The sequence below is a fragment of the Ruegeria hyattellae genome, from assembly GCF_041537925.1.
GTDB lineage: Bacteria > Pseudomonadota > Alphaproteobacteria > Rhodobacterales > Rhodobacteraceae > Ruegeria_C.
Genome location: NZ_JBGOSH010000002.1, coordinates 283,104 through 398,446, shown reverse-complemented (window position 1 = coordinate 398,446; position 115,343 = coordinate 283,104). Strand labels below are relative to the sequence as shown.

99 protein-coding genes, 1 tRNA gene and 3 pseudogenes (2 of these 103 cut by a window edge) are annotated in these 115,343 nt (G+C 61.0%); 57 read left to right on the top strand and 46 right to left on the bottom strand.

Features of this window, described 5'->3' with window-relative positions; translation table 11 throughout:
* Positions 1-299: the final stretch of an NAD-dependent succinate-semialdehyde dehydrogenase gene (locus AB1E33_RS05830; protein WP_372576315.1), read on the top strand. Its footprint begins 1,177 nt before the window's first position; only the last 299 of its 1,476 coding nucleotides appear in the window; its start codon lies off the left edge, out of view; the stop codon is at positions 297-299.
* On the opposite strand, the gene AB1E33_RS05825 is transcribed toward AB1E33_RS05830, so the two are convergent.
* Positions 296-928, bottom strand: coding sequence for a 2-hydroxychromene-2-carboxylate isomerase (locus AB1E33_RS05825; RefSeq protein WP_372576314.1), 633 nt, complete (start codon positions 926-928; stop codon positions 296-298). The two genes, AB1E33_RS05830 and AB1E33_RS05825, sit on opposite strands and share 4 nt — an antisense overlap.
* A 143-nt stretch (positions 929-1,071) precedes the next feature.
* Between AB1E33_RS05825 and AB1E33_RS05820 the strand changes: the two genes are divergently transcribed.
* Positions 1,072-1,359: a hypothetical protein gene (locus AB1E33_RS05820; protein ID WP_372576313.1), complete on the top strand. Its 288-nt coding sequence runs from the start codon at positions 1,072-1,074 to the stop codon at positions 1,357-1,359.
* Positions 1,360-1,705: 346 nt separating this feature from the next.
* Positions 1,706-1,858, top strand: a complete 153-nt coding sequence (locus AB1E33_RS05815; RefSeq protein WP_372576312.1) for a hypothetical protein — start codon at positions 1,706-1,708, stop codon at positions 1,856-1,858.
* 441 nt (positions 1,859-2,299) lie between these two features.
* Here the strand turns inward: AB1E33_RS05815 and AB1E33_RS05810 are convergent, their stop codons facing one another.
* From AB1E33_RS05810 to AB1E33_RS05795, 4 genes are all read right to left on the bottom strand, one after another.
* Positions 2,300-3,088, bottom strand: a complete 789-nt coding sequence (locus AB1E33_RS05810; RefSeq protein ID WP_372576311.1) for an FAD binding domain-containing protein — start codon at positions 3,086-3,088, stop codon at positions 2,300-2,302.
* A 97-nt stretch (positions 3,089-3,185) separates the two neighbouring features.
* On the bottom strand, positions 3,186-5,555 hold the full coding sequence (locus tag AB1E33_RS05805; protein ID WP_372576310.1) for a xanthine dehydrogenase family protein molybdopterin-binding subunit: 2,370 nt from the start codon (positions 5,553-5,555) through the stop codon (positions 3,186-3,188).
* A gap of 24 nt (positions 5,556-5,579) precedes the next feature.
* Positions 5,580-6,065, bottom strand: coding sequence for a (2Fe-2S)-binding protein (locus AB1E33_RS05800; protein WP_372576309.1), 486 nt, complete (start codon positions 6,063-6,065; stop codon positions 5,580-5,582).
* Positions 6,066-6,080: 15 nt separating this feature from the next.
* Entirely contained in the window at positions 6,081-6,632 is a 552-nt protein-coding gene (locus AB1E33_RS05795; RefSeq protein ID WP_372576308.1) for an SRPBCC family protein, read from the bottom strand.
* A gap of 218 nt (positions 6,633-6,850) precedes the next feature.
* On the opposite strand from AB1E33_RS05795, the gene AB1E33_RS05790 reads away from it, so the two are divergent.
* The 4 genes from AB1E33_RS05790 to AB1E33_RS05775 all read left to right on the top strand — a co-directional run bounded on the left by AB1E33_RS05790 (position 6,851) and on the right by AB1E33_RS05775 (position 9,621).
* Entirely contained in the window at positions 6,851-7,534 is a 684-nt protein-coding gene (locus AB1E33_RS05790) for a response regulator (protein WP_372576307.1), read from the top strand.
* Positions 7,535-7,643: 109 nt separating this feature from the next.
* Complete coding sequence (locus AB1E33_RS05785; RefSeq protein ID WP_372576306.1) at positions 7,644-7,784, top strand: hypothetical protein; 141 nt, start codon at positions 7,644-7,646, stop codon at positions 7,782-7,784.
* A gap of 37 nt (positions 7,785-7,821) precedes the next feature.
* Complete coding sequence (locus AB1E33_RS05780) at positions 7,822-8,733, top strand: nucleoside hydrolase (protein WP_372576305.1); 912 nt, start codon at positions 7,822-7,824, stop codon at positions 8,731-8,733.
* A 9-nt stretch (positions 8,734-8,742) separates the two neighbouring features.
* Positions 8,743-9,621 carry a ribokinase gene (locus tag AB1E33_RS05775; protein WP_372576304.1) on the top strand — a complete coding sequence of 293 codons (879 nt, stop codon included), beginning with the start codon at positions 8,743-8,745 and terminating at the stop codon, positions 9,619-9,621.
* 931 nt (positions 9,622-10,552) lie between these two features.
* On the opposite strand, the gene AB1E33_RS05770 is transcribed toward AB1E33_RS05775, so the two are convergent.
* From AB1E33_RS05770 to AB1E33_RS05735, 8 genes are all read right to left on the bottom strand, one after another.
* Positions 10,553-10,628 (bottom strand) — tRNA-Thr (locus AB1E33_RS05770).
* A 283-nt stretch (positions 10,629-10,911) separates the two neighbouring features.
* On the bottom strand, positions 10,912-12,132 hold the full coding sequence (gene nqrF, locus AB1E33_RS05765; RefSeq protein ID WP_372576303.1) for an NADH:ubiquinone reductase (Na(+)-transporting) subunit F: 1,221 nt from the start codon (positions 12,130-12,132) through the stop codon (positions 10,912-10,914).
* Between the two features lie 11 nt (positions 12,133-12,143).
* On the bottom strand, positions 12,144-12,752 hold the full coding sequence (nqrE, locus tag AB1E33_RS05760; protein ID WP_249707107.1) for an NADH:ubiquinone reductase (Na(+)-transporting) subunit E: 609 nt from the start codon (positions 12,750-12,752) through the stop codon (positions 12,144-12,146).
* Entirely contained in the window at positions 12,752-13,405 is a 654-nt protein-coding gene (locus tag AB1E33_RS05755) for an NADH:ubiquinone reductase (Na(+)-transporting) subunit D (RefSeq protein WP_372576302.1), read from the bottom strand. The genes nqrE and AB1E33_RS05755 overlap by 1 nt, the downstream gene beginning before the upstream one ends.
* Complete coding sequence (locus tag AB1E33_RS05750; protein WP_372576301.1) at positions 13,405-14,217, bottom strand: Na(+)-translocating NADH-quinone reductase subunit C; 813 nt, start codon at positions 14,215-14,217, stop codon at positions 13,405-13,407. Before AB1E33_RS05750 ends, AB1E33_RS05755 begins: the two co-directional genes overlap by 1 nt.
* Positions 14,210-15,418: an NADH:ubiquinone reductase (Na(+)-transporting) subunit B gene (locus AB1E33_RS05745; protein WP_372576300.1), complete on the bottom strand. Its 1,209-nt coding sequence runs from the start codon at positions 15,416-15,418 to the stop codon at positions 14,210-14,212. Before AB1E33_RS05745 ends, AB1E33_RS05750 begins: the two co-directional genes overlap by 8 nt.
* Positions 15,419-15,423: 5 nt before the next feature.
* The gene (locus AB1E33_RS05740; protein WP_372576622.1) at positions 15,424-16,767 is read right to left on the bottom strand and encodes a Na(+)-translocating NADH-quinone reductase subunit A; all 1,344 of its coding nucleotides are present in this window, start codon (positions 16,765-16,767) and stop codon (positions 15,424-15,426) included.
* A 188-nt stretch (positions 16,768-16,955) separates the two neighbouring features.
* Positions 16,956-18,332: a hypothetical protein gene (locus AB1E33_RS05735; protein ID WP_372576299.1), complete on the bottom strand. Its 1,377-nt coding sequence runs from the start codon at positions 18,330-18,332 to the stop codon at positions 16,956-16,958.
* A gap of 244 nt (positions 18,333-18,576) precedes the next feature.
* Between AB1E33_RS05735 and AB1E33_RS05730 the strand changes: the two genes are divergently transcribed.
* Genes AB1E33_RS05730 through AB1E33_RS05720 form a run of 3 tightly spaced genes read left to right on the top strand, consistent with a single transcriptional unit; the run spans position 18,577 to position 26,827 of the window.
* Positions 18,577-20,253, top strand: a complete 1,677-nt coding sequence (locus tag AB1E33_RS05730) for a ShlB/FhaC/HecB family hemolysin secretion/activation protein (RefSeq protein WP_372576298.1) — start codon at positions 18,577-18,579, stop codon at positions 20,251-20,253.
* Positions 20,198-24,901 (top strand): two-partner secretion domain-containing protein, encoded by a 4,704-nt coding sequence (locus AB1E33_RS05725; RefSeq protein ID WP_372576297.1) that lies wholly within the window; start codon positions 20,198-20,200, stop codon positions 24,899-24,901. Before AB1E33_RS05730 ends, AB1E33_RS05725 begins: the two co-directional genes overlap by 56 nt.
* A gap of 18 nt (positions 24,902-24,919) precedes the next feature.
* Positions 24,920-26,827, top strand: coding sequence for a caspase family protein (locus AB1E33_RS05720; RefSeq protein WP_372576296.1), 1,908 nt, complete (start codon positions 24,920-24,922; stop codon positions 26,825-26,827).
* Between the two features lie 24 nt (positions 26,828-26,851).
* Here AB1E33_RS05720 and AB1E33_RS05715 read toward each other — a convergent pair whose 3' ends face one another.
* From AB1E33_RS05715 to AB1E33_RS05705, 3 genes are read right to left on the bottom strand one after another with little or no spacing between them, the layout of a single operon-like run.
* Positions 26,852-28,009: a Gfo/Idh/MocA family protein gene (locus AB1E33_RS05715; protein WP_372576295.1), complete on the bottom strand. Its 1,158-nt coding sequence runs from the start codon at positions 28,007-28,009 to the stop codon at positions 26,852-26,854.
* 11 nt (positions 28,010-28,020) lie between these two features.
* Complete coding sequence (locus tag AB1E33_RS05710) at positions 28,021-28,914, bottom strand: sugar phosphate isomerase/epimerase family protein (RefSeq protein ID WP_372576294.1); 894 nt, start codon at positions 28,912-28,914, stop codon at positions 28,021-28,023.
* A gap of 19 nt (positions 28,915-28,933) precedes the next feature.
* Complete coding sequence (locus AB1E33_RS05705) at positions 28,934-30,037, bottom strand: Gfo/Idh/MocA family protein (protein ID WP_372576293.1); 1,104 nt, start codon at positions 30,035-30,037, stop codon at positions 28,934-28,936.
* A gap of 127 nt (positions 30,038-30,164) precedes the next feature.
* Here AB1E33_RS05705 and iolD point away from each other — a divergent pair, with 127 nt between their 5' ends.
* The 9 genes from iolD (at position 30,165) to AB1E33_RS05660 (ending at position 42,386) form a co-directional block, all read left to right on the top strand.
* On the top strand, positions 30,165-32,030 hold the full coding sequence (gene iolD, locus AB1E33_RS05700) for a 3D-(3,5/4)-trihydroxycyclohexane-1,2-dione acylhydrolase (decyclizing) (protein WP_372576292.1): 1,866 nt from the start codon (positions 30,165-30,167) through the stop codon (positions 32,028-32,030).
* On the top strand, positions 32,030-33,016 hold the full coding sequence (gene iolC / locus AB1E33_RS05695) for a 5-dehydro-2-deoxygluconokinase (protein ID WP_372576621.1): 987 nt from the start codon (positions 32,030-32,032) through the stop codon (positions 33,014-33,016). The genes iolD and iolC overlap by 1 nt, the downstream gene beginning before the upstream one ends.
* Positions 33,017-33,028: 12 nt before the next feature.
* Complete coding sequence (locus AB1E33_RS05690) at positions 33,029-33,865, top strand: 5-deoxy-glucuronate isomerase (RefSeq protein ID WP_372576291.1); 837 nt, start codon at positions 33,029-33,031, stop codon at positions 33,863-33,865.
* Entirely contained in the window at positions 33,862-34,698 is an 837-nt protein-coding gene (locus tag AB1E33_RS05685) for a class II fructose-bisphosphate aldolase (RefSeq protein WP_372576290.1), read from the top strand. Before AB1E33_RS05690 ends, AB1E33_RS05685 begins: the two co-directional genes overlap by 4 nt.
* Before the next feature lie 77 nt (positions 34,699-34,775).
* Complete coding sequence (locus tag AB1E33_RS05680; protein WP_372576289.1) at positions 34,776-35,783, top strand: GSU2403 family nucleotidyltransferase fold protein; 1,008 nt, start codon at positions 34,776-34,778, stop codon at positions 35,781-35,783.
* A gap of 105 nt (positions 35,784-35,888) precedes the next feature.
* Positions 35,889-37,412, top strand: coding sequence for a type IVB secretion system protein IcmH/DotU (icmH, locus tag AB1E33_RS05675; protein WP_372576288.1), 1,524 nt, complete (start codon positions 35,889-35,891; stop codon positions 37,410-37,412).
* Positions 37,412-40,981 (top strand): type VI secretion system membrane subunit TssM, encoded by a 3,570-nt coding sequence (gene tssM / locus AB1E33_RS05670; protein WP_372576287.1) that lies wholly within the window; start codon positions 37,412-37,414, stop codon positions 40,979-40,981. The genes icmH and tssM overlap by 1 nt, the downstream gene beginning before the upstream one ends.
* Entirely contained in the window at positions 40,981-41,667 is a 687-nt protein-coding gene (tagF, locus tag AB1E33_RS05665) for a type VI secretion system-associated protein TagF (RefSeq protein ID WP_372576286.1), read from the top strand. The genes tssM and tagF overlap by 1 nt, the downstream gene beginning before the upstream one ends.
* Positions 41,664-42,386, top strand: coding sequence for a PP2C family protein-serine/threonine phosphatase (locus AB1E33_RS05660; RefSeq protein ID WP_372576285.1), 723 nt, complete (start codon positions 41,664-41,666; stop codon positions 42,384-42,386). The genes tagF and AB1E33_RS05660 overlap by 4 nt, the downstream gene beginning before the upstream one ends.
* A gap of 3 nt (positions 42,387-42,389) precedes the next feature.
* Here the strand turns inward: AB1E33_RS05660 and AB1E33_RS05655 are convergent, their stop codons facing one another.
* Entirely contained in the window at positions 42,390-42,641 is a 252-nt protein-coding gene (locus AB1E33_RS05655) for a DUF6552 family protein (protein ID WP_372576284.1), read from the bottom strand.
* A gap of 138 nt (positions 42,642-42,779) precedes the next feature.
* Here AB1E33_RS05655 and AB1E33_RS05650 point away from each other — a divergent pair, with 138 nt between their 5' ends.
* Positions 42,780-43,658, top strand: a complete 879-nt coding sequence (locus AB1E33_RS05650; protein WP_372576283.1) for a LysR substrate-binding domain-containing protein — start codon at positions 42,780-42,782, stop codon at positions 43,656-43,658.
* 32 nt (positions 43,659-43,690) lie between these two features.
* On the opposite strand, the gene AB1E33_RS05645 is transcribed toward AB1E33_RS05650, so the two are convergent.
* Positions 43,691-45,886: a serine/threonine protein kinase gene (locus AB1E33_RS05645; protein ID WP_372576282.1), complete on the bottom strand. Its 2,196-nt coding sequence runs from the start codon at positions 45,884-45,886 to the stop codon at positions 43,691-43,693.
* A gap of 38 nt (positions 45,887-45,924) precedes the next feature.
* Positions 45,925-46,500 (bottom strand): OmpA family protein, encoded by a 576-nt coding sequence (locus AB1E33_RS05640; protein WP_372576281.1) that lies wholly within the window; start codon positions 46,498-46,500, stop codon positions 45,925-45,927.
* A gap of 191 nt (positions 46,501-46,691) precedes the next feature.
* Here AB1E33_RS05640 and AB1E33_RS05635 point away from each other — a divergent pair, with 191 nt between their 5' ends.
* Genes AB1E33_RS05635 through AB1E33_RS05625 form a run of 3 tightly spaced genes read left to right on the top strand, consistent with a single transcriptional unit; the run spans position 46,692 to position 48,832 of the window.
* Positions 46,692-47,534: a M15 family metallopeptidase gene (locus AB1E33_RS05635; RefSeq protein WP_372576280.1), complete on the top strand. Its 843-nt coding sequence runs from the start codon at positions 46,692-46,694 to the stop codon at positions 47,532-47,534.
* On the top strand, positions 47,518-48,138 hold the full coding sequence (locus AB1E33_RS05630) for an SDR family oxidoreductase (protein ID WP_372576620.1): 621 nt from the start codon (positions 47,518-47,520) through the stop codon (positions 48,136-48,138). The genes AB1E33_RS05635 and AB1E33_RS05630 overlap by 17 nt, the downstream gene beginning before the upstream one ends.
* Positions 48,139-48,148: 10 nt before the next feature.
* Positions 48,149-48,832: a fumarylacetoacetate hydrolase family protein gene (locus AB1E33_RS05625; RefSeq protein WP_372576279.1), complete on the top strand. Its 684-nt coding sequence runs from the start codon at positions 48,149-48,151 to the stop codon at positions 48,830-48,832.
* On the opposite strand, the pseudogene AB1E33_RS05620 reads toward AB1E33_RS05625, so the two are convergent.
* Together AB1E33_RS05620 and AB1E33_RS05615 are read right to left on the bottom strand one after the other, a co-directional pair.
* Positions 48,787-48,951 (bottom strand): annotated as a pseudogene (locus AB1E33_RS05620) (hypothetical protein); the annotation flags it as partial. The gene AB1E33_RS05625 and the pseudogene AB1E33_RS05620 overlap by 46 nt on opposite strands.
* A gap of 27 nt (positions 48,952-48,978) precedes the next feature.
* Positions 48,979-49,134 (bottom strand): hypothetical protein, encoded by a 156-nt coding sequence (locus AB1E33_RS05615; protein ID WP_372576278.1) that lies wholly within the window; start codon positions 49,132-49,134, stop codon positions 48,979-48,981.
* Positions 49,135-49,200: 66 nt separating this feature from the next.
* Here AB1E33_RS05615 and AB1E33_RS05610 point away from each other — a divergent pair, with 66 nt between their 5' ends.
* From AB1E33_RS05610 to AB1E33_RS05600, 3 genes are all read left to right on the top strand, one after another.
* Complete coding sequence (locus AB1E33_RS05610) at positions 49,201-49,593, top strand: PLP-dependent aminotransferase family protein (RefSeq protein ID WP_372576277.1); 393 nt, start codon at positions 49,201-49,203, stop codon at positions 49,591-49,593.
* A gap of 11 nt (positions 49,594-49,604) precedes the next feature.
* A complete protein-coding gene (locus AB1E33_RS05605) occupies positions 49,605-50,339 on the top strand; it encodes an aldehyde dehydrogenase family protein (protein WP_372576276.1) in 735 nt (244 codons plus the stop codon).
* Positions 50,340-50,489: 150 nt separating this feature from the next.
* A complete protein-coding gene (locus tag AB1E33_RS05600; protein ID WP_372576275.1) occupies positions 50,490-51,569 on the top strand; it encodes a helix-turn-helix domain-containing protein in 1,080 nt (359 codons plus the stop codon).
* 52 nt (positions 51,570-51,621) lie between these two features.
* Here the strand turns inward: AB1E33_RS05600 and AB1E33_RS05595 are convergent.
* A pseudogene (locus tag AB1E33_RS05595) lies at positions 51,622-52,122 on the bottom strand (transposase).
* A 191-nt stretch (positions 52,123-52,313) separates the two neighbouring features.
* Between AB1E33_RS05595 and AB1E33_RS05590 the strand changes: the two are divergent.
* Positions 52,314-54,023, top strand: coding sequence for an adenylate/guanylate cyclase domain-containing protein (locus AB1E33_RS05590; protein WP_372576274.1), 1,710 nt, complete (start codon positions 52,314-52,316; stop codon positions 54,021-54,023).
* Positions 54,024-54,169: 146 nt separating this feature from the next.
* Here the strand turns inward: AB1E33_RS05590 and AB1E33_RS05585 are convergent.
* From AB1E33_RS05585 to AB1E33_RS05540, 10 genes and pseudogenes are all read right to left on the bottom strand, one after another.
* Positions 54,170-54,466 (bottom strand): annotated as a pseudogene (locus AB1E33_RS05585) (transposase); the annotation flags it as partial.
* Positions 54,467-54,836: 370 nt separating this feature from the next.
* Positions 54,837-55,508, bottom strand: a complete 672-nt coding sequence (locus AB1E33_RS05580; RefSeq protein WP_372576273.1) for a TetR/AcrR family transcriptional regulator — start codon at positions 55,506-55,508, stop codon at positions 54,837-54,839.
* Between the two features lie 64 nt (positions 55,509-55,572).
* Positions 55,573-56,085 (bottom strand): hypothetical protein, encoded by a 513-nt coding sequence (locus tag AB1E33_RS05575; protein ID WP_372576272.1) that lies wholly within the window; start codon positions 56,083-56,085, stop codon positions 55,573-55,575.
* 21 nt (positions 56,086-56,106) lie between these two features.
* Positions 56,107-56,286 (bottom strand): hypothetical protein, encoded by a 180-nt coding sequence (locus tag AB1E33_RS05570; RefSeq protein ID WP_372576271.1) that lies wholly within the window; start codon positions 56,284-56,286, stop codon positions 56,107-56,109.
* Positions 56,287-56,448, bottom strand: coding sequence for a hypothetical protein (locus tag AB1E33_RS05565; protein WP_372576270.1), 162 nt, complete (start codon positions 56,446-56,448; stop codon positions 56,287-56,289). It lies immediately after the preceding gene.
* A 12-nt stretch (positions 56,449-56,460) separates the two neighbouring features.
* Entirely contained in the window at positions 56,461-56,796 is a 336-nt protein-coding gene (locus AB1E33_RS05560) for an efflux RND transporter permease subunit (protein WP_372576269.1), read from the bottom strand.
* A gap of 40 nt (positions 56,797-56,836) precedes the next feature.
* Positions 56,837-57,388: a hypothetical protein gene (locus tag AB1E33_RS05555; RefSeq protein ID WP_372576268.1), complete on the bottom strand. Its 552-nt coding sequence runs from the start codon at positions 57,386-57,388 to the stop codon at positions 56,837-56,839.
* Positions 57,389-57,538: 150 nt separating this feature from the next.
* Complete coding sequence (locus AB1E33_RS05550) at positions 57,539-58,000, bottom strand: efflux RND transporter permease subunit (RefSeq protein ID WP_372576267.1); 462 nt, start codon at positions 57,998-58,000, stop codon at positions 57,539-57,541.
* Positions 58,001-58,213: 213 nt separating this feature from the next.
* On the bottom strand, positions 58,214-59,083 hold the full coding sequence (locus tag AB1E33_RS05545; protein ID WP_372576266.1) for an isocitrate lyase/PEP mutase family protein: 870 nt from the start codon (positions 59,081-59,083) through the stop codon (positions 58,214-58,216).
* A 100-nt stretch (positions 59,084-59,183) separates the two neighbouring features.
* Positions 59,184-59,852: an IclR family transcriptional regulator gene (locus AB1E33_RS05540; RefSeq protein WP_372576265.1), complete on the bottom strand. Its 669-nt coding sequence runs from the start codon at positions 59,850-59,852 to the stop codon at positions 59,184-59,186.
* Between the two features lie 91 nt (positions 59,853-59,943).
* On the opposite strand from AB1E33_RS05540, the gene acnA reads away from it, so the two are divergent.
* From acnA to AB1E33_RS05525, 3 genes are all read left to right on the top strand, one after another.
* A complete protein-coding gene (gene acnA / locus AB1E33_RS05535; protein ID WP_372576264.1) occupies positions 59,944-62,535 on the top strand; it encodes an aconitate hydratase AcnA in 2,592 nt (863 codons plus the stop codon).
* A gap of 1 nt (position 62,536) precedes the next feature.
* Positions 62,537-63,682: a 2-methylaconitate cis-trans isomerase PrpF family protein gene (locus AB1E33_RS05530; protein WP_372576263.1), complete on the top strand. Its 1,146-nt coding sequence runs from the start codon at positions 62,537-62,539 to the stop codon at positions 63,680-63,682.
* Between the two features lie 171 nt (positions 63,683-63,853).
* Positions 63,854-64,546 (top strand): phosphatase PAP2 family protein, encoded by a 693-nt coding sequence (locus tag AB1E33_RS05525; protein ID WP_372576262.1) that lies wholly within the window; start codon positions 63,854-63,856, stop codon positions 64,544-64,546.
* Positions 64,547-64,622: 76 nt separating this feature from the next.
* Here AB1E33_RS05525 and rpmB read toward each other — a convergent pair whose 3' ends face one another.
* The 3 genes from rpmB to meaB form a co-directional block, all read right to left on the bottom strand.
* Entirely contained in the window at positions 64,623-64,913 is a 291-nt protein-coding gene (gene rpmB, locus AB1E33_RS05520) for a 50S ribosomal protein L28 (RefSeq protein ID WP_372576261.1), read from the bottom strand.
* Positions 64,914-65,080: 167 nt separating this feature from the next.
* The gene (locus tag AB1E33_RS05515; protein WP_372576260.1) at positions 65,081-66,358 is read right to left on the bottom strand and encodes a Hint domain-containing protein; all 1,278 of its coding nucleotides are present in this window, start codon (positions 66,356-66,358) and stop codon (positions 65,081-65,083) included.
* A 160-nt stretch (positions 66,359-66,518) separates the two neighbouring features.
* The gene (gene meaB, locus AB1E33_RS05510; RefSeq protein WP_372576259.1) at positions 66,519-67,496 is read right to left on the bottom strand and encodes a methylmalonyl Co-A mutase-associated GTPase MeaB; all 978 of its coding nucleotides are present in this window, start codon (positions 67,494-67,496) and stop codon (positions 66,519-66,521) included.
* Positions 67,497-67,579: 83 nt separating this feature from the next.
* On the opposite strand from meaB, the gene AB1E33_RS05505 reads away from it, so the two are divergent.
* The 4 genes from AB1E33_RS05505 to AB1E33_RS05490 all read left to right on the top strand — a co-directional run bounded on the left by AB1E33_RS05505 (position 67,580) and on the right by AB1E33_RS05490 (position 72,951).
* Positions 67,580-68,281, top strand: coding sequence for a DUF3108 domain-containing protein (locus AB1E33_RS05505; protein WP_372576258.1), 702 nt, complete (start codon positions 67,580-67,582; stop codon positions 68,279-68,281).
* A gap of 33 nt (positions 68,282-68,314) precedes the next feature.
* Positions 68,315-70,771 carry an ATP-dependent helicase HrpB gene (gene hrpB, locus AB1E33_RS05500; RefSeq protein ID WP_372576257.1) on the top strand — a complete coding sequence of 819 codons (2,457 nt, stop codon included), beginning with the start codon at positions 68,315-68,317 and terminating at the stop codon, positions 70,769-70,771.
* A 208-nt stretch (positions 70,772-70,979) separates the two neighbouring features.
* Complete coding sequence (locus AB1E33_RS05495) at positions 70,980-71,402, top strand: NUDIX hydrolase (RefSeq protein WP_372576256.1); 423 nt, start codon at positions 70,980-70,982, stop codon at positions 71,400-71,402.
* Between the two features lie 82 nt (positions 71,403-71,484).
* Positions 71,485-72,951 (top strand): inorganic phosphate transporter, encoded by a 1,467-nt coding sequence (locus tag AB1E33_RS05490; RefSeq protein ID WP_372576255.1) that lies wholly within the window; start codon positions 71,485-71,487, stop codon positions 72,949-72,951.
* A gap of 10 nt (positions 72,952-72,961) precedes the next feature.
* Here AB1E33_RS05490 and AB1E33_RS05485 read toward each other — a convergent pair whose 3' ends face one another.
* The 5 genes from AB1E33_RS05485 to AB1E33_RS05465 are packed head-to-tail and all read right to left on the bottom strand — an operon-like array spanning position 72,962 to position 77,524.
* Positions 72,962-73,942 carry a 2-dehydropantoate 2-reductase gene (locus AB1E33_RS05485; RefSeq protein WP_372576254.1) on the bottom strand — a complete coding sequence of 327 codons (981 nt, stop codon included), beginning with the start codon at positions 73,940-73,942 and terminating at the stop codon, positions 72,962-72,964.
* Positions 73,942-74,811, bottom strand: a complete 870-nt coding sequence (locus tag AB1E33_RS05480) for a metal ABC transporter permease (protein ID WP_372576253.1) — start codon at positions 74,809-74,811, stop codon at positions 73,942-73,944. The genes AB1E33_RS05485 and AB1E33_RS05480 overlap by 1 nt, the downstream gene beginning before the upstream one ends.
* Positions 74,811-75,698 carry a metal ABC transporter permease gene (locus AB1E33_RS05475; RefSeq protein ID WP_372576252.1) on the bottom strand — a complete coding sequence of 296 codons (888 nt, stop codon included), beginning with the start codon at positions 75,696-75,698 and terminating at the stop codon, positions 74,811-74,813. The genes AB1E33_RS05480 and AB1E33_RS05475 overlap by 1 nt, the downstream gene beginning before the upstream one ends.
* On the bottom strand, positions 75,695-76,594 hold the full coding sequence (locus AB1E33_RS05470; protein ID WP_372576251.1) for a manganese/iron ABC transporter ATP-binding protein: 900 nt from the start codon (positions 76,592-76,594) through the stop codon (positions 75,695-75,697). Before AB1E33_RS05470 ends, AB1E33_RS05475 begins: the two co-directional genes overlap by 4 nt.
* Before the next feature lie 27 nt (positions 76,595-76,621).
* Positions 76,622-77,524: a metal ABC transporter substrate-binding protein gene (locus AB1E33_RS05465; RefSeq protein WP_372576250.1), complete on the bottom strand. Its 903-nt coding sequence runs from the start codon at positions 77,522-77,524 to the stop codon at positions 76,622-76,624.
* Positions 77,525-77,801: 277 nt separating this feature from the next.
* On the opposite strand from AB1E33_RS05465, the gene AB1E33_RS05460 reads away from it, so the two are divergent.
* The 16 genes from AB1E33_RS05460 (at position 77,802) to AB1E33_RS05385 (ending at position 97,350) form a co-directional block, all read left to right on the top strand.
* Positions 77,802-78,728, top strand: a complete 927-nt coding sequence (locus AB1E33_RS05460; RefSeq protein WP_372576249.1) for an AfsR/SARP family transcriptional regulator — start codon at positions 77,802-77,804, stop codon at positions 78,726-78,728.
* Positions 78,729-78,906: 178 nt separating this feature from the next.
* Positions 78,907-79,152 (top strand): hypothetical protein, encoded by a 246-nt coding sequence (locus tag AB1E33_RS05455; RefSeq protein ID WP_372576248.1) that lies wholly within the window; start codon positions 78,907-78,909, stop codon positions 79,150-79,152.
* Positions 79,153-79,411: 259 nt separating this feature from the next.
* Complete coding sequence (locus AB1E33_RS05450; RefSeq protein ID WP_372576247.1) at positions 79,412-79,657, top strand: hypothetical protein; 246 nt, start codon at positions 79,412-79,414, stop codon at positions 79,655-79,657.
* The gene (locus tag AB1E33_RS05445) at positions 79,654-81,714 is read left to right on the top strand and encodes a hypothetical protein (protein WP_372576246.1); all 2,061 of its coding nucleotides are present in this window, start codon (positions 79,654-79,656) and stop codon (positions 81,712-81,714) included. Before AB1E33_RS05450 ends, AB1E33_RS05445 begins: the two co-directional genes overlap by 4 nt.
* Positions 81,707-82,909, top strand: a complete 1,203-nt coding sequence (locus tag AB1E33_RS05440) for a hypothetical protein (RefSeq protein ID WP_372576245.1) — start codon at positions 81,707-81,709, stop codon at positions 82,907-82,909. Before AB1E33_RS05445 ends, AB1E33_RS05440 begins: the two co-directional genes overlap by 8 nt.
* Positions 82,906-83,190 carry a hypothetical protein gene (locus AB1E33_RS05435; protein WP_372576244.1) on the top strand — a complete coding sequence of 95 codons (285 nt, stop codon included), beginning with the start codon at positions 82,906-82,908 and terminating at the stop codon, positions 83,188-83,190. Before AB1E33_RS05440 ends, AB1E33_RS05435 begins: the two co-directional genes overlap by 4 nt.
* The gene (locus AB1E33_RS05430; RefSeq protein WP_372576243.1) at positions 83,190-84,197 is read left to right on the top strand and encodes a hypothetical protein; all 1,008 of its coding nucleotides are present in this window, start codon (positions 83,190-83,192) and stop codon (positions 84,195-84,197) included. The genes AB1E33_RS05435 and AB1E33_RS05430 overlap by 1 nt, the downstream gene beginning before the upstream one ends.
* Positions 84,194-85,558: a S8 family peptidase gene (locus AB1E33_RS05425; protein WP_372576242.1), complete on the top strand. Its 1,365-nt coding sequence runs from the start codon at positions 84,194-84,196 to the stop codon at positions 85,556-85,558. The genes AB1E33_RS05430 and AB1E33_RS05425 overlap by 4 nt, the downstream gene beginning before the upstream one ends.
* Positions 85,555-87,708, top strand: a complete 2,154-nt coding sequence (locus AB1E33_RS05420; RefSeq protein WP_372576241.1) for a hypothetical protein — start codon at positions 85,555-85,557, stop codon at positions 87,706-87,708. The genes AB1E33_RS05425 and AB1E33_RS05420 overlap by 4 nt, the downstream gene beginning before the upstream one ends.
* Positions 87,709-87,738: 30 nt before the next feature.
* The gene (locus tag AB1E33_RS05415; RefSeq protein WP_372576240.1) at positions 87,739-88,845 is read left to right on the top strand and encodes a hypothetical protein; all 1,107 of its coding nucleotides are present in this window, start codon (positions 87,739-87,741) and stop codon (positions 88,843-88,845) included.
* A 12-nt stretch (positions 88,846-88,857) separates the two neighbouring features.
* Positions 88,858-90,114, top strand: coding sequence for a hypothetical protein (locus tag AB1E33_RS05410; RefSeq protein ID WP_372576239.1), 1,257 nt, complete (start codon positions 88,858-88,860; stop codon positions 90,112-90,114).
* Positions 90,115-90,117: 3 nt separating this feature from the next.
* Entirely contained in the window at positions 90,118-91,056 is a 939-nt protein-coding gene (locus AB1E33_RS05405) for a hypothetical protein (RefSeq protein WP_372576238.1), read from the top strand.
* Positions 91,053-92,426: a hypothetical protein gene (locus AB1E33_RS05400; protein WP_372576237.1), complete on the top strand. Its 1,374-nt coding sequence runs from the start codon at positions 91,053-91,055 to the stop codon at positions 92,424-92,426. The genes AB1E33_RS05405 and AB1E33_RS05400 overlap by 4 nt, the downstream gene beginning before the upstream one ends.
* Positions 92,423-93,634: a hypothetical protein gene (locus AB1E33_RS05395; RefSeq protein ID WP_372576236.1), complete on the top strand. Its 1,212-nt coding sequence runs from the start codon at positions 92,423-92,425 to the stop codon at positions 93,632-93,634. The genes AB1E33_RS05400 and AB1E33_RS05395 overlap by 4 nt, the downstream gene beginning before the upstream one ends.
* Before the next feature lie 51 nt (positions 93,635-93,685).
* A complete protein-coding gene (locus AB1E33_RS05390; RefSeq protein WP_372576235.1) occupies positions 93,686-96,571 on the top strand; it encodes a trypsin-like serine peptidase in 2,886 nt (961 codons plus the stop codon).
* 17 nt (positions 96,572-96,588) lie between these two features.
* The gene (locus AB1E33_RS05385; RefSeq protein ID WP_372576234.1) at positions 96,589-97,350 is read left to right on the top strand and encodes a hypothetical protein; all 762 of its coding nucleotides are present in this window, start codon (positions 96,589-96,591) and stop codon (positions 97,348-97,350) included.
* 74 nt (positions 97,351-97,424) lie between these two features.
* Here the strand turns inward: AB1E33_RS05385 and AB1E33_RS05380 are convergent, their stop codons facing one another.
* Positions 97,425-98,642, bottom strand: a complete 1,218-nt coding sequence (locus tag AB1E33_RS05380) for an endonuclease/exonuclease/phosphatase family protein (RefSeq protein ID WP_372576233.1) — start codon at positions 98,640-98,642, stop codon at positions 97,425-97,427.
* Positions 98,605-99,756 (bottom strand): DUF8508 domain-containing protein, encoded by a 1,152-nt coding sequence (locus AB1E33_RS05375; RefSeq protein WP_372576232.1) that lies wholly within the window; start codon positions 99,754-99,756, stop codon positions 98,605-98,607. The genes AB1E33_RS05380 and AB1E33_RS05375 overlap by 38 nt, the downstream gene beginning before the upstream one ends.
* A 510-nt stretch (positions 99,757-100,266) precedes the next feature.
* Between AB1E33_RS05375 and AB1E33_RS05370 the strand changes: the two genes are divergently transcribed.
* The 3 genes from AB1E33_RS05370 to AB1E33_RS05360 all read left to right on the top strand — a co-directional run bounded on the left by AB1E33_RS05370 (position 100,267) and on the right by AB1E33_RS05360 (position 106,050).
* Entirely contained in the window at positions 100,267-103,965 is a 3,699-nt protein-coding gene (locus AB1E33_RS05370) for a hypothetical protein (protein WP_372576231.1), read from the top strand.
* Positions 103,966-103,986: 21 nt separating this feature from the next.
* Entirely contained in the window at positions 103,987-104,985 is a 999-nt protein-coding gene (locus tag AB1E33_RS05365) for a hypothetical protein (RefSeq protein ID WP_372576230.1), read from the top strand.
* A gap of 183 nt (positions 104,986-105,168) precedes the next feature.
* Complete coding sequence (locus tag AB1E33_RS05360) at positions 105,169-106,050, top strand: cation diffusion facilitator family transporter (RefSeq protein WP_372576229.1); 882 nt, start codon at positions 105,169-105,171, stop codon at positions 106,048-106,050.
* A gap of 6 nt (positions 106,051-106,056) precedes the next feature.
* On the opposite strand, the gene AB1E33_RS05355 is transcribed toward AB1E33_RS05360, so the two are convergent.
* The 3 genes from AB1E33_RS05355 to AB1E33_RS05345 form a co-directional block, all read right to left on the bottom strand.
* Positions 106,057-107,298, bottom strand: coding sequence for an ArsB/NhaD family transporter (locus tag AB1E33_RS05355; protein WP_372576228.1), 1,242 nt, complete (start codon positions 107,296-107,298; stop codon positions 106,057-106,059).
* A gap of 47 nt (positions 107,299-107,345) precedes the next feature.
* Positions 107,346-108,620, bottom strand: a complete 1,275-nt coding sequence (locus AB1E33_RS05350; RefSeq protein ID WP_372576227.1) for an MFS transporter — start codon at positions 108,618-108,620, stop codon at positions 107,346-107,348.
* 208 nt (positions 108,621-108,828) lie between these two features.
* Entirely contained in the window at positions 108,829-110,436 is a 1,608-nt protein-coding gene (locus AB1E33_RS05345) for a GMC family oxidoreductase (protein ID WP_372576226.1), read from the bottom strand.
* Between the two features lie 127 nt (positions 110,437-110,563).
* Here AB1E33_RS05345 and AB1E33_RS05340 point away from each other — a divergent pair, with 127 nt between their 5' ends.
* From AB1E33_RS05340 to AB1E33_RS05325, 4 genes are all read left to right on the top strand, one after another.
* Positions 110,564-111,796 (top strand): TRAP transporter substrate-binding protein, encoded by a 1,233-nt coding sequence (locus AB1E33_RS05340; RefSeq protein WP_372576225.1) that lies wholly within the window; start codon positions 110,564-110,566, stop codon positions 111,794-111,796.
* A gap of 93 nt (positions 111,797-111,889) precedes the next feature.
* A complete protein-coding gene (locus tag AB1E33_RS05335; protein ID WP_372576224.1) occupies positions 111,890-112,558 on the top strand; it encodes a TRAP transporter small permease in 669 nt (222 codons plus the stop codon).
* A 10-nt stretch (positions 112,559-112,568) separates the two neighbouring features.
* Entirely contained in the window at positions 112,569-113,930 is a 1,362-nt protein-coding gene (locus AB1E33_RS05330; protein WP_372576223.1) for a TRAP transporter large permease, read from the top strand.
* Between the two features lie 35 nt (positions 113,931-113,965).
* Positions 113,966-114,739: an IclR family transcriptional regulator gene (locus tag AB1E33_RS05325; RefSeq protein ID WP_372576222.1), complete on the top strand. Its 774-nt coding sequence runs from the start codon at positions 113,966-113,968 to the stop codon at positions 114,737-114,739.
* Between the two features lie 26 nt (positions 114,740-114,765).
* On the opposite strand, the gene AB1E33_RS05320 is transcribed toward AB1E33_RS05325, so the two are convergent.
* On the bottom strand, positions 114,766-115,343 hold the final stretch of the coding sequence (locus tag AB1E33_RS05320) for an FCSD flavin-binding domain-containing protein (RefSeq protein WP_372576221.1). 691 nt of this gene lie beyond the right edge of the window; only the last 578 of its 1,269 coding nucleotides appear in the window; the start codon falls outside the window, past its right edge — the gene reads right to left on this strand; the stop codon is at positions 114,766-114,768.

Here is a 115,343-nt window from a genome sequence, read left to right as displayed (position 1 = left end):
AGGAGGAAACCTTCGGCCCGCTCGCGCCGCTATTCAAGTTTGAGGACGAGGACGAAGTGATCGAGATGGCCAATGACACGATCTTCGGCCTTGCCTCGTATTTCTATGCCAAGGATCTGAGCCGGGTCTACAAGGTGGCCGAAGCGCTGGAATATGGCATCGTCGGCGTCAATACCGGCATCATCTCGACCGAGGTTGGCCCCTTTGGCGGCGTCAAGCAATCGGGTCTGGGCCGCGAAGGCAGCCATCACGGCATCGAGGATTACCTGGAGATGAAATACATCTGCATGTCGGTTTAGCAGGAGGGCAGGCGGCGCGCACAGGTCTTTGGGCACGCCGCCCAGCCTATAGCCTCCTCAAGCTGGTCGTCGCCCCAAAAGAGCTCTGCGTCATCGGTAATGAAGCTTGGCGCGCCGAACAGGTCCAGAGATTGCGCCGTATTGGTGGACTTGCGCAGCCCGTCCTTAACGGCAGGGTCGGTCTGCGCGCGGTGGACGATTTGTGATCCGGGCTGGCCGAGGCTTTCCAGTAGGGCGGCCAGTGTTTCAGGATCGCTGATGCACGCCCCTTTCGCGAACTGCGCGGTATAGACCGAGCGGGTGAAATCGGGGCCCCAGGCGGCCTCCGCACCGATGGTGGCGATCCGTGCGGCAAGCAGGCCATTTTGCGGAAACGGATCAGGGCGGTGGACCCCCGGCAGCCCCTGAGCGGCAGCGCGACGTTCCAGATCGCGCCACATGTAACGACCCTTGGCTTCGTAAATGTTGAAGGGCGAGGTTGTCCACCCTTGAGCGAGGAAGATCGGGCCAAGCAGGAACGGGTGCCAGATCACGTCAATCCCGACGGCAGCGCAGCGCCCCTCGATCCGCATGGCGCTGAGATAGCTATAGGTAGAGGCGAATTCGTACCAGAAATGTAGACGGGGCATGGGCCGGTTCCTGTCTGGACAAAGGTGTTCTGGCGGCAGTGTGGCCATTCCGGGCCACAATGCCAACTGAAGCTGATGCGAGACGCGGCTTGGTCTATGCGACTACACTTGCGACGCCGTTCGCATATCATTTGATTTTGTGATTGAGCGTCACATTTCGGTCTTTCACCTGTACGCTGCTGCCCTTCTTGCTGCTTCTGTTCGTGGGAACCGTCTGCGGCGCGATGATCGTGGCCTATATGGGATTCATTATCATCAACGGGCCGGGGCATGAGCCCTGGAAAATCAACATCCATGCCGGGCTGGTATCCTGCCTGACGATCCAGGTGAACCGCAATTTCGCCGGGCGGATGGATGGAGGCCCAATGCCTTTCCGCCCGAGATCGCGGCGTCGGCGTTTGTGTTTTGCCTGTCCATGGCACATTCGCTGACCTATTCAGCTCTGCCGCTCTTTTGTGTGCAGAGGTCGGTCTGCCTGGCTATGCGCCAGGGACCGGCTCCAACCTGAAGACTTTTGTCGAGGCGTTCGCAATTTTTTCGGCGCCCTATTTGATCGCGCGGTTGGGATTGCGGAGAACGCTGTTGGCAGTGACGCTGCTGGCGATCGTCACCAATCAGGTGCTGGCCTCGGTCCGGAGCCATCCGCAGAGGCTGGCCGGTGCGGCGATGGAGGGGTCTTGATATGGGCTGTATGCCAGTCTTGCGATCAGTTTTTTGCAGTCCTTTGCTCCGAACCGGCCCGCGCGGGCGACCCCGCATTGCTGCGACACGCTGATAGTGACCGGGATTCTAGCAGGACCCGCCGCAGGTCTGATTGCCCGGGCTCATGACTTCCGCACCATGATTCTGGTTGCTTCGGGCGAGGCTTGTTTGGCGGCGATCGTTCTGGTGCTGGGCAGCCTGTCTCAGAACCACCACCGGTCAGCCTAGTGATCGCGTAAGTCAGATTATCGCAAAGCCGGGTGCACAAAAGTGGAAACCGAAACGGGGACAACCCGTTTCGGCACACCACGCCTTTGGGATAGCGTCAAAATCAAACACCGCATCGCGGCCAATAATCGTATCTGTCGCGCATGTTCATCACCGGGTCACTCACTGATCGAAAATCGATCTCCGGAGGCGCGGCCTGATGGAAATACCAGACCAACGCAGAAAATTGTCTTGCGCTTCGGTTGAATAGTTTCGGTCAATTACCCCCAAACTACAGCGGCGAATATCTTACCGCATAACCTCATTGAGCCATAAATCCGTGAGCACTTCTGTAATCCAGGCCACACAAGGCGAAAAAAACTTGTGCGGAAATCACGCGCAACCGCGCCGAAGCAAAAAAAGACCCCGCATGAACGGGGTCTTTTCAGGTTTCTGTCGGGATCAACCCGCCGCGTTCACCGCGCGTCTTGTCATGACGCCGACCAGATGCGCCCGGTATTCCTGCGAGCCATGCAGGTCGCTGATCATATTCAGATGGTTGATCCGCAGATCCATTAGCGCATCAGCGCGGAATTCCTTGCTCAGCGCCTCCTCGGCCTCGGTCCAGCGGAACACACCGTTGTTGGACGCGCCTGTGACGGCCACCCGGACGCCGCCGGGGAATTTCGCCACAAATACGCCGGTCAGGGCAAAGCGCGAGGCAGGCTGCAGGAACTTCTGGTAGCTCGCCGCCTCGGGTACGGGAAAGCTGACCGAGGTGATGATTTCATCCTCGTCCAGCGCGGTTTCGAACATGCCCTGGAAATAGTCGTCGGCCGCAATATTGCGCTTGTTGGTCGAGATCGACGCGCCTGAACCCAGCGTTGCCGACGGGTAGCAAGCCGCAGGATCGTTGTTGGCCAACGACCCGCCGATGGTGCCGCGATTGCGCACCGCAGGGTCACCGATCTGGCCGGCCAACGCCGCTAGCGCCGGATAGGCCGAGGCCGCCTCCGCCGCCACCTGTGCATGGGTGGTGGCCCCACCCACGGTGACGGTGCCGCCACTTGTTGAAACGCCCACCATCCCGTCGACACCGGTCAGGCTGACCAGCGTATCCGGCGAGGCCAGCCGCTGTTTCATCGTAGGCAGCAGGGTCTGCCCGCCACCAAGCGCCTGCGCGCCTTCACCCTGCAACGCCGCCGAAGCTTCTTCGACTGTCGAGGGTTTCACAAATTCAAAGTTATACATCTTGTCTTACCTTTCCAAAAAGCGTCGATCCGCCCTTCATCTGGCTATAAATACCCCGGGAGGGGTGGGGGGCTGGCCCCCACGTCGCTCCCTCCGATCACCCATGCATCGCTTTCCAGACGCGCGCCGGAGACACAGGCATGTCGATATGTTCCACCTTGTGCCCGGCCCGGTGCAGCGCATCGATCACCGCATTCACCACCGCAGGTGGCGACCCGATAGCCCCGGCCTCGCCGCAACCTTTCACGCCCAGCGGGTTGTGTGTGCAGGGGGTCTGGCAGGAATGGTCCACATTCATCATCGGCATGTCATCGGCGCGCGGCATGGTGTAGTCCATGAATGATCCGCTCAATAGCTGGCCATCCTCGTCATAAACACAGCTTTCCATCATCGCCTGTCCGATGCCCTGCGCCAGGCCGCCATGGACCTGACCTTCGACGATCATCGGATTGATGACATTGCCGAAATCATCGGCTGCGGTGAAGTTCAGCATGTCGACTTCGCCAGTCTCCGGGTCCACCTCTACCTCGCAGATATAGGCGCCCGAGGGGTAGGTGAAGTTGGCCGGATCGTAGAAGGCGCTTTCCTCAAGCCCCGGTTCGATCTCTTCCAGTGGGTAGTTATGCGGCACATAGGCCGCCAGCGTGACATCGGCCCAAGCCACCGACTTGTCGGTGCCCGCAACGCTGAACTGGCCATCCTTCAGCTCGATATCCGCCTCAGAAGCTTCCATCAGGTGCGAGGCGATCTTCTTGGCCTTGTTGATGATCTTCTCGGTCGCGCGCACCATGGCCGAGCCACCCACCGCGATGGAGCGGGACCCGTAGGTTCCCATGCCCATCGGCACTTTGGACGTGTCACCATGCACGATATCGATCTGGCTGGCATCGACACCAATCATCTCGGACACGACCTGGGCGAATGTGGTCTCATGCCCCTGACCGTGGCTGTGCGAGCCGGTGAAGACGCTGATCGAGCCGGTGGCGTTAACCCGCACGGTCGCGGATTCGTAGAGCCCCGCACGCGCGCCCAACTGGCCTACAAGGTTCGACGGCGCAATACCGCAGGCCTCGATATAATGGGCAATGCCGATACCGCGCAGCTTGCCACGCCCTTCGCTCTCAGCGCGGCGCGCTTCGAACCCGGCATAGTCGGAAACCTCCAGCGCCTTGTCCATCGTCGCGTCGTAATTCCCGGTGTCATAGGAGACCGCCACCGGCGTGTCATAGGGGAACTGGTCGGGCTGGATGAAGTTCTTGCGCCGCAACTCGACCGGATCCAAGCCCAGCTCGCGAGCGGCCTTGTCAATGACGCGTTCCAACTGGAAGGTCGCCTCGGGTCGGCCCGCGCCGCGATAGGCGTCCACCGGCACGGTGTTTGTGAAAACCGCCTTCACGTTCACATAGATCAGTGGCGTAGTGTAGTTGCCCGCCATCAGTGTGCCGTGCAGCCAGGTCGGAACCGAAGGTGCGAAGGTCGACAGATACGCGCCCATATTGGCGTAAGTATCGGTGCGAACTGCGGTGAACTTGTGGTTCTCGTCCATCGCCAGTTCAATCTTGGTCACGTGATCACGGCCATGGGCGTCCGAGATGAACGCCTCGGACCGTGAACAGGTCCACTTGACGGGGCGGTTCAGCACCTTGGCGGCGAAGGTCACGAACGCCTCTTCGGCATAGTGATAGATCTTGGCACCAAAGCCGCCGCCCACATCGGGGGCAACCACCCGCAGCTTGTGCTCGGGGATGGACAGCACGAAGGCGCCCATCAACAAGCGGATCACATGCGGGTTCTGGCTGGTGGTGTAGAGCGTATGCTCGTCACCCGCGCGGTTGTAGTCGCCGACGGCTACGCGAGGTTCCATCGGGTTGGCGATGAGGCGGTTGTTCACCAGTTCCAGTGTTGTGACATGCGCGGCGGATTTGATCGCCTCATCCACCGCCTCACGGTTTTCTTCAACAAACCCCCAATCATAGCAAAGGTTCGAAGTCAGATCGTCATGGACCTTGGTGGCCCCTTCGGCCACGGCAGCCTTCATGTCGATGACCGCTTCCAGCTCGTCGATATCAATCTCGACGGCCTCGGCGGCGTCGCGGGCCTGTTCCGGGGTTTCGGCCACCACTACCGCAATCGGGTCGCCCACATGGCGGACCTTGCCTTCGGCGAGGATCGGGTGCTTGGGTTCCTGCATAGGATCGCCATGCCGGTCGGTTACCTGCCAGCCGCAGGGAATGCCACCCGCTTCCGCAAAATCGGCAGATGTAAACACCTTGAGCACGCCGTCCATCGCTTCGGCGGCAGAGGCGTCGATGCTGTTGATCGTTCCGTGGGCCACATCCGAGCGGATGAACCAGGCATAGGTCTGACCATTGATGTTGATGTCGTCGGTATAGTTACCGGTTCCGGTCAGAAACCGGACGTCTTCGCGCCGCTTGGTGCTGGCGCCAATGCCACTGTCTTTCGGCATGAGATATCTCCTCCCTCTCTCCGGTTATTCGGCGGCCACGGCCGGTACGTCCTGACCGCTGGCGGCCAGAATGGCGCGGACGATATTGTGGTAGCCGGTACAGCGGCAGATATTGCCCTCGAGATAGTGCCGGATTTCTGCTTCGGTGGGTTTCGGATTTTCCTTGAGCAGGGCCGCGGCGCTCATCACCATACCTGGCGTGCAGAAGCCGCATTGCAGACCGTGATAGTCCTGAAAGGCCTGCTGGATCACGTTGAGCGTGCCATCTGCGTCAGCCTGCCCTTCGATCGTGTCGACCTGCGCACCGTCTGCCTCGAGTGCGAACATGGTGCAGCTCTTGACGGCTTTGCCGTCCACATGCACCACGCAGGCGCCGCATTGGCTGGTGTCGCAGCCCACATGGGTTCCGGTCAGCCCCAGCTCATCGCGCAGGAATGACGACAGCAATGTGCGCCCCTCTGCGTTGCCAGACCTGGGTTTCCCGTTGATCGTCATGGTCACCTTGGTCATATGATCCTTTCCTCCCTAACTGTCTTTCTTGCTGCTCAGAACACGCCCGAGCCAGCCCTTTTTCTTTTCTTCTCCAACGCCATCTTGGGGTGATTCACCACATTCGGCTACAGTTTCCTCTACGGGCCCTTCGACAGATTGCTGAAACCGTTCAAAAAACTGGTCCGCCATCTTCTTGGCAAACCCGTCGATGATCCGGCTGCCCAACTGCGCCAGCTTGCCGCCGACCTTGGCTTCGACATCATATTCCAAACGTGTTGCGCCATTTTCCACGTCGCTGAGTTTCACCTTGGCGCCACCTTTGGCGAAGCCCGCAGCGCCGCCCTTGCCCTCGCCGGTCAGCGTCAGGCTTTCACCCTCCACCACATCCGAGATGGTGACCGCGCCCTTGAACGTGGCCTTCACGGGGCCGACTTTCTGCACGACGACCGCCTCGAACCCTTCATCGGCGGAACCGGTCATTTCCTGGCAACCGGGCACGCAATCTTTCAAGGTTTCGGCGGAAAGCAAATTGGCCCAAACCTCGGGGCGAGGAGCGGCGATATCGCGGCTGTCGTTCAATTGCATGCGAAATACTCCAGTTTCTGGCTCAAACCTAAGCGCAAGGATCGGACAGGCATATGCGACCAAAGGCGCGGTTGCGCTGCGTGCGTCTCGGTCCGCAATAGGGTGGCCCGGCCCGGTCTGATCGCAGGTCTGCATTGCCGCTACGACCATTCGGCAAGTAAGATGTGGTGCGCTCCCTTGTTAGCACAAGAACCCGCCCGCGCGACAGAAAGAGAACCATGAGCAGTTTGACCGATCGTCTGTATTCTGACTTCAACACCGCCCTTATCGTGGATGACCACCCGCTCTTCTGCGACGCGCTATCGATGACGCTGAAGGCGTCAATCGGGATCACGCAGGTCTGGACAGCGCCGAATCTGGACAGCGCAGTGCAAGTCGTGACCCGAAATGGCTCGCCCGATGTGATCGTGTTGGACCTGAACCTGCCGGATGTGAACGGGCTGGAGGGGTTGGTGCGACTAAAGAATCTGGTCAAGGCGCCGGTGATTGTCGTATCCTCGATGGCCAATAACCGGGTGATTAGCTCGGCCATTCATGCGGGCGCGTCGGGCTTTGTGCCCAAACACAGTCAGCGCGATGTGTTTCAGGCCGCATTCCAGGCATTGTGCGACGGGCAGCGTTTTCTACCGCCGGGCCATGTGTTGCTAGACCGCGAAGAGGCCGGGTCGGATGATGCGATCTCGCGTCTGGCATCGCTGACCAAGCAGCAGGCGCGCATCCTGCAACTGATCTGCGAGGGCAAGCTGAACAAGCAGATCGCCTATGACCTGTCGATCGCAGAAACCACGGTCAAGGCGCATGTCACCGCAATCATGCGCAAGCTGGGGGTCCAGAGCCGGACTCAGGCCGTGCTTATCGCGAAGAGCACCAGTTCCGCCAAAATCTTGCAAGACCGCGCCTAGGCCGCGTACCATCCGCCCGCAAAATGGAGACGAGACCCGACCAGCCAGGTCCTTGGTCTTGCGCGGACGCTTGCGAGCGCCTCGGAAATCGTGCACTCAGCCTTTGCAGATGCCAGTAATCCCGACGCGGTTGATCATCTTGCGCGGGATCGCGCTGCAGGACACGGATGAGCGCCTAGGTGCGATGCTGTTGTACAAGCCATTTGATCCGGGAGCGCTAAAGGCGTATCTGGCAGGTCTGCCCGGTTGAGCACCGAAGCGCTCCGGGCCAGCAAGTGGAGGCAGCGATGAAGATCATCATAGACACCGATCCGGGCGTGGATGACGCCATGGCGATCTTTTACGCCCATGGCGCCCCCGATATCGAATTGGTGGGCTTGACCTCGGTTTTTGGCAATGTCTGGGTCGAACAGGCCACCCGCAACGCCAATTATCTGGTTGAGTTTCTGGGAGCGAATTGTCCGGTGGCGCAGGGCGCTGCCGCTCCCTACGAGATCACCGGATTCAAACCGTCGGCGCATGTGCATGGGCCCGAAGGGTTCGGCGACCATATCGACATCACCACCGCGCGCGCTCCGATCGACGAAAGCGCCGCCGAATTTCTGGTGCGCATGGCGCGGGAATATCCCGGTGAACTTAACGTTTGCGCCGTGTCTCCGCTGACAAATATCGCCGATGCAATTCGGCTCGATCCCGATTTTGCCGCAAATGTCGGGCGCATTGTCATCATGGGCGGGGCGGTGGACGTGCCCGGCAATATCCGTGGCCATGCCGAGGCCAATATCTTTCACGATCCCCATGCTGCTGCCGAAGTGTTTGCGTCCGGCGCCAAAATCACGCTGGTTGGTCTGGATGTGACCATGCAAACTCTCTGCCTGCGCGAGGATTTTGTGGCGCTTGCCCAGTCCGCGCCCAAAGCCGGGGGATTCCTACTGCAGATCAGCGAATTCTACCACAATTTTTATGAAACCGTGGTGGGTGAGACCGGTTGCGCCATGCATGACGCCACGGCGGTGATCGCAGCCACACATATGGCGTTGTTCACGACCGAACGCAGCGGTCTGACTGTCGATTTGACCGAAGCGGCCCTGGGCCAGACCGTCCGTTACCCGTCAAACCCGTCGGTTGACATCTGTCTGGGCATCGATGCCGATGCGGTAAAGGCGAGGTTCTTCGATGTTGTCGCAACGCTGGAATAGGGGTGACACGTGACCATTTACAACCTCGGCTCGATCAATATCGATCACCTCTATCTGGTCGATCACTTGCCCGCCCCGGGCGAGACCCTGTCGGCGCGTGACTACATCGTGAACATGGGCGGCAAGGGGCTGAACATGACCGTCGCCGCCCTGCGCGCAGGCGGAGACATCCGACATGTCGGCGCGATCGGTCGCGGTGACGCGCAGGTACGCGCGATGCTGGATAATCTGTGTGTCAAAGGCGAATTGATTGCCGAGGTTGAGACCAGCACCGGCCATGCGATTGTCTATGTGGATGCGGCGTCCGAAAACAGCATCGTGATCCATGGTGGCGCCAATCGTAGCTTTACCGAAGACATGCTGCGCACCGCTCTGGCCGGAGCGCTACCGGGCGACTGGCTACTTTTGCAAAACGAAACCAACGCCAATGATCTGGGGCTGAAGATTGCCCGCGAAAAGGGCATGAAGGTCGCGCTTGTGGCCGCACCTTTTGACGCCGAAACCCTGCCGGACCTGATCCAACAAGTGGATCTGGTGTCGATGAACGAGACCGAAACCGCGCAGTTCGAGACTGCCATAGGCGGGTCCTACCGCGATCTGACCACGCCCGATTTCCTGATCACCTATGGCAGCAAGGGGGCAGTCCACTGGTCGCAGGGCAAAAAGGTCTCAGTCCCGGCTTTTATGGTCGATCCGGTGGACACCACCGGGGCAGGGGACACGTTTTTCGGCATGTTTCTGGCACGCTACGCCGCTGGTGAGCCGGTGGCGCAGGCCATGCGTTTTGCCAGTGCGGGTGCGGCGCTCAAAGTGCAAAAAGCCGGCGCCGCGGCGGCCATCCCTGCCCAATGTGAGGTGACGGCATTTTTGAACGCAAGGGGCGATTAGACCCGGAACCCGTTGCTTGGCTCGATGCAACGTCGTGCGCTGCGGAACGTCCGTAGGGTAATGCCTCAAAAATGTCAGGGTGTCTGAAAGTATAATCTTCTCGAGTGATTGGAGAGGATATTCTGATAAAGATATCGAAGTTCAGCGACGCGCAGATCTCGGCGTTCCAAAAGCTTGCCGAGAGCGGCATCCCGGTCGCCGACCTGTACCGCCAACACGCAATGAGCTACGCGAGCATTTGTAAGGCCTAGCAACTGTGTTTAACTGGCGGGCTTCGCGTACCAACGTTGAACAGAAGCGAGGATGGCGTTTGCGAGGGCGACGAGCTAGCTATCAATTGCTAAGATGAGAAGTTCACAAGGTTTCCCGCATGCTTTGAGGCGTTTGGCTACAGGTTCCAGAATTGGATTGTGGCAAACAGCGGCGAGCGCAGCTTGATTCAGCACATGACGTAGTGCCCGTCTGCCTCTGGCGATTGCCCGCTTCACGTTGCTCTGTTGCAGGAGATACAGGGCAAAGCCAAAAACCATTAGTTCCAAAACCACAATCTGGGAACGAACAAATGCTCCGAAAATGATTGTTCCCTGTTTTTAAGTTCAGTGCTGCTCATAACGGTTCCTCTACTAACGGAATCCGCACAGAGTTATCTTTGGCAGCGGGGAGCTAGTAAGCCGTGGTCAGACGACCGCGCTGGCCTTTAGGCAGAAGCCCTGAATATACGCCGCGCCTCCCCGACCTTAGGGTCCGAGGAGGTATCGTTGCGGACGATACCAACCGCTGACGGCGGGTTTAGTACGCCACGGGACTGGCCATTTTGACAATCCTGAGCCCAGCCCAGATGTCTGAAAATCAAGAGTGCAATCGTCACCTGGCGAATTTGCTGAAGGCGATGATTTAAGTACTATAATTCTGTTCGAGGTGTGGGAAAGACTGGTGCCGCTGAAGGGACTCGAACCCCCGACCCCATCATTACGAATGACGTGCTCTACCATCTGAGCTACAGCGGCTTCTCGGACCTTACTATGGCCCTACTAGTTCTAATCCTGTGCCTCGAACCCTTTGGTTTCGCAAGTCATTCTCGCGGGGACCCGCTAATTACGAATGACGTGCTCCACCAGCTGAGCTATGCTGGCGATTTGGTATGCAAGCTGGGTGGACCCGGATACGCTTGCTGTGGCGCTGGTTACATCTGGGATGCCGGGATTACAAGTCAAATTGAACACGGCAAGGAGACCGACGTTTTAGATTCCAGAGTGAAAAACCGGCTCGCGGCGGGGCCGGTTTCACTTACTATCCGCCGAAATCGTCCAACATGATGTCTTCGCGCTCCACACCCAGTTCCAGTAGCATGTTTATGACCGACAGGTTCATAATCGGCGGGCCGCACATGTAGAATTCGCAATCCTCGGGCGCGGGGTGGTTCTTTAGGTATTCCTCGAACAGAACGTTGTGAATGAAGCCGGTATAGCCATCCCAGTCGTCACCTGGTTGTGGGTCGCTCAGCGCCACGTGCCATTCGAAATTCGGGTTTTCGGCGGCGAGCCCGTCGAAATCCTCGACAAAGAACATCTCGCGTTTGGAGCGCGCACCGTACCAAAAGCTGATCTTGCGCTTGGAGCTGAGCCGCTTGAGCTGGTCGAAGATATGGCTGCGCATCGGGGCCATGCCCGCGCCGCCGCCGATGAAGACCATTTCCTTCTCGGTGTCACGGGCGAAGAACTCACCAAACGGTCCCGAAATGGTAACCTTGTCGCCCGGTTTGAGGTTGAAGATATAAGACGACATCTGACCAGCCGGGATACCTTCGGAGCCGGGAGGCGGTGAGGCAACACGGACATTAAGCATGATCATTCCGCGTTCTTCGGGGTAGTTGGCCATGGAATAGGCGCGCTCGATCGGTTCAGTCACAGTGGATTTGTATTGCCACAGGTTGAACTTGTCCCAATCCTCGCGATACTCCTCCTCGACGTCAAAATCGGTGTAGGCCAACTGGTGCGCGGGTGCTTCGATCTGGATATAGCCGCCCGCGCGGAAATTCACGTCCTCGCCCTCGGGCAGGTCCAGGGTCAGCGCCTTGATGAAGGTGGCCACGTTTTCGTTCGAGCGGACCGTGCATTCCCACTTCTTGACGCCAAAGACCTCTTCGGGGACTTCAATATCCATGTCCTGCTTGACCGCGACCTGACAAGACAGACGGTCGCCGCAGGAGGCTTCGCGCTTGGTGATATGGCTTTCCTCGGTCGGCAGGATAGAACCGCCACCCGAGTGGATTTTCACACGGCATTGCGCGCAGGTGCCGCCGCCACCGCAGGCCGAAGGGACGAAGAGTTTCTGTTCCGCCAGCGTCTGCAGCAATTTGCCACCGGCGGGAACGGAAATGGTCTTCTCGCCATTGATAGTGATGTTGACATTGCCGGTCGAGACCAGCCGTGAGCGCGCGACCATGATGAGCATGACCAGCGCCAGAACGATCAGGGTGAAAAGGACGATGCCAAGCGTAAAGGTTTCCATCTGCCCGCCCCTTACAGTTTCACGCCCGAGAAGGACATGAAGGCCATTGCCATCAGACCTGCGGTGATGAAGGTGATGCCAAGGCCCTGCAGCCCGTCGGGAATGTCGGAATACTTCAGCTTTTCGCGTACGCCCGCCATAGCGGTGATCGCTAGCGCCCAGCCAAAGCCCGATGACAAGCCGTAGGTCGCCGCCTCGGCAAAGTTGTAATCGCGTTCCACCATGAACAGAGACCCGCCCAGGATGGCGCAGTTCACCGTGATCAGCGGCAGGAAGATCCCAAGCGCGTTGTAAAGCGGCGGAAAATATTTATCGAGGATCATCTCGAGGATCTGCACCATCGCCGCAATCACACCGATATAGGAAATCAGTCCGAGGAAGGTCAGGTCCACATCCGGGAAGCCCGCCCAGGCCAGCGCACCGGGTTTCAGCAGATAAGTCAGCAGCAGGTTGTTGGTGGGCACCGTGATGGCCTGCACGACCATTACCGAGATACCCAACCCGATCGCGGTCGAGATCTTCTTCGACACGGCAATGAAGGTACACATGCCAAGGAAGAAGCTGAGCGCGAGATTTTCAACAAAGATGGCCTTTACGGCCAGAGAGATGAGACCTTCCATCAGTGTGCCTCTGCCTGCTGGATCTTGTACTCACGGTCTTCGACCTGGTTCGGCTTCCAAGTCCGGAACCCCCAGATGATCAACCCAATGATAAAAAATGCCGATGGTGGCAACAGCAACATGCCGTTGGGCACGTACCAGCCGCCATTGTTAACCGTCTCAAGGATGGTGACCCCAAAGAGCGATCCCGCGCCGAACAATTCGCGGATGAAACCCACCAGCATCAGGATCAGGCCATAGCCCAGACCATTGCCCGCGCCGTCGATGAAGGACGCGACCGGCGGGTTCTTCATGGCAAAGGCCTCGGCCCGGCCCATCACGATGCAGTTGGTGATGATCAGGCCGACAAAGACCGATAGTGTTTTTGAGATCTCGAAGGCGTAGGCTTTGAGGATCTGGTCGACCAGGATCACCAGCGAAGCAATGATCACCATCTGCACGATGATCCGGATCGAGCCCGGTATGTGGTTGCGCAGGCAGGAGATGAAGAAGGAAGAGAACGAGGTCACGAAGATCACCGCCAGCGCCATCACCAGCGACACCTGCAGTGATGAGGTCACCGCCAACGCTGAACAAATGCCCAGCACCTGCAAGGTGATCGGGTTGTTGTCGACCAGCGGATCGACCAGAAGTTCCTTGCGTGTCTGTGACATCAGATCTCTCCTGCTTGCAGTCGTGCCAGGAAGGGGCCGTAACCCTCTTCACCCACCCAGAAGCGCACCAGGTTGTCTACACCCACCGAAGTCAGCGTGGCACCGGCAAGGGCGTCTACATAATAGTCCGGTCCGGCCGCGGGTTGCGACTTGGCGACGGTGATCTGCACCTCGCCAGCCTCGTCACGCAGCTTTTTGCCGTTCCACAGCGCTTTCCAGCGCGGGTTGTCCACCTCGGCGCCAAGGCCGGGGGTTTCGCCATGCTGGTAGAATTGCAGACCGAAAATGTCGTTGCCGTTCTTTTCAAGTGCTATGAAACCGTAAAGCGTGGACCAGAGGCCATAGCCCTGTACCGGTAAGATCACCTTGTCGAGCGACCCGTCATCTGCTTTCAGCAGATAAATCACCCGGTATTTGGCCTTGCGGCCAATACTGGCAGGGTCATTGTCCAGCGCCACGCTCAGTTCAGGGTCCGAGGCGGCGGCAACATCGTCGAAAGTTGCCGGGTCGAACTGGTCGGTAAACTCGCCCGTGGCCAGATCCAGCACCTGAGGCTCAAAGGCTGCGAAGGCTTCGGCGACATTCATGCCGGGTTCATAGACACCGGCGACTTGCAGAACGTTCAACTGCTTGTCGCGCAGCTTGTTGGCCTCTTGCACCGGGCGCAGCGACACGGCTGCTGCCGACACGATCATCGAGGCAAAGAGGCAAAGCGTCACAGCAACGAAAATAGTCTTCGGCACCGAATCTGCTGGCATCGCCAGGAAACGGCCGATCAGGCCCTTGGATTCAGGGTTCGGTGCATCAGACATGACGACGCGCCCTCCGCTTGATGTTGGCCTGTACGACGAAATAGTCGATCAGAGGTGCGAAGACGTTGCCGAACAGGATTGCTAGCATCATGCCTTCGGGGAACGCCGGGTTGACCACACGGATCAACACCACCATCACCCCGATCAGGGCGCCGTACCAGTAGCGGCCCACATTGGTGTGGCTGGCTGAGACCGGCTCGGTCACCATAAAGGCCAGGCCAAAGGCATATCCACCCAGCACGATGTGCCAGTACCATGGCATCGCAAACATGGGGTTGGTGTCTGAGCCGATGAGGTTCAAGAGCAACGACAGGCCGATCGTGCCTGCCAGACAGCCTACGATCAGCCGCCAGTTGGCGATCTTGGTGATCAGCAGGAAGGCCAGACCGAGCATGCAGGCCAGCGTTGAGGTTTCGCCCAGCGAGCCCTGAATGAAACCCAGGAACGCATCCATCCAAGTGATGCCCTGTGCGGCGAGTTCCTTGTAGCCATCGGCGGCCGAGACAGCGAGCGCGGTCGCGCCGGAAAAGCCGTCAACCGGCGTCCATACCGCGTCACCCGACATGTTCGCGGGATAGGCGAAATACAGAAACGCGCGGCCCGTCAGAGCCGGGTTGAGGAAGTTCTTGCCGGTGCCGCCAAACACCTCTTTGCCGATGACAACACCGAAGGAAATGCCCAGAGCCACCTGCCAGAGAGGCGCGGTGGCAGGCATGATAAGCGTGTAAAGCATGGACGTGACAAGGAAACCTTCGTTCACTTCGTGACCGCGCACGGTGGCAAAGATCACTTCCCAGATACCGCCAATGACTAGGGTGGTCAGGTAGATCGGTAAGAAATAGAGGAAACCGTGCGCCATGTTGGCAAAAATGCTGCCGGGGTTCAGCGAGATGCCGAACATCTGCAGCAGCGCGATCCGCCATCCGGTCGCGGCCTCGGGACCCATTGTGGCGATGGCCTGATTGGCCTGATAGCCGTTGTTGTAGAAGGCCATCAGGATACAGGGGATCGTTGCGATCACGACATAAGTCATGATCCGTTTCATATCGACGTAAGACCGCGCATGTGGTGCGGCCTTGGTCACCGTTTTGGGGGTGTAGATAAAGCTTTCCACCATCTCGTAGACAGGGAAGAGTTTCTCGTACTTGCCGCCTTTGGTGAAATTCGGCTCGATCCGGTCAAAGAAGCTGCGCAAACCCATTCGGCTCAGCCCTCCTTTTCAATCTTGGTCAGGCAGTCCCGCAGGGCCATCCCGTATTCATATTTCGCCGGGCAGGCAAACCCCACAAGGCCGAGGTCCTCTTCGTCCAGCTCCAGCGCGCCAAGCACCTGCGCGGTGTCGGTATCCATAACCAGCATCGCCCGCAGCAGCTGCGTCGGCAGGTAATCCTGCGGCATCAGCTCTTCGAAGGTGCCGGTGGGCACCATTGCACGGCGGCCCCCGTTGAGGTTGCTGGTCAGGCCGTAGACCTTCTTGGCAAAGGCCGAACCCAACACCGGCTGCACCGCGTATTTCGACGGCATTGGGCGGATCCAGCCCATCGGGATCTGGTCGGGGTCCTCGCGGATGAGCGTGATCTGACGCGCGAACCGACCCAGATAGGCCTCTGGGCCCTCGGCCTTGCGCCCGCTCAGGATCGAGCCCGAGATCACGCGGACCGGGTCGTCGCCTTTGATTTCATCCCGTGTCAGGTCGTCGGTCGATGCGCCCATGACAGTGCGGATCAGGCGCGGGCGTGCGGCCATCGGTCCCGAGAGCGCCACGACGACGCTTGGGTCCAGATGCCCGGTCAGCACCAGCCGACCAATGGCGATCACGTCTTGATAGCCTATGGTCCAGACGGCATCCTCGGCGCGCACCGGGTTGAGGAAGTGGATATGGGTTCCGGCCAGGCCAGAGGGGTGCGGGCCGGAAAACGAGGCGGCCTCGACACCAGGCAGATCGCCGCCCGGTACTGTGTCGCCTGTTTTGTGGCACAGATAGGTGGTGCCCTCAGTCAGCAGCGCGATCGCTTTCATGCCCGCCTCGAACGCCTGCGCTGCGTCCGCGATGACCAGGGCAGCATCACCGGCCAGCGGCTCGCTGTCCATCGCGGTGACGAAAATGGCCTGTGGTACGGTGCGCGGGATGGGCAGCTTGGAATAAGGCCGGGTGCGGAACGCGGTCCACAGGCCCGCCGCGCAGAGCTTTTCGGTCAGCCCCTCGGCGCTGTCGGCATTTCCGGTCGCGCTGAAACCAATACCGGTGTCATTGGCGTCGCCAACCTCGATCACCACGCTTTGCAGCACCCGTCGCGCGCCGCGGTTGATCGCCACGACCTTGCCGGTCACCGGGGCGACCATCATCGCCTGCGCCGCGTCCTTGTGACAGAAAAGCGGGGTGCCGCGTTGCACCTCGTCACCTTCCTCCACAAGCATCTTTGGTTTCAGGCCGATCGTGTCGCAGCCCAGAACGGCAACGCTCCGGTAGTCCGGCCCGGGGTGGATGGTCTGTTCGGGCGCCCCGTCCACCGGCAGGTTCAGCCCTTTTTTCAAATCGAATGTCCGCATTGGCTCGCTACGTTGTTGCACGCTCGACTCCGCAAGTGGTGCCTCCCTAACGGATGCCCGCCACAAAGCAAATACCTTCGCGCGGCAAAGTCGCAGCGCGGGTTGGGCTGCCTCTTATTGCGCTCGCGTCGGTATGGCAATCTGGTTGGGCAATAAAGCCGTGATTTCCTCTAATTTTTACTCCCGTTTCACCTGTCATCCGCATCCAGCGCCGCCCGGGCCAGCGAGTCTGCGCGTTTCAGATCACGTTTTCGAAATGCCTCATCCAACGCGTTCAGCCCGGACTCGGCTGCTTTCTTGTCGCCGCGCTGCGCCAGTCGCGCCAGTGCCGTGCGCGCGGGACGTACCGTGTCGGCATAAAGATGCGCGGCCTGCAAGCCGGTTTGAAGTGTCTTGGCGGCCACGTCCACTTGCGCAATCGCCGCTGGAAAATCCAGGCGGCGAGTAAGGCTGTCGGCCTCGCGCAGCAATCGCGTCACGCGCTTGATCTCGGGCTGCGCACATTTGTCTTGTTGGACCTGCCGCAGCTGATCGCGCTGCCGGAAGAGCTGTTTGAACGAGCTGGCATAACGGCCATTCTCCAGCACCGTCTGCGTCAGATCGATGCAGGCGGCGCGGCACTGGTTGAGCAGATGCAGCGCTTTGTTCTCATCGGGCAGCGCCTTGCGGGCATCTTTGGTCATCTCGACGATGCGCCGCAACTCGCGCTGAATCGGACCGCCGCTCTTGAGGTTTTGGAGTGCCTTGATATGGGCCAGAATCTGCACATGCGCGCGGGTGAATTCGGTCGCTTCTTCATCCGGCCGCAGCTTGGCCATTAGGTCCAGCCCACGGGTGCCCAACTGCAATTCCGTGCGGGCCTTGCGCATGGTCAACGCGGCACCGACCCAGTTTGCGCTTTTTGCAAAGTTGTCGGCATCATTCATCATCTCGCGCACGGCGGCGATCACTGGCCGCGCATTGCCGCCACCCGGAGCATGTGATTCCAGCCGCGCGATCTCTGCCTCGATCTCGTGCCGGACCTTGTTGCAATTGGCGGCGCGTCCGGCCTCCTGCATCATCGCCGCGTGGCGGGCCTCCTGCGCTTCGCAGGCGATAATGGCCTGGTCGAAATCGCCGCGCGCCTCGGCCGTCTGACGGCGTTTGTCGTCACTTTCGAGACGTTTCAGATAGTCTTCGACCGCCGCGGCACCATGGCCGCGCGCCTGGGTTCGGGTCTCGGCTAGACGGGCTGCAAAGCCCTTGGCCTCGCGCAGGTATTCGGTGACAGCGTCGACCTCACGGTCCAGTTTGCGTCCCAGCACCGCCTGCGCCGACAGGGTTGCGACCGCGTCGTCCTGTGCGCCTTGCGCAGCGGCTTTGCGCGCCGCGCTGACGGCAGCAGCGATTGGGCCGGTCAAATCCTTCAGCAATTGCCCGGCCCGGGGTGGCAGGGCGCGTACAGTACTCAAGCGGCCCTCGGCTTCGGACAGCAGAGAGTCATAGTCAGTCGCTGAGCCCCCGGAACCGCCACGGGCAGCAATTCCGAAACGTTGAAGAAAGCTCTGTTGGGTCTGTGTCAGCATCTGGTCGGGCCTCGGGTGGTGCTCTGCCGGGCAGTCTTTGGGCCAGTGTGGCGCGCAAATTCACAACCGCCAACACTTTTGTATGCGATGCACAGAATCCTACCTTCTGCAATTGTTGTTCCCAGACCACTTGCGAAATGTTCAAGATTTGAGTTTTTTAGGTCCATATATTTTTTAAGGCAGCGCGATGGCACGTTTTTGTTCTGATATATCTCGGAAAGCTACGATCCTTCTGGCCACCTCCATGACCGCGACCATGCTGCCTGTTACCTCGGCGCTGGCGCAATCGGCGTCCAATCTCGCACCGTCCACTTTCCAGCCCGAAGCGCTGCGGCCCTCAAGCGGACCCGTGACTGTTGCGCGCGATCCTGGCGCCTCGGCGCCGCCGGGATCCGAGAACCTGTTCGTGACCGTCGGCGACGTCGATCTGCAGGGCGCCTTGCCGCAGATGGCGCAAGCCAACGCCGCGTTTCGACAGTCATTGATCGGGCAGCAGATAGCCGTTGCCCGGATTTTCAGCGCCGTGCGGCGGCTGGAAACGGAATATGCCGAGGCAGGCTATGTACTGGCACGGGTGGTACTGCCACAGCAGACGCTGCGTGACGGCGGCACGCTCCGCATCGTTGTCGTCGACGGTTTCATCGAAAGCATCGATTCCAGCCGCGTGCCGGAGCCGGTGCGCAACCGTATAACCAGCCTGACCAATCCGCTGATCGGCAAACGCGGCATCCGGCTACGCGATATCGAGCGCGCGCTGTTGCTGGCGGGCGACACCTATGGCGTAAGGTTATCTTCGGCGCTGAAAACCGGGCAAGCGGATGGCGGCACGGTTCTGGTGCTGGACGGCGAATACAAGCGTCTCACAGGATCTTACGGGTTCGACAACCTGCTTGAAGATGATCTGGGCACCGTCAACCTCAATGTCGGTTTGGAGCTGAACAGTGCCCTCGGTCTGGGTGAGACATTTTATGGCCGGATCGGCGGCGCGGTGCAGGATTATTTCTCGAGCGATCCACGTTATCGTATCCTTGCGGCGGGTGCTGTGGTGCCGATCGGAACAAACGGCATGACCTTCAACATCGAAGGCACCGCCAGCCGGGCCAATCCCGACACCGATTTCCTGCCCACCACCAGCGAGTTCGATCGCCTGTCGTTCCGGCTATATTATCCGTGGATCAGATCGCGGGAAATCAACCTGACATCGCAGCTCATTCTGGACCGCACGCGGGACAAGCAGAATCTTGTCACTAACGCCGGTGAATTGCCGATTTATGACGACGATCTGAGCGTCTTGCGCGCAACGCTGGATGGCAGTTGGGCATTCCAGAACGGCGCGGCGCTGCAGGGTGGTGCGGTATTGTCGCGCGGGCTCGATGCCTTTGGTGCGCGCTCGGACCCGGAACCCGATGACACGCCACTGTCGCGGCAGGGGGCCAGCGCCGAGTTCACGAAACTGGTGGTCAGTGCACGCTATGACATGGCATTTAACACCAACTGGATCGTCGGACTGAGCGGGCGCGTACAAACAAGTTTTGGCGACCCGCTGGTCACTTCGGAGCAGATGAGCGTCGCAGGAACCGGTGAGATGTCGACCTTTGACGCAGGCACGCTGCAAGGGGATGACGGCTATGTGGTGCGCGCCGAGATCGGCCGTCAGAACCGCACGACGGTCGGTGGATTCCCGCTTCTGGTCAAACCTTACCTGTTCGGCGCCTATAGCCAACTTGGGCTGGAAGAGCCGACCGTTTTGGAACAAAGTACGACAAAAGCATCGTCATATGGCGTGGGGGTCGAGATTTTGACGCTGGAGGACGACTCCTTCAGTTCCGGCACCCTGCGGCTTGAGTTCGGTAGGGGAGAACGCGATGACATTGGCCCGGAAGGTAACCGCTTCGGTATCGTTGCAAGCCGTAGGTTCTAAGCGGCTGGTAGTACGGCTATGGCTGAGCGTGGCTCCGGCTGCGCTGCTGATCGCAGCGGCACCGCTACCCGCGCAGGAACTGCCCACCGGCGGGACGGTTGCTGCGGGCAATGCAACGATCGCAACGCCAGCGCCCGGTCAGATGACCATTAATCAGTCCAGCAATGCGGGCATCGTCAACTGGAACACCTTCTCGGTCGGTCAAGGAGGAAGGGTCGACATCACCCAGCCTTCGGCGCAGTCGGCGACGCTCAACCGGGTGACGGGGAATGCCACCAGCGCCATTCATGGCCAGATCAATGCCAATGGCCAGGTTTTTGTCGTCAATCCCAACGGCATCTTCATCGGGCCGAGTGGCAAGATCAACACCAGCGGTTTCGTGGCGTCGACGCTCGACATTCGCGACGACGATTTCATGGCGGGGCGTTACCGGTTCGAAGGCAATGGCGCGTCGGCGGGTGTGGAAAACGCAGGCCTGATCCAATCGGTGCCGGGCGGTTATGCGGCGCTTATTGGCGGCAAGGTCAAGAACTCAGGGGTCATTCGAGTACCTCTGGGTAAGGTCGGCCTAGGCGCGGGCGAGCAGGTGACACTGGATTTCACTGGCGACGGCTTCCTGCAGGTGGCGGTGCCCTCGAACGGCGACGATACGATGGACGCGCTGGTCGAGAACTCTGGCGTGATCGTGGCCAATGGCGGTCAGGTGCAGCTGCTGGCGGCCAGCGCGCGCGACGCTGCGCGCCAGGTGGTCAACATGTCGGGCGTGATCGAGGCGCGCTCGGTCAGTGGGCGCAATGGCGCTGTAGTGCTGGGCGGCAGCGGTGGCAGCGTCCGGGTGAGCGGGCGCATCGACACGTCTGCCAAGGTGGTGCTGGTCGAAACCTCGCCCAGACCAGTGGCGCGCCCGGTGCAGGGAGGAGACATCACCATTACCGGTGAGGCTGTCACGCTTGCCGGTGCCACATTGGACGCGAGCGGCGCAGGGGCCGGCGATGGCGGCTTGATCCGTGTTGGCGGTGATTTCGAGGGAAAGGGCGACCTGCAACGTGCGCTCACCATCTTCGTGGATGCAGCGACCCGGTTCAACGCCGATGGCGGCGAGTCCGGCTCGGGTGGTCGGATCGCGGTCTGGTCGGATGTTTTCACCGACTTCAATGGCACTATCTCGGCCCGCGGCGGCGATCTGGCTGGTGACGGCGGCTTTGTCGAGGTTTCGGGCAAGGATGACATGCGTTATCGTGGCCTGACCGACACCCGCGCGCCAAATGGTGCAACGGGTATGCTGCTGCTTGATCCCGGCAATATCACGGTGGGCAGCAATCCGGGTGATACGTTCGATCCGGCGACGATCGAGGCCAATCTGGACAGCACCGGATTCACGCTGGATACATCCGTTGACGGATCGGGTGCGCCGGGCAATATCACCATCAACGAGTCGATTTCCTGGTCGTCGGGCACCCTGTTCGAGCTGATCGCGGATAACGATATCGCGCTGAACGCCGCCATCACCACCAACACCGGCACCTTGTCGCTGGATGCCGCCGGAACAATCACCACCAGCGCGGATGGTGCGATCGATGTGAACACGTTCCTTCTGGAGGCGGGTGACTGGGTGCAGAACGGCGAGACCCTACCGGGTTTCGATGTAACGGATTTCCAACTCAACCCGAGCGACGGTAGTTTCCTGCGCGTCCTAGACGGTAACGGAAGCGAAGCCGACCCCTATCTATTAACTGATGTGTTCGGCTTGCAGGGGATGGACAGCGACAGCCTGCATGCCTCGCATTTCCGGCTGGCCAACGAGATCGACGCAACAGGAACCGTCAATTGGGGGTTTGGCGAAGGCGGCTTTTCCCCGATTTTCAGCTTCGACGGCTCACTTGACGGAGCCGGGCATGGGATCGATGGCCTGATGGTCATTGACGCCTCACAAGGCGGTTTGTTCGAGAATTTGAACGAAACGGCCCGGGTCTTCGATCTCGGCGTGACCAACGCCGAGATCAGCGGCTTCGAAGGCGGCGTACTGGCGACCAACAACGACGGCTCGATCGAGAATGTGATCGTTACCGGTACGGTAGACAGCTTTGACGGTCTGGCGGGCGGCATGGTTTCCTTCAATAGCGGCACCATCACCGATAGCACAGCCGATGTCAGCGTGAGCGGAAGCGTTGGTGAGGGCAGCGAAGGAGATGGTGCCGTTGGGGGCCTTGCCGGTTTCAACAGTGGAACCATCACGCGGTCTCATGCGATAGGTGACGTGCAGGGCACCGATTTCGGCTCTGGCCTGGCTGTCAATGCTGGCGGTCTAGTCGGGGTCAATTCGGGCACGATCCAAAGCTCTTACGCGACAGGTGACGTTAGCGCCGCGCAACAATTTTCCGGCGGTGGTACCGGGAATGGAGGCGGGCTTGTTGGTCTAAATCAGTCGCTTATAGAGCACAGTTATTCCAACGGAGCCGTTTCGGTCACCGATTTTACGACAAACAATCCAGGGGGGCTGATTGGCCTGACCTCGGGGGGCACGGTTACCGCCTCTTTCTGGGACACTGATTTGTCGGGACAATCCGCGAGCGACGGGGGCAGCGGGCTGACCACCGCAGAATTCCAGGACACGCAAGGGTTCTTTGATCTGACCAACCCACAGGGTTGGGATTACGTGAATGACTGGGCGCCGGGCACTGCGGGGCAGCACCCGCTGAACCTGACCACCAGCGCGGTCGTGTTTGTGCAACCCGACAATCTGACATCGGTGCAATACGGCGAAACGGAAACCGCGAGCGCGACCGGCACAATCTCGGGCGGGGCAGAAACCTATGTTTTTGGCCCCGACGGAGATGCGCTGGACACGTCCGGACTGCTTTCGGATTTGACCTTTGAACAGGTGACCGTAGGTGACACCAACTTCGTGCCGACAGATACGAGCCTGACCAGCGATATCGGGCTGTCCTACCAAGTCATCTCGCTAGTCGGAGACGCCACGATCACGCCGGCGCCGCTGACCGTCACGGCGAACGATCGGACTCGCACCTATGGCGACGAATTCACGCTCGGCACAACGGAATTTTCGCTGACCGGCGATCTGTTCTTCGAGGATTCGCTGGATTCGGTTCTGTTGACCAGCCTTGGCGAGCCCCAATTCGCAACTGTGGCAGACAGCCCATACGCAATCGATGCAAGCGGAGCGCAGGGCACCGGGCTGACGAATTATGACATTACCTATGAAAGTGGAGCGCTGACCATTGATCCCGCCGCTCTGACGGTGACAGCCGACGATCTGTCGCGGGTCTATGGCGACGGGTTCTCCTTCTCGGGAACCGAGTTCACGGTGTCTGGGTTGGTGAACCCCGCCGACTCGGTGAACTCCGTCACCCTGACTAGTGCGGGCGCAGAGACATTTGCTGACGCATCGGACACTCCCTATGCGATCACCCCCAGCGACGCGGCGGGTACTGGTGTCAGCAATTACGACATCACATATGTGGAGGGCAATCTGGATGTGGGGCGGGCCTCGCTGCAGATTGTCCCGAACGACGCGACCCGCGTATATGGCGATGACTTTGCCTTTACCGGGACCGAGTTCACCACGATCGGAGAGGTGCGCGATGGCGACATCACCGGGGTTGATCTGTCCAGCGAAGGTGCCGAGAAATTCGCACCGGTTCTGACCCTCGGCGATGGTGAGGACGGATCGCCATTTTATCTGATCTTTGCGGACAATGCCTCGGGCGGCGGTGCGGGGAATTACGATATCAGCTACGAGATCGGTTTCTTGGATGTTGACCCAGCGCAGCTGACAGTCACCGCAACCGACCAGTTCAAGCCCGATGGCGAGAGTTTCACGTTCACCGGCACCGAGTTTTCCACCACCGGTCTGGTCAACCCTGCGGACTCCGTTGATTCAGCGGCGCTGTCCAGTGACGGCGCGGCAGCAGATGCCAGTGTCGACGGGTCACCTTATGTCATCAACATCTCTGACGTATCCGGCACCGGGCTGGGAAATTATTCGATCACGCTGGAAAGCGGTGATTTCTTTGTTGTACCGCCGGGTGGTTTGACGCCACCGCCAATCCCGACGATCGAAGTGACGCCACCGGGTCAGATCAAGTTCAGAGGAGAGAGCGGCACCGACGATGATGACGGCGGCGGCAGCAGCGGAGGTACCGCGGTGAACCCGGTGGTGATCGCCGAAGGCACGTTGGAAACGGTCGAGGCCGCCTCGACCGAGTTTGAGGCGCAGGCCTCGGGTTGTGCCAGCGAAGACGTGTCCGACTATCTGGCATGCGTGGCCGATGCGATGGACGACTATGCCCAGGATCTGGATGCTATTGCGCAGAGCCTGCCGCCGGGACTGGAAAGCATCGGCGACATCATTAATGGTGCCAGCGCGGGCGTTCGCGCCGCCGGCGAAAAGGCGCAGACACGGTTGGCGCTGGCCACGACTGAAGCCGAACGCCAGCAGATCCGCCGCGAGGCGATACAAGAAGCTCGCGTAGCGATCCGCAGCGCTCAGACCGAGATTCGCAAGGCGATCACCCTGATCCGCGCCGAAGATCCCGAGCTTGTGAGTTTGCAAAGAGAGCAAGTAGAGACGATAGTAGCCGCCGTGGGCAGTGCCGAGATCGGTCTGTCCCGCGTGTTGGAACTTTGACGACTGGAAAAATAAAGAGTGCGATTGATCCGTTTGATCATGGCTTTTGGCCTGTTTTTTATGTGCGCCACGCAGGCATTTGCGGAACAGCGCGTGGCGTTAGTCATCGGAAATTCGGACTACGAGTCTGTAGGCGGGCTGGACAACCCGGTCAACGACGCCTCGGATCTGGCGATCGCGCTCGAGGGGTTGGGCTTCCGTGTGTTTCTGGGCACCAACCTGAACCGTGACGAAATGCTATCGCTGGCCGAATCCTATGGCGTGACGGCGGCCGATTCCGACGTGTCGCTGTTCTTTTATGCCGGGCACGGGTTTCAGGTCGGCGGGCAGAACTACCTGGTTCCGGTTGACGCACACCTGACATCGGGGGCCGACATTCCGGAACAGACTGTGGCGATGGGCGATATCGTCAGCCGGATGGAGCGGTCGGACGGGCTCAAACTGATCGTTCTGGATGCCTGCCGCGACAACCCTTTCGAAGAAACCACAGGCGAGGGCGGACTAGCGCGGATTGGCAGTGCGGCAGATTTCATGTTCGCCTACGCGACCCAGCCCGACAATGTGGCCTATGACGGAACTGGGCGAAACAGTTTTTTCACCGAAGCGCTGCTCAGCCATATCTACACGCCGGGACAGGACATCTCGGACCTGCTGATCTCAGTCCGCAAGGATGTGATCGCTGCCACCGGCGGTCGGCAGGTTCCATGGGACAACTCCTCGCTCACCCGTCAGTTCCGCTTCGACACCAGCCCGGTGACCGCGTCCGAGGAAACCCTGCTGTGGCAAGTCGCCGCCAGTGCGCAGGACCCGCAGCTGATGCAGCTTTACATGGACCGCTACCCTGAGGGTTCGCATGTGAGTGACGTGGTCGCGTTCTTGGACAATTCCGAACCGCAGACCCGCAAGCTGAACATCGACGATCAGGATGCGCAGGCCGACCGGTTGTGGAAACTGGCACAGCGCAGTCGGATGCGGCCCCTGCTGGAGTTCTATCTGGAACAATACCCCGATGGCGCAAATGCCCAGCAGGCCCGGCGGTTGGTGCAATCCATCCCGCGCCGCGAGGATACGACGCCCGGCGGCATGTGCGAGCGTCTGGCCACCCATCCCCGCGACAGCACGGCCAGCCTGACCGGTGTCCCGTTTTCGCGGCTCAAAGAGAATGCTATGACGGCGATCCAGGCCTGTGGTGCGGCGGCGGCGCAATCGCCCGATTTGCCGCATTACGTGGCGCTGCTGGCGCGGGCAACCATTGCGGCAGGTGATGTGGAGCGGGCGGTGACACTGTATCAGCGGGCCGCCGAGCGGGGCGATTTGCGCGCTATGGTCAGCCTCGCCCAGCTTTACGAAAGCGGCATGGGTGTCCCGCAGGATGTGGCACGCGCCGTTTCCTTGAATGAGGCGGCCGCAGAGGGCGGATCGCTGGACGCGATGATCAATCTCGCTGTGACCCTTTTCGAAGGTCAGAGCGTGCCCAAGGATGATGTCCGTGCGATCGAGCTGTTGCAGCGCGCTGCGCGCGAAGGCTCGGCCAAGGCCACGTTCAACCTCGGCGTGCTGGCGCAGGACGGTTTGGTCGGCACGCCCGAGGATGCGTTGGGCTATTTTCAGAAAGCCGCGCAGAATGGCGAGCATCAGGGCTATCTGGCCGCGGCCATTCTGCTGGATGAGGGCAGGGGCCTACGGCGCGATCCGGCGCGCGCGGCCGAAATGCTGTTGCGCGGAGCCGCCGAAGACAATGGCGCGGCCATTGCCCAGATGACCGAAGGCGCCGCAAACTGGTCGCGCGATACCATGATGGAAGTGCAGAAACGCCTGCAACAGGCCGGGTACTACAACAGCACCATTGATGGCCTGTCCGGTCCGGGGTTCGAGAATGCGCTCGACCTCTGGCGCAATGGCGGCTTTGTCGCCGACGTGTTGTAAGGGGGCGGATCGCCCCCTTGCGTTTCAGCGATACATCGGCGGGCGCGCATCGACCCAAGCACCGTCCTTGCTGCCCGAATCCGCTACCGCAAACACTGCCGCCATCGACCGCAATCCGTCCTCCGCACGCGGATAGTGATCCGCTGCCGGATCTATGGCGCGGCCTTCTTTGCGGGCGCGGATCGCCTCAGACAGATCGCTGTAGATATTGGCGAAGGCCAGAGGCATCCCCTCGGCATGCCCGATGGTGACGCGGGTGGTGCGGTCGGCCTCTGGCGACAGGTTCGCTTCGCCGCGCTCAATCGTCTGCAAGCGCCCATTCAGCGGCATGTAAAACAGCTGGTTGGGATGTTCCTGCGACCAGCGCAACCCACCGGTTTCGCCAAAGACCTGCAGCGTCAGACCATGCTGGCGACCAATGGCCACCGAAGAGGTCCAGAGTCGCCCGACCGCGCCATCCTCCATTCGGAAATTAACCATCGCGTCATCTTCCAACTCACGCGAGGCGATGCAGGACACGGTATCAGCGGACAAGCGATGGACCTCCTGTCCCGTCACGAAACTGGCCATGTGCAGCGCGTGGATGCCGCAATCGGCAAACTGCGCTGAGACACCGGCCTGCGCCGGGTCATATCGCCAGCGCACGCGCGGATTTTCGGCATCCCCGGCATCTGCGTGGTGGCCATGGGCGAACTCGGCCTTGACCAGCCGCACCTTGCCAAGATCACCGCGCGCGATCATCGCCTTCATGTGACGCACCAGCGAATAGCCGGAATAGCCGTAATTCACCGCGCAGATCGCGCCGGTGCGCTCGGTGGTACGCACGATGTCTTCACCTTCTTCGACCGTCATGGTCATCGGCTTTTCACAAAGCACGTTGAACCCGGCCTCAAGGAATGCCTTGGTGATCTCGAAATGGGTCGAGTTGGGCGTCGCTACGGTCACCAGATCGATCCGATCCGCGCGACCCCGCTCGCCGTCCAGCATCTCGCGCCAGTCGCCATAGGCGCGGTCGGCGGAAAGGCCAAGACGCTGGCCATAGGCGCGCCCCTCATCGGGACGATGATCCAGCGCACCAGCGGCGAAGTCGAAGGCACCGTCCAGCCCCGAACCCAGGCGGTGGGCCGGTCCGATCTGGCTGCCTTCACCGCCGCCGATCATGCCCCATTGCAGCTTTGCCATCTACCTGCTCCTTACCTGAAACCGATCGATTCAAGATACTCGCGATTGGCGCGGGCATCATCCATCGGCCGCACATCCATCGTCGGGTCGCAATCCTGTTCGACCGTGCACCAGCCGTTAAACCCGTTGTCTAGCAGCACTTGCCGAACGGCTGGGAAATCAACGTCGCCCTCGCCCAGATTGCAGAAGATACCCTGACCGCAAGCATCGTAGAAACCAGTGCGTTTCTCGATCACGTCAGCTTTAACAACCGGGTCTATATCCTTGAAATGCATATAGGAAATCCGGCTGGCATAGCGGCTCATGAAGGCCACAGGGTCAAAGCCTGCATAAGAGTGGTGGCCGGTGTCGAAACAGATTTTCAGCAGCTTTTCGTCCACCTCATCCAGCAGCCTTTCGAGCTCGGGCTCGAAATCCATGAAGCCCGCCGCATGGGCATGGATGCCCACGGTCAGCCCGTATTCCTCGGTCCCGATCCGCGCGGATTCCGCGATGCGGTCTCGATAAGCTGCCCATTCGGCGGCATCCATCTGCTCGGCCTCTTGCACCCGCCCGGCGGTGGGCGCGCGGCGTTCCGAGATAGAATCGATCAGCACCAGATGCTGCGCACCATGGGCCACGAGAGCTTTGCAGGTGCGGTGGGTGCCATCTAGCACATCCTCCCATTTCGCCGGATCGTGATAGGGGCGGAAGACAACGCCGCCAATCAGCTCCAGGTCATGCTGGGCCAATGCATCGGCGACCTGTGTCGGGTCTTCCGGCATGAAGCCGACAGGCCCCAGTTCGATGCCCTTGTATCCGGCCTCGGCGCATTCCTTCAGCACCGTTTGCCAGTGGGGATTACGCGGATCATCCGCAAATTCGACGCCCCATGAACAGGGTGCATTGCCAATTCTTATGCTCATATTGGTGCCTTTCGGATGCTCAGAGCGTTGCAACATCTTGCCAAGATCGCGTCTTGGACGAGGCCCAGGTCGCTTCGATGACATGGTTCACTGCCAGACCGTCCCGAAAGGTCGGAAAGACCGGTTGACCGGTTTCGATCGCCTTCAGGAAATCATGCGCCTCGATGATGATCTGATCCTGATAGCCGGTGCCGTGACCCGGCCCCTGACAGAAGGGCAGGTAATCGGGATGCGCAGGCCCGGTCAGGATCTTGCGGAAACCGCGTTCTGCCTCGGGCCCGTCGGCGCGGTAGAGCCAGATCGCGTTCTGATCTTCCTGATCGAAGCGGATGGAGCCTTTTGTACCAAATATTTCATAGGCATAGCCCATCTTGCGCCCTGTTGCGACGCGGCTGATATAAAGGTGTCCCATCACACCATTTTCGAACCGGCACATGATCTGCGCCTGATCGTCATTGGTCACGGCGCCGCCTGGGCGTTCGGCGTGGACAGTTTCAATATCGGCCATGACCGAGCGGATCGGACCAATCAGCGCCAGAGCGGCATTCAGGATATGCGGAGCCAGATCACCCATATTGCCGTTGGCGCGGCCTTCAGCACGCCAGGTGGCGGGAGCTTGCGGATCAGCATAGAAATCCTCGGTATGTTCCGCGCGGAACCAGGTAACATCACCGATTTCACCATCGGCGATCAACTTGCGGGCAAACTGGCTGGCCGGGGTGCGGATGTAATTATAGGCAACCATATTGGCGTGCCCACTGGCCTCGGCGGCGTCCACCATCGCCTGAGCCTCAGCCACCGAGGTGCCCATGGGTTTTTCACACATCACCGGCTTGCCGAGGGCAAATGCGGCTTCTGCGATTTCGCGGTGCAGGGTCTGCGGCGTGGCGATGATGATGGCATCGACCTTTGGGTCCTCAACCAGCACGCGCCAATCATGGGTAGCCCGTGCAAAACCGAAAGCGCGACGATAGCGCTCGGCGGAGTCGGGGCTGCTGGCGCTGATCATCTCGAGCCGGGGCCGCAGACGCGTCTCAAACACTGTCCCAACGGCGGCCATGGCAACCGAATGTGCCTTGCCCATATAGCCGCCACCAACGATGCCGATACCAATTTCTGCCATGGCCGTTCCCACCTTTGCGCAAATACAGTTTGCAACCGGTTGCAAAATTAGTATCCTCGGAATCGATCCTGCGCAAGTGGCATTCGACCGACTTGCTGCGCCCGCATCGTTTTGAGGGAACCAACAGATGAGCGACGATACGATCCGCCTGACCACCGCGCAGGCCATTATCCGCTGGCTGACAAACCAGTTCATCGAAATCGACGAGCAGGAATACCGTTTATGCGGCGGCGGCTTTGGTATTTTTGGCCATGGCAACGTGACCTGTCTGGGCGAGGCGCTGCACGGTGTTCAGGATGAACTGCCGCTCTATCGTGGCCAGAATGAACAAAGCATGGGATTCGCAGCCGCAGGCTATGCCAAGCAGTGGCTGCGGCAGCGCTTCATGTTCTGCACCGCCTCTGCCGGGCCGGGCACGACCAACCTGCTGACATCTGCCGCGCTGGCTCATGCCAACCGACTGCCGATGCTGATGCTGTGCGGCGACACCTTCCTGACCCGGCTGCCCGATCCGGTGCTGCAACAGTTGGAGCATTTCGGGAACCCGGCACTGGGTGTAAATGATGCCTTCAAGGCGGTCAGCCGGTATTGGGACCGGATCACGCATCCGGCGCAGGTGATCCAGTCGCTGCCCGCGGCGATTGCCACCATGCTGGATCCCGCCGATTGCGGCCCGGCATTTCTGGGGCTGCCGCAGGACGTGCAGGGCTGGACTTATGATTACCCGCAGGTCTTCTTCGAGAAGAAGGTCCACCGCATTCGCCGTCAGGCCCCGGATGAGGCGGAACTTGCCGCCGCTGTCCAATTGCTGAAAACCGCCGAACGCCCAATGATCATCGCGGGCGGCGGGGTGCAGTATTCCAAGGCAGTGGCAGAGCTGACATCCTTTGCCCAAACCCACCAGATCCCGGTGGTCGAAACCATCGCGGGACGCGCCAACATGCTGGACACTCATCCGCTGAATATTGGCCCCATAGGTGTGACCGGATCGGACAGCGCCAATGCCGTGGCAGAAGCAGCGGATGTGATTCTGGCTGTCGGCACACGGTTGCAGGATTTCACAACAGGCTCCTGGACGGCCTTCGCCAAAGACGCGCGTTTCATCTCTCTCAATGCCGCGCGCCATGACGCTGGCAAGCATATGTCGCTGCCTGTTGTGGGTGACGCGAAGCGCTCGCTCGACGCGTTGAAAAGCGCCATGTCGGGTTACAGCGCGCCGGGCAGTTGGACCAGTTTCGCGAAAGCCGAACGCAAGAACTGGGACGACTATGTCGCCGGGAACGTGGCCCTTGGGAACCGCCCCAACTCTTATTCGCAGGCCATCGGCGTGGTGAATGCGCTGTGCGATCCGCGTGACCGCGTGGTTGCGGCGGCGGGCGGGCTGCCAGCCGAGGTGACCGCCAACTGGCGCACGCTGGATATCGGCACGGTGGATGTAGAGTTTGGCTTCTCCTGTATGGGCTACGAGATCTCGGGTGCCTGGGGCGCGCGTATCGCACAATCCGAAACCGAGCCGGATCAGGACACTATCGTCTTCATCGGCGACGGGTCCTACATGATGATGAATTCCGACATCTATTCCTCGGTCCTCAGCCGCAAGAAACTGATCATACTGGTGCTGGACAATGGCGGGTTTGCGGTCATCAACAAGCTGCAGAACAACACCGGTAACGAAAGCTTCAACAACCTGCTTGCCGATTGCCCCACAGTGCCCGAGCCCTTCGGCGTCGATTTCGAGGCACATGCGGCGGCGATGGGAGCAATCGCAGAATCCGTCGCAAACCCGACCGAGCTGGGCGAGGCGTTCAAGCGCGCCAAGGCCAGCGACAAGACCCATGTGATCTACATGAAAGTCGACGCCTATGACGGCTGGACCGCCCAAGGCCATGCCTGGTGGGAGGTCGGCACGCCCCATGTCACCGACAGCGACAAGGTGCACGCCGCCCATGCGGACTGGGAAAGCAGCCGTTCCAAACAACGGCGGGGCGTATGATGAGCAATCTGCTGGAAGGCATCAAGGGCAACCGCTTTGCCGTGTTTGGGCGTGCCGGGATGGATATGTTCGCCGATCCGATCGGCACCAAAAGCGAGCATGCGGAGAGTTTTCGCGCCGATCTAGGCGGATCCTCGGCCAACATCTGCGCCGGTCTGGTCAAGCTTGGGTCGCAAGCGGCGCTGGTCACCTCGGTCTCGGATGATGCGGTGGGCCGGTTCTGCGTGAACCGGTTGCAGCATTACGGTGTCGATACGTGCTATGTCCGGGCGGTGGGCGGCGAGGCACGCTGCTCGTTGGCGGTCTATGAAAGCTGCATCGAAGATTTTCAGAACGTCATCTATCGCAATGGCGCGGCCGATTTTCAGGTGACCGAGGCGGATATGGATGCGGTGGATTACAGCGCCTTCACCGCGCTAATCACCGCAGGCACCGTCTTTGCCGCCGAGCCGTCGCGCGGGGCCACGTTCCGTGCGTTCGAAAACGCCCGCGCCGCCGGGCTGCCGGTGATCTTCGACATCGACTACCGACCCTATAGCTGGCCCTCACCAGACGTGGCTGCCGAGGTCCTGTCGCGCGCCGGCGAGGAAAGCGACCTGATCGTCGGCAATGACGAAGAGTTCGGCTTCATGGCCGGTGGCATCGAAAAGGGCCTGGACAAAGCCCGCGAACTGGCCGCACAATCGGGCCGGATCGTCATTTACAAAATGGGTGAAGAGGGCGCTGTAACCTTCTCTGGTGGCGAAGAAATCCGCACCGGCATCTACCCGGTCACCGCCGTCAAACCCAACGGAGCGGGCGACAGTTTCATGGCGGGTCTGTTGTCGTCCATGGCGGCGGGGTATTCCCTGCGCGACGCGGTGCTGCGCGGCTCTGCCTGTGCCTCTATCGTAGTGTCGCAACCCGGCTGCGCGCCGGCCATGCCCACCACGCCCCAGCTCGAAGACTTCATCGCATCCCATCCCGGCCCGTCCGAGGCCGCATAAGAGGATCAAGACATGCATATCCCTCCTTTTGACAACCAGAACAAACCCATCGTCGACACTGATGACGGGCTCGTGCCGCTGAATTATTTTAACATCGTCAAGCTCAAGAAGGGCGAAGCCTTCGAATATCAGGTGCCGGGATACGAGACCTGCATCGCGCCCGCCACCGGCAGTGTCGATGTCGAGGTAGAGGGGGTGTCCTTCCCCGCCCTGGGCAATCGCGGCGAGGATGTCTGGGATGGTGAGCCCGAAGGCGTCTATGTGCCGTCAGGCGCCAAGGCGCGGATCGTGTGCGTTTCAGAGGAGACCGAAACCTTCATCGCAGGTGCGAAATACGACAAGGTTCTGGACCCTTTCGATGTGCGCGAGCCCGACCTAGTGCAATATGGCAGCGACGACACCAAGACCCACCGCAAGATCAAGCATATCCTCGGCCAGAAACAGGCGGACAGGGTCGGGCGGCTGCTAGTCTCGGAACTGTTCACCGTGGGGCAGGGCGGCTGGTCGGGCTTCCCAAGCCACAAGCATGACACCAACCGCCTGCCCGATGAGACGCGCCACGACGAAACCTATAATTTCCGATTCAAGCCGAATTGGGGTTCTGGCCTGCAGATGCTGCAGCGCGAGGAAGGTAAATCAGGTGATGCCTATCACATCGTCGATGGCTCGACGATTTGCATCGACAAGGGCTATCACCCTTGCTCGGTATTACCAGGGTACGAGATGTATTACTTCACCATTCTGGGCGGTCTGACCCAGCGGTCACTGGTGCAGTATTTCCAGCCCACACATGCCTACCAGATCGAGACCATTCCGGGCATCAAGGACATGGTGGCGAAGTTCAAATGACACTCGCAACACTTTCAGAGGTGCTTCAACCGGCGCTGCGGCAGGGTTACGCGGTGGGCGGGTTGGTGACGCTCGGTTGGGAAGACATGTGCGCCTATGTGGCCGCTGCCGAGGCCGAAGGCGTGCCAGTGATCCTGCAGGCCGGGCCAAGCTGCCGCGCCCATACTCCGCTGCCGATCCTGGGCAAGATGTTCCGGCATCTGGCCGAGGAAACCTCTGTGCCCGTGGTTGCCCATCTCGATCATGGCTACACGATGGAGGAATGCCGCGAAGCGCTGGAAAGCGGTTTCACCTCGCTGATGTTCGACGGCTCACGCAAGCCCCTGGCGCAGAATATCGACGAAACAGCAGCAATTGCGGAAATGGCCCATGGCGCAGGCATTTCCTGCGAGGGCGAGATTGGATTTGTGGGCTATTCCGGCGGCGAATCCTCGGCCGGCACCGATCCGAGCGAGGCCGCACAATTCGCGCGCGAGACCGGGGTGGACGCCATGGCGATCTCGGTCGGCAATGTGCATCTGCAACAGGAAAGCTCCGCCGGTCTGGATGAGGCACGCATCCGCTCGATCGAGGCGGTGACGGCTGTGCCGCTGGTCATCCATGGCGGCTCGGGCGTGCCCGAGCCGCAGCGGCGGTCGCTGGCGCAGGGCTCGAAGATCTGCAAGTTCAATATCGGCACCGAACTGCGCATGGCCTTCGGTACAGCCATGCGCGACGCCGTGAACCGTGACCCAGACCGTTTCGACCGGGTACAGATCCTGTCTGAGACCCACGACCCACTAGTCGACGCCACCCGGACCGTCCTGCGCGCGTTTGGCGGCGCACGGCAATAGGCACTTTTTCCTTTCATCAGACGGTCTGAATTGCTACCTACACAAAAATATTTACTGTGTAGGTAAGTGAGGTAGACTTGGTTGACTCGTATCCCCTAGCGATCCAGACCACCTATCGTGATCTGCTTGACCGGCATTTGCGAAGGACCCGGCCTGATGTGCCGGGCAGCATCCTGATGGTGTCGAACAAGGGCGGGGCCTATTGGGTCGCGCGGCAGCGGGTCGGGCAGGGCGTCGTCGAGCACCGCATCGGTCCGGATACTGCAGAGATACGCAATAAAGCCGAGCGGCTGAAGGCCGAGAACGACAAAGCACAGGATTGGAACCGCGATGCGGGCGCGCTGGTGGCGCAGCTACGGGCGGCGCGGTTGCCGGTGCCAACGGCAGGGACCGGCAAGCTGATCAACGCATTGGAACGGGCAAGTTTTTTTGCAGAGGGTGGTGTGCTGGCGGGCACCCACGCCTTTGGGCTTTACGCATTGGAGCTTGGCGTGCGGCTGGAGGATGCGCTGGCACTGACCGAAGATGTGGACATCGCTGCTGCAAAATCCGTACGGGTGCTGGCGGATGAAACAGCCAGCCTGACCCGGGCGCTGGACATGATCGGCCTACGCCCCATTGCCGGACCGATGGAGCCGCACCCGGTGCGCTGGGAGACCGGTGACGGCGTGGTGCTGGATATCCTGACGCCAAAGCGCCGCGGCGGCGAAGCGGTGGTGCATCACGATGGTCTGGGTGTCTGGGCGCAGGCGCTGCCTTACCTAGATTATTTGCTGGCCGATCCCATCGCTGCAGTACTGCTCTATCGCGAAGGCGTTCTGGTGCGTATTCCCGCTCCGGAGCGCTATGCGGTGCATAAGCTGATCGTCGCATCGGCGCGCACGGGCACCCATCGCGCCAAGTCCGACAAGGATCTGCATCAGGCTGCCGCGCTGATCCGGGTTCTGGCCGAGGAGCGGCCTTACGAATTAGCCGCAGCCTATGAAATGGCGATGGACAACGGGCCGAAATGGCGCACGGCAATTGCGGCCTCGTTGCGCCGCCGGACTGATATCACTGCAATTTTAAACGGGCCGCACGACTGAGTTGTGCGAAAAGGTACATCAAAAGACCCTGAAACGAATTGATACCACTGGCCCACTGCGCCACAGTGTTGGCGCAGGCCAGAGAAGAACGCAGGTAATAGCCCCATGTCTGACAAGGACCCGTTTGCTGAACCGGATGATACGGACAAGACGGTGATCCGCCCGAATCCCGGCGGGCGGCGCTCTGCGCCTCAACAGCAACCACCCGCGCCTGGCTATCCCGACCCCAACATGGCCCCGCCCCAGCAGCCCTATCCACCCCAGCAACCGGGATACGCGCCCCAGCAGCAACCGCAGCAACCGGCCTATGGTGTGCCGCCTGCGCAGCCCTATCCTCCCCAGCAGCCACCGCAACAACCGCCCGGCGCCGAGGCATATGGGGTTCCGCCCGCACCGCAGCCGCAGGCCCCGCAAAGCCAGCCCGCGCCAGAGGCCGAAGCAGTGGTAATGACTGGTATGAACCGGCTCAGCGCCTGTGCGACACCGCTCTTCTCGTTGGTCAGCCGCATCCGTAATCGCGCCCAGCATATGGACCCCGACAAGCTGCGCGACAGTGTCGTGTCTGAAATCCGCGCCTTTGAAAACGCTGCCCTGCAGGCGGGCATACCGGCACAGACCGTCAAAATCGCCCGGTATGCGCTCTGTGCCACACTGGACGATGTTGTGCTGAACACGCCCTGGGGCGAGCAATCGGTCTGGGCCACGCAATCGCTTGTCGGCACTTTTCATCGCGAAACCGTGGGCGGTGACCGGTTCTACGACTTGCTGGCAAGATTGGAAAAAGACCCGGCAAACAACATAGAGTTGCTGGAGTTCGTTTATATGTGCCTGTCTCTTGGGTTTGAGGGACGGTTGCGAGTCGAGCAAGGCGGCAGCGACAAGCATCTGCAGATCCGGCAGGGTTTGGCACGGGTCATCCGGGCGCAGCGCGGCCCGATGGAGCGCGATCTGTCCCCTCATTGGGAAGGGGTCGACAAACCCTATCGCGCGCTTAGCATGTGGCGGCCGGTCTGGATCGCCGTCGCGGTCACGGCGCTGCTGCTGATCATGGAGTTTTCGGGGCTCTCCTATGCGCTTTCCACTCGGACCGAGAACCTGATCGGCCAGCTTTCGGTGATTGATGCCGGGCCGGTGGCCGAATTGCAGCGCCGCGCGCCGCCACCGCCACCGCAGCCGGTGCAGGAACAGCCACAGGTCGAAAAGGTGGTAGAATTCCTGAAGCCCGAGATCGACGAAGGGCTGGTTGAGGTGTTCCAGAAAGGCAATACGCTGATCATCCGGATCAAAGGGTCGGGCATGTTTGGCTCGGGTTCCGACAAATTGCAGGACAAGTATGAGGACCCGGTGCGCCGCGTGGCGGTTGCGTTGAACGATGAGCCGGGCAAGGTGATCGTCGCGGGCCATTCCGATAACGTCCCGATCCGCACCTCGCGTTTTCCGTCCAATCTGGCCCTCTCGCTCGCGCGAGCGAAATCGGTGATGAACCAGATGGCGAATTCGCTCAGTGATCCCGCCCGGCTCAGCGCCGAGGGCCGGGCCGATAACGACCCGATTGCTGATAACGCGACCCGAGAAGGCCGAGCCGCCAACCGGCGCATCGAAGTCCTGCTGGTGCAGGAGGAGACCTGATGTTCATCCGCAGATACCTGTTCCCACTGTTCCGATCGATCTATTTCGTCCTGTTCTTCACCGCCGCAGTCCTGGCCGGAGCGCTGTATTATTTCGGCCCGATGATCGGCGGCGAAGAGTGGCGTCCGTTTGACTCCCTTTGGTCGCGGCTAATCTGGTGTGGCGCAATCTTCGGGTTTTTCTTCGTGATCGCGATGATCGTCTTCTTCATCCGCCGTCGTCGCGACAAGAAGATGGAAGAAGAGATTACCGAAGCCGTCGTCGAAGAGCCCGACATGCTGGGCAGCGAACTGGACGAGTTGCGCGGCAAGCTGAAGCAGGCGATGGCCGCTTTGCGCAAATCTAAGAACGGGCGCAAGCACCTCAATGAACTGCCCTGGTATGTGATGATAGGCCCGCCCGGCGCTGGCAAAACCACCGCCATTGTCAATTCCGGGCTGCAGTTCCCGCTGGCCGGAGAAATGGGCAAAACCGCCATCGGCGGCGTCGGCGGCACCCGCAATTGTGACTGGTGGTTCACTGAAAACGCGGTGCTGATCGACACGGCGGGACGCTATACCACACAGGAAAGCGACGCCGAAACCGATAATGCGGCCTGGATCGGGTTCCTGAGCCTGCTCAAGAAATACCGCAAACGCCAGCCGATCAATGGCGCGATGATCGCCATTTCGCTCTCCGACCTGTCGCTGCAGGATGAGATCACCCAGAAGGAAAACGCCAAGGCGATCCGCCGCCGTCTGGAAGAGCTACGCGAGAAGCTGGGCGTGCGGTTCCCGATCTATGTCCTCTTTACCAAAGCCGATCTGATCGCCGGATTTGCCGAGTTTCACGACAATCTGGGCAAGGAAGACCGCGAACAAGTCTGGGGTTTTACTCTGCCGCTGGACAAGACGCGTGGCGAGGCCAGCCCTGTGGCTGCCTTTGACGAAGAGTTCGCGGGCATTCTGGCAAGGCTGAACTCTCAGGCGTTGGAACGGATGCAGACCGAGACCGACCCGCAGCGCCGTGCACTGATTGCCGGGTTCCCGGTGCAAGTGGCCAGCGTGCGCAAGACCGCACGCGAGTTTCTGTCCGAAGTGTTCAACGACAACCGCTACCAACACCGCCAGATGCTGCGAGGGGTCTATTTCACCTCGGGCACGCAGGAAGGCACGCCAATCGATCGGCTGATGCTGGGCATGGCCCGCACCTTTGGCATCGGGCGGCAGGCCATCGGGTCGGGGACAGGGACCGGACGGTCCTATTTCCTGACACGGCTCTTTGATCAGGTGATCTTTCGCGAGGCCGGTCTGGTCAGCGCCGATGACAAGGTCGAACGGCGCTACAAGATCACCAAATGGGTGTCGATTGCCGCGACAATCATCGCGGCACTTGGCATTGGCGGGCTGCTGGTGCGGTCCTTTATCGGCAATTCCGACCTGATCGCCGATGCGCAGGATCACATCGGCGCCTATCAGGCCGCCGCCGCCACCTTGCCACCCAGCCCGGTGGGCGACACCGATCTGGTGCCGGTGGTCGAGGCGCTGAACAATCTGCGCGACATGCCTGCCAACCCGGTCCTGTCTGACCCCAGCCCGGACCCGAAGCTGACCTATGGCCTCTACCAAGGTGAGGTGATCGGGACCCAAGCCTCACAAACCTACCGCGCCGCGCTGAACCAGCGCTTCCTGCCGCGTTTGCTGCTGCGGCTCGAAGAGCAGATGGCCGCCAACATCAACAACCCCGATGTGCTCTATGAAGCCCTCAAAGTGTACCTGATGCTCGGCCTGCAGGGGCCGATGAACCAGGATCTGGTCAAACAGTGGATGAACCTCGATTGGTCGGTCTCGTTCCCCGATGGGGGCAGGGCAGAGTTCCGGCAGGACCTGAACGACCATCTCGACGCGCTGCTGACCCAGCCGATGCAAGAAATTGCCCTGAACGGTCCGCTGGTCGAACAGGTGCAGGGCATCCTGTCGCAAATGCCGCTGGCGCAGCGGGTCTATAACGGGATCATCGCAAGTCAGGCGGCGCAGGCCTTGCCGGAATGGCGCATCACCGATGCTGGTGGTCCTGCTGTCAGCCGGGTCCTGGTCCGCTCGTCTGGTCGACCGCTGAACGACGGGATCGAGGGCATCTTTACCTATGACGGCTTCAACAACGTTTTCCTTGGCGAGGCTCTGGGTGTTGCCCGGCGGGTGCAGGGAGAAAGCTGGGTGCTAGGCCCACGCGGTGAGGCCGAGCAGACCGAGCAGGCACTTGCCGCGCTCAGCCGCGATGTGCTGGACCTCTATTACAACGATTATATCGCCCGCTACGATCAGGTGCTGGGCGATGTCGATATCATCCCGATGGAAAGCCTAAGCCATGCGGTTGAGGTGACCAACGTGCTTTCTGGTCCGACCTCGCCCATCGTCAACATCCTGAACGCCATCTCGGACGAGACCAAGCTGGCCGAGGATCGCTCGGTGCTGGGTAATTCCGAGGTCAGCGAAGGGCTGGGCACGGTTGCAGGCATCGAATTGCAAGCCAATACATCCGTCCAAACCCGTATCCTGCTGGAAGCGCTGGCGAAATCTGCATCAGCTCAGGGCGGTCCGCCACCCGCACCACCGGGCACCTATGTGCAGGACCGGTTCGAGTGGTTGCACAATCTGACCGCACGGCCCGAAGGCCAACCCTCGCAGTTGGATCAGTTGATGGGCAGCCTGACCGAGGTCTATCAGGAGCTGAACAAGATGTCGTTCAGCGGTGTCTCGGGCGGTGAATCCGGCGTGGCTCTGCAACGGTTCCAGCAAGAGGCCGGTCGCGTCGACGGGCCAATGGAACGCTGGGCCACGCAGGTCATCACAGGATCAAGCGGCATCACCAGCGACAGCACACGCGCCTCGATCAATGCGCGCTGGCAAGCTGACGTATTGCCCTTCTGCACTCAGGTACTGGACAATCGCTATCCGTTTAGCCGCCGATCGCGCGCCGATGTGGCGATGGGCGATTTCGCAAAGCTGTTCGGTCCCAGCGGGCTGATCGACGGCTTCTTCACCCAGACACTGGCCAAGCACGTGGATATGCGCACGCGGCCCTGGTCGTGGAAAACCGGCGTGAACCAGACCGATCTGGGGATCAGCCCGGCGGTGCTGCAACAGATGCAATATGCCGCCGAGATCAAAGAGGCGTTCTTTGCCAACGGACCACAGCCGCAAATCCAGTTTCAGATCATGCCCGAGGCGCTGGACCCCAAAGCAAAAAGCGTCAAGCTTGAGATCGATGGCCAGACGCTGGACTTTCGCCATCGCGGCGGGTTGCCGACACCGATGGCGATCAACTGGCCCGGTCCAGTCGGTGTGGCGCGGGTCAGTTTTGAACCAGCCAAGCGCAATATCGAAAGCGTTCTGAGCCGCGACGGTCCCTGGGCCTGGTTCCGTCTGCTGGACGCGGCAGAGGTGCGCCGCACCAATGTGTCGGACCGCAAGAAGGTGATCTTCAACGTGGGCGGGCGTATCGCTATCTTCCAGCTGCAATCCGGCTCGGTGCTCAACCCCTTTGCGCTTCCCGCGCTAAGCAAGTTCAGCTGCCCGAAGTCGTTCTGATGGATCACCCCGGTTTTGGCGCGTTTGGCAAGATGCCATCAGTGGGCGATTTCTTTCGGCTCAATGTCTCGGCCTCGTTCGTTCAGGTCTGGGACGAGTGGATTCAGCATGGGATGCTGGACGGGCAAAGCACCTCGGGCGAGACATGGGACGGGTTGTATATGTCCGCACCGATCTGGCGGTTCTGCCTGGCACCCGGTCTGGCAGGGCCGCAAAAGATGCTGGGTGTGCTGATGCCCTCTGTAGATCGCGTCGGGCGGCGGTTTCCATTGACACTAAGCGCGCCGGCCTCGGCCGAAGGCTCGGCCATTTTGGATCATTTCCGTGAGACAGAGCTTTATGTTCAGTTGGAAGATATGGCTCTCGCCGCATTGGAAGACGACATGACCCGCGACAAGCTTTCCGCTGCGTTGGAAGAGTTGCCAGCACCCCAGCGCCGCAACGATGCGCGTGTCAGACGGGCCGGTAGCACGCTGGTTCTGACCCAGGGCGAGGGGATTGGCGACATCCTGCCCGATCTGGCCGCCGGGCTGATGGCGGGCGAATATAGCGCGCCCAGCATCTGGAGCACCGAAATCTCCGGGGTGCCGCGCCTGATGATCTGCGAAGGTTTACCGTCGGGAGCAAACATGCAAGGTTTGTTCAACCTGACCGCTGCAATCTGGACCGAGGCAAGGCCCATATGAATTCACGACCCCGGGTCCGATACAGCGCCCGCAGCCATGTTGGCCTGGTGCGAAAGGTGAACGAGGACGCCGTTCTTGCCATGCTGGACGAGGGGCTCTGGCTGGTGTCTGACGGAATGGGCGGGCACGAGGCAGGTGACTACGCAAGCCGTCTGATCGCTGACATGACAGCCTCGATCCCGCCTGGTCTGCCACCGGCAGAGCGGCTGAATACGCTGCGCGACACCCTGAGCAAGGCGCATCATGTGATCCGGGCCGAGGCCGAAAAGCGCGGCGGCAAGACCATTGGCGCGACCGTGGTCAGCCTGATGCTGGCCAACGGGCATTTCGTCGGGCTGTGGGCCGGGGACAGCCGCATCTATTTGCTGCGTGACGGCAAGATCCAGATGCTGACCAGCGATCATTCCTTCGTCGCCGAACTTGTGCGCGAGGGGCAGATGACCTGGGACGAGGCCGAGCATCACCCGCAATCCAACGCAATCACCCGCGCCGTCGGCGTCGGGGACGATCTTGAGCTTGACAAGATCCGGGGTGAATTGCAGCAAGGCGACCGGTTCCTGCTGTGCTCAGACGGGCTAACCAAATACGCGACTTTCGCCATGCTAGAAAAGGCGTTGAAAGAGCTGCCGCTTGAAACTGTGTCCGACCGCCTGGTCCAGATGGCTTTGGATGGTGGCGGGGCCGACAATATCTCGGTCATCGTGATTGAGGTCGTCTGACACCTAACTGCTGCTCATCCCGACAAGCATCGCCCCAAGCGCCACGATATGGATCAACATGATGGCCCGGTCGTTCCACAAAACGCCTACGGCGAACCAACCCAGCACGCCTACCAGAAACAGATAGAGGTTTATCGGCGTCCACCCGAAGGCGGTGGCCGTGTACCCCATGATCTGAATGATCGAAGCCAGCCATTTGACCGTGAATGCGATACGTTCCCGTTGGGACGCGCTTGGGATTATAGCGTGTGGCATCAGTCACTTTCCTATGGATGTTTTGCCTCTCGACACGACAGATCTGATCCGTCCCGCCAGAATTGGGGGCGTAACACAGGCAGAGCGACATCGCGCTTTGGAATTGATGCTTCTTGACTGTAGGAATACTATTGCCCAATGGCGCACCTCCCCCCTCTCAACGCGTTGCGGGCCTTCGATGCGGCGGGTCGACACCTGAACTTCCGCGCAGCGGCGGATGAGTTGGGCGTGACGCAAAGTGCCGTGGCCCAGCATATTCGGCAGTTGGAGGTGCAACTGGGCCAGCCGCTGTTCGAACGGCAAACCAAGGGGGTGTCGCTGAGCCCCGCCGGGCGTGGCTATCATGCGCGCATCGCGGCGGCTTTTCACGAGCTGCGCGCAGCAACGGACGCGCTGCGCCCTGCGCCGGGAAAGGTCCTGATCAGCGTGACACCGAGTTTTGCGGCCAAGTGGCTGATCCCGAATCTTCCCGATTTTGCAGCACGCCATCCTGATATAGATCTGGAGATACTGGCAACCGAAAATATCTCTCGTTTTCATGGCGATGGCATAGACTTGGCGGTTCGCCAGGGTGAACCGCCCTTTGGTGCGGCGCTGGAGGCGATACGACTTTTCCGGCAAGAAATCATCGCTGTTGCTGCTCCGCTACTGGTGGCGGATCAGCCGCTGCCGCTCGATACCGATGTTCTGGCAATACTGCCCAAGCTGCATGATACCCATGATCATTGGCCGGGATTCCTGAAGGATCTGGGCACTGAAGATCAAAGCGGGCGCGGATTGCACCTGAGCCAGACCGCCTTGTCGATCGATGCCGCGCGGGCGGGGCAGGGGGTCGCCTTGGTCAGCCGGTTTCTTGTTGTCCACGATCTTGCTGCTGGGCAACTTTTGCAGCTCAGGCCAGAGGCACTGGCCGGAAAACAGGATTTCTATCTTCTGGCCACCCGCAGCAAAAGGCGGGACTCTGCGACCCAGGCCGTGATGGACTGGTTTTCCTCAAAGGCGGATACCGGGGGCTGATCAGCCAGAGAGGCATGTGCAGTAGTCGTCGTTTATTCAGCGACGGTCGTGAGGATCTTGCTATTGAGTGAGAGGATATTGGTGTCCTGACTGCGGCTGCGATCCCGTAGCGCCTCGGCATAGCCGGTGGCGGATTCCGTGGTCGGGCGCATGTCAGCAAAAAGCGGTTTGTCGGAACGGATGGCGATGACTTTGCTTTTGCCAAGCGCGCTGTCATCCACCATGAAGGCGATACCGCCGTTTTTTTCGCTTTCCTCCAGCGAATAGGCCACGCGGACAGATTTGATGCCCCTGTCACCCTTGCGTAGGTCTGCGATATCGTTGTCGGCGCGCGAAATATTGGGCAGCAGATGGAACACGTTGCCGGAGACGTCGATCACCGAAACAGACAGATACCCGTCCTGGATGTCACGGGGCAGGATCACGTCGATGATCGGGTTCTCACCAACTACAAAAGCGCCATCGGGCCGCCGCCACTCGTCTTCGCCACCCTTTCTGAAATCAATCCCGATCGGGCCCGGTGGCGCGGCAGGCAGAAAATTCTCGATGAGACACAGCGCCGGGTTCAGCACCTCCACATCGGCCTCCACGGGGCGGTCGCCCGCCACCGCCCCCAGCCCGGACTGCAGTGCCGCCAGCGTCGCCTCGGCTGCCAAGGTGCCAGAAAACTCAATCGGCGTGTCGGGGCCATACCCAGTAGCAGGCGGCCGGATCAAATCGAGCCGCCCACAATCGGCCATGCTGTCCAGAACCGTCTGCACCGAGGCGGAGGCCAGGAAAAGCGGTTCAAGCTCGATATCGATCTCGCCGGCTAGGCCACCCGGTAACCCGTCTGCAAAGGCCTGTATGACCTTGTCGTGCACCTGCCGGTCGGTTGTACCGCCGCTGATTTCGGCGCTGTTGCCGCTGACCGATAACCGCCAAGTATCCAGATCGGCCATCGTATCGACGATCGAAGTCACGCCCTGACCCCAACCAGGGGAAATTTCGCCCGAGGCCAGCGTCAGGTCGGCGGTGCCCTGTAGCAGCGTCATTTCGTCGGTCAACTCGGTGCGGACCTCCTCGGAGGGGGCAAAGCCAGTGGCGCGGGGCGGCAAGCCTTCGCGCTTTTCGACCACCAGCGTATAGGGCTGAACAACTGGATAGTTCGGCCCCAGGAAACTGTCGAAGACGCCACCGAAATAGCCGCCCGCGCCAAGGACCACCATGGACAGGAAAACACCCCCTGCGATCAGACCGCCGCGCCCGCCCTTTTCCTGCGTGACCGCAGGCCGGGCAGGGGGTGGGCTTGAGGGCGGTATGTTGGCAGGTGGGACTGATACCTCGTCACTTTCAGTCGAAGGGCTCAGCGGCACGATGACGGTGGCGTCATCCAGCACCGGATCATCCGCGACTGGCACCGGCCCGCCATTGGATAGGGCCTGCAAAACGGCAGTTGCGCTTTGGAAACGCTCGGCGGGGTCCGGGGCGGTCATCCGGTCGATGACGGATTTCAGCGGTTCGGGAACACCGTCGGTATCAAGTAGTTTTTTCTTGTTCTCCACCACTTCCATCGGGTTGCGGCCTGCCTGCGGAGACTCGCCCCGGAAATTGGCCAGCAGCAGCGCGCCCAGCGAATAGATATCGGTGCGGCTGTCGGTCTTGCCCGAAAGCTGTTCTGGGGCTGCATAGGCGTATTTTCCGGCAAATTCATTGCCCACAATGGTTTCGGCGCCCGGATTGGTATCCTTGGCAATGCCAAAGTCGATGATCACCGCCTGCGACGGATCACCATCGCGCAGGATGATGTTGTCGGGGCTCAGATCGCGGTGGACAATATTGCGCGCATGGGCCGCCTCCAGCCCCTCGCAGACCCGCTTGCAAACTGTCAGCAGCTGCTGGGGGGGCATCGGACCCTGTCTCAGCTTCTGATCCAGACCGGGACCATCGATAAAATCCATTACCAGATAGACATGACCTTCGGGCGTGCGGTTGTTTTCGGAATAGCGCACCACCGCATCATGACGGATCTCGCGAATCTCTTCTTCACGCGTCAGCAGAACCAGAAAATCTTCGTTGCTGGAAAACTCGGCCTTGAGAACCTTGAGCGCAGCCAGCCGCCCCGATATCTCGGAGCGGGCGCGATACACATCCGAGGTGCCGCCCCGCCCCAGAATGGCCTCGATCCGGTAGGTATTGTTGACCAGGTCTCCGGGTTGGAACAGGTCACCGGCGCGGGATTCGGTCATTCAAGCCTCGGAATTTCAAGCGTTCTGCAGTGACCCTATCAGCCAAGCGCCTGGAATTCGACCCGCCGATTTTCGTCCGCGCGCGGGTTGGCTGTGTTAAAGGGCTGGCTTTCACCCGCGCCGACCGCCTCGAGCCGAAACTCGTCGATACCGCAATCGCTTACAAGGTGACGTTTGACCTCTTTTGCGCGCAGCAGTGACAGGTTCTCGTTATAGGCTGCCGAACCGGAGCTATCGGTGTGACCGATAATCTGGAAAACGTTCACATCCACATCCTTCATAGCGCTGCACAGCGCGCTCAGCTTGGGCTTTTGGTCGTTACGCAGCGCTGCGCTGTCGAAATCAAAGCTGATCTGGATGTTGACCTGCTGATCTTTCGGGACCGCCGAGTATTCGGCCGGGGCAGTCGCAACGGTGGTTGCGGCGTCTTCCGAGGCGGGTTCCTGCTGGCCCGAAGGCACGATCACCAATCCACGCGTCTTCTGCTTGTTGAAGGCATCGGTGATCTCTTCGGCCGTCAATCCAGACCCATCCTGCGCAAGCGCTGTTTGAACCGAAACCACTGCAATCAGTGCAGGGGCACATAGCCGGGTTAGTGATTTGATCGCGCTCATATTTCTGGCTCCTTCGTCGCCGGTGACCATATCTTAGCTCGTCTTTGGGTGCAAACCTACTTCATGCTGTTCGCAACAAACAATGAACAAGGTCACATAAACCGTATCATTCCCTGCGCGACCCCGTGACAACTATCAGAGCGGATTCTAGAGTGCCCGCTGGTGATACAGAAACGAGGACAACTGGCATCATGCGCATCGTACCAGCGATCATTCTGGCCGTAGCGATCATTCTGGCCCCGATTCTGTGGTATGTCTTTCCGATCCTCGTCCCGCTTGAGGAAAACTTCGAAGGACCCGCAATCGATTCTGGTGCCCGGATTGAGATCGAAATGCTAAGCCAGCAGATCGAGCACCTGAACAACAAGATCGACCGTATGGCCAACGAGTTGAGCCAGGTCCAGATCGGCGGCGTGACGCTGTTGCAAGACTACGATGACGCCGCAGATTCCTTTGGCTATGACAGCTCGACTCCAAACGAGATCATTGATGCCTATGCGCAGGTTGTCCTGATTGCCGATCGCAACAATGTCAATGATGGCCTTCAGCTCGCGCGACCCTCGTTCCTGCGTGAAACCTTCGGACTGCCCCGCGAAGACCTGAGCAACGATTGCCAGTCGATGACCAACGAACGGCTGAAATCCAAGCTGGTGTTGGAGGAGGTCGGTCCGGTTCGGGTGCGGATGCTGAAGCCCGCGGTGGAATCTCTGCGCGATGTTTTTGACAATATCCAGCGCACCGACCCCGATCTCTATGCGCGCATCAACACGGCAGGCTCGCTCTGCGTCAGGTTCATTCGCGGCTCGACCACCTCGGCCTCGGCCCATGCGTACGGTCTGGCGGTCGATCTCAACATCGACGGTGTGCTGGATACACTGGGGGATGGCAAAACCCAGCTGGGCCTGACGATTCTTGCGGATTTCTTCCGGCAGGAGGGATGGGTCTGGGGCGCCGCCTGGGGCCGCGAGGATTCGATGCATTTCGAGGTGAGCCGTAACAAGATCGAAGAATGGCTCGATCAGGGTCTGCTATAATCTGAAGGCAAATGAGATTTCGCCTGCTATTGCGTTTTCACCAAAGGCGCATGAGGTTGCGGGTGAAGTCGACATTCTGGCTAACAACGCAGGCGGCCCTCCGACCGGCGACTTTCGCAACTGGGATGAAGAGAACTGGATGAATGCCTTGCGCTCAAATATGTTGACGCAAAATTTTCTGATCGAGTTGACCATTGACGGCATGATTGAGCGCAAGTTCGGTAGGGTTCTCAACATCGCATCCGTGGCGGTCAAGGCACCTTTTCGGTCGCTTGGCCTGTCAAATGGGCCGCATACCGGCTTGATCGGGTTTGTTGTGGGCGTGGCCCGCGACGTGGCGCAATACAACGTGACCATCAGCAACATCCTGCCGGGCCCCTTCGAGACGAATCGTCTTGAGGTGACGCTGTCCGGCATGGCAAAAAAGCTGGGTATCTCGAAGGAAGAGACGCAGGCCAAGCGTCTGGCCACCAACCCGGCACGGTGTTTTGGCAGGCCTGAGGAAATTGGCGCGGCGGTGGCTTTCCTGGCCAGCAACAAAGCCGGATTCATCACCGGTCAGAGCCTGTTGCTTGACGGCGGCACCTTCCCCGAAACCATGTAAGTGTACTACGATGACGTCTCATGCGTTTCAAATCGCTGAACGCTCGACCATTCCCGTAGTAGGCTCGGATGCCGTCTTTCCGGTCAATCGCGTGCTTTGCGTCGGGCGCAACTATGCCGCCCATGCGCGCGAGATGGGCGCGGACCCGACGCGGGAGCCGCCATTCTTTTTCACCAAGCCGGCGGATGCTATCCTGACGGGGACCGATCTGCAGTTGCCGTACCCTCCCAAAACAAACGATCCGCACCATGAGGTCGAGATGGTTGTCGGTCTGAAAGCCGGTGGGCTCGACATTCCGGCCGAAGAGGCGCTCAGGCATGTTTTTGGTGCCGCGTTGGGTAAAGCCGGCAGACCCTGGGATATGGGTAAAGGCTTTGATGGGTCGGCTGTGATCTGGCCAATGACGGAGTTTGACGGCTCCACACTGCCGCAATCCGGTCCCATCCAGTTAGATGTGAACGGCTCGCCCCGTCAATCGGGCGATCTGTCCGATATGATCTGGGGTATCGCGGAAACCATTTCGGCCTTGTCCGGTTTCCTGACCTTACGTGCTGGCGACATCATTTACACCGGGACCCCCGAGGGTGTCAGCGCGTCAATGACAGCCAAGTGTTCATTCACCATTCTTCGACGCGTTCCAGGTTCTTGCCGTCCCACAGCTCCAGTATGCGGTGCAGTCGGTTCTGCTGCTTGACCGCGTTTACAAAACTGGTTGTCGGAAAATGCGGCTATCGTTTCATGAAAATTGGCATCAACTTCATAGACCCAAAGCGCATTTGAACTATTGTTTCTTTCCGCCTGAAGCAAATCCATATGCACGTCACGCTGTTACGCCAGAATTCAGAAGTCGATCTTGAATGTCGAGGCCCCAGTCGCGGCGGGTTCCACGGATGACCGGAATTCATAGCTGGCAAGCCGGGACTTGATGCTGTCCAAGGTGGGAACGAAACTCCAACCCTGTCCGGTGTTCCGGATGATCAGCCCTTCATCTGCCATCCTGTTCAGCGCACTGATCAGGACTGGTCGTTTGACGTTGAGTTTCCGCTGAACATCGTTCTGGGTGTGCAAACCCGTGAGGAATCCATTGAACGGGTCAATGGCCTGTTCAACATCACCGTCACCGCATTTGACCAGAACGGCGATGTCGATTTCAAGGCTCTTGGCGAAAACGTCGAACGTGTGCTGGGTCAGGGTCTTGGCGGGCTGCCGATGGTATCGACGCCTTATGTCTACGCCTCCTGTGCCGGAGCCATCGGAAAACCACCCCCGACGGAAAGCGAATCAACTCCGATGTGTATGTCGCGAAAAAAACCATCTGGGGATGCCAATGCGGCGGTGATCCCCGGTGTGGCCTTTTGCCGGTCGCCCTATCTGCGTATCGCCAACGCACTTGATACCGATGATCTCAAAACCGCCTTTCGCGATTTTCTCCGCGCCTGCAACGCGCTAAGCTGAAAGAGCCCAGAATGACCCATGTTTTCCAGCTGTTTATCGACGGAGGCTGGATTGATGCGGACAGGCGTGAAACGCGCCCTGTGATCAATCCGGTCGACGGTTCTTTTATCGGCAATGATCCCTGCACCACGCCCGACGACCTGGACAGTGCCGCCCTGGCGGCGGGCCGGGCTTTTCTGGATTGTATTGCGCGGCCACCGGTTGAACGTCAGGCGCTGCTGCGCCGTGCAGGCCAGATCATAGCCAAGCTTGCCGAGGATATCGCCCGCATGAAGATGCGCGATCACGGCAATCCCCTGCGCGAAGCCCGTGATGCAGTTGACGGAATAGCCGAATTATTCGAGTGGTTCGGTGAGGAAGCCCGTCGCGTCTATTGCCGGACCATTCCGCCGCAGGATCAGGTGAGCACGCAAACTGCCTTGCGGATACTGGTCGGGACGGTGGTTGTGTTTTCGCCATGGAACTTTCCGATGGCGAGATCGCGGCGCATCTGGCCCCGGCGCTGGCGGCGATTGCCCCTGCCTGATGGTTTTATGTGCAAGAACCCAGCCCGAACTTATTGTTGTGGCGACCGCTTGCAATGCAATCACCCCGACCAGATTGGCGTCGAACCAGCTTCCCCAATTGTGTCGACCAGATTCGATTTCGGTACCGACGGCGCTTTGGTCCCGCGCCCGTCTTTGACACTTTGGTCTGATGCGGCATCAGTGTCCACAGCGACACCGGAGGCGTTCATTCTTTTTTAGAAATCAAGGCGCTTTTGGAATCCTGGACCCACAGAACGCTCACGGCAGGCGGACGCTGGCCCTGCAACGCAGCCGGCAGATGTCGAATGTGCAAGCGGGTCTTCGGCAAAAGAACTGGTCGTTCCAAAGTATGATGATTATGATCGTTACATGCACCGCCGCACTGAAAATCCAGACGATGTTGAAGAGGCCACGCCGAGCTCGATCTATGATCCCGAGCCAGTCGAGGATGAGGATCTGTGGTTTCTTCCACAGCCGCCCGAGGATGTCGCCCCCGGCGAGATGCCCTGGCCCGTGGCCGCCCGCGAGGCAGGTCTGGACGGGCGCACCTGGCAGGCGACCGAGGCTGCGCAATACCCGCTGCTTGTGGCCGCGGCGCAGGCGGTGGCGCGCTATGGCGAGCGGTTGCGGCACGCCGCACCGGGGGTGAACGAGCGCTTGGCGTTAATGACGGTTTCGGCGCTGCTGCGGGCCGAAGGCATTTGGCTGGGCCCCGACCAGATCGCGCTATACCGTGCGTTCCGGCTGAGCAGCGACGACATGGCCCGCGAACTTAGCCGCGCCGATTGGGCGGTGCGGCGGCTGATGACGGGGCCGCTGCCGCAGGATGGATTGCGGGAGTTTCTGGGCCGCGTTTCGGTGAGCGAACCGCATCCCGACGAGGACCGCCCCACCGGGCCGGAACTGGATTTGGCCGGGCAGGACTGGGCCGAGGGTCTGTTCAAAACCGGCCATCTTCTGACACGGGCCGCACAAGGCTTCGCCGCCTGGCGGCAACAGGCGCTGACACCGTATGACCAGATACTGGAGCCATCGGTCGCGGCGCTGCTGCTGGGTGCGGGCGACGAGGCGCCGTTCCTGCCCATGGCCGAAGGACACCGATTCGACCGTCATCTTGCGGCGCAGGGATCGGACGCGGCGGTGGCGCGGCTGATCACCTTCCTGAATGCAATCGAGGCCGGGGCGTTGCGCGCCGCGATGGAATTGGACCGGCTCGCAGCCTGGAGAAATCGGGCGGCCAAGGCAACGGCTGGGTTGTCGGGCCGCACCCCGCCGCTGCTAATCGCGGCACTCTTGCGCTATCCTTTGCTCTCGGCGGAACTGGCGGCTGAGGCAGCGGAGTGCTCGCGCCCCTCGGCTCGACGCAACCTGACACTGTTCCGCGAGATGGGCCTGACCCGCGAGGTTACAGGGCAGGAGCGCTACCGGTTCTGGGCGGCGCTGGTGTGAGCGCGCCGTCGCGGTGCTTTTGGTGACTTAGTGTCCGGACTCGTTTTTTGTTTCATAGCCAGAACATGACGGTTGCGGCGAGAGCGATGGCAGACAAGAACTCCTTTAGACACCTGTCGTATCGAGTTGCCACACGCCGCCAGTCCTTGAGCCTTCTGAACATGATCTCGATACGATTGCGCCGTTTATACCGGTGCTTGTCATACTTCACGGGTGTCTTGCGCTGCTTTCGACCGGGGATGCAGGCGCGTATCCCCTTGTCTTTCAACGCTTCTCTGAACCACTCTGCGTCGTAACCGCAATCTCCAAGCGGCCAGACCGGTCATCATCTGCGCGAAGATACCCTTGTCGCTCCATCGCTTCCAGAGATTGTAAAGAGTCTTATGGGGGCCGTATTCCTTGGGAGCATCTCGCTAGAGCAACCCATTGCGATTGATGAGATAATCCCACTCAACACACGCCGGTCATCGACGCGAGGCTTACCGTGGGATCTCGGGAATTACGGCTCAAGCCGCGCCATCTGCGCGTCCGTCAGCCAAAAAAGACTAGACATGTCACCGCTCCGTTTTCCAGCGGTGAATCACGACGCCCAACGGAAATCAAAGGGTCCTGAGCCAAGCTGCACCACCCGCCAACCCCAAGATGCCGCGTTTGCTTCAGGGTCTGCACTAAGCCCAAAGGCGACCTTGTCGGGCTGACAGAGCTGAAGTGCCGGGCTAAACTCCTCAAAACGGGGGTACACGAATGGATAGACGGCTTACCACGGTGCTAGTGGCGGATATTGTTGGCTACTCAGCACTGATGGATCGTAACCGCGAGGGCACGATTGCTTCGCTCAGATCATTCCGTGAAGATACACTACAGACGTTGCTTGCAGACCATGGCGGCAAGTTGATCAAAAGCATGGGAGACGGCTGGATTGTCGAGTTTAAGTCCACGTCAGATGCTGCAGATTGCGCGATTGCAATACAGTCAGCGCAGAAACCAGGCGGTTTCCGACTTCGAATTGGCATCCACACTGGCGAAGTTGTCACAGATGGTGACGACATTTTTGGAGATGGAATAAACATCGCCGCCCGGCTCGAAGCATTGGCCGAGCCGGATCAGGTTCTAATTTCAGACACCTCTCACAACAGCCTCGACCGCGGCGACGCAGCTTTATTTTATGGCGGCGAACAGACGGAGCTCAAGAACATCACACGCCGCATTGGCGTTTGGTGTTGGCCTAAGGGAACTTCTGCCAATTTGCAGACTACAACGGATGTCAGGCCGGGAATTGCGGTACTTCCATTCGACAACATGTCTGGTGATCCCGAGCAGGAGTTCTTCGCCGACGGCATAACGGAAGACATCGTCACAGAGCTCTCCCGTTTTCGTTGGCTGATGGTAGTGGCTCGAAACTCGTCTTTCACCTTCAAAGGCAAAAACACGGACATACGCGAAGTCGGTCGCGCTCTTGGGGCACGCTATGTTCTGGAGGGTTCAGTCAGGCGCGCAGGGCATCGGGTTCGCATTACAGGACAGCTGATTGACGCCGAGAGTGGCAGCCATCTCTGGGCAGATCGCTTTGACGGCGTGCTTGATGATATCTTCGATCTTCAAGACAAAGTCACATTGGAAGTCGTCACGGCGATTGAGCCGTCGCTGAGACACGCCGAAACCAACCGTGCGCGGGCGAAACCTACAGACGACCTGGAAGCCTATGAATTGTACCTTCGGGCACAATCGCATTTCCATTTGCTAACGGATCAAGACAACAGAGAGGCGATACGATTGACGACACTCGCATTGGATCGTGATGCTGAATATGCAGCCGCATCCGGACTGTTGGCTTGGCTGCACATTCAACGAATGGTTCAAGGTCTAGAACCTATTGGCGAGGGGCCGAAAGAAGCCGTAAAAGCAGCCGAGCGGGTCCTGCTAAGCGATCGCGCAGACGGGATAGCAATGGCGTATGCCGCGCATTCGATCTCAATGCTCGCGCGTGACTTGCAGCGTGCGCGGGTGGCTTTCAAACAAGCGCTCGAGGAAAACCCAAACGCGGCGACAGTTCACATGTTGGCATCTATCAACCTTGTTCTAATTGATCGTCCAGAAGAAGCGCTGAAACATGCAGTTCATTCTGTCAACCTTAGCCCACACGATCCACTGCGCCACGCTGCTTACATTGCTCAAGCGAGCGCACTATTTCATCTTGGACAATACACGGAAGCGGCTAAGGCCTGTCGAGATGCCTTGGCAGTACGGTCGAGCTTCGTCATGAGCCATCTCATGCTGATAGCTTCGCTGGGACAACTTGGCGACGATGATGCAGCTCGCAAGGCGGTAATGAACCTTCAGGCTTTGCGCCCGGAACTGAGTGCTGCCTCAGCGCAAACTCAAATGCCTATCTTCACTGTTCCATCCTGTGCAAACGACTGGCGCGAAGGATGGCTGAAAGCAGGGCTGTCGTAATGAGTGACGAATAAGATTTGTAATTAGCGTTAAACGTCAAAACCTGCCGTGTGTGCGGAACTAAACGAAATTGGAGCCATGGCAATAAAATGACTGCTTTGATGCGCCTTGGAGGCGCTCGTTTAGTGGACTTCTTAGCGTTCGCAGCGAACGGCAGGTTCGACGGACCGCAGCTCTTTCACTTCGGGGCTTGTCGCCTGCCTGGCCGTGTCGCCCGCCAGCCGCTTCTTGCCAGCCTCAAGGAATTCCTTCGACCAGGAATAGTACAAACTCGTCGCGATCCCCTCGCGCCAACAAAGCGCAGCAATGCTCTCCTCGCCACGCAGGCCCTCCAGCACAATGCGGATCTTCTCTTCCGCAGAATGATGCTTGCGCGTCTTGCGGCGGATGTCTTTGACGACCCGTTCGGCCGCCGGTTTGTCGGTTCCAACTTTCAGTCTCATCTTCACTCCTTGACGGTTCAGATGAGCCAGAAACCTTCCGTTATGCAAATACTCTAATCAGGCCCAAAGGTGCTGATCACGGACACTCAAGTTAGACACATTGCGCCGGTTTCCAGGTTGCAAAGAGGCTCACTGGCGTTCCGTTTGACGTAGACTTGAAGCGCTTGAACCATCGAAACATTAGTAAGCGCAAGAATCTTAAGGTGTTGAATTCAATGGGAAGCGAGTCTCAATAACTTGGTCCCATTAATTACGTACTCCGACATGGGGGAGGCTCAACAGAGCGAAGCATTATAATAATGATTATGGTAATTGGGATTGTTCTGTGTATTAACCGTGAGATGTATTGAGCGTCGTTTGACCCGGTTTATCAAGCGGTGGTGAGGTCGGATCGGGCTGCCACCAGCGGGTGTATGCCGACGTTCCATGAAGCGCGTAGCATTCTGGTTGCAATCTCGATGGTGCGTTGCCCTTCGGTATCTTCGAGATCGACAGCCTGGTTCACAGCCGCATTGGCGAAGCCAAAGAGCACGGTCAGCGTTTTCCTGAACTCCGCCAGTTTGTCATCGAGCACGAAGTGCCGCGCTGCTGCGTGGACCGTTTCGACATTTTCCAGCGTGTCATCGAATTCTGCGGACAGGACCGACTTGTCAATGGACGCACCGGACCAGATTTTCTTTAGAACCCGGTCGCCACGCAAGGTCTGATAGTAGCTCTGCATCAGGGTTTCCATCCTGTCTATGACCTCGTCCAGCGATCCCGGCGGCGTTCGGAATGCTTCTTTGAGGTTGCTACGTTGCTGGCTCAGATATTCCTCGCAGATCGCAGAGATCACTGCCCCGTTGTTGGGGAAATATTGGTACATTGAACTGATCGTGATACCGGCCTCTGCGGCTACATCGGTCATCTTCAGGTCGGTATATCCCTTGCGTGCGACAACGGTTTTCGCGGCCCGAAGGATTTGTTCGACACGCTTCTGAGCCCGCGCTTGGCGTGGGATTCTGACGGGTTCTTGGCGTTGTTTGGGCTTGGCGGTTCGCATGGCACACCTGACACAACTGAATTATTTCAGAAATAGGAGAGTAGTCTCATTTTGACAATAGGCGTCACAGATACGTGCCGCAGCAGCATTTATCTGGCAAGGAAAATCTCTTCGAGATCGGAGCGCTGGCTGTCGGGCCGCAGCCCGTCGGAATAGGCCTTTTGAAACCGCCCGGCACGACCAGGCCAAGCAGGCGCAGATCGTCACGTTCGCCCAAGGCGGCGATTGCGGCGATGTCACTCAGCCACTGCGACCGGATAAACGTGTCCAGCGTCCGGTCCACCATCTTGGAAAGGCGCAAATCCTGTTCCTGATAGCGCGGTTCCAGCCGCTTGCTGTGGATCAGCCAGATCGTGTTGGTCTTGTTCGCATATCCAAGATCGCGAAAGGTCTGTTTCACGGACAGGTCGGGCGGGTGGGCAAATATCTGTTGCGTCAGCGCGCTGTGCACATGCATCTCCCGCCGTACCTCGTGGCCACTGCTGACGAGGATCGGCACCGGGTCAAAAACCAGCGGTAACGAGGCCGAGGCGAGGATGACCGGGCGGACCAACTGATGCGCCTCGGATGTGCCCACGGATGCGATGGCACCGACATCTCAAAGAACCGGGTGTTCGGCGTCTATATTCGTGGTGCCGACAAACAAACGGCGGTCGCGCGCATTTTCCTGTGCGATATCGCTGATAAACTGATCGGTCAACTCGCGGTCGATTTTCTTTTTTAGCGGCGCGACACTGGCGATGGTCCGGCCCGAGATCAGCGCGTCCAGAATGCGCAACTATGCCACATCAGAAGTGTTGGTCTCGGTATAGAACTCGCGCAACGGCGGATCGTAGCCCGAGCCCAGAAAGGCCAAGGGCGCGATGATCGCATCGGTCGAGATGCCGGTGACCACATCGAATTCAGGCCGCTGGCCGCTGCGGGACCAGCCGTTCAGCACCCCTGCCCCACATCACGCCGGTTCCTGCACAGCTTCTACACGCTTGGCGTCGCGCGAAAAGACCACATAGTAAGAGATCGGTGCCGCGACCAGCGTCAGGATCGAGGCAAAGGCAAGGCCACCCATGATGGTCACGGCCATCGACTGGAGAAACTGCTCGGTCAGCAGCGGCAGCATGCCCAGAATGGTCGTCGTCGCCGCCAAGATCACCGGCCGCATCCGCGAGATCGAGGCCTCGATGATCGCTCTTGCAGCGGTTTTCCGGATTTGCGGACGAGATTGATCTCTTCCGCCCGGACGATGCCGTAACTGATCAGCATCCCCGGCAGGCTGAGCGGGCCCAGCCATGCGAGGAATCTGAATAGGAGATCGGTCAGCAGGAATCCGATCAGCACGCCATTGATCGGCATCGGCACCAGCAGCCAGTTGATAAGCGGATGGCGCAAAGCATTAACAGGAAGACCGAGATTAAAACCATCACCTGCAGCGACAAAAGCAACGGAACAATATGGTTTGTCTGGGTCTTGGTGGGATCCTCGAATTCACCACCCCATTCTATCGGGTAGCTCAGCGGCAACGGGATTGCCTCGACCGCTCCGCGGGTCGTCCTGTGCACCAACGCGGCAGTTGGGCCGACGGCGACATCACTGGACACAGTGATGGTCGACACCCGGTTGCGGCGGTGGACCAGAGTGTCCTGCATTTCGAAATCAAATCCGTGCGACAGCAGTGCCAGCGGCACGAACTGGTCGGCGGTGTCGGAGTAGATTAGCTGATCCAGCAGAACCGACGGATCATCGGAGTCAACCCGGAAGTAGATCAGCAGCAGCCGGTCACCGTCGCGCAAAACGCCGCTTGGGATACAATCCGTCGCAAGCGGAATCACTTCGGCCATATCGTTGCGGGTGATGTCTGCGGTGCGAGCGCGATACTCGGACAACAGCGGAACGATCGCCGACTCGCGCTCGCGCCAGTCGGTTTGTAGTCACGTCAGCTGATCCGAGCCCTGTGTCATCACGACCTTCGCCTCCTGGCTCAGGAGGCGCAGCTCATCGCGGTCGGGACCTGAGATGCGCAACTGGATCGGGTTTCAGTCGCCGGGACAAAAAAGCAGGCGCTTGGTCCTGAACTCACCCTCGGGCGGGCTTTCGCGGGCAAATTCCAGGGCGCGGGCGCTGAACGGGGCGAACTTCTCCGTCTCGTCCACGCGAACGATGATCTGGCCGTGGCTGATTTTGAGGTCCTCTGTGGGATAGGTCTGCATGAACCGGCTGGCACTTTCGCCCACAAAAGTGGTCATGGCCGCGACCTCGTCCTGTTCGGCCAGCCATGCCTCAATCAGCTTCATGTTTTCCGAGGTTTCTTGGATCTTGGTACCCTCCGCCAGATTATAGTGGATGAAGAAGAGCGGCGCGTTGGAGTTCAGAAAGAACTGCTGCTTGGGGCTGCCGAATGCCGCGAAGCAGACGACGGTAAGCGCCACGAGCGAGATGATCACCAGCCAGCGAAGCCGGATGGCAACCCTCAGAACCGATGCGAACATGTGGCACATGAGCCCGTCATAGGCATCGCTTTACCCCCCGGGCCGACCTTGAAGAAATAATGCCCCAACAGCGGCGTGACAGTCATCGCCAGAATTCAGGACAGCATCAGGGACAACCCCATCACCGCAAAGAGCGAGAACAGAAACTTACCGGTGTCGCACCTTGTTCACGGCACGGTTAGGCCTCTTCCACACGGCAAGAAACGGCGACGGCGTCACCTGTCAGGAATATTTCCGCTCCAACCCGTCATAGTGATCCTTGCGGACCACGTCCTGCCGCATCTGAAATCCAGCAAGAGGTCCGTCCTCAGTCATGATCCCGTCGGATTTCAACTGCGAGAGCGCGTTGACCATGCCATAAAGCGCACCTTGGAGTGCGACATTTGCATAAAGCACCAGCCCATAGCCCATCCGGTCAAGCGCGTCGAAATCAAGGATCGGGGTCTTCCCGCCGACAACCAGATTGACCAGTTGCGGCGTGCTCTGCAATCGGCGTGGGATCTCCCGGATTTCCTCCTCTGAGACCGGCGCTTCGACAAAGGTGATGTCCGCGCCATCCTCGATAAAGGCGGCGGCACGGTCCAGCGCTTCGTTCAACGACGCGGTCGCGCGGGCGTCGGTGCGGGCGACGATCAGCAGGTTCAGATCCTGACGCGCATCGACGGCGGATTTGATCCGGCGCCGCGCCTCCTCCAGCGGGACCACATCCTTGCCTGCGAAATGCCCGCAGCGCTTGGGGTTCACCTGATCTTCCAGCTGGATTGCGCTGGCCCCCGCTCGCTCCAGCATCCGCACTGTGTGATGTACGTTCAGCGCGTTGCCGAAACCGGTATCGGCATCCACTACGATGGGCAGATCGCTGGTATTTCGGATCGCCGCACAGTGCTGCGCGATGTCAGTGAGAGTTATGAAGCCCAGATCGGGCATGCCGTAGAACGTGTTGGTCACGCCCGCGCCCGAGATATAGATCGCTTCGAATCCCAGATCTTCGATCACCCGCGCCGCCAACGCATTTGCTGCGCCGGGCATGAGCACGGCCCTGCCGGTGTTCAGGCGTTCGCGAAAGGCCTTGTTGATCTCAAGTGTCAGCATCTTCCGTGTCCTTCGGCGCTTGGTTGAGGTTTCGCGTATCTAGCGGTTAGGCGTAGTGGGCATCAAGGCGGGTAGAAATCTGTTTCATCCGATAGAACGCTCAACCCGCCAGGGATTTGGCAAGACTTTCCAGCAGTGGCATCACGGCTTTGCGAGCGTCTTCGCCAAACCGGCTGGCCAGGCCTGAGACTGTCAGTGCCCCTTGCAACGCTCCGCAGCGGGAAAAAACCGGGGTAGAAACGGATGAGATATTGGGATTGGTCTCTCCGACCGACATTGCGGTTCCGGCAGAGTTGAAGGTGCTTGTATCGCCGACATCCTCGCCACTGAAATGGCGCAACACCATGCCTGAGGCCCCGGTAGAGAGCCGCAGACGCATTCCCTCTTCCACATGAAACCGTAGCAGGTTGGGCGAGTTTTCCCTGTAAAGACAGACCCGTTCATTGCCCGACCGCACGTAGAAAGACGCCGTCTCGCCGGTGGCATCGGCCAGCATCCGCAACGCGGGGGCCACATGTTCGCGCCTTGTGAAATCACGACGAAAGATCAGGCCCAGCCGCCAGACACTGGGTCCGACACTGAATACCCCATCACTGTCGCGCTGGATGAAGCCATATATTGCCATCGAATTTGTCAGTCGCAAGATTGTGCTTTTGTGCAGCCCGGTTTCCCCGGCCAGCTGCGTCAGCGTCATTTCGGGACATTGGGCCGAAAACGCACTCAGGATAGACATGGCCCGCTCGACGGATTCCGTTCTGGTGGCGCACATGAGTTCTCTCTGGTGAAACGCTGTGTGTCCGAACTTGCGGTACTGGCGCCGGATTGTCTAGCTCTGGCGCAGAACGACCGGAGGGTGAGACGTGCGATACTTTGATGTGCCAGGCACAGAATTTCAGGCGATCGACTATGTGCAGAGGTTGGGCCAGCGGCTGACCACCCTGCCCTATGCGCTGCGGGTTTTGTCGGAAAACGCTGCGCGCCATTCCGAGGGTGGCGCAGACGCAGGGCTAGTTGCCGAGCGCTCGGGTGATGCGGTGCCGTTCCGTCCGGCGCGTCTGCTGTTGCATGACATGCTGGGTATTCCGGCGCTGGTCGACATCATGGCGATGCGTGACAGGCTTGAGGCGCAAGGCAGTAACCCGGCAGAGGTCGACATGAGCTTGCCGGTCGATTTGGTGATCGACCATGCGATGACGATCAATCACTGGGCCGAGCGATTTGCGTTGGAAAAGAACATGGCGCGCGAGTTCGAGGTGAACCGCGAACGCTTCGCCTTTCTCAAGGCCTGTGAGGCACGGTTTCCTCGTTTGCGGGTAATCCCGCCCGGAGGCGGCATTTGCCACCAGGTCAATCTGGAGTTCCTGGGCCAGACAGTGCTGCCCTCGAACGAGAATGCGCGGGTGCTGATCCCGGATAGCTGCCTTGGCACCGACAGCCACACCACGATGATCAACGCGCTTGGTATCACCGGCTGGGGCATCGGCGGGTTGGAGGCTGAAGGGCTTCTCTTTGGCGAGACCACTGCCATGAACGTGCCCAAGGTTGTTGGACTAGAAGTGATTGGCGAACCCTCGCACGACATCACCGCAACGGATGTGGCGCTGGTCGTGGCCGAAAAACTGCGTACTTTGGGTGTGGTGGACACCTTTGTCGAAATGTTCGGACCCAGCTATGGGAGGCTGAGTGTCGCCGACCGCGCCACCATCGCCAATATGTCGCCGGAATATGGCTCGACCCAAGTGTTCTGCCCGGTCGACGCCAACACGATCCGCTATCAGCGAGAAACGGGGCGCAGCGCTGAAACCATCCGCAACACCGAATGCTATTGCAAGGCGCAGCAGATGTGGTCCGAGGGCACCGATGCCCGGATCGAATACGATCAGGTGGTGACGCTGGACCTGAGCGCCATTGGCCGGTCGGTCTCGGGTCCCTCCCGGCCGGAACAGCGGATCGATCTGGACAAGGCGACCAGAACACTTGCGCTGAAGAATGAGGTGGAAGAGGCCCGCCGGGTGGCGGTCAAAGGCACGGATCACGATATCGGCGATGGCGATGTGATCATCGCTGCCGTTACCAGCTGCACCAACACCGCCAACCCGCGCAACATGATCCTGGCCGGTCTTATCGCCCGCAATGCCGTAGCACGCGGCTTGAGCGTGAAACCGCACGTCAAAACGTCGCTCGCGCCCGGTTCGCGCGTTGTGGCGCAATATCTCAAGAATAGCGGGCTGCAGGAGGATCTCGACAAGCTGGGGTTCGAGGTCGCGGCCTTCTCTTGCTCGACCTGCAACGGCATGTCCGGCCCGCTGCGCCCCGAACATGAGGCGGCGATCCGGGATCACGATATAAATGGGGTCGCGGTGCTATCGGGTAATCGCAATTTCGCGGGCCGCATCCATCCGCTGGCCTCGCGCAACATGATCGCCTCGCCACCGCTGGTGGTGGCCTATGCGCTGATGGGCACGATCCTGCGGGATGTCTCGCAAGATGCGTTGGGTGTCGATCATAACGGCTCTCCCGTGACGCTGAGTGATCTTTGGCCCGCTGCCGAGGAAGTCGACGCGATTATCGGCACCTATGTGACGGCGGATGATTTCATCCACAATTTCAAGGCAATCGGGGATGTAAATGAACAATGGACCGCATTGCAAACGGGCACCGGCCGCTATGGCTGGGGCCCCAGCACCTATGTTAGTTTTCCGCCTTTCGTGAAGACCATTCAACCCGATCCCGGCGGTGTCACACTGCTGACTGGACTGCGCCCTCTGGTTATTTTGGGCGACTCGGTGACCACCGATCATATCTCGCCATCGGGCACGATCACGCCTGACTCCGAGGCGGGTCAATTCCTGATCGGCAAAGGCGTCGAACCGCGTGATTTCAACTCTTTTGGCACGCGTCGGGGCTGTTCGGATGTTATCATCCGATCAACCTTCGCCAATTACCGCCTGCGCAACGAAATGGTGCCGAGCAAGGAAGGGTCCTGGACCCGGATAGAACCCGAAGGTGAGGTCGCCACGGTGTTCGGCGCAATCCGGACCTATCTGGAACGCGGCCAACCCCTGCTGGTGATCGGCGGCAAGGACTATGGCTGCGGCTCGTCGCGCGACACGGCGGCCAAGGCTCCCTGGCTGGCCGGTATCCGCGCCGTGATTGCCGAAAGCTTCGAGCGTATCCACCGCTCGAACCTTGTGAACATGGGCATCGCGCCGCTTTGTTTCCCCGAGGGTGTAACGCGCGAGACGCTGCGCCTTGATGGGTCCGAGGTCTATGACATCACCCTCTCGGACGATCTGACCGGGGCCAGCCTGACCATCCACCGCAGGGATGGCAGCAGTGACACGACACCGCTCGACCTGCGGCTGTACAATGATCGCGAGCGCGAGATCTTTGCACATGGCGGCCTGCTGCCGATGGCGTTCCGTGCGTTTCTTGGCAAAAAGGCGGCGTGAGATGCGAAATCGGATCAGGGCTGCGTTCTATCGCGGTGGCACGTCGAAGGCAGTGGTGTTCAACGGCACCGATCTGCCTGCGGAGCGCGCTGTGCGCGACCGCATCTTTCTGCAGGTTCTGGGCAGCCCCGATCCCTATGGCAGGCAACTTGACGGCATGGGCGGCGGCATTTCTTCGCTGTCCAAGGTGGTGATTGTAGAGCGCTCGTCGCGTAAGGACGCGGATGTGGACTACACTTTCGTGCAGATTGCGGTGGATCAGCCGGTGGCCGATTATGGTTCGGCCTGCGGAAATATGACTTCCTGCGTGGGCCCCTTCGCGGTCGAGGAAGGGATGGTGCAGGCAGATGAGGATGGCGATGCTCTGGTGCGGATTTTCAACACCAATACCGGTCAGATCTATCACGTGCGGTTCCCGGTTCAGGGCGGTATGCCGGTCGAGCAAGGAGATTTCACGATTCCCGGTGTTTCAGGGTCCGGCGCGCGCGTAACGCTCGAATTTCTGCGCCCCGGCGGGGCGGCAACCGGCAGGCTGCTGCCGACGGGCAAGCCTTTGAATATCTTGCAGGTCGCCGGGCTGGGCGCGGTAGAGGCATCGCTGGTGGACGCGGCCAACCCGGTGGTTTTTGTGCGGGCCGCAGCGCTAGGTAAAACGGCTACCGAACTGCCACAAGCGCTTGATGCGGATGCCGATTACATGGCGCGGATGGAAGCCATCCGTCGCGAAGCTGCAGTGGCAATGGGCATGGCCGAAACCGTCACAGAGGCTTCGCTGTCCAATCCCAAGGTCGCCATCATCGGCGACCCACAGGCCTTTACAGCGCTGGATGGCTGCACCCATGGCGCAGACAGTCACGATCTTGGCGTGCGGTTGATCTCGATGGGCAATTCCCATCGCGCGATTACGCTCACCGGGGGCATGTGCACCGGTGTGGCTGCGCATATTCCCGGCACATTGGTCAATCGGATCGCCGGCACGTCACGGCCGTTGCGCATCGGCAACCCCTCCGGTGTTCTGCCAGTGATGGCGAAGGTCACGCAAGGCTCTGACGGCCCAGAAGCCATATCGGCCAGCACCTTCCGCACCCAACGTCGCATCATGGACGGTACAGTGTTTTTCAGCGCCGGGATCGACGCGGACGCCTGACACAGACAAGACCGCTTGAACACCCGATCTCGCAGGCATTAAGCCCATATGATGATTTGCTCATCTGCCGCCAATCTCCCCGCCTGCGCTTGGGTTCGGCTGGTCACCTTCCCATCTTCTTGTGATCACACAACAGAAGGTTGTCGCGCGACCGGGAAAGGAGATTCCGATATGAGACCGACCAGAAATTATCTGATAGCCCCGGCATTTGCGGTGGGGCTCGCCTTGCTGATGATTGGCGTGGCGCAACCGAGCTATGCAGCGACCGAAAGGTACCTGCCCGAAGGCAGCGTAACCGCGACGGAACTGATCCCGCCGCCGCCCGAGATGGACAGCGCAGCGTTTGACACCCGGATGGCAATTGTCGAATGGGAGCAGGTGACGCGCACGCCGGAGCAAGTCGAATTCGTGGAAACACCGCTCACCGTCGAGAGGTTCTGGCCCGTTCTCGTCTCGGACGTATTCACCGTCGATGCGGCGAGACTCAAGATCGTGATCGATCAGTCGATCGACGAGGTGCGCTCTGACTATGATGCGCTCAAATCGGTTTATAGCCTCCCCCGACCCTTCGTGGTGAACGATGCTGTGGAACCGATCGGTGACGTGCGCCCCGTCGCCTCCTACCCCAGCGGCCACTCTATCCGCGCGGTGATCTATGCCCGGCTCCTGTCCGAGGCTTTCCCCGAGCATGAGACTACCCTGATCGATCTGGCCGAACAGGTTGGCTATGGCCGTGTGAACGGAGGCCTGCACTACCCGATGGATGTCATCACCGGTCAGACCTTGGGCCATGCCAATGCGGATGTGATCATCGCCAACCCGGTGTTTCAGAAAGCGATTGCTCAGGTCCGTATCTCGTCCTGATCCGCACAAGATATCCAAACAAGAAAACCCCGCACCGGTTCCGGTGCGGGGTTTATATTGTCCATCCGATCAGTGATCAGGCGGTAGCGGTTTGTGCCTTCGCGATCTCTTTCTTGACCTTCAGCGCGTTGGCCGACAGTTCGTCGTCCTTTGCCTTGGCCAGGAACGCGTCCAGACCACCGCGGTGATCGACCGAGCGCAGGGCCGCAGCCGAGATCCGCAGCTTGACGCCACGGCCCAGAGTTTCCGACTGCAGGGTCACATCATTCAGGTTGGGCAGGAACCGGCGACGGGTTCTGTTTTTGGCGTGGCTGACATTGTTGCCAGTCATCGGGCCTTTTCCGGTCAGTTCGCAACGGCGCGACATGGGTTTCATCCTTCGTATCTGGCGGCAGTGGTTCCAACCCTGTGTCAGGCCCCTGCCAAATCATGAAGGGCGCGGCCCGAAGGCGCGCCCGAAAACTGGTTGGATGCGTGTAAGAGGAATCGCGGGAAGGGTCAAGACGGGTGGGCCGAAATCTTTGCCTCGATTTGTCATCCCAACACGGGCAAGGTCGGACATACGGACTGCAACATCGGTTTGTTGTTTTTCAGATGCCGCTCAACCAGTTGCCCTTGGGGTCGCCCGTGCGGGATGTACCGGGCCAGATCCGCGATATGGCTGATATCTGCCAGTTCCGGGAAAATGCCGAGGATCTCTTCGCGCACAGCACTGCCGAGTGATTTAAGCGCTTCGGGGCCAGTGAAAAGGCTCTCTGTGGGGGTGTTTTCGGCGTAGATTATCTGGTGCGCGTCGAAGAGCAGGTGAAAATACTCGACTGATTCTGCCGATGCATCCACGAAGACCCCCGGAAGGGCCGTCAGCTTGATCGCCGGAATCAGCACCTCGGATTCCCCGAACATGCGCTGAGCGATCCTGGAGCGAACCAGCATGCGATGTTGCCGGGACACCAGCAGATCACGGCGCGGCAATGCGCTGCCCATCGCGCCTGCCAGAATGCGGACAGGGCGCAAGTTGGGGCTCTCTGTCAGCGCCTTTGCGTCAAACCGACGGCGACCGATCCAGCGGATGGGTTGCAAGCCATTTCCAAGCGTCGATATCAGATCACCGACTCTGAGGTCTTGGATTTCAACCATTCCGTCTTGGGCCAGAATACGGGTGGATCGCGTCAGACATGGAACTGCCGACAGGTTTTCGAAAGTCGAATAGCGAACACTCTGCCCGGTCGGAAGCAGGAATGTCTCGGCGGGCACGGAATAGCTGCCTCCGACCAACACCGTGAAAGTCCCGAATGTGCTATCGGTGACCACTGTGCCAATAGGCAGCCCCAACGTGTCGATGCCTGCCCCGCCATTCAGGATGCCCGTGGCATCGGAATTCACAAATGTAAGCGAATCGTCCCCGGAACTGAGCTGAAGGTTCCCAACGCGCGCTTCCTGAACGCTGACGCTATCATTGTCCCCGCCAGCAAAGACTTGCTGGACATCCGAGCCGCCCGAAATCGTGATGGTATCCTCGCCGGTATTGCCGCTCACGCGCGCGACGACCGACCCGTCGATATCGAGCGTGTCTGAATCGGCACCGCCGACAATCCGTCCGGCAACAGTGCTGTCCGTAACCGAGATGGTGTCATCGCCGCTATTGCCGACAATATCGCCGGAAATGTTGCTGTCAGTGACAGTTACGGTGTCGTCACCGCCGCGCGCCCAGATGTTGTCGATCGATATCCCTTGCGGCGTTCCGTTCAGGGTCCCGTTATCATTGGTGACATCTACGAAGTCGGCGTTGCTTGTCCCGGTGATATTGGGCATGGTCATCCGTTCCCGCAAATCCGGTCTACACTGTGCCCCTACCGGATTTTCGACCTGGTTCAGCGCCGTGACAAAACGCAAACTTTAATTGCATTTGCCGTTACTATACAGAATCGAAGGCGCATTCTCTACCTGCGACGAATCCCGAGTGCAAAAGCAGTCAGGCTTGCGCGAGTTTTGTCAGCATCTGCTTTGCGGCGGTAGTGGGGCTGAGCGCGCCGCTGGCCACGCCGGAGCCCAGGCGTTCCAATTCGGCCTGTGCCTGCGATGTCTCCAGACGGGACAGCAGCGCGTGGCGGACCTCCTGCTCGAACCAGTAGCGCGCCTGATCGGCGCGGCGGCGGTCCCAGAACCCGTTTTCACGACGCCAGGTCACCAGAGATGTCATGTCTTCCCAGGCTTTGGTCAGTCCGGCCTCTTCCAATGCCGAAACCATCAGCGCTTTGGGATAGCCGTCAGGGTCCTGCGGGCGTTTGCGTAGCAGGCGCAGCGCGCCGGAGTAATCGGCGCAGGTGCGGGTGGCGGCCGGGCGCAGATCACCATCGGCCTTGTTGACGAGAATCAGGTCGGCCATCTCCATGATGCCGCGCTTGACACCTTGAAGTTCATCCCCGCCCGCAGGCGCGAGAAGCAACAGGAACAGGTCAGAGATCTCGGCCACGACAGTTTCCGACTGACCTACACCCACGGTTTCGATCAGCACCACGTCGAACCCTGCCGCCTCGCACAGGCTCACTGCCTCGCGAGTGCGGCGCGCCACGCCGCCCAGATGCGCTTGGCTGGGCGAGGGGCGGATAAAGGCGTTGGGGTCGCGCGACAGGCGGTCCATCCGGGTCTTGTCGCCCAGAATCGAGCCACCTGAGCGGGCCGAGCTGGGATCGACAGCCAGCACCGCCACCCGCAGCCCCTGTCCGGTCAGAAACATGCCGAAGCTTTCGATAAAGGTCGACTTGCCGACGCCCGGTGTGCCGGATAAGCCAATGCGGACCGCCTGACGGCCCGATTTGCGCAGCTGGTCCAGTAGCGAAGCGGCCTCGGCCCGGTGATCGGCGCGCTGGCTTTCGACCAGAGTGATGGCACGGGCCAGTGCCCGGCGCTCGCCCTTCAAGATCCTGTCTGACAAAGTATCGGTCGTCATGGCCCCGCCAATGCTGTTGTGGTGCCTTCATGCCGTGGGTATATCGCCTTTGTCCAGTACCGAACCGACAGGGATCAAAAGCGATGCGAATGATAGGGGTCGTCCTGCTTCTGTGCCTGCCGAGCCTTGCCTGTGCTCAGCAGACCGAAGGGCAATATGACGTGCGCGCGCTTGGCGCAAAGGTCGGTGATCTGGCACTGTCCGGCGTGGTCAAAGGCTCGCGCTATTCTGTCGCCTCGCGATTCGAGACGACCGGGCTGGTCAATGCGCTATCCGGCGTTTGGTTTCAGCTAAAATCCAACGGCCGCGTGCAGGGTGACACCTTCCAGCCGCGCAACTATATCGAAGAGATGGACACCGGCCGCCGCCAGTCAAAGGAACGGCTGACCTATTCCGGGGGCATTGCCCGCCGTGACGGTCCTGGCTCAGGGCGCAATTCCAAACACGCCGTTACAGATGCCGAACAAAAAGGCGCACTTGATCCGCTTTCGGCGCTTTTTGTGGTGATGCGCGATCAGCCGGCGCAGGGGCTGTGTAACCTGACGCAGCGCATCTTCGATGGCAAGCGCCTGACCGAACTGGCAATGACTCGCCGCACTGAGGCAGGGCCGCTGATCACCTGCCACGGCATCTTTCGCCGCGTTGGCGGCTATTCGCCCGAGGACCTGAAGCGAAAGCGCAATTTCGAATTCACCGTTACCTACGCCCCCGCAGGCGAGTTGATGCGGCTGGTTGAGGTCCGGTCAGATACCCTCTTCGGTCCCGCCACGATCATACGGCGCTAGACGCAGGCGCGGGGTTGGACGATAAGGCCCGGCATGACGAGACTGCCCATCGACGATGCCCTGCCCGATCTGCTGGATGCGCTGCGCCGGTCACGTCGGGCCGTGCTGCAAGCCCCGCCGGGCGCGGGCAAGACCACGCGGGTGCCCCTAGCCATGCTAGAGGATGGGCTGACCGAAGGGCGGATCATCATGCTCGAGCCGCGCCGTCTGGCCACCCGCGCCGCTGCCGAGCGGATGGCCGAGACCCTGGGCGAGCGGGTCGGCGAAACGGTAGGCTATCGCATCCGGGGCGAGGCGAAAACCGGCCCGCAAACCCGCATCGAAGTGGTGACCGAGGGCATCCTGACCCGGATGCTGCAATCCGACCCTGACCTGCCCGGTGTGGGTGCGGTGATCTTTGACGAATTCCACGAACGCTCGCTCAACGCCGATCTGGGCTTGGCGTTGTGCCTGGAGGTGACGGGTGCGCTGCGCGACGATCTGATCCTGCTGGCCATGTCCGCAACGCTGGATGCGGGGCCGGTGGCAGAGCTGATGCAGGCGCCGTTGGTCAGCTCTGAAGGGCGCAGCTATCCGGTCGATCTGCGCTGGCTGGACCGTCCGATTGGGAAAGACGCTGATCCACTGACGGCATTGACCGATCTTGTGTTCACAGCCGAGAAGGAAACCCGCAGCAGAGGCGGCAGTGTACTGGTCTTTCTGCCGGGTGAGGGCGAGATCCGGCGGCTGCAGTCCCGTCTGACCGACCGCCTGCCCAACGACTGCGCGGTGCATCCCCTGTTTGGTGCCCTGCCCTTTGCCGAGCAGCGCAAGGCTATCGCCACTGCAAACTCGGGGCGCAAGCTGGTTCTGGCCACATCCATAGCCGAAACCTCGCTGACCCTGCCGGATGTGCGCGCGGTAGTCGATATGGGTCGGGCGCGGCGGGCGCGGTTCGATCCGGGCTCGGGCATGTCGCGGTTGGTGACCGAACGGGTCACCCGCGCCGAAGCTACCCAGCGCGCAGGCCGTGCAGGGCGCGTGGCCGAGGGCGCGTGTTTCCGGATGTGGTCCAAAGGCGAAGAGGGCGCGCTGATGGCCTACCCTCCCGCCGAGATCGAAGCAACCGACCTGACCGGGCTGGCGCTGGAACTGGCGCTTTGGGGGGCAGCAGCGCAGGATTTGCCGTTTCTGACCGCCCCGCCCGAGCGCGCAATGCAGGAGGCGCGCGCGCTGCTAACGCTGTTGGGCGCGCTGGATGCGCACGGGCGGATCACTGAACACGGGCGGGCCCTGGCGCGGCTGCCGCTGCATCCGCGTCTTGGGCATATGTTACTCCGCGCCGGGCGCGATGCCGCGCCGCTGGCCGCCCTGATGGCGGATCGCGACATTCTGCGCGGCGCGCCGGTGGATCTGAGCCTACGGCTGGCAGCGCTGCGCGATCTACGGCGCTTCCGCCATGAGCGGCCCTATCAGGTAAATCCCAGCGCCGTGAGCCGGGTCAAGGAAGAAGCCCGGCGGTTGGTACGGCAGGCCCCGAAGGGGACCGAGGCTGTCAGCCCGGCAGTGATGGCTGCGCTGGCCTATCCCGACCGCATCGGGCAGCGCCGCCCGGGCGACGCGGCGCGCTTTGTTCTGAGCGGGGGCAAGGGCGCGGTACTGGATGCGGGTGATCCGCTGGTGCGCGCGCCTTACCTGATCGCCACCGACACCGACGGCAACCCGCGCGAAGCGCGCATCCGTCAGGCGATCCAAATCACCGAGCACGAGTTGCATGAGACCTTCGGTGCACAGATCGAATGGGTCGACAGCTGCTCCTGGTCCCGGCGTGAACGCCGCGTGATCGCGCGCAGGCAGGAACGGCTGGGCGCCATCACGCTGGAGGATCGTATTTGGAAAGAGGTCCCGCCCGATCTTGTGGCACAGGCGATGCTGGATGGCGTGCGCGATCTGGGCATGCGGCTGGAGGGTTCCGCAGCAAGGTTGGCCACCCGCGTGGAACTGGCCCGCACCGAAGGCGGTGATTTCCCCGATTTCTCGCTTTCGGGCCTGACCGATACCCTCGAAGACTGGTTGCTGCCGATGCTGGACGGCGTGCGCAACGCGCAGGACTGGCGAAGGTTCGACCTCTACCCTGCTCTGCAGGCCGTGCTCAGCTGGTCCCAGATGCAGGAATTGGACCGCCGCGTTCCGGGTCAGTTCTCCACCCCGCTGGGGCGCAAAGTGGCGATTGATTATGGGCCGGACGGCCCCGAGATCTCGGTCCGTCTGCAAGAGATGTTCGGCGTGACCCGCCATCCTGAAAGCGGCGGTGTGCCGCTGAAGGTCACGCTGCTGTCACCCGCACGGCGCCCGATCCAGATCACCCGTGATCTGCCGGGGTTCTGGGCGGGTTCTTATGCGGATGTACGTAAGGATATGCGTGCGCAATATCCCAAACATCCCTGGCCCGAGGACCCGACGCTGGCCGATCCTACCCTGCGCGCCAAACGCCGTCCATCGGGGCGCTAAGCGCAAATTAGGGCGGAAAATCGCCGCTTTTGGCACTATTTTTGTGATCATAATGCAAATTTTTAGGTTTATGGGGTCCGAATGCCCCCGGTTTTGTTGAAAAATCGCGCAAAATGGCCAAGTATCAGGGCTATAGCCGCGTGCATAAGCGGCACTGAAAGGTTCGGCAGGAATGTTTTTGGCGTTAAAGAGTACCTGGGAAGAGGTCGTGCGTCCCCTTCTCCTGCGACCGGAGGCGGTGCAGGTCGCTGCTCTTTGTGTGCGCGGTCGTGAGAAAAAACAGGAAGTTCTGATGATCACCAGCCGGGGGTCCGGCCGCTGGGTGGTGCCCAAGGGCTGGCCCATCGACGGCAAGACCGGCGCGGAAGCCGCAGTTCAGGAAGCCTGGGAAGAGGCGGGCGTTCTGGCCGAACAGGTGGATGAGGATCCGGTCGGCAGCTTTGACTACGGTAAGGGCCTGAAAGACGGCACAACGCAGCCGGTACGGGTGAGCGTCTATCGGGTCAGGGTCGACACCCTTGTCGATGAATTCCCCGAGGCGGGTCAGCGCGAACGGCGCTGGATGCCCCCCGGAGAGGCCGCAAATCTGGTGGCCGAGCCGAAACTGCAAGACCTGCTGCGCGCGCTCTGATCTTACCGATTGCCACATGTGATCTCCCTGAACCACAAGTCGTTCGGTCTTAGCCCGAGGGATGCGCTATACAGGTGGCATCATGAGTGACCACCCGGACGAAATCCGCTGGACCAAGCTGGATCGTGACCTGAGCCGCATCTCGCGCGCCGAGTTGGCCGCCTCGTACGCAGCGCGCCCACTGGTCGCGCTGGGCCTTTCGCTTGTCTTCATCGTGCTTGCCGGTCTCGCGGCGGCGCTGTTTTTTGGGCAGACTACCGGCGGGCTGGTGGTGATCGCGGCTGCGATCTTCGGCGCATATATGGCGATGAATATCGGCGCCAATGACGTGGCCAACAACATGGGCCCCGCGGTGGGCGCAAACGCGCTGAGTATGGGGACCGCGATCTGCATCGCTGCCCTGGCCGAAAGCGCCGGTGCGCTGCTGGCGGGAGGCGACGTGGTCGAAACCATCGCCAAGGATATCGTCGACCCCACCGCGATGCAGGACGCGCAGGTCTTTATCTGGGCGATGCTGGCGGCGCTGATCTCGTCGGCGCTGTGGGTTAATTTCGCCACGCTCATCCGGGCCCCTGTCTCGACCACTCATTCGGTAGTTGGCGGGGTCATGGGAGCAGGTGTCTCGGCTGCCGGGCTGACGGCGGTCAACTGGCCCATGATGGGCGCAATCGCGGCAAGCTGGGTCATTGCACCCTTGTTGGGCGGTTTCATCGCCGCCGCAATTCTGGCGCTGATCAAGGCCCGCATTCAGGATCAAGACGACAAGATAGCAGCCGCCCGGTTCTGGGTGCCCATTCTGGTTGCGGTAATGGCGGGGGCCTTTGTGGCTTATCTGGCGATAAAAGGCCTGCAGCGGGTCGTCAGGATCGAGCTGGTCACGGCACTGTTGGTTGGTCTGCTCGCCGGCGCGCTCACATGGTGGCTGACCGTGCCATGGGTCCGGCGCAGATCCGAGGGGATGGAGAACCGGGCCCGTTCACTCAAAAGCCTGTTTGGCCTGCCGCTGGTTGTCGCGGCCACGCTGTTGAGTTTCGCCCATGGCGCCAATGATGTTGCCAATGCGGTGGGGCCGGTGGCGGCCATTGTTCATAGCAGTCAGTTTGGTGCCTTTGCGGCACAGGTCCCGGTGCCCGGCTGGGTGATGGCGATCGGGGCCTTCGGGATCTCGTTCGGCCTGTTCCTGTTCGGGCCGCGACTTATTCGCATGGTGGGCACGCAGATTACCAAGCTGAACCCGATGCGGGCCTTCTGCGTCGCCTTGTCGACCGCCATCACCGTGCTGCTGGCCAGTTGGCAGGGCCTGCCGGTCAGTTCCACCCATATCGCGGTTGGCAGCGTGTTCGGTGTGGGGTTTTATCGCGAATGGCACAATCAATATCGTCAGCGCCGGACACCGAGCTTGCAGCGGATCGCTACAGAAGAACGTCGCCACCGCAAACTGGTGCGCCGGTCGCATTTCATGACCATCATCGCCGCCTGGGTGGTGACTGTGCCTGCCACAGCGCTGCTGTCGGCGGCTCTGTTCACTGGGCTTAGGGCGTTCATGTAGGTATGCAGGCTCAGGCGGCGCGAATGTCAACCGGCGTCAACGCCTGATCGGGCGCGCTGCGGATCAGCGCGGCCACAACGCCGCAAAGTGGAGTGGGTCGGCCATATCGCTGCCCCAGCGCGATGATCTCGCCTTGCAAAGTGTCGATCTCGGTCGCGCGGCCTGCCATCAGGTCATAAGCCATCGAAGTGCGCGCATGCGGGTCGATGGTCAGCATGCGTGCCGCGACCCGCGAAAACAGTGGGGTCGGCAGACGCAGCACATGTGGCAGCATCCAGGTGGCTAGCGGGGTAGTAGATTGCGTGGCGATACCGGCGGCTTTGAACACCGCCAGCGCCTCCTGCATTTGATCAGCCATCAGGCGGCGCCAGCTCCGGTCCAGCAACTGCTCCTGCAACGTCAGTCCCGACAAAGCGTTGAGCGCATTGTTGAGGTTGATCAGCAGTTTGCCCCATTGCACCGCCTCGATCCGGTCGCTTTCAGAGACTGCCAGATCCGGCACGTTCAGTATCTTACCCAGAGCGCCCTGTCCCGCTTCGATTACGATATCGCCCGACGTGGCTCGGTGATAGCTGCCCGCTTCTTTCGGCACGACGTTGAAGGGCACCATCCCGGCGCGGATATCGCGGTCTGGCAAGGCCGTGCGCAGGGTGTCGGCATTGGTGATCCCGTTCTGCCAGGACAGAACCGGCGCATCGGTTGGCGCATATGAGGCGATCTGCTGCGCGATCTCTGCAGTTGCAGTTGTCTTGACCGTCACGATCACCAGTTCGGCCTCGGCGAGACAGCCCGGGTCCTCGGAAATGGTAAGATCAGCGGCAGGAATATGAGCGGAAAGCCCCGAGAAATCGCTGATGGTTAGCCCGTTTTCCCGTACCGCATCCAGGATACGCGCCCGCCCCAGCAGCGTGACCTGATGTCCGCCGTGCGCAAGTAACCCGCCGGTGAAGCAGCCGATGGCACCTGCGCCCGCGATCACGATGCGCACCATCAGGAGGTCGGGCTTTCAAGTGAGGCGGCTTCGACCCGACGCATCGACATGCGGCGCGTTATGATCTGCCGTCGCACAAAGGCGATGAGGAACATAGCGGTCAGGATCAGCACGATGGTCGGCGCGGGCGCACTGTCGAGGAAGAAGCTGGCATAAGTGCCCATCAGCATCGCAGCCATACAGGCCAGAACCGAGACCCAGAGCATGGTCGAAAACTTGCGCACGATCAGAAAGGCAATTGCCCCCGGAGCGATCAACAGCCCGATGGCCAAGATCAGCCCCGCTGCTGACAGTGTCGCAACTATGGTCAGTGACAGCGCGCCCAGCAAGCCATAGTGCAACCAGTTCACCCAAAGCCCCGAGGCGCGCGCTTGTGCCGGATCGAAACTGTGCAGCAGCAGGTCCTTCCATTTCAGAACCAGCATCAGCGCCACGCCACCCGAGATAATCGCGGCTTGCCACAGTTCATGCGGCTCGACCCCCAGCATGTTGCCAAACAGGATATGATCGAGATGCGCATTGGTCGGAACGGAGACATACAGCACGATGCCCAGCCCGAACATACCGGAGAACACCACGCCCATCACCGTGTCCTGCTTCACCCGGCTGTTGCTGGAAAGATACCCGGTGGCCATGGCGCAGGTCATGCCCGCCGCAAAGGCCCCGACGATCAGAGGCAAGCCCAAGATGTAGGCCAGCACGATCCCCGGCAATACTGCATGGCTGACCGCATCGCCCATCAACGCCCAGCCCTTCATTACCAGGAAACACGACAGCAGCGCCGTGGGCACCGACACGATCATCGAGATCAGGAAAGCGTTCTGCATAAAGGCGAATTGGAAGGGTAGCAGCAGGGTGTCGAGATCCATCAGGCCACCGTCCGTTCCGGTTTGGGCGGCCGCCCCCGCCTTAGCGCTGCATTAGCCTTGCGCCGGGCTGCCAGAAGCCCGTGTTTGGGGGCAAAGACAAAGGCGGCGAGGAAGAGCAGGGTCTGCAGGCAAACGATGATGCCGCCTGTCGCACCGTCAAGGAAATAGCTGATATAGGCGCCGAGAAAGCTGGTTACCGACCCGATCAGGACCGAGGTCAGGATCAGTCGGGGAAACCGGTCGCAGAGTAGATAAGCCGTCGCTCCCGGTGTCACTACCATTGCAATCACAAGAAATGCGCCGACCGTTTGCATTGCGGCGACCACCGAGGCCGAGAGCAGCACAAAGAACACCGCTTTCAGAAGGCCGGGTCGCAGCCCGATGGCGCGGGCGTGGTTCTCGTCAAAGAAGGTGACCATCAGGTCTTTCCACTTCGCCAGCAGCACCGTCAGCGAGACAAAGCCGATGACCGCCAGTTGCAACGTGTCCTCGGGCGTGATGGCCAGAATATTGCCCATGGTAATGGTCTGGATCGAAATCGATATCGGGTTGATCGACACGATGAACAGGCCCAGCCCGAAGAACGACGTGAAGATCAACCCGATGATCACGTCCACTTTCAACCCCGACCGTTCGGACAGGAACAGCATCGCCCCTGCTGCCAGTCCTCCGGCCAGAAAAGCCCCGAGCGAAAATGGCAGCCCTAGAATGTAGGCCCCGGCCACTCCCGGCACCACCGAATGGGACAGTGCGTCACCGATCAGCGACCAGCCCTTGAGCATGAGGTAAGCCGACAGAAAGGCGCAGACCCCGCCGACCAGCGCCGACACCCACATTGCGTTTGTCATGTAATTGTAGCTGAACGGCTCGGCCAGGTGGTCGATCATTCCGTCGGCTCCGAGCGCTGGGTCTTGTCACCATATTGCACGAAGGGACGCTCATCATCCGACAGGATCGTGACCTGACGTGCATCCTCATCGTCATGCAGCGTGTCGCCGCCCAGTGTGAAGTGACGCAGCACCCCGCCAAAGGCCTTTTCAAGGTTTTCGCGGGTAAAAGTGGTCTCTGTCGGGCCGTAGCCCAGCACAGTGCCCTTCACTAGCACGGTTCGGTCGCAGAATTCGGGCACCGAGCCCAGGTTGTGGGTCGAGACCAGCATCACCCGGCCCTCATCCCGCAGCTCGCGCAGCAGCGCCACGATCTGATCCTCGGTTTTAACATCCACGCCGGTAAAGGGTTCGTCCAGCAGGATCACCTGCCCGTCCTGCGCCAAGGCGCGGGCCAGAAAGACCCGCTTGCGCTGGCCACCCGACAGCTCTCCGATCTGACGATGGCGGAACTCCTGCATGTTGACCCGGCGCAGGGCTTGGTCGACCGCAACGTTGTCGGCCTGTTTGGGCCGCCGCAGGAACCCCATATGGCCATACCGGCCCATCATGACCACGTCTTCGACCAGCACCGGAAAGGCCCAGTCCACCTCCTCCGATTGTGGAACATAAGCGACGAGGTTTTGGCCAAGCGCCTGTTTTACACCCATCCCGAGGATGCTGATCGCGCCCTGTGCCGCGGGTACAAACCCCATGATCGCCTTGAAAAGCGTCGACTTGCCCGCGCCGTTGACACCCACAAGCGCGGTGACGGTGCCGCGCGGAATCTCGAAACTGGCGTTCCACAGGGCGGTATGGCCGTTGCGATAGGTGACCGTCACATCCTGCGCGCTGATCCCGCCGCCTGACCCGCCGGATTCTGACTCGTCCCTGGCCAGGCTATGATCATCGCGCATTTGGTCATCCTTTTTGCCCAGCGGGCGTCAGTTTGTGGCTTCAGTCAGCCCCTGTGCCACGGTGCCGGAGGTAACTTTGAGCAGGTCCAGATAGGTCGGCACCGCGCCACCCGCTTCACTCAGCGAGTCGACATAAAGCTCGCCGCCATAGGCGACGCCTGTTTCGCGCGCCACCTGTTTGGCCGGGGCGGTGTTGACAGTGCTTTCACAGAACACCACCGGAATGTCATGTTCGCGCACCCCGTCGATTACGGCGCGGACCTGTCGAGGCGTGCCGACCTGATCGGCATTCATCGGCCAGAGATAGAGTTCCTCCATGCCGAAATCGCGGGCCAGATAGCTGAAGGCGCCTTCGCAGGTGACCAGCCAGCGGCGATCATGCGGAATCTCGGCGATGGCGTCGCGCAGCGGTTCGATCGTGGCCCGCAGCGCGTCCTTATAGGCGGCGGCATTGGTCGCGTAGACCTCGGCGTTCTTCGGGTCATGCTTAGAAAAAGCCTGTTCAATATTGTCAATATAGATCAGCGCATTATCCAGCCCCATCCAGGCATGCGGGTTTGGTTTGCCCTCGTAATTCCCCGATGCGATCGGGATCGGATCGATGCCCTCGGTCAACGTCACCGACGGCACATCATCCAAATTGGACAGGAATTGTTCGAACCACAACTCAAGGTTCATGCCATTCCAAAGGATCAGATCGGCATCCGAGGCCCGCACGATATCCTGCGGCGTTGGTTCATAGCCGTGGATTTCCGCGCCGGGCTTGGTGACCGAGACCACCTCGGCCGCCTCCCCCGCCACGTTCGCGGCCATGTCGGCTAGAACGGTGAATGTGGTCACCACTTTCATTTTGTCGTCTGCCTGCGCGCCAGTGGCTAAGGCAACGGCAAGCGCGGCGGCAGAGGAGGTCTTGAACAGGGTCGTCAGCATCCGTGTCTCCTTGCAGAGCAGATAAGTCGATCTTGCGTAAATGCAAATCACTCGCAACTGTCAACCCTTTTGCGACTTATTCTCAATAAAGGCGGTTGACCGCCCCCTTACCAAAGCCACCTGCCCCATACATGGCTATTTTGTGCAGACATAAGCCATCTCTACAACAAAAGGTTGCGCGACTCGCCTGCTTCACTCAAATTGACCCCAGGTAAGCTGCTTAATGCGACCTCATCAATTCGACACGTTTTGCAATGGGCCGACATCAGGAGGTCCCATGATAAAGATATTTTTGCTTGGCCAAATTTCGGTCACGGGAAAAGGGGGGCGCAGCGCCGATCTGTACACCCGCCGGGGGACCGAATTGTTCACGTTTCTGGTTCTGGAATCGGGCCGCACCTTTCACCGGGCCCGTCTGGCCGAACAGTTCTGGGGACATTTGCCCGAGAAACGCGGGCGAAAGGCGCTAAACACCGAGCTCTGGCGCATCACCGCCGCTTTGCGCGCCATCGGCATGGACGTCGCCACGTCGCTTGTCCGAACCCAGCACGAAGTTGGATACACCCGCCAGCCTGACCATGAGGTGGATGTGGATCACCTCAACCAGGCGGCTGATATCGTGGCGGCAGAAGACCCCGAGGCGGTGTCCGCCGCTGATCTTGAACGGATCGAGCGTGCCGTTGAGGCCTATCGCGGCGACCTGCTGGAATCGGTCTATTCCGACTGGTGCCTGCTTTGGCGCGAGAGCCTGCGCGCCAATTACACTGAAGCGTTGGAGTTCCTTTTGCATGCAGCGATGGGGCGGCAGGACTGGGCTTCCGGCCTCCGCCATGGCCGCGCATTGCTGGCGCTTGATCCGCTACTGGAACATGTGCATCGGGCGCTGATGCGCTGCCATTACCATGCCGGAAACCGTCCTCTGGCGCTGCGGCAGTACGCCCATTGCGAGCAGATTCTGCGCGAAGAACTGGGCGTCGCCCCGATGGACGAGACACGGCGGATTCAAGAAACCCTGCTGGCCGTTACACCGCGCCCCAGTCGCGCCGTGGAACAACGCGTGGTCGAGGCCCCGCCGCGTCAGGACGGCACCCGCCGCAGCCCGGCGCAGAAGGTTGATCTGGCGCTTTCAAATATCAACACCGCGCGCGGCTGGCTCGAAGATGTCAGCCAGCAGCTGCGCGGTGGACCCTCAAAACCTGCCTGATAGCAGGACCTGTTGCGCCGAGACACGCGGCATGAGCAGGACGGATGCAAGGGCGGCGCGCATGCCCGGTGCTCCGTCGCATCCGGTCGCGTCCGTTCCCAGCGGGCAGGGTATTAGCGGATGAGCTGAAAACACTCTCAGGGACCTCATGGCCAATCGGCAAACGGAAGCTTGCGCCATGTACGGGGCGTTCAACCTGCAGGATGGTCACGACCTTGCCTCGTTCGAGGTGGCGTCTGACCGGTTCAGCGAGCATCTTGTTCAGCAGGGCTTCGTGCACGCGTGGCAAATCTGGTTCCGTGCCTTTCACGACGGTTATGACGCCCGGTTCCCCGAGGTGTCGGTTCTGGTAGAAATGCGGTTTTACGATCTGCGGCATCGCTGGCCTGCTGGGATTATTTCGAAGCGGCGACCGAGTCGTTGAAAAGCCTGCATATTGCGGTGCACCTGCAGGTCGCCGATCCGAACTTTGCGCTGTTTCACGCGCTTCTGTAACGCCATTTCAAACATCGCAGCGCTGTCACATCGCCGGGTGTTCCCGCCGCGGCGAGACCGTCGTTTTCCCATAACCATTTGAATCTGCCTGATTGCCCCTGTGATAGCCCTGTGATCCTCTAGTGAGGATGCGGTGTCGCACCTTGTGCAGACTGGATTGGAAACCCTGCTCTGAACCCGAGTCGCACGTGTCCCATGCCCGCCACACCCAATCACATCGATTTGTCGTGATCTACCGGAGCGAACCCCGTGAGATCGCCGGTGCTGCCGAGGTCTGGCGCGGTTGGGTCGAACGTATCCCCAATCCCCGTCAGCGCGCCGAGGCCGGTCAGACCGAAGAGCGGCTCGGCTTTCACGAGCTGCAGGAGCTACCCGCACTCATCACCCGGCTGATGGACGAGGCCACCGCCCCCGACAGGAGAACCCGCCCATGAATATCTCTTCCTCTCCGTCCCGGCCCATGCCTGTCACGCCGCAGATCAGCTCGGGCGATCCGTCGGCGGCGATGCCCGTGATTGTCTCTCCCTCGCGCCAGGAATTGCGGCGCGCCGATCCGTCGCTCTCGTTTCAGGTCAGCGCGCCGGGGATGCGGTTTTTCGACGTGATCGTCGCCACTGGCCCGGCGCTGTTTGATCCGGCCGAGGCGCATCGCCGGACGCCGAAGAATTTTCGCTCATCCCGGCAGGATTTTCAGGGCCTGCCCATTGAGATCGAGACCGGCTTCTACATGCTGCCCCGCGCCTTTATCCGCGATGTCATCAGCCAGGAGCCGCGCCCGACCCGGCTGCATTATCTGGCGGTGGGCTATGCCGACGAAACGGCCACGGACGGGATTTACTCCCTACCTCCTGATCGGTTTGCCGAGGCTCCCTTTGTCAGTCTCGCCGGGGATCTGAGCGCGGCAAGCCTGAGTCACGTTCTGGGCATGGCGGTGCATCGACTGGGTTCGGTCGGGCCGTCCGGGCGGGTCATGGCGGTCGCCCCCGCCACCACGCAAACACCGCTGCCGCGCATGATTGGCGGGTTGCCGGTGCAGGCCCCAAACGGCCAGATGCAGATGCCCGTCGCCTCACCAGAACCGGGCAACGCGCCTCCGTCGGGTGTGATCAACGGTCCAAGCCCGGTCACGCCCGGTTCTGACGGTGGTGTCAGCAGCCCGACACCCGTTGCGCCGCAACCTGCCGGCGCACCACCTGTGCAAAACGGCCTACCCACGCAAAGCGCAACCCCCGTGACCGCAGATTCGACCCCACAGAAGAATGGCGCACCCGAAATGGTGCCTCCACAGCCACAGACTGACGATTTCATCGACGATGATTATGCCTATGGCACAGGTGCTGGCACACCCGCCATGTTCCGCGACTATGACGCAAACACGCCGGAGGAGGCCCCGCTGTCTCACTATGATGACGGTCTGGGTCCGATGAATGGGGCCAGCAAAGCGCCATCTGCAAATCGGCCCGCCGCCACGCCGATTCCTCCGCTGGACGACACGCCGCCGCCTCCGGCGCCTACGGACGGACCCCAGGAACCTCCAACTCCGGTTCAACCCGCCCCAGTCCCGATGCAACCAAACCCTTCTACCCCCGCGCCTACCGCAGGCGGTGAGGGTTGGCAAGACGCGCTGGTCCAGACGGTTCTGACTGAGGGCGTTGCAGGTCGCTACGAAGCGCTCAATCTTGACGGTGCGTTCCGAGGCCGTCTCGGTCAGACCCATCCCTATTACCAGCGCGCTCATGACGGATTGTCGCTGGGGCCGCATCAGGCCGGGCAGGACAGTGGCGAACTGGGCGAGTTGCTGACGCTGATGCAGGCTGCCGACCCGGCTGAGTTCGCCGCCACCTTCGGCCCCGCCGCCGATCAATTGATCGCAGCCACCACCGCCTCCGGCCCGTTGAGCGGCGATGCTCCTGACGGGCGCGGAGCGCGGGTGCAACAGGTCGAAGGCCGCGATATTTGGGAAGACCCCTGGGTCGACCGGTTTCGCAAGGCCGCACAGCATCCGCCCTTCCAGGCAGCTATGCGCGCCCAGATCATTGCACGGCGGCTGGAACCGATGTTGCCGGTAGCAGATGCGTTGGGCATCGCGAACCGGCGCGGTCAGGCGATGCTGTTGACGCTGGCGATCCTGAGCGGTGTGCCGCAAGCAATCACCCTGAGCCGTGCGGCGATCAACCCATTCGACACGCCCGCAAAACTGGCCGCAGCGCTGCAGGCGCTGGGGCATGACAGCCTGAACGCCTTTCAGACCGCGCAAGGCCTCACGCCCACAGAAACCGTTGATGACGCCAGCCATTTCGCGTTGTTGACCGAGCTGCGTGGGCTTGGCCCAGAGGCGCCCGTGCAAATGCCCGACCCGGAATCCACCCTCGATACGCTGGTCACCTCGCTGGGGCCGGGTCCGCAGGGCGATGCGCTGCTGAAACTGCGCGTAGCGCCTGCATTCCGCGACAACGGCGCCACAGCCGAACCGGGGGCAAGTCATGTATGACCCCCACCAGCAGGCGCAGACACCGCATCTGGACCGGCCCGCGATAGACACGATGCTGGCGCAGAGCAAGGCATGGCAAAATATGTCGCCCGCCGATCGCGACGACATGGCTCAGGCGATGTCAAAGGTCTTCGGCTATCTGGGGCAAAACCCGGCCAATGCGCCAGCCCGACAGTTGGCCCCCAATTTCAACCAAATGCGCAGCGGAGGAGGTGGCGCGCAGCCCCCCGCCCAGCAACCCGCACCCGCCGCCAGCCCGCCCGCGCCCGGTGGACCCGCAGGCGCGCAAGGCGGCAGCAACATCTTTCAGGACGCAGGCGACGCCACCCAGACCATGCTTGGCGCGATAGGTTTTCCGGATTTCTGCGCCTCGCTCATCCAGGGCACGTTCCAGGCCATTGTCGACAGTTCGATCCAGCAGATGGAGGCCTATTCCAACCTGTTGGCCGAGACCGCCAAGACCGTCGATGTGTTCATGGAGGACAATATCTCGGATGATATGGCCCGGGATCACCTGACCTCGAATTACGGCGACATCTTCCAGAAGGACATCACCTCGGGCCAGCCGCAGATGACGGTGAACACCCAAGCCGTCGGTGCAGGGCAATTGCCGAGCTTCCTCAAGGATCTGGGCTTCGACAGCCCGATGGATCTGGACCAGAACGCGGTCGAGCAGGTGGTCGTGCCCCAGACCCGCAAGACCCTGGCCGAGATGCGGCATCAGTCGCTGGCCACGATGGTGATGATGGGGATCAACCGCATTGTGGTCTCGGACGGAGAGATCAATGCCAAGTTGGTCTTCCACATCGACGCCAGCCAGAGCACCTCGCTCACCTTCTCCGATTACAAGCCGACCAACTGGTCGCTGGCGGGGCAATTGGGCTCGAATCAGTTCGCGGCAAGCGGTCTGCTGGTGAACACCACCAACATCAACGCCCAGTCCGAGATCAACATGAATGCCGATCTGACCGGTGAGGTGCGGGTCCGGTTCCGCTCGGATTACTTCCCGCTCGAACGCTTCGCCGACAGCGCCGCGATCCAGCTCATCAACCAGAACGCCCATGTGGCGACCCAGCCGCAACAGACCGAAGGCGCGGCTCCCGGTCAAGGCGGCGAAACCCCGCCGCAACCGGCTGCCCCCCTGCCGCCGCCGCCGCCCCTGCCGCCGATGGACAATAACGGAGGTGGCACATGATCCGCGCAACGCTCGCCCAGACCCTGACCGCGCTGGCCGATGGTGCGACGCCTGATCATCCCGGCCTGTCCGTGACCGAAGCCGAGATCGACCTGCCGCTGCTCGTGTCGCTGGAACGCGGGGCTGACGGCCCGGTCTTTGTCGCCCATCCGCCTTGGTCGGCCTTCCGGTCGGGTTTTGAGCCGATCGCGCATCGCGCGCGCATCACAATTCACGAGGCACCGCATGAGGCGCTGCCGGATACCGCAACCCCAGCCACCGGACCAGACGAGGCGACGTGATGTCCCCCGCCGGTGGCTATCCGATTGAGGAGTTTCTCGAGGCGATCACCGCCCAGCTCGATCAGACGCAGGATGCGCTGCGGCTCAAGGCCGTCAACCGCCCCCTGACCTTCGCCCTGAAGGATTTCAACGTCGATCTCAAGGTGTTCGTCGAGATGGATCAGGCTGGGCGGGTCACTTTCCGCCCCGCCGCCCCAAACGAAGAAGGAGCCAGCACGGTGAGCATCGGTTTCACCACCATAACGCGCCCGATGATCGAGGAGAACACGATCTCGATGGAGATGGCGAATGCTCCCACGTTGGACGAGCTGGGTCTGGCCCCCGATGAGCGGCGGCAATTGGCGCGCGTCGGTGTACGCAATGCCGCCCAACTGCGCAATCTGGAGCGCAATGCGGGCGACGAAGGCCTGTCGCGTCATTCCGGCATCAATCTGGGCCGCATCCGAGGCGCGCTCAACCTGGCGCGTCCTCGGTTGAGCGATGTGGTCGATCCTGAAACCGCGACACCAGAGACACCATTACCCGACGCAGCGGCGCCGGACCTGCCACCGCAACCGGTGAGCCAGCCTGCCCCCCCAACCAACGGCGCGTCCACGCCGAAGCCGGACCCGGCACCACCGCCACAACCGGGTGGCTTCTGGCCACCACGCGGCCCGCTCTCTCCAGCCGCACCGCAGCCCGAGCCGATCATTTCCACGCAAACGCCCGAACAATCCTCACCTCCTATTTCAAACCCGATCGCGGACCGGCTGCGACAGCACCGCCGCAAACTCGCGATCAAGCCGGATGCGCGCAATATCGAACTGCGCGGCACCAACCTGACCGATGGCGGTCGACTGCCGGTGGCGCGGCTGGACGGGCAGAACCTGAACCTGCTTGCGGCCAAGCCCTCGTCTGTTTCTTTCTCCCTGCCACAGGGTTGGGCCATGGGACCCGGTCGGTTGATCGTCGAGATGCCCGATGGCGAGATGGAGGATTTCGATCTTACTGGAGGGTCAGGCGCATGAGACGCAGCGGTCACCTCCAGCTCAAGCTGCGGCAAGGGGTCGAGACCCGCGCACCGGCCCATCTGGATGTGCTAGATGGCGCGCGGCGAGCGTCAGGATCGGCGGATGGTAGCGGTGATGTGGACCGCGCGATCCTGCGCCAGACCACCGGCATGCGCGCGCGCCGGGTGTTCCATGCAGGTGCCCATGTCAACCGGATCGGCCAGCGCGACGCCGATTACAACGATCTGGAAACCGGGCTTGGCCTGTCGCGGGTCCTGTGTATCGAACTGGCGGAACCGGAGCGTGCCGCTGACGTGGTCAAAGCGCTACGCGATGCTGATGCGGTGGATTGGGTCCGCGCGGAACCGCTCTCCACCGTACCGCCAATGGTCGAAGATCGCGACTACAGCACCGCCGACCCCCGCGCACCGTTCGATCATGTCGGGGCACTGGCAGCCCTTGCCGTCGAACCGGGATCCTCCGCCATCGCCGTTGCGGTGATCGATACCGGCGTGGCGCTGGAGCATGAAGAATTCAACGGTCGCCTCGTGGCAGGATATGACACGGTCGATCTGGGTATGGGCCAGATCACCGAGGGCATCTCGCTGGTCGGTGACAGCCTTGGCCGCGATTTCTGCGCCCGCGACGAGACCGGACATGGCAGCCATGTTGCGGGCATCATCGGCGCCCGGGGGCTCTCGATGACCCATGGCGTCGGCGGGGCATGCCGTATCGTGCCGGTGCGCGCGCTGGCCGCTGCGCGGGCGGGCGAAGGACCGGTCTTTGGCGTCGGCGGCCTCTCTGATATCGACGCCGCCATCAAGGCCGCCGTTGATCTGGGTGCCAAGGTGCTGAACATGAGTTTTGGCACCGCGCGTGATGATCTCGACCCGCTGGCACCCCCGCCCCATACCGATGCCATCGCCTATGCCACCGCCCGCAATGCCATTCCGGTCGCGGCAATGGGCAATTCCGGCCTGAATGAGGACTATTTCCCCGCCGCCCTGCCGCAATGTATCGCAGTGGGTTCCATGGCGCTTGATGGCCTGGTTTCTGACTTTTCGACACGCGGCCCGCATGTGGCGCTCTGCGCGCCGGGCGAGGCGGTCCATTCCACCAAGCTGCATGGCTATGGCCGCTCGACCGGGACCAGCCACGCAGCACCTTTCGTCTCAGGCGCCGCCGCCTTGCTGGCGGCGCGGGCGCGCAGGCGCGGTCACGACCTAACCACCGAAGAGGCGCGCCAGGCGCTGTGCTATTCCGCTGAAAACCATGGCCGCCAGCCGGATGAGGATACCGGCTGGGGCATGCTGAACATTCCCGCCGCGCTGGCGCGGCTCGACACCATTATTCCGGCATATGAGGAGGTAAGCCCATGAGCTTTATCGACACCGTCGGCGAGGACGGGCTCGCCATTCTGTCCCGCTATGTGATGCAAGGCGCGGCCACCGAGGCAGAGACCAAGGCGTTGGCCGAGATCGCCGAGGCTGCGTCCGGCCAAATGGACATCGACATGCTGGAAACTGTGACACTCCAGCTTCGCACCGCCCGCGAAGACCATGGCAGCCTGCAGGCTGCCGAGGCCGCCTCAGCCCTGGTCGCGCGCGCCATCTGCATGGCCAAGCTAGCCGATCCCAATGGCGAGGTCGAAAAGGACAGCGCCAACTGGCTATCGCGCAATGTCACCGCCGCTAGCGTGCATCAGGACCGAGTGCGCGGCATCTGGCGCGCCGCCGCCGGTCTGGGCGACGACCTCGACACGCAATTCTTCGAGCATGCGCTCGAATCCGCCCGTCTGGGCAAAACCATCCAGCCTGCGCCGCGGGCAGACACCCAAACCCCCGGCGACACGGGAACGGAGGATAAAATGTTCGACCCAACACCCATTCGGGACGAGATTCTCGAAAAACTGGCGTTCAACCCCGCTGGCCTGCCGCCCAGCTTGCGCGACAGCGCCAATCAGAAGATCTATGTCGACGCAGTGGTGACCTCGGTCGCGCTGCTGGGGCATGGTCCCAATGATGGTGATGACGCTGCGGTCTGGTCCGCCGCCACCGCGGCGCTGATGCTGCTGGACGGGCATTACAACCCGCAGGATTCGCGGTTCTTCGCCCATGCGCAAAAGGCGGTGGCCGAATTGTCGGGCAGTGCTGCGGAATCCGGTACCGTCGCGATCGACAGCCACAAGAGCGGTCAGGTGGATGATGATGGTAATGACCTCTTTATCCAGATGACCGCGCCCGATCCAAAACAGACCCAGCGTATCGGGTATTTCGTTCGGGCCTGGAAGATCATCCAGCGCAAGCTGGCCAAGGGTGATAAGGCGTTCTTTCAATCGCTCGCCGTGGCCACCCGCAAAGCGGTCGATACCTACTCCGAACATCTGGGTGACCTCACGCTGCTGACCCCCACCGTCGACGCTGCCTATAACGGCGATGTCGCCTCGGGCGGCTCAGGTGGCGGCGGGGGCGTTGCCAATGTCGACCTGCCGCCGCTTAACGATCCGGCAGGCTACAATGACGAGATCGAGCGCGAGAATATCCGCGCGGTATCGACCATCTATGTGGGTTACCAGCTTGAGTTCGCCATCAAGGCATGCGCCCGGATACTGGAGCTATTTGTGGCAGGACTGCTGCCGATTCCGGCCTCGGATGGTTCGGCGCGGGTGCTGGACAACCTCTACTGGGATCAGGACGATCTGCTGGACGAAGGCGCACGGCGCTCTATTTACGCCCGCGTTCTGGGCGCGCCGGGTGGTGAACTGGCCTTCGACATCCAACCCAATACCGAGTTCAACACGCTGCTGATGCGCTCGGTCTCGGCGGTGGCCGAATATGAGCGCCAGCGCAGTCTGGTCACTCAGTTCGACAATGCCGCACGCGGGCGCCGGTTCCAGCTGACCTCGGGCGAATTCGTGCGCAAGGCGGTCCGTGACTTTGCCGCCAATGTCTCGCTCCGGGGCTGGGCGGGCACCGCCTTTACCGCCGAACGGATGGCGCGTCAGATCAAGCAGGTGATGAAAGTGCTCGGCCTGCCCGCGGTGCGCACCGCCTTTGGTGTCACCACGCCCTGGCAGGTCATCGAACGGGTCAGCCAGCGCGAGTTCGGCATCACCGTGAACACCGTGCTGCACCGCACGCTTGCGGTGGAAACCCAAAGCATCATGTCGGTGATCGCCGAAAACCACACGGTCTGGTCGCAGGGTGCGGTAACGCCGCTCTTCTCCGACACGCAGGCCAATGAGGGCGATCTGAGCTATGCCGATTCTGTGCGGTTGGTCAACGCAGCGCAGCATTTCCGTGCGGTGACCGGCATCGGCGATGGTCTGATCGACGAGTATTCCGAACCGGTCGAAACCCATGCCGCACCCAGCCTGCCCGATCTCGGCGGCATGAGCGGAATGGGAGGAATGGGAGGCGGTGCAATGCCCCCGGTCGACATGACCGGCGTCAACGCGCTGCGCGATCTGGTCAATAGCGGGCAGACGCCCAGCCCTGACCAGATCCTGTCCATGCTGCCGCGGCTTTGATCCGGAGTACCAGCCTGAAGGGAGGGTCCGATGACCTATCACACCCGTGCCGCCGATGCCGCCAAGAACGTGTTGCACACCGCCGCGCAACGCCTGATGACCGCCGATCCCACTTCGGACCGGCAGGTCGCACGCGCGCTTGACCGCTCGCTGGATTGGTCGCTGGGCGATCCGTCGCTGGGCGCGCAGGCCGCGCGCAGCTTTGAACCCAGCTTTTCCGAAACCCAGTCCCGCGCGCTGGCCTTTCAGGTCACGCCGACCGGGCGCAGCATCAGCGCCGGAGATCAGCGCGAGATGACCAACGACACCGTGCGCTCGATGATCTACAGCCATTTCGGGCATGATCCGCTTCGCTGGTATGACCAACGCTCGGAACCCGCGCGGGCGCGTTATGGCGTCTCGGCCTCGGGGGGGGCGCATTACGCGCTTGGGGTCGATGGATCGGGCCTGCGCGAGGTGCAGGCAGCGTTTGAATGGGGCCCGCAGACGCTCGAGTTGCTGCCCGCGCCGGTGATGGCGCTGGCACAAACCGCGCTGACCGCCCTGCCCGGCTTGCGCCCCTTCGCGACCGTTATTCGCACCTCGGCGATGAGTGGTGGGCAGCAGGTGTCCTTCGACATCCCGGGCGAGACCTCGCTAGAGGCGTTCAAACCGCTGATGGAGGCGCTTGGCATGGGTCTCCGCCATGGCGGCTTTCAGACCCTGCTGGCTTTTGTGCTGGGCGCGCGGTTCAGCCTGCCTGAACGTGCGGCGACGCTGACCCTGCTCAACACACCCAAAGGCCCCGAAATGCGGGTGGACGTGAATATCGACGCGCTCCCCGACACGCCCGAGCAATTGTTGCCGCTCTTGCGTCTGCCGCTTACTGAGCGTCCCCAAAACCTGTCGGCGCTCGATAGCTGGATGACCGCTATGACGCCGGATGGCTATTACGGGCCGGGCTCGGTCACCGTGCTTTCGGTGCGTGTGCGCGCCGAAATGCCCGCGCGGCTGGCGCTGTTCCTGCGACCCATCGCGATGGAGACCGCCCCGGCGACAGTTCCAGAGGCACCTTCCCCGGTTCCCGCCCCGCCGCCGCCGGGCAATGGCGCGCCGGTTGCGGCGCAAGCCGGCTGGCCGCAGCCCCGGCTCAACTGACGGAGGCCCGCCATGATGCACCCCGCCCCCAACCCTCCGCCGCAGACCCCGGCAGGTCCGATGGACGACACGCTGAACCATGTGCGCCAGAACGTGCGCAACGTGCTGACACGCTCGGCCGCCTTCCGCGCGCTGCCGCAAGAGAAACAGCGCGAGGTGGCGCGCGATACGGTCAAGGTGGCCCGCTTCATCACCGATGCGGGTGGCGAGACCGCTGGCCTGCCAATGTCGGTCTTCATCGACAACCCGGTGGGCACTGCACCTGCGCAGGCGCTCGCTGAACCGCCCCGGCCTGGTGCGCCCAACCAAGGCCAGCAACCGTTCACTGGCGCGGGTGTCGATTTCCAGAACGCAGCGACCAAGAATGCTGGAACCGATCTTGCCAGCGTCATCGATGCCGTTGATTTCCCGCAATTCTGCGCCTCGCTCATCGAGGGTGTCTTCAACGCCATCGTGCAGACCTCGATCCAGCAGATGGAGGCCTATGCCACCATGGTCGCCAATGTCTCGAAATCGGTCGACCAGTACATGCAGGACAATGTCTCGCAGGAACAGGCGATGGACCAGATGGTCTCGGGCAATTCCGACCTGTTCGAACAGGACTGGAGTGGAGACGCCCCCAGCATCGCGCCGCGCTCGGACGCCAATGAGGACCAGATGGGCGGATTTCTGCAAAGCCTCGGCCTGCCCTTCGATCTTGATCCCGGCGACGAAGAGGTAATGCAACAACAGGTTGTGCCTGCGGTGCGCAAAAATATGGCTATGGATCGGCAGAAGCTGCTGGCCACCATGGTGCTGATGGGCATCAACCGGATCGTCGTTACAGATGGCAAAATCCAGGCAAGCTGCGTGTTCTCGATCGATGCCAGGGACGTGCTGCGTCGCAATCAGGAAATCGATACAAGCTTTGAGCAGACCTACAACAAACGCCACAACAAGAAGAAGCGCGATGGCTGGTGGATCTTTGCCAAGAACCGGGAATCGGAACGCACACGGCTGAACGTCAAGACCGATATCGACACCAATCAGACTGATGAAAGCGAAAGCAAGTCAACGCTCAAGGCCAAACTGACCGGCAATGTCGATCTACGCTTCAAGTCCGATTACTTCCCGTTGGAAAACATGATGGACATGCTGGGTACCAACCAGACGGTGATCACCCAGGTCGCGCAGCAACCAACGCCGCAGCAGCAACAGCAGGTCGGTGCGGCCATTCCGCTGCCACCCGCCCCGCCGCTGCCCCCGCCACCCTCTGGCGTCGGAGGCTGAGCCATGCCCGACCCCGCCGCCACGCTCTCGCGCTCGCTGGACCATGTGGCCAGCTTGCTCCACCGTGCGCGTCCGGGGTTTCCGGCGACGGTGGCGATGGGGCTGGGCGGCGATCCGCTTTTCATTGATCTGCCTGAGTATCGCGGCGGTCTGGGTGGCCAGATCAGCGCCGAGGCGCTGCAGGTGGTGGCCGCGCTTTATTTCTCCGCCGAGATCGAAGGCACCTATTTGATGAGCGTGGCCGAGGAACTGGCCGCCAACCGCTTTACCCTGAATTTGACCGACCGCGAGGCGGCGGAGCGGCTGGAAATTCTGGCTGATGCAATGCAGCAGGGCTGGGTGGGCCGCGATCTGCGCAACCAGATCTTCGCACGGGTTTTTGGTGTGGGTTATGCCGACGCCAATCTGGGCGACACGGCGGTGAACCGCGAATTTGAGCCACAACTGGCGCGGTTCTGCATCGCACTCTTGCGTGCTGCGCAGTCGCTGGGGGGCTATAGCCCTTCGACCGGGACCGCAATGCGCGCCGGAGTGGCGGCGCAGTCGCTGCTGGGGGCGCTCAGCGGCCGGATGCAGGGCAATACGCTGATCGTGGCCGAGCGGCTGTCGCAGCAATTGCGGGTGTCGCTGGATGCGCTCAACCACCGGGGGCTGGCGACGCTGTTCCGGGGTGCGAATGCCTGGGACGTGGTGCGCAACGTGCTGGGGCAGGATACGCCCGATCTGGCCGGTCACATCAACCGCGCCCAGACCGGGCTGCGTCTGATCAGCTGGATGGCCGATTACCTGCCCGCCCTGCGCAGCGCCGATAGCCGCGCGATTGCCACCGCCATTTCCAGCGAACCGCAGGCCGCCGGTTGGGCGGAGCTCTGGCTGACCGCCGCCGGGATCGACCCGGCTCCGCAGCCGACCCACCAGAGCGCGCCGGGGTGGTTGCAATGACCCGCTTCAACAGCCTGCCCGCCCCCTATGACCGCGCGCCTTCGCCCGAGGGTATCCGACCGGGTGCCGAGACCGTGTCGCTGGTACAGACCCAGATCGACGCACTGCTGAACCGCACGCCCAGCTTTTATGCGCTCAGCGCCAAGGACCGCGACCGGATGCGTGGGCAGTTGACCAATATCAGCGCCTATACCGCCGAATTGGCGCGCGACGCGTGGGCGCAGACCCAGCGGCTGGGCCAGACTCCTCTGGTGCGGCATGAACGCACCTACCGCCCGGTACCAGAGGACCAACCCATCGCCCGCACCCAGACCGCCCGCGCCAACCTGCAGACGGCGGCCACGGGCCGCGTCGCTGACATCACCCAGTCCACCTTGCGAGCAATCGCCTTTCCGACCTTCGTGGCGGACCTGATCAACGGTACGTTTGACGCCATCATCGGAGCCACGATCAAACAGATGCAGGCCTTCATGGAACTGGTCGAGAATGTCTCGAAATCCGTGGCCGAGTTTACCCGTGAAAACATCACCGACAATCAGGCGCGGGATTTTCTGGTGCAGTCCTATCCGGACCTGATGCAGATCGACACCTCCGAGGAAACCCCCCGCGTAGGCCTGACCGAAGCAGGCGAAGAGGCCGATAGCGGCGCGCTGGAGGGGATGCAGGGTCGTCTGGGCTTGCCTGACCCGGTCGCATCGCTGGATGATGAGACGATCGAAGAACAACTGGTGCCTGCCGCAAGGCGCAGGTTAGCGGAATCACGTCTGCAAATGCTCAGTTCCATGGTGATGCTGGGCCTGCAGCGCATCGTCATCCGGCACGGCAGGCTTCGCGCCACGATGGGGTTCCATATCGACGCCAGCGACCGGGCCCATGCGGAAGAGGCGTCGAGCTTTGATTTCAGCCACCAGAACTCGGTGCAGGGCATGTTCTATGTGGCGTTTTCGGCGCGCACCTCGGTGGCCTATGTCAGCTCGCAGCAATCCGACAGCGACAGTGCTATCAATGTGCAGGCCGACCTGACCGGTGAGGTCGATCTGACATTCGAGACCGATTACCTGCCACTCAACCGGCTGGCTCGCGCGGAAAGCATCGAACGCATTCGCGGCAACACCCCCAATCCCGAGGCCAACCACCCGATAAACGCCGCCGCCGGGATGACCCAGCGCAGCGCCAGCGGACCATCGGCGTCGCAGGTCGTTGCGGACCGGATGCAAGCCCACGCCCAGGAACCCGCCCCCACCATCGCCGATGGTCTGATCGACGCCGCAGGCCAGGCCGGGCGCGCCGCAACCGGAGCGGTTGGCAGCGCCGTCGGCGGCGCGGTCGAGGGTGCAGGCGCCACCGTGACCGAGGGAGGCGGCGGATGACCGACATGACCCAGCTTCAGGACACAAACCCGCTGCCCGGCCCGTTCGGGCAGAACACCGGGCCCGAGATGACGACCTCTCCGGCGGTGCAGGCGCTGGCCGCAGGCCAGGTCAAGGCGCTGCTGGAATCCGCGCCCGCCTTTTATCAACTGCCCACGGAGGCCCGATCCAGAATGCGCGACGATCTGGAACGGATCACCGCCTATACCGCCACTCTGATCGAGGATGACTGGACCCAGTCCATGAAACTCGACCAGACCCCGGTGGTACGCGAACAGCGGGTGGTGGACGGCACCATGACTTCATCCGCCCCGGCGCGTGCGCAGGCCGAAGGGTTCCAGCCCAATCAGGAAGGCGGGTTCACCCCAGTCGCCGCCTCGAACGTGGCCCGGATCACCGAAGACACGCTGAATGCCATCGCCTTCCCCACCTTTGTCGCGGACTTGATCAAGGGAACGTTCCAGGCGATCGTGGACAGCTCGATCCAGCAGATGGAGGCTTATGCCGAACTGCTCTCGAATGTCGCCAAGACTGTGCAACAATTCGAGGCCGACAACATCACCGACAACAACGCGCGCGACTGGCTGGCCGGGGCCTATCCGCAGGTGATCCGGCTGGATACCTCGTCCGGGCAGCCCCGTCTGGTGCCGCAAGAGGGCGCGGACGACGCGGCGCAACCGAATTTCCAGGGCGACCTGAACCTCGGCGAAGAGGTCACCAGCGTCGACGAGGAAAGTATCGAGACCCTTTTGGTACCCGCCGCGCGCCGCAAGATCGCGCAATCGCGGCAGCAGACGCTGGCCACGATGGTGCTGATGGGCATGAATCGCATCGTCATCACCCGCGGCCGGATCAAGGCCGCGATGGGCTTCCGCATCGACACAACCGATACGTCGCGCGCGGAATCGGCGCAGAAATTCGACACCAAGACCGAGGCCAAAGCCAGCTATGGCTGGTTCCTCTCTCCGGTCAAAGCGTCGATGAAGACCACGGTCAGCTATGTCTCAAGCTCAAAGAAATCGTCCGAATCCGAGATCGACGTCTCGGCTGATCTGACCGGCGAAGTCGATCTGCGGTTCAAGTCTGACTACTTCCCGCTGGAACGGTTCGCCGACACCGCCGTGATTGCGCAGATCCAGCAAAACACCCCGAACCCGGGCGCAAACAAGCCCATCACCGGCGCACCCGGAGGGCAGCAACAGCAATGACCCTCTGCGCCGGACAAAACCTTCAATTCCCGATCCCAGAAAGGACATGCCATGGCCATGCCGCTTGATTACGCCCGCGCCCGCCCCTTTGCCGCCGTCGATCCGATCATCGATGCCACCAACCCGTGGGATGCGATCCGGCAGATCGCCAGCTTTGCCGTTCGCCATCAGAATTTCCGCGTCGGCGTGCAGAACACCGGCTATTTCCCGTTCTCGGCGATCTGCAAACTGGTGATGACCTACCCGTCTGGCACCTATGGCGGCACAGGGTTCTACATCGCGCCGGACCTGATCCTGACCGCTGGTCACAACCTTTATGACACCGCCCCTGGCAGCTCGACGATTGAAGAGGCAACATCGGTGTCGATCCGCCCCGGACAACAGAGCAATTCCAACATTCCGCACCGTTTCAGCGTGCAGCGGCAGGACTGGACGATCCACCCGACATGGCAGAGTTCCGGCGCGACGGATCGCAGTCATGACATGGCGGTGATCCGCGTCACCCAAGGCCCGCCCAATGGCGAGCACTTCAAGCTGATCGACCACTCGCCTGCAGGCGACGCGCCCATCGCGGTCTGCGGCTATGGCGGGCAGGATGTGGCCAGCGACCGCCAGCATCTAGATATCGACCGGGTGCGCCGCCTGAGCGCGGGTGGCGAGATCGTCGAGTACAATCTGCAGACCCGCAAGGGCAATTCCGGCTCGCCAGTCTTCGCCCATTTCAACAATGACAGCTCCGGTGGCGATCTGCCTGAGGCTATCCCAGTCATGGGTGTGCACGTGGCGCGTGGGCGCAGCGGTGACAGCCATCACAATCGCGGCGTACTGTTGACGCCGGACAAGATCGACTGGGCGCGCGGTGGCGGCATTATGTCGGTGGCGCAGAGCTTGTCACGCCCCATCGCGGTCGGAGGGCTGCCGCTAATGACGCGCTCGCGCGCCTCGGTGGGTGGCCTGCCGCTGATGCCAGCACAGCCGATGCCGGTGGCAATGCCCGCCCCGGCCCCCGCGATGCCGCAGGAACCTGCAGGCGGCGCAGGCCCAACCCGTAAGGAGGTTCCGGTCAGCGCCCAGAGCTATTATGCCAGCCCCTTCGCGCGCAGCTTCATCGTCACCAATACCAGTCGGGGCATGAGCGTCTCGCGCCGCACCTTCGGCCATGACACCCACGACATCTCGGGCACCACGGTGCTGGAGGTTTCGGTGCCGAACATGCCCGATGGCGGTTCGGTACGCTGGAACATTCCCGATGCCGATGACCGCACCCGCGTGCTGTTCGAGGCTGGATCAGGAACCGCGCAGAGCGCCGGTGGAACCCGCGTCACACTGCGCTCGCTGGCGCCCGGCGTGGCACACGTAGATTGCATGGTCAAGGATGCCTCGGGTACCACGATCGAATCCAACAAATATCTGGTCAGTTCGCCGCATTTTGTGAAGATCGTCTTTGACGCAAATGTTGACACCTTCTTTGACGGTCTCGGCTTGCGCAGCCGCCGCGCCGCACTGATTGACGAGATGCGCGAAGTGATGCAGCTGCTGTATGAAGACACAAATATCCGTGTGATCTTCCCCGGTGAAAGTCTGCCCGCGCATCTGGTGGTGGGCGCCAATGCGGGCTTCCCGGGCGGAGAGGCGGTAGCTCCCTCGGTCTCGATCGCCAATATCACGGCGCAAGTGGGTGCCAACGACCCCGAGGAATCGCACGATACCGGCACGCCGACCGCGTTCGACACCAGCACGCTGGGGCGCAACCATCAGCCCGGCGATCTGCCTGCGCCGCTGAACCTGCACAATGTGGCCTCGGTCCTGCTGGGCCATATGCGGGTGATCGACGAGGTCGAAACCGTCGAGGATACGCTCGCCGGTGGCAGCCAAAGCTCGGCCAATCTGGATCTGGCGGCACAGATGTATGGCCGGCTTCTGGGTGAGACGACCTCGCATGAGGTCGGGCATTTCCCGCATGGCAGCTTCATTGTGCATGGTGGCTCGCTGATGGAAAGCGGCAGCGACCGCAGCTTTGCCGAACGCACCGGCATGGCGCCCGGCGCAGGCGGGGCGATCCTGGCCGATAATGGCCGCAACAACATCAACCGCCTGAGTGCCGCCAATCGCCGCGCCATCGAGAATATCCTGCCGATCGATCCGCCGCTCGATATCGCCGAAGAGCGCTCGCGCGGGCGCGTCGGCAGCTTTAGCATGGGCCGTGCGTTCTCGGGCAACACCGTGCATCTGCCCGGTGCCACGGTGCTGGAGGGCTGGCAGGCCGAGGTGCTGATCTTTGCCATCGAAAACGCCATCCGCGCCACGGCGGGCGCGATCAACCCAGCCACCTACCTAGCGGCGGCCTTCGTTGATTTCGACATGATCCTGACGATCTGCGACAGGCTGGATGTCACCATCGGCTTTGGCGGTGCGGTTGGCGCCGGTCTGGGCGAAGGCGGCACTGCCGGGGCGGGCATCGTCTTTGCACCTGGCCGCCGGATCGGCTTTTACGGTGCGCTGTCCGAGGTCAGGGGCTGGGTCGCGTCGGCCGGTGTGAACGGCCAGTTCACCGTGGTCCGGGGTGGCCCGGAAAACTTCGGTGGCACCAGCTATACCTATGGAGTCACCGTCGAAACCATCGGCTGGCTTGACGACGGGCTTGTGGGCATGCCGGTTGGTGCGCATGTAATCACCAACACACAGGACCAACCCATCGGCGTGACATTCGAAATCGGTCTCAGCGCCGGGGTGCCCACACTGTCCCTGATCGAGGCCACCGCCCAGAACGTGCATACACGCACCACGATCGCCACCCAGCAGGGACTGGTCCGGCCCTATTCCATGGGGGCGCCCGATCCCAATGGCGACATGAAAGCTGCGGCCATTGCCGAAGCGATCCACAAGGGGGCAACACCAGAGGCGGCAGCGCGCTTTGTCGATCAGCTTTTTTCCTAGCGGCTTCGCCCGCGCCGGTGGCGGGTCAGGGCCGCGCCCTGACCGTCGCCGGTGATGGTGCCGAGGCCGGTCCGGGTGGAAACCTCGTGGTACTGGACGAGACCCGCAGCTTTGCCGCACCCGAAGGTCATTTTCAGATACCGCGCATTGAAAGCAGCGAAGAGGTGTTCGAGGTCGATATCCCCGAGGGGCTGCAGCTGAGCCTGATCGATCTGGCGACGCCCGAGGCCTCACTGGCTGCCGGAGCCGAACTGGAGGCGCGACCGGAGCGCGGTGCAACCGGGCGGCTGCGGCTGGTGGTGCGCTGGTCACACCCGGTGCCTGCGGGCAGTGTCCAATTCCGGCTGCGGGTTCACGCCTCACCCGATGGCACCCCGCCGCCGGTGGTCACGCCGCTGACCGAACCCGGCTCGCACAACCGGATGCGTGCCCTGATCGAACAGGACGCTCCGGTCGATCTGGCCATTGACGGTCCTGTTGCCGAAGCCTTCCGCACCCAGATCATCGAACGCGGTGGACAGTTCATCGGGGCCGAGACCCAAAGCCGTCATGCCGGTCCAGTCTCTCTTGCCTTGACTGGCGGGGAGATCGTGCTCATCGTGATCGGGGTCTTGGCCGCCATCTGTATCGTGGTCGGTTTCACCACATTCGGCGCGGTGCTGATTATCGCGATGCAGAAGGGCTACAATATCGAGAATGCGGGTTACAACGTGGCCGTCGGAGAAGGCGCCAGCCGGCAGGAGCACGAAATGGTGTTCAACATCCGAAAACCCGAGTGACAATGCTTGAGAATGCAAAATAACCGACGCATTGAATTGCGTCGGACTTATGATTAAACGATTTAGCCAGGTCTTTAGATCAACAAATCAACTTCATAGTTATACAAAAACAACAATTCCACACTTCCTTGCGCGTCACCAGCTGAGGTGAGCAATGTGCCTCTATCGGTCTCGGTGGCCACGACCTCATTTGTGCCTACGAATTCAATCTCATCCACCCCGACCTTGAAGCAAAGCAAGATGTCATCGCCGAAATCGCCCTCGAAGACAAAGCTGTTGCGACCACGCCCACCATTCAGCAGATCGTCGCCCGCGCCGCCTTCGATCACGTCGCGACCCGGCCCGGCAAAGATGAAATCGTCACCGTCGCCGCCCAGGATGGTATCCCTGCCCCGGCCACCGCTGAGCGTATCATGCCCGTCGCCGCCCTCGATCAGGTCACGCCCGCGACCGCCCGGTATCACGTCGTTGCCATCCTGGCCGAACAGCTGGTCGCGCCCGTTGAACCCGATGATCACATCACTACGCCCGGTGCCTTCGATCATATCCTTGCCTCTGCCACCCAACAGAAACTCGCCGGGATCGTTGGGGTCTTCGATCAGAAAGCTGGCCACGACCGGGTCGTGATCCGAGGCGAAATCGGTGAAGTCGGTGTTCACGTGAACCACGTCCACCTCGACCCCATCCAGCAGCCGGTCGGTGACAAAGATGTGGTCAAGTGCCTGGCTGTTACCCTGGAAGTTGAAACTATAGGCCTCATCCCCCTCAAGCTGGGTGATCAGGTTGGTCAGCACCTTTTTATCACCGACACCGGGCAGGTCCTCGGCCAGTTCGTCGGTGAACTCGAAGGTGTTGAGATCGCCCAGAACCGTCACCCGCGCATCCGGGTCAGAGGCCAGCAACCCGTCAACCACTTCGTTCAACGCCAGCGACTGTGCCGCGCGTTCGTCCTCGCCCGCCTGTACGAAGGGCTGTGGTCCGCCAAAGATCGGGGTCGAGCCGAAGCGGGACGAGAAGTGGTTGTTGATCAGCGTCACCTCCTGCCCATTGAACTCGAACACGCCCAGCAGCGGATCGCGGCTGCCCTCGAAGGCGTCCGGGTTGGTCACGCCAAGCCCGGCCAGCACATCGGATTCCAGCGTGACGAACTCTTTCGCTTCAACTCGGTCAGGATTGTAGAGGAAAGCGTTGCGGATATTGCCGCCCGGCACACCGCCATTTTCGCCATCCTCATCCACCACGGCGCTGTCAAATTCATAGCGCGGCCCCCCCCGCCGCCTCAATCGCGTCAACGATTGCCAGCAGCGTTTCCTCGGCGCTCAGCGTGCCGTCATCGGCAACGCCACTGTCATCCTGCACCTCTTGCAGCGCAAGGATGTCGGGCGCGCCCAGATTGTTCACGATTTGCTCGGCCAGTTGCACGATCTGGTCGGCATCGCCATCCGCCTCGGCAGCGGTCACGTTGACGATGTTGTAGGTGGCTACGGTCAGCCGGTCGTCACCACCTTCGATGGCGGTCACCTCGGCCGTGTTGGCGGTGAGTGTTTCGACCTCGAAAGCTTCGGTCACCTTGACCTCGAAATTGCCAAAGCCGTAATCCACAACACCGGTGATATCCGATAGGTTGTCACCCAGGTTGATGGCGGGTCTGTCACAGCCTTCGGGCAGCAGATCGCTGTCATACTGGATCTGGATGCGCTCGGGGTTCACATCGCCGGTTCCATCGGCATCGGCGTTGATGTTCAGCCCACCGCGATCGTTCAAACCGCCGCCAGGCGAAGTGACACCCGCACCGTCATCGGCGGCAACCCAGGTCTCGCTAAACCGGTTGGTGGCGGAAATGGCGGTGGGATTGTCGATGGTAACCCGCATCCCCTCAAGGCTTTCGTAGAAATCGATGCCGTCGGTCTCGGGGTTGAAGGTCCCCGGCTCCTCCTGCAGGTTCACCGGCAATTCGTTGTCCGAGATCACCACCTCGGTCGGCGGGGTCCGACCCACCGCGCCCAGAATGATTGCCGCAGGCAGGGCGTTGCCGCTGCTGGTCACCTCTATCTCTACATCGGAAAGCTGCGTGGTCGACAGGTTGCCGCTGTCGGTGCCACCCGGAGTGAACTCGCTGACCACGCCGCGCAAATCAACTGTGTCGCCGACCGATACCAGATCACTCGCACCGTTGCCGGTGAAGACAAAGATCGCGTCCGATGTCGCGTCGTCACCGTCGCCTTCGGGATCCTGCACATAGAAGCCCGAGCGATCCACCGCCGTGACAATGCCCGAGGTGCGGACCACCTGCCCTACATGTTCGGAGACATGCCCGACACCCTGAATTTCGGGAATGGTCAAATCGCTGACGTCCAGAAAGGCCAGCGACTCCGAGTTGTTTAGAATTTGCGGTGTGTTGGTCATTAGTAAGCTCCCAAAGAACTGTTGGTCAGGGTATCGAACCGGCAACGTGCGGTCAGAAACACTCCGGGCTAGAACCGGGCGCATCCAGAACGGTCGCTAATTTCGTTGCCCCGCCCTCGCTGGCCTGGCTACCCGAAAGAGGTCAAGGGGTTTGTGCTGGCACTATTACGGTTTTGTGCAACTCCGAGGGAGTTATTCGGAATGCCACTGTCCGCTTGGCGCGTATTTCAAGCGCGAAGCACCGGGGCTCCTGTCTGGCCACCGCCGCGGGCCCAAATCGGGTACGCTGGAGCGCGGTGATCTGTAAATGATTATGCGGAATCAGGCGCCTCTGGCAGCGTGTAAGCAGTGCCAAAATCCATCGGCACAGATTCGCCACTGGCCGCGCACGTAGCGCCTGAAATACGCTGATCGGGCCGAATCGTGTTATGATTGTATTCATACTGGCACCAATTTGTGTTGGCATAAATTTTTATATTTTCGTTTTTTCAATTGGTTAAGGGGTTCATTGTGGCTGATTCAGACCGACTTTCCCGTTCCATCTCCGTTTCCGTGCCGGATGCAGAACCGCAGGCAGAAGAGGCCTTGAAATTCTCGGCTTCGGGTGATGCGGTCACCGCCGTCATCTCTGACAAACGCAGCGAGCAGGACCGCTTGCGCGCGCTCAGACGTGGCGAAGGGATCGAACTTTCGCCAGATGCCGTCGCTGAACTTGTCGAGCGCCGCAGCCTTGGCATGACGGCGGTGTTCCGACAGCTTGGCACCTTCAAGAAGGACCTGGGCGAGGCCGGGTTCTTTGCCGGTTTTCCCGCCACGCTTGCGACCAAGCTGCGCGGAGAGATCCTGAACCCCGACGGCTCACCCGCCGAGCGGCTGATCATCGAGGCGCTGCGCCCAGAATTTGGCACTAACGAAGGCATGGGCAGCTTTTCGTGGCCAGTCCCCAAGACAGTGACCGACCGGCGCGGGCGGTTTTCGCTGGCCCTGCCGGGTCTGCGGGCGCCGCAGAACGGGCTGCGCCTGCGGTTGCGCGGGCAGAATGCTAGCCTGACACATGCCGTGTCGCGGGTGGATGCCATCGACGGCCAGTTGGGTCTGGTGGTGCTGGAGCGTACCCTGACCCCGTTGGCCCGCTCGGTGGTGGGGGAGCTGACGGACCTCTTCCCCGTTGATTCCGAGGATGCGGACGAGAATATCGAGGATTTCCAGTCGAACCAGCCGCCGCTGGTGCTGGGCGAGGGCGATTGCGCCTCGGAATACCGGACCGAGGGTGGCACTGTCTCGCGCCGGCGCTACTCGGTGCTCTACCGTCTGACCGATCCGCTGGTGGGGCCTGCCAACCTGACCCGCGACCGGGTGGTCGGCGGCGTCACTTTTCCCACCACGGTGCCCGGCAGCGCGTTCGTGCGGGCGGGCATCAGCGCGTCCAACGTCCTGAGCGCCTTGCAGAACGGCGGCGGCGACTGGAACTTTCGCGACCGGGTGCCGATTGAAGAGCCGATAGATGTCGAGGATTTCTTCGAGGATCTCGAGGCCCGCCCGACGAACGTGCCCAAGGCTTCCAGCCTGTCGCTGGGCTATGTCGCCAAGATGCGCTCCACGGCGGTGCATGCCGGGCTGTCGCTAGGGCGTCTGATCTATTCGCTGCCGCTTGCACCGGGCGAGGAGCAGCGCATCGTGGTCTCCGAACAGCGCGAGACGCTCAGCGTGCGCGAACGCGAAAGCCTGAGCTTCAGCGAACAACAGGAATTCGAGGAAAGCCGTGATACCTCGTTCGATTCCACCTTCAACACCGCACTGAGCGAGTTGATCCAGGGATCGTCCCGCTTCAACACCAATAACAGTTCAAGCTCCAAGGGCTTTTCGGGCGGCGTCGGCGGAGGCATTGGCGGATTCATCGGTGGTCTGTTCGGCGGTATCGCAGGCGGCGCAGGTTGGACCCGTGGTTCGGCCAGTTCCAGTTCCAGCGGCTCATCTTCGGCCTCGCAGAACACCTCGCGCTCGTTCCTGTCGGAAACCCACGAGGCATTCTCGTCCTCGCTGGAACGCTCGGCCTCGGTCAAGCGCCGGTCCAGCCGGACAAGCGTGCGCACCGCCACCGCAACCGACCGGCGCCGGGCATCGACCAAGTTTGTAGCCAACCGCAACCATTGCCATGCCATGACCATGCAATGGTTTGAGGTGTTGCGCGATTTCTCGATCGAGACGCGGATCGAGGGCGTGCAATTGGTCTGTTTTGTGCCGATGCAACTGATCGCCTTCCGGCGAGTGCCGCAGCCCGAAGCGCTGCCGCCAGCAGTCAACCGCGCGTTCCTGCTGCATCGCTACGCCACCGTGCTGCGGCATGCCGCAACCCTGCGTAAGGAATTCGGCAGCCGCCGCAGACGCCGCAGCGCGCTGCGCCTGCTGGAAGAGTTCGCCGCCGATCCCTTTGCCCAACCGCAGAACAATGTGGGCACAGCGCAGGACATCGTAAAGTTCGCGGCACGTGGCGTCTTCATGCCCAATGACGATATCTCGGCGGCGATCATCACCAAGGATGGCGACCGGATCGGTCCGGTGCCGCTGGTGGGCGCCCCCGTGGATATCGACGATTTCTACGAAAAACCGGCCAAGAACCGCGAGAACCTGCTGGTGCGGTTGGCCGATACCCGCCGCAACACCGTGCGCACCACGACCTATGAGGGCAGCGTTGCCCTGCCCCGTTCGGTCGAACATGCCGATATCGCGCGGGTGGAGCTCTATCGCCGCACCGGGCGTTTCGCCTATTCTTTCTTTACTGGGGGAGACGTGATCACCCTGCCCGGTCTGCTGGGTGATCTGAGTGATGGCATCCTCGGCAACGACGATCCGGGCCGCGCGCTGCGCGATATCGAGCGCAGCCTGAACACCTCGCTCAGCGGGGGTGAGTTCGACGACCAGATCGGCGCGCCGCTGGTCACCCGGTTCAGCGCCACGATAAATGACGGGCAGGCGGATGAGGCCACGGTGCTGGATGATGGCAGCGTGCAATCCCTGCCGCCCCGGCTGCCTTACGCGGTGGCGGCGGTAAATGATGTGCTCAGCCGTCGCGACCTGCGCCGGATCGAAGAGATGTACCAGCATGTGGTGTCCAACACCGTGTCCTATTCGCGCTCGATCTGGGAAAGCATGACCGACGAGGAACGCGCGATCCTGCTGGAGCGTTTTACAATCGGCGTGCCCGAAGGCGGGCTCGAGGACGCATCCTCGGAAATCCCGTTGCTCAGCGCGGTGTCGAACCGGGTGCTGGGGTTCTACGGCAACTCGATGATCATGCCATTCCACATTCCGGCGGACCTGTCGGACCGGATTGAGCTGACCACCGGCGATATCCAGGACAGTCTGATGCGCTTCCACCGCGAGGATTTCCGCCCGCCGCGCCGCTCGATCTCATTGCCCACACGTGGGCTGCTGGGTGAGGCCGTTCTGGGCCGATGCAATTCCTGCGAGATGATCGATCACCGCCGGTTCTGGAACTGGCAGGATTCACCGACGCCGCCGCCCGTGGGCGACGCGCCGGTCCTGCCCTCGGATGACAGTTCGATCTTCGGCACCCGCGCGCCCAGCGATCTGGCCACGAACCAGCCGACGAACGCTCTGACCATCGCGGGTGGTGATATCGGCACTGGCAGTACGATCCCGTCCTCGCCGCTGGCCGAGATTCTCAAGGCCGCGCCCGATCTGGCCCGTGCGGGCACCGATCTGACCGGGCTTGAGGCGCTGCAGAAACAGCTTCAGGCCGAAACCCAGTCGGTGCAGGCGGGCCGTGACAAGGCGGTCGATTCCGCCACCGACCTGACCAAGGATCTGGTCGGCAAGGCCACCGAATTGGCGGGCAAGGCCAAAGATCTGGCCGCCGCAAAGGCGCTGGCGCAGGACAAGGAGGTGAAGGACAAGAAAGCCGCCGACAAATCCAAACTCGCGGAGTTTACGAAATTCGGGGAAAATGCCGGAAATATCAGCGCGCTGGTGGGCGCGCAGGACGAAGACAAGCGGCGTGATTTCTTCGCCGGATTCTTCTCGGACTTCCCCGGCGGCGCAGACGCACTGAAGGACCCAAGCAATGCGAACATCCTGTCAAATATCTTTGGTGCTTTCGACAAGGTCAACACCGAAGCGCCCGACGGGTCGAACCGGAAGCTGGGCAGCGCGGCTGCGCTGGACTTCCTGAACAGTCTTGGCGGCTGAGCGAGTAGAGGAGAAGTTGTTATGAGTGATACAAGTACAAACCTGCCCGAAGAAACGTCGATCGACGAGGATGTCGCACAGGCGATCATCTCTATCCTGGAAACCACTAATTCCCCGGCGATCCAGCGCGCGCGCGAGGTCATCGCGCACCGTTTGGCGATCTCTGGCGATGTTGCACCCTCGCGCATCCCGCCGCCACGCAACATCACCGAGGTGGGCGGATATCTCAACCTGCTGACCGAATATGACGAGGTCGAGCAGCGCTCGCGCATGATTGCCGCGGCCCTAGGAATCGCCGGGCCGCAGATAAATCTGCCGCAACCCGGCGCCCTGCCACCACTCAGCTTCGTCACCCGCGCGCAAGTCCGGCCCGTGGGGCCGCAACAGGCCAGTTTCCCTCTTGATTTCAGCCTGCGCAGTGATTTCATCGAGGCCTTCGACACCGCACTGGTCGGTATCGCCGCGCGAGGGGGCGCGATGCCGGTGCAGAGCGCACTGCGCAATCTGCCCCTTGCGGGCGGCATGGCGCCTGCCGACGGGCCAGCGCAGATTGACCTGATCGGGCGGCTGTTGCGGCTGGCGCCCACGGCGGCGCTACGTGACCCGGCAGTTGATCCGCTATCGATCACACGCCCCGATGCGGGCGGTGCGTTTCAGGTGATGGCGCGGGTGATAGACCCGGCCGCGACCGATGCAGGCACCATCCCTGCCGAGGACTGGGCCAGCTGGCAATGCGACGCCGCCCAATGTTCCGAGGTCACCAGCAATGATGCGCGCTTCGACCTGACACCGATCCTGAATGCGGCGGGCTGGCATCAACCTTCGGCACTCAGCAATCCGACCACCGTCACCGATGCGGGCAACTGGAGCGTCTGGCACAACATCACCGGGCTTGTTCCCGGCGAAACCCGTTTTGGCGACGAGTTGAACCTACTCTACCCCGCCGAGGCGATCCTGACCTCTCCTGTTTTTGCGCAGCTCGACTTCGTCTGGACCGGAAGCGAATTTGCTACCCCCTGATCCGTTCCCCCCCGGATCTGCCACTCCGCACGCCGCAGCGCCTGATTGGCGCTGCGGCGGTCAGTTTCGCCTCTGCGCGCAAATCTCTTTTGCCGCTTGCGAACTCATCAAACCCGTCACAGAGTGCTAAAAAACTGACGGCGGAATCCGGAAGGCCGGTGGGCCGCTCAAGGAGGCCCACTCATGGCCCATCACGACCATTCCGCCACGGCGCATCACCATCATCACCACGCTGCCAACGAGAAAAAGGTTGCGCTGGCAGCGGTCCTGACCGGGCTCTTCATGGTTGTGGAACTGGTGGGCGGGCTGATCTCGGGCTCGCTGGCGCTGATCGCGGATGCCGGGCACATGCTGACCGATTTCGGCGCGATGATCCTGGCCTGGACCGCGTTCCGTCTGGCCCGCCGCCCCGCCGACTGGAAACGCACCTATGGGTTCGACCGATTTTCGGTTCTGGCGGCTTTTGTGAACGGACTGGCGCTGTTCCTGATCGCGATCTGGATCACCTGGGAGGCCTGGGGTCGCCTCTCAGACCCTGCCCCGGTCATGGGCAAGGTGATGATGTGGGTAGCGCTGGCCGGGCTGGTAGTGAATATCGGGGTCTTCATCATTCTGACGCGCGGCAGCGGCGATAACCTCAACATCCGCGCCGCTGTACTGCACGTGATTGGCGATCTGCTTGGCTCGGTCGCGGCGCTGATCGCCTCAATCGTGATCATCTATACCGGCTGGACCCCGATCGACCCGATCCTGTCGGTTTTTGTGGCGCTGATCATTCTGCGCGCCGCCTGGTCGGTGGTGCGGGACAGCGCCCATATCCTGCTCGAGGGCGCACCGACGGGGTTCGACCGCGACACGGTGACCCAACAATTACAAGACCAGGTGCCAGGCGTTGCCAAAGTCGGGCATTTCCACGCCTGGTCGATCACCCAAGAACGTAGCATGGCGACGCTGGAGCTAACGGTTGATCCCGCCATCGACGCGCAATACGTCAAAACGCAGGTCAAGATCTGGCTGAACGAACAGCACGGGATCGGCCATGTGACGGTCGAGCTGTGCCGCTGACCACAATCACCCGCCCAGATGGGTTTCCAGCATTAGGATCCAGGCGATCGTGATCCCTGTCGAAACCAGTCCGATGGGCAGCACATCCTTCATGAACTGGGTGAAGGTGACTTCTTCGGCGCCCATTCGGTCGGCCATCTGCAACACGATCACGTTGCTTGCCGCGCTGATGATGAAGACATTGCCCGCCAGCGTCGATACGCCCGCCAGCATCATCAGGTTGGGCACCTCGAACGAGGGCAGCAGCTTCAGATACATGTCCACCAGCGGTACGTTCGAAAAGACCTGACTGCCGAAAAAGCTGATCCCGGCGGTAACCATGGGCTCGTTCATGTGTTGGCGCTCTTCGCCCAGCATCGACTGCAATGAGCCTGAATCCAGCAATGCGCCGGTGACGATGAACATTGACACGAAGAACACCAGCGTCGGCCAGTCGAGCCGCAAAAAAGTCCGCACCCGCGCGCCGTCAAACAGATAAACCGGCAGGCAGGCGATGGCCGCTGCCACGCCCAGCGGATAGCCAATATCGGACCCGGTCGCGGCCAGCACACTTTCCACCGTCACCAGCACTACCAGAACAGCAATCGCCAACAGGACCGGCCATTGCGTGCCCTCTTGCCCTTCAATCTCTTCGGTGCCTGCCTCGGGCGTGGTCACCACCATACGCCATGACAGCCACAGCGCGCTGCCACCCAGGCAGATCAGCGTGGGCACGATCAGCCAGATCAGAAAGGTGACCATGGGGGCCGGAACCTCGCCGCTGGCCGCGATCAGCAAGTTCTGAGGATTGCCGATCGGGGTCGCCATGCTGCCGACGGTGACCGCCACACAGAGGGCCACCAGAAATGTGCGCTGATCCGCACCGGTCTGATGCGCCAGCATCAGTGCAATCGGGGTGCCGATGATGGCGGCTGCGTCGTTGGTCAGGACGGCGGCGACTAGCGCAAAAAGCAACATGAAGGCGACCAGCGACACGCCGGGCGTCCTCCACCCCACCATCCACCCGGCGATCCGGTGCGAGATACCGTTTTCGTAAAGCGCCCGCCCGATGGAAAACACCGAAAAGAGATAGAGCATCACATTCCAGTCAATCGCCTTGAGTGCGGCCTGCGGTGTGATTGTCATACTCACCAGCAGCACCACGGCCCCCGCTGTCATCACATGCCAGATCTTCAGGAACGATGGCAGCCATTCGCGAATGGCGATCAGAGTGAAGACGGCGATTGAAACCCCAAGGCTGAATGACATGGGCATTCTCCGGTATTGGTTGCGTGGTCTACGGGAAGCGCGGCTTGTCAGGTCTCCGAACGAGAGGGATCGGCCATATCACGGCGGGCATGCTGGGCGGTTTCCGGCATCAGGAACGCAAAGATGAGCGCACCCAGAACGGCCACGCCCGCAAGGAAATAAAACGCCATGTCATAACTGGCGATCTGCACGATCTCTTCGGCGATCAGGTTGCTGGCCGAGGCTCCGACGCCCACCAGAGTCGCCAGCGCGCCCTGTGCCACGTTGAATCGCCCCGTGCCCTTTGTGACATCCGAGACGATCAGCAGGAATAGCACCGCAAAGATTCCATTGGCCACGCCGTCCAGCGACTGAATCGCGACCAGCGATACCGAATTGTCGGTCAGCGTATAAAGCAATGCGCGGATCGGCAGGATCGAGAATGCGATCAGGAACAGCGGTTTGCGACCCCAACTATCGGCGGTCTTGCCGCAGAGAATGGCCATGGCGATCATGATGAACTGAGCCGAGATGATGCAGGCCGACGTAAACGCAATGCCCGATTTAGTATCACCGCCGCTGGCCACTTTCTGGCTCACCAGCGGCAGCATACTGGCATTGGCAAAATGAAACAGGATGATCGAAGCACCAAAGATGATCAGGCGTTTCTCGCTGAGGATGGTGGTAAAGCCGCTGGGTTGTTCCTGGCCCTTGCTGTCTTCGGCGACACCTCCGCGCGCGGCCTCATGGTCGATCTGTGAGGGTTTGATCAGCGTCGTGCAAAAAATCATTCCGACACACATGGCCGAGATCAGAATGAAGACTCCATCAACAAATCCCGCAAGCGCTAGTCCGGCAGCTATGGCTGCTGCCACTACGTTGCCGGCATGGTTCCAGGCCTGATTGGCGCTGGTCTGCCGGGTGAACGCCTCGCGCCCGACAACCCCCAGCGTGATTGCGGCGATCAGCGGGCCAAGGAAGGCAAGCGCAACACCCATTGTCGCCTGCGCGCCATAGATTGCATATTGCGAATCCGTGACCACCAGCATCAGCGCGGCAACCCCAACGGCAGAGATGCAGGCCACCATCAACCCGAGTTTTGCGCTGGTCCAGTCGATCAACGCCCCGGCGGGCGTCTGTGCCAGCACCGTCACGATGGACCCGAGCGCCAGCGCAAAGCCGATGCTTTGCGGCGACCAGTGCAGCTGCGCCAGCAGATAGATTGCTAGGTAAGGCCCGAACCCTGCCGTGACATCGCCAGCGAAAAAGTTGATTCCCAGCAAGGGTCGGCTGAGCGGGGCGGGAGCGCCCTGCCCCATACCCGTCTGCGTATCGCTGGTCACCGTATTCTCATGCGCACTAAAAGCGCCTCCGGTTGGACGGGTTCCCGCGCGGCGCATGGGATGCGCTACAGGTGCCCTCTTGCAGGCACTTTGGCCTGCAATGGGTCAATGAACAACCGCGTTTGCGCACGGAAAGCGCGAATGCGACTTGTCTGCACATCCCTCAGAGCGAACAGACGAGCCTGGCGTGGACTGAGTTTCAGACCGGTCAGGCCTGATCCTCAAGGATCAGATCGCTGGCCTTTTCGCCGATCATGATCGCCGGAGCATTGGTGTTGCCGCTGACGATCTCGGGCATGATCGAACAATCGGCCACACGCAATCCGCGAATGCCGTGGACCCGCAGCCGCGCATCCACCACCGTGTTCGGTCCCTGCCCCATCTTGCAGGTGCCAGTGGGGTGATAGATTGACGACGAGTTGCTGCGCGCCCAGTCCAGCGTGCCCTCGTAATCGTCGAGTTCCAGCTCCTTGGTTGGGCGAAACTCTTCCGAGATCTTGGACTTCAGCGGTGCTTCGCGCGCGATGGACCGGGCGATCTTGACCCCTTCGACAATGGTCCGGCAATCCAGATCGGTCGCCAGGTAGTTTGGGTGAATTTTCGGATAGGTTTGTGGGTCAGGACCATCCAGCACAATCTCGCCCCGGCTTTCGGGCCGTAGTTGGCAAACTGACATGGTGAAGGCGGAAAATGGATGCACCCCTTCGCCGGGGCTGTCAGCGGACCAGGGCTGCACATGGAACTGGATGTCGGGCGTATCCACATGCAGGCCGGTTTTCATGAACCCGACAGCAAGGCTTGCGGCCATGGTCATCGGCCCTGCCCGAAACAGCGCGTATTTCATCGCGATCTTGGCCTGATTGATCAGGCTGCGCACCTCGTCGTTGAGGGTCGGTTCATTGCATTTGAACACCAACCGCGCCTGCAGGTGGTCCTGCATGTTCTTGCCCACCGCCGGCAGATCGGCCACAACGTCGATGCCGTTCTCCTTCAGCTGCGCGGCATCACCAATGCCCGACAGCATCAGGATCTGTGGCGAGTTGATCGCACCAGAGGACAGCACGATCTCGCGCTTTGCCGTCACTTCACATTCCTGCCCTGACTTGTCGAGGTAACGGACGCCGGTAGCGCACCCCCCTTGGATGACGACGCGCTGAACCAATGCATTGGTGATGATCTGAAGGTTCGGGCGCTTACGGGCCGGGTTCAGAAACGCCACCGCCGAACTGCAGCGACGACCGTTGCGGGTGGTCAGCTGAAAATAGCCCACACCCTCTTGCGTGGCGCCATTGTAGTCCGAGTTGAACGGATAGCCCGCCGTTTGCGCCGCTGCGACCCAGGCGTCGCAGATCGGCCGCTGCAGGCGCATGTTCGACACTGACAACTCACCGTCCGTACCGTGAAATTCATCAGCGCCGCGCTCCTGATTCTCGGATCGTTTGAACAGCGGCAGGACATCTTCCCAGCCCCAGCCCTCATTGCCCATCTGACGCCAGCGGTCGTAATCCTCTTTCTGGCCGCGCACATAGAGCAACCCGTTCAGCGAGGATGACCCGCCCAACACTTTGCCGCGCGGCCAGTCGATTGCTCGACCGTTCAGCCCCTCATCCTTTTCGGTCCGGTAGCACCAGTCCACCGAAGGGTTGTGCATGGTTTTGAAATACCCGACCGGAACGTGAATCCACGGGTTCCAGTCGCGCGGGCCCGCCTCCAGCAGAATCACACGATTTGCCGGATCCTTGCTCAGACGATTCGCCAGGACGCAACCAGCGGAGCCCCCTCCAACCACGATGTAATCAGCTTGTTGTGTCTGCATTTTTTGGCCCTCCGCCAGATCGGAACTGGTCTCGTGCAAGTTTTCCTTGCGTCACCATCTTTAATATACTAAAAATGATACCACAAGTCTCAATAATGAGAATTCTGTACCACGGGAGGAAGAATCCATGAAAGTAGCTGACAAGCTCAGCAGAATATCGCGGCGGGACCTATTTAAGCTGTCAGGACAGTATGGCCTGTCTTCGACCCTGCTCGCTGCCGGGTCTCTGGGCGGGATCGCATCATTGCCATCGCTCGCTGCCGCTGCCGAGTCGACTTATGAAAAGCGATTCGCGAAAGAGGCCAAGCACACATTGAAATTCGGCGCATCTGGGTTTAATGCGCGCAACCTTCTGATCGAACGCGCCGGCGCGTTGGAATTTGCCCGCGATCTGGAATCGCGCACTGATGGTGAGATTAGGGTCGAATTCATTGGTGACAACCAGATTTGTGGCCAGTTGTCCTGTGTGGAAAAAACACAGAACGGCATCGTCGACATCTATGCTGCATCGACCCAGAACTCGGCCGGTGGCGCGCCATATCTGAACGTTCTCGACTATGCCTATGTGTTCCCGGGTCGGGCCTCGCAGTATCACTTCCTGTATAGCCCGGAATCGAACGCGATCCTGCGTGAACCGCTGGAGAAGCGTCACGGTCTGAAATTCCTGTTCAGCCATTGCGAATTGCGCGGGCTGCAGATGGGTCAGTCTTTTGCCGACAAACCCACGGTCACCAAGCTTGAAGAACTCTTCGGCACCAAGAACCGTGTGACGGGCACGCAGCTGGGCCGGATCGCGATGCAGCTGCTGCAACTGAACCCGGTTCCGGTGGCGTGGGAAGAAACGCTGGACGGCCTCAAGACCGGTCTTATCGATGGCGCGGAGACATGGGCGTCTGCAGTGGCCTATGCCAACATGGCGCCGGTCGTGACGCAGTCGGTCGACCTGAAGTTCTTTTGCGGGACCGAACACACCTCGATGTCGGCCAAGGTGTTCGATAGCCTGGATGGGCACCTGCAGGATGCGGTTCTGGAATCCTCCTATCTGGCTCAAGTTCACGTGCAGGCGGCAAACGAGGCCGCGCTGGTCAAGACGGTCGGTTTCTCGGATCCGCAACTGCCGGACACGATCTTTGCCGAAAATGATGTACGCAACGCGTTCCTTTCGGACGAGCAGATCAAGCTGGCCGAGGAAATGTGCTCGCCCGAATATCAGCCCGAGCCATGGGAACAGTGGCGCGAGCGGATCAACAAGTGGGCCGGCGGCATCGATACCTATACCGAGCTGCATCGCATCGCCCGCGAAGTGCCTGCCGACATGAAGCCAGAAAATGTCGAACCGCGCCGTTGGTGGAAAGCCTAAACATTCAAGTCAGGCGGCGGGTTCGTCCCGCCGCCGATTAAATACCGCACACTCACACATACGCTAACGTCGGTCTCAGGGAGGAGACAGATCATGACGACTATTGTCAGCGATATCTCGGAGATCTTCAGCGCGGTTCTATCCAATGACGCGTGGATGATCAGTGAATCACTCAAGACCAACGCGGCTTGGGTGGTCGGCGCGTTTGCCACATTATTGGGTGGGGCGTTCTTTTTATTGCTCTACAAGTATATTCCCTGGGTCGAGCGAAACCTGGAATCAACCGTGATGGTGTCGACCTACCTGCTGATAGGCGTCATCATCTTTGTTGAGGTATTCCGACGGTTTATCCTGAATGTACAGGCGCCATGGTCGACGACCCTGCCGCCTTTCCTGTTCCTGATCATGACTTGGGCTGGATGTGCCTATAACGTCAAACTCAGGACCCATCTGGCCTTCGCCGAGTTTCGCACCAACATGCCTAGGACGCTGCAATTTCTGTGCCTGTCCCTGGATGCGGTGCTGTGGATCGGGTTTTCATGGATCGTTGTCGTCACCTCGACACAGGTTGCAGCGAATTCGGCGGCAAATTTCCAGATCCTGCTGGGCACCGACAACGTGCTGCAATGGTGGTTCCTCGTCTCGGTGCCGCTCAGCTTCATCCTGATCGCGGCGCGGTCAATGGAGAATTGGCTCACTGATCTGAATAACCTGAAGACGGGCGCACCACTGATCGCTCCAGTCGCCATCGGCGCGGATTGAGGAGAAGACCATGACTGATGGAAACTGGGTTACATTGATTTCGCTAGCGGTCACCTTCCTGTTCATGCTGGGTGTGCCGGTCTTTCTGGTGATCGGATATTGGGTGATCGGGATGAGCTTTGTGCTCGGCCTGCCGCTGATCAACACAGGCTCTGCCCTTGCGGATGTGTTCACCGACGGGTTCGCCCTGTTGGCAATGCCGCTCTTCATTCTGACCGGTGACCTGATCAACCGCTCAGGGATCGCCCGCAGGCTCAGCGATTTCGCCTATTCCTGTCTCGGCTGGCTGCGAGGTGGTCTGGCCATGGCCAGCCTGGGAGCCTGCGGTCTGTTCGCGGCGATCTCGGGCTCGAACTCGGCCACAACGGCCACCATCGGGTCGATGCTGCATCCCGAGATGGTCAAAGGCGGCTACGATGAACGCTTTTCGGCGGCGACCGCCGCTGCGGGTGGCACGGTCGGGATCATCATCCCACCCTCGATCATCTTCATCGTCTATGGTTTCCTGTTGAACCTGCCCATTTCCGAGCTCTTCGTGGCGGGCATCATCCCCGGTGCGTTGATGGTGGGCGGCATGATGCTGGTGGCTTTCGTGATCTGTACTCGCAATGGCTGGGGTCATCTGATCCGGCTGCAATTTGGGCGCGTGTTCAAGACCGCGGTCGGCGCCTGGCTGGGTTTCTTCGCCATCGGGCTGGTGCTCTGGGGTATCTATACCGGCAAGTTCTCTCCAACCGAGGCGGCCGGTGTCACCGTGGGCTTCTGCATCATCGTGGGTTTTTTCAGCCTGCCGATCTACAAGCTGATGGGCTCTCCTTCGGAGGATCGCGATTTCAGTGAGCGCAGCATCACGGAATACCTGGTAGTCAAGGGCTTCGGTCCGCTGGAGTTGCCCTCGATCACCATGCGTTCTGCACAGATCGCGGGCATTCTTGCACCGCTGATCGCAGTCTCGGTGGTGATGCAGCAGATCCTATCGGTTCTGGGTGCTCAGCAGTTCATCGGTGATTTCGTCCGCAGCATGGGCGGCTACTACGCGGTGCTGTTCACCTCAATGGCGATCGTGTTTGTCGCGGGCATGGTGCTGGAAAGCCTGCCGGTAACGATCATCCTCGCCCCTATTCTGGCGCCCATCGCGCATTCCGTGGGGGTCGAGCCGGTGCAGTTCGGAGTGATCTTCCTGGTTGGCGCGTCGATCGGCTTTATCACGCCGCCTTATGGCCTGAACCTCTATGTCGCATCGGGGGTGACGGGCGTTCCTTATTTCCGCCTGTTGCGCTACACGATTCCCTATCTGTTCGCCCTTCTGTCGGTCTGGATCATCGTGGCGCTGGTACCTGCCCTATCGACGATCCTGATCCCGTCGGGCTAAGACGAGGTATGTGACATAAACAAGTGGATGGTATTTTGGATACTGGCGATAAAGAAGCGGCAATTCCCACCAACCTGCGACTGCTGATGGCGCTTGAAGCCATGGCCGAGGCGGGGGTTCCCGTAACACCGACCGAGGTGAATCAGCGCCTCGGCCTGCCAAAGCCCACGATCCACCGGCTCTTTACCACGCTGGAACAAGAGGGCTTCATCCAACGCGAAATCGACGGCCGGGGGTATTCCCCCGGCCTTCGTTTGCGCAAGATGTCCACCGGCATCCTGTCGTCGCTGCGGATCAGGACCGCGCGACTGGCCATTCTCAACCAGTTGGCCGATGAAATCGGCGAGACCTGCAACATCGCGATCCCCGACCGCGATGCGATGGTCTATCTCGACCGGGTCGAGACCAAATGGCCGCTGCGCATCCAGCTTCCGGTGGGCACGCGTGTGCCGTTCTATTGCACTGCCAGCGGCAAGATGTATCTCAGCAGCCTCGACCGCAGGCATCTGCGCAGTTATGCCATGTCCGCCGATCTCGAGCCCAGAACCGCGACGACCCAGTCGGACCCTGAAGCACTGATCGCCGAAGCCATTGAGATCCGCGACCGGGGCTATTCCACTGACAATGGCGAGTTCATGGAGGGCATGATCGCCATCGCCGTGCCTATCCATGAAGGAAATGGCAGACTGGTCTCGACATTGTCTTTCCACGCACCGGAACCAAGGCTCAGCCTGACCGATGCCGTCGCGCATGTCGAAAAGCTGAAAGCGGCGGCGGTGAAGCTGACCAGCCTGCTTGCGGAAGATTGATTAATTTGTTCTGTCCGATCAATTGCCTAACCGAACATGTCGGCGGTGATGGCGTCATACCAGCTTTCGGATTCCTCGAATGTTGACTTGCGGATGCTGATGGTCTCGCCTGTCTGGCTGATGAAGCCGTCCACGCGGGAGATCTTTTCCTCGGTCGGCTCATAGGACGCGCCCACCTTCACCCCGTCATTTTCGGCAATTAGGGACCAGCATGTATTGGCGTATTTGGCCGGGTAAACCCGTGATCCTGTCAATGCACCACGAACCGCGTTGGCGCACACCTTGGCTTGCGAGTTGGCCGAAAAGCCTGATTTTGGCATATCGCCCTGCTGGCTAGCATCACCCAGTACATAGATATCGGGATCGGCTTTCGAGGACATGTCTGTCGCGCTGACCGGGGCCCAGTTGCCATCGGTCACGCCCGCCAATTCCGCGATCCGCCCCGCCTTCATCGCCGGGATCACGTTGCAGGCGTCAACTTTGGTCTCTTCGCCGTCAATTATCAGCACCATGCGGTCGGGATCGACCGAGACCACGCCGCCCCCGAAATCTTCACCGATCCAGTCGATCATGCCGGGATAGTGATTGGCCCAACCCTCCTCGA

What these genes read in the sequence shown, in the direction of transcription:
- AB1E33_RS05525 (WP_372576262.1), top strand. Translation starts at nt 63,854, where the DNA reads ATGAGACCGACCAGAAATTATCTGATAGCCCCGGCATTTGCGGTGGGG.
- AB1E33_RS05505 (WP_372576258.1), top strand. Translation starts at nt 67,580, where the DNA reads ATGCGAATGATAGGGGTCGTCCTGCTTCTGTGCCTGCCGAGCCTTGCC.
- nqrE (WP_249707107.1), bottom strand. Translation starts at nt 12,752, where the DNA reads ATGGAAGGTCTCATCTCTCTGGCCGTAAAGGCCATCTTTGTTGAAAAT.
- AB1E33_RS05335 (WP_372576224.1), top strand. Translation starts at nt 111,890, where the DNA reads ATGACGACTATTGTCAGCGATATCTCGGAGATCTTCAGCGCGGTTCTA.
- AB1E33_RS05615 (WP_372576278.1), bottom strand. Translation starts at nt 49,134, where the DNA reads ATGGCAGATGAAGGGCTGATCATCCGGAACACCGGACAGGGTTGGAGT.
- iolC (WP_372576621.1), top strand. Translation starts at nt 32,030, where the DNA reads ATGAGCAATCTGCTGGAAGGCATCAAGGGCAACCGCTTTGCCGTGTTT.
- AB1E33_RS05485 (WP_372576254.1), bottom strand. Translation starts at nt 73,942, where the DNA reads ATGGTGCGCATCGTGATCGCGGGCGCAGGTGCCATCGGCTGCTTCACC.
- AB1E33_RS05455 (WP_372576248.1), top strand. Translation starts at nt 78,907, where the DNA reads ATGTACGGGGCGTTCAACCTGCAGGATGGTCACGACCTTGCCTCGTTC.
- AB1E33_RS05730 (WP_372576298.1), top strand. Translation starts at nt 18,577, where the DNA reads ATGACCGCGACCATGCTGCCTGTTACCTCGGCGCTGGCGCAATCGGCG.
- AB1E33_RS05445 (WP_372576246.1), top strand. Translation starts at nt 79,654, where the DNA reads ATGAATATCTCTTCCTCTCCGTCCCGGCCCATGCCTGTCACGCCGCAG.
- AB1E33_RS05465 (WP_372576250.1), bottom strand. Translation starts at nt 77,524, where the DNA reads ATGCTGACGACCCTGTTCAAGACCTCCTCTGCCGCCGCGCTTGCCGTT.
- AB1E33_RS05540 (WP_372576265.1), bottom strand. Translation starts at nt 59,852, where the DNA reads ATGTGCGCCACCAGAACGGAATCCGTCGAGCGGGCCATGTCTATCCTG.
- AB1E33_RS05545 (WP_372576266.1), bottom strand. Translation starts at nt 59,083, where the DNA reads ATGCTGACACTTGAGATCAACAAGGCCTTTCGCGAACGCCTGAACACC.
- AB1E33_RS05410 (WP_372576239.1), top strand. Translation starts at nt 88,858, where the DNA reads ATGATGCACCCCGCCCCCAACCCTCCGCCGCAGACCCCGGCAGGTCCG.
- AB1E33_RS05605 (WP_372576276.1), top strand. Translation starts at nt 49,605, where the DNA reads ATGACCCATGTTTTCCAGCTGTTTATCGACGGAGGCTGGATTGATGCG.
- iolD (WP_372576292.1), top strand. Translation starts at nt 30,165, where the DNA reads ATGAGCGACGATACGATCCGCCTGACCACCGCGCAGGCCATTATCCGC.
- icmH (WP_372576288.1), top strand. Translation starts at nt 35,889, where the DNA reads ATGTCTGACAAGGACCCGTTTGCTGAACCGGATGATACGGACAAGACG.
- AB1E33_RS05735 (WP_372576299.1), bottom strand. Translation starts at nt 18,332, where the DNA reads ATGCTGACACAGACCCAACAGAGCTTTCTTCAACGTTTCGGAATTGCT.
- AB1E33_RS05395 (WP_372576236.1), top strand. Translation starts at nt 92,423, where the DNA reads ATGACCGACATGACCCAGCTTCAGGACACAAACCCGCTGCCCGGCCCG.
- AB1E33_RS05655 (WP_372576284.1), bottom strand. Translation starts at nt 42,641, where the DNA reads ATGCCACACGCTATAATCCCAAGCGCGTCCCAACGGGAACGTATCGCA.
- AB1E33_RS05600 (WP_372576275.1), top strand. Translation starts at nt 50,490, where the DNA reads ATGCACCGCCGCACTGAAAATCCAGACGATGTTGAAGAGGCCACGCCG.
- nqrF (WP_372576303.1), bottom strand. Translation starts at nt 12,132, where the DNA reads ATGGAAACCTTTACGCTTGGCATCGTCCTTTTCACCCTGATCGTTCTG.
- AB1E33_RS05755 (WP_372576302.1), bottom strand. Translation starts at nt 13,405, where the DNA reads ATGTCACAGACACGCAAGGAACTTCTGGTCGATCCGCTGGTCGACAAC.
- AB1E33_RS05745 (WP_372576300.1), bottom strand. Translation starts at nt 15,418, where the DNA reads ATGGGTTTGCGCAGCTTCTTTGACCGGATCGAGCCGAATTTCACCAAA.
- AB1E33_RS05625 (WP_372576279.1), top strand. Translation starts at nt 48,149, where the DNA reads ATGACGTCTCATGCGTTTCAAATCGCTGAACGCTCGACCATTCCCGTA.
- AB1E33_RS05470 (WP_372576251.1), bottom strand. Translation starts at nt 76,594, where the DNA reads ATGCGCGATGATCATAGCCTGGCCAGGGACGAGTCAGAATCCGGCGGG.
- AB1E33_RS05785 (WP_372576306.1), top strand. Translation starts at nt 7,644, where the DNA reads ATGCCAGTAATCCCGACGCGGTTGATCATCTTGCGCGGGATCGCGCTG.
- AB1E33_RS05580 (WP_372576273.1), bottom strand. Translation starts at nt 55,508, where the DNA reads ATGCGAACCGCCAAGCCCAAACAACGCCAAGAACCCGTCAGAATCCCA.
- AB1E33_RS05360 (WP_372576229.1), top strand. Translation starts at nt 105,169, where the DNA reads ATGGCCCATCACGACCATTCCGCCACGGCGCATCACCATCATCACCAC.
- AB1E33_RS05405 (WP_372576238.1), top strand. Translation starts at nt 90,118, where the DNA reads ATGCCCGACCCCGCCGCCACGCTCTCGCGCTCGCTGGACCATGTGGCC.
- AB1E33_RS05420 (WP_372576241.1), top strand. Translation starts at nt 85,555, where the DNA reads ATGAGCTTTATCGACACCGTCGGCGAGGACGGGCTCGCCATTCTGTCC.
- AB1E33_RS05685 (WP_372576290.1), top strand. Translation starts at nt 33,862, where the DNA reads ATGACACTCGCAACACTTTCAGAGGTGCTTCAACCGGCGCTGCGGCAG.
- AB1E33_RS05805 (WP_372576310.1), bottom strand. Translation starts at nt 5,555, where the DNA reads ATGCCGAAAGACAGTGGCATTGGCGCCAGCACCAAGCGGCGCGAAGAC.
- AB1E33_RS05705 (WP_372576293.1), bottom strand. Translation starts at nt 30,037, where the DNA reads ATGGCAGAAATTGGTATCGGCATCGTTGGTGGCGGCTATATGGGCAAG.
- AB1E33_RS05490 (WP_372576255.1), top strand. Translation starts at nt 71,485, where the DNA reads ATGAGTGACCACCCGGACGAAATCCGCTGGACCAAGCTGGATCGTGAC.
- tagF (WP_372576286.1), top strand. Translation starts at nt 40,981, where the DNA reads ATGGATCACCCCGGTTTTGGCGCGTTTGGCAAGATGCCATCAGTGGGC.
- AB1E33_RS05400 (WP_372576237.1), top strand. Translation starts at nt 91,053, where the DNA reads ATGACCCGCTTCAACAGCCTGCCCGCCCCCTATGACCGCGCGCCTTCG.
- AB1E33_RS05560 (WP_372576269.1), bottom strand. Translation starts at nt 56,796, where the DNA reads ATGGCTGGGCCCGCTCAGCCTGCCGGGGATGCTGATCAGTTACGGCAT.
- meaB (WP_372576259.1), bottom strand. Translation starts at nt 67,496, where the DNA reads ATGACGACCGATACTTTGTCAGACAGGATCTTGAAGGGCGAGCGCCGG.
- AB1E33_RS05390 (WP_372576235.1), top strand. Translation starts at nt 93,686, where the DNA reads ATGGCCATGCCGCTTGATTACGCCCGCGCCCGCCCCTTTGCCGCCGTC.
- AB1E33_RS05515 (WP_372576260.1), bottom strand. Translation starts at nt 66,358, where the DNA reads ATGCCCAATATCACCGGGACAAGCAACGCCGACTTCGTAGATGTCACC.
- AB1E33_RS05590 (WP_372576274.1), top strand. Translation starts at nt 52,314, where the DNA reads ATGGATAGACGGCTTACCACGGTGCTAGTGGCGGATATTGTTGGCTAC.
- AB1E33_RS05480 (WP_372576253.1), bottom strand. Translation starts at nt 74,811, where the DNA reads ATGGATCTCGACACCCTGCTGCTACCCTTCCAATTCGCCTTTATGCAG.
- AB1E33_RS05795 (WP_372576308.1), bottom strand. Translation starts at nt 6,632, where the DNA reads ATGCAATTGAACGACAGCCGCGATATCGCCGCTCCTCGCCCCGAGGTT.
- AB1E33_RS05640 (WP_372576281.1), bottom strand. Translation starts at nt 46,500, where the DNA reads ATGAGCGCGATCAAATCACTAACCCGGCTATGTGCCCCTGCACTGATT.
- AB1E33_RS05530 (WP_372576263.1), top strand. Translation starts at nt 62,537, where the DNA reads ATGCGAAATCGGATCAGGGCTGCGTTCTATCGCGGTGGCACGTCGAAG.
- AB1E33_RS05435 (WP_372576244.1), top strand. Translation starts at nt 82,906, where the DNA reads ATGATCCGCGCAACGCTCGCCCAGACCCTGACCGCGCTGGCCGATGGT.
- AB1E33_RS05740 (WP_372576622.1), bottom strand. Translation starts at nt 16,767, where the DNA reads ATGCGGACATTCGATTTGAAAAAAGGGCTGAACCTGCCGGTGGACGGG.
- AB1E33_RS05375 (WP_372576232.1), bottom strand. Translation starts at nt 99,756, where the DNA reads ATGACCAACACACCGCAAATTCTAAACAACTCGGAGTCGCTGGCCTTT.
- AB1E33_RS05710 (WP_372576294.1), bottom strand. Translation starts at nt 28,914, where the DNA reads ATGAGCATAAGAATTGGCAATGCACCCTGTTCATGGGGCGTCGAATTT.
- AB1E33_RS05650 (WP_372576283.1), top strand. Translation starts at nt 42,780, where the DNA reads ATGGCGCACCTCCCCCCTCTCAACGCGTTGCGGGCCTTCGATGCGGCG.
- AB1E33_RS05460 (WP_372576249.1), top strand. Translation starts at nt 77,802, where the DNA reads ATGATAAAGATATTTTTGCTTGGCCAAATTTCGGTCACGGGAAAAGGG.
- AB1E33_RS05365 (WP_372576230.1), top strand. Translation starts at nt 103,987, where the DNA reads ATGAGTGATACAAGTACAAACCTGCCCGAAGAAACGTCGATCGACGAG.
- AB1E33_RS05635 (WP_372576280.1), top strand. Translation starts at nt 46,692, where the DNA reads ATGCGCATCGTACCAGCGATCATTCTGGCCGTAGCGATCATTCTGGCC.
- AB1E33_RS05780 (WP_372576305.1), top strand. Translation starts at nt 7,822, where the DNA reads ATGAAGATCATCATAGACACCGATCCGGGCGTGGATGACGCCATGGCG.
- hrpB (WP_372576257.1), top strand. Translation starts at nt 68,315, where the DNA reads ATGACGAGACTGCCCATCGACGATGCCCTGCCCGATCTGCTGGATGCG.
- AB1E33_RS05355 (WP_372576228.1), bottom strand. Translation starts at nt 107,298, where the DNA reads ATGTCATTCAGCCTTGGGGTTTCAATCGCCGTCTTCACTCTGATCGCC.
- AB1E33_RS05750 (WP_372576301.1), bottom strand. Translation starts at nt 14,217, where the DNA reads ATGTCTGATGCACCGAACCCTGAATCCAAGGGCCTGATCGGCCGTTTC.
- AB1E33_RS05340 (WP_372576225.1), top strand. Translation starts at nt 110,564, where the DNA reads ATGAAAGTAGCTGACAAGCTCAGCAGAATATCGCGGCGGGACCTATTT.
- AB1E33_RS05825 (WP_372576314.1), bottom strand. Translation starts at nt 928, where the DNA reads ATGCCCCGTCTACATTTCTGGTACGAATTCGCCTCTACCTATAGCTAT.
- AB1E33_RS05345 (WP_372576226.1), bottom strand. Translation starts at nt 110,436, where the DNA reads ATGCAGACACAACAAGCTGATTACATCGTGGTTGGAGGGGGCTCCGCT.
- AB1E33_RS05800 (WP_372576309.1), bottom strand. Translation starts at nt 6,065, where the DNA reads ATGACCAAGGTGACCATGACGATCAACGGGAAACCCAGGTCTGGCAAC.
- AB1E33_RS05690 (WP_372576291.1), top strand. Translation starts at nt 33,029, where the DNA reads ATGCATATCCCTCCTTTTGACAACCAGAACAAACCCATCGTCGACACT.
- AB1E33_RS05645 (WP_372576282.1), bottom strand. Translation starts at nt 45,886, where the DNA reads ATGACCGAATCCCGCGCCGGTGACCTGTTCCAACCCGGAGACCTGGTC.
- AB1E33_RS05725 (WP_372576297.1), top strand. Translation starts at nt 20,198, where the DNA reads ATGACATTGGCCCGGAAGGTAACCGCTTCGGTATCGTTGCAAGCCGTA.
- AB1E33_RS05415 (WP_372576240.1), top strand. Translation starts at nt 87,739, where the DNA reads ATGACCTATCACACCCGTGCCGCCGATGCCGCCAAGAACGTGTTGCAC.
- AB1E33_RS05425 (WP_372576242.1), top strand. Translation starts at nt 84,194, where the DNA reads ATGAGACGCAGCGGTCACCTCCAGCTCAAGCTGCGGCAAGGGGTCGAG.
- AB1E33_RS05475 (WP_372576252.1), bottom strand. Translation starts at nt 75,698, where the DNA reads ATGATCGACCACCTGGCCGAGCCGTTCAGCTACAATTACATGACAAAC.
- rpmB (WP_372576261.1), bottom strand. Translation starts at nt 64,913, where the DNA reads ATGTCGCGCCGTTGCGAACTGACCGGAAAAGGCCCGATGACTGGCAAC.
- AB1E33_RS05430 (WP_372576243.1), top strand. Translation starts at nt 83,190, where the DNA reads ATGTCCCCCGCCGGTGGCTATCCGATTGAGGAGTTTCTCGAGGCGATC.
- AB1E33_RS05550 (WP_372576267.1), bottom strand. Translation starts at nt 58,000, where the DNA reads ATGTGCCACATGTTCGCATCGGTTCTGAGGGTTGCCATCCGGCTTCGC.
- AB1E33_RS05440 (WP_372576245.1), top strand. Translation starts at nt 81,707, where the DNA reads ATGTATGACCCCCACCAGCAGGCGCAGACACCGCATCTGGACCGGCCC.
- AB1E33_RS05715 (WP_372576295.1), bottom strand. Translation starts at nt 28,009, where the DNA reads ATGGCAAAGCTGCAATGGGGCATGATCGGCGGCGGTGAAGGCAGCCAG.
- AB1E33_RS05330 (WP_372576223.1), top strand. Translation starts at nt 112,569, where the DNA reads ATGACTGATGGAAACTGGGTTACATTGATTTCGCTAGCGGTCACCTTC.
- tssM (WP_372576287.1), top strand. Translation starts at nt 37,412, where the DNA reads ATGTTCATCCGCAGATACCTGTTCCCACTGTTCCGATCGATCTATTTC.
- AB1E33_RS05660 (WP_372576285.1), top strand. Translation starts at nt 41,664, where the DNA reads ATGAATTCACGACCCCGGGTCCGATACAGCGCCCGCAGCCATGTTGGC.
- AB1E33_RS05790 (WP_372576307.1), top strand. Translation starts at nt 6,851, where the DNA reads ATGAGCAGTTTGACCGATCGTCTGTATTCTGACTTCAACACCGCCCTT.
- AB1E33_RS05810 (WP_372576311.1), bottom strand. Translation starts at nt 3,088, where the DNA reads ATGTATAACTTTGAATTTGTGAAACCCTCGACAGTCGAAGAAGCTTCG.